Source organism: Aedoeadaptatus ivorii, from assembly GCF_030815095.1.
GTDB classification, from domain to species: Bacteria; Bacillota; Clostridia; order Tissierellales; family Peptoniphilaceae; genus Aedoeadaptatus; species Aedoeadaptatus ivorii.
In genome coordinates, this window is record NZ_JAUSWF010000002.1 from 1 (window position 1) to 114,400 (window position 114,400).

Annotated in this window: 113 protein-coding genes, 5 tRNA genes and 2 riboswitches (1 of these 120 cut by a window edge); of the genes, 79 read left to right on the plus strand and 39 right to left on the minus strand. The window is 54.5% G+C overall.

The window, feature by feature from the left end; translation table 11 throughout:
- Positions 1–511: 511 nt before the first annotated feature.
- Both QO008_RS01735 and QO008_RS01740 read right to left on the minus strand, forming a co-directional pair.
- The gene (locus tag QO008_RS01735) at positions 512–1,864 is read right to left on the minus strand and encodes a radical SAM protein (protein WP_126464730.1); all 1,353 of its coding nucleotides are present in this window, start codon (positions 1,862–1,864) and stop codon (positions 512–514) included.
- A 95-nt stretch (positions 1,865–1,959) separates the two neighbouring features.
- The gene (locus QO008_RS01740) at positions 1,960–2,502 is read right to left on the minus strand and encodes a TetR/AcrR family transcriptional regulator (RefSeq protein ID WP_126464731.1); all 543 of its coding nucleotides are present in this window, start codon (positions 2,500–2,502) and stop codon (positions 1,960–1,962) included.
- A 403-nt stretch (positions 2,503–2,905) separates the two neighbouring features.
- Here QO008_RS01740 and QO008_RS01745 point away from each other — a divergent pair, with 403 nt between their 5' ends.
- Positions 2,906–4,186, plus strand: coding sequence for an O-acetylhomoserine aminocarboxypropyltransferase/cysteine synthase family protein (locus QO008_RS01745; protein ID WP_307383777.1), 1,281 nt, complete (start codon positions 2,906–2,908; stop codon positions 4,184–4,186).
- Between the two features lie 23 nt (positions 4,187–4,209).
- On the plus strand, positions 4,210–5,070 hold the full coding sequence (locus tag QO008_RS01750; RefSeq protein WP_307383781.1) for a homoserine O-succinyltransferase: 861 nt from the start codon (positions 4,210–4,212) through the stop codon (positions 5,068–5,070).
- Positions 5,071–5,121: 51 nt separating this feature from the next.
- On the opposite strand, the gene QO008_RS01755 is transcribed toward QO008_RS01750, so the two are convergent.
- The gene (locus QO008_RS01755; RefSeq protein WP_307383784.1) at positions 5,122–5,877 is read right to left on the minus strand and encodes a magnesium transporter; all 756 of its coding nucleotides are present in this window, start codon (positions 5,875–5,877) and stop codon (positions 5,122–5,124) included.
- A 150-nt stretch (positions 5,878–6,027) separates the two neighbouring features.
- Positions 6,028–6,188: riboswitch (M-box (ykoK) riboswitch) on the minus strand.
- 179 nt (positions 6,189–6,367) lie between these two features.
- Between QO008_RS01755 and serC the strand changes: the two genes are divergently transcribed.
- Genes serC through QO008_RS01770 form a run of 3 tightly spaced genes read left to right on the plus strand, consistent with a single transcriptional unit; the run spans position 6,368 to position 9,844 of the window.
- Positions 6,368–7,456 carry a 3-phosphoserine/phosphohydroxythreonine transaminase gene (gene serC, locus QO008_RS01760; RefSeq protein ID WP_126464735.1) on the plus strand — a complete coding sequence of 363 codons (1,089 nt, stop codon included), beginning with the start codon at positions 6,368–6,370 and terminating at the stop codon, positions 7,454–7,456.
- 19 nt (positions 7,457–7,475) lie between these two features.
- The gene (locus QO008_RS01765; protein WP_307383787.1) at positions 7,476–8,636 is read left to right on the plus strand and encodes a phosphoglycerate dehydrogenase; all 1,161 of its coding nucleotides are present in this window, start codon (positions 7,476–7,478) and stop codon (positions 8,634–8,636) included.
- An 8-nt stretch (positions 8,637–8,644) separates the two neighbouring features.
- Positions 8,645–9,844 (plus strand): DUF1015 domain-containing protein, encoded by a 1,200-nt coding sequence (locus QO008_RS01770; protein ID WP_307383791.1) that lies wholly within the window; start codon positions 8,645–8,647, stop codon positions 9,842–9,844.
- Positions 9,845–10,315: 471 nt separating this feature from the next.
- Here QO008_RS01770 and QO008_RS01775 read toward each other — a convergent pair whose 3' ends face one another.
- Positions 10,316–11,497, minus strand: coding sequence for a CAP and S-layer homology domain-containing protein (locus QO008_RS01775; RefSeq protein WP_307383794.1), 1,182 nt, complete (start codon positions 11,495–11,497; stop codon positions 10,316–10,318).
- Positions 11,498–11,658: 161 nt separating this feature from the next.
- Between QO008_RS01775 and QO008_RS01780 the strand changes: the two genes are divergently transcribed.
- Positions 11,659–12,864: an MFS transporter gene (locus QO008_RS01780; protein WP_307383797.1), complete on the plus strand. Its 1,206-nt coding sequence runs from the start codon at positions 11,659–11,661 to the stop codon at positions 12,862–12,864.
- Between the two features lie 64 nt (positions 12,865–12,928).
- On the opposite strand, the gene QO008_RS01785 is transcribed toward QO008_RS01780, so the two are convergent.
- The 5 genes from QO008_RS01785 to QO008_RS01805 all read right to left on the minus strand — a co-directional run bounded on the left by QO008_RS01785 (position 12,929) and on the right by QO008_RS01805 (position 16,577).
- A complete protein-coding gene (locus QO008_RS01785) occupies positions 12,929–13,822 on the minus strand; it encodes a class B sortase (protein WP_307383800.1) in 894 nt (297 codons plus the stop codon).
- A 90-nt stretch (positions 13,823–13,912) separates the two neighbouring features.
- A complete protein-coding gene (locus QO008_RS01790; protein ID WP_307383802.1) occupies positions 13,913–15,166 on the minus strand; it encodes a hypothetical protein in 1,254 nt (417 codons plus the stop codon).
- 160 nt (positions 15,167–15,326) lie between these two features.
- Positions 15,327–15,773: an Ig-like domain-containing protein gene (locus QO008_RS01795; RefSeq protein ID WP_307384104.1), complete on the minus strand. Its 447-nt coding sequence runs from the start codon at positions 15,771–15,773 to the stop codon at positions 15,327–15,329.
- Positions 15,728–16,099, minus strand: coding sequence for a hypothetical protein (locus QO008_RS01800; RefSeq protein WP_307383805.1), 372 nt, complete (start codon positions 16,097–16,099; stop codon positions 15,728–15,730). The genes QO008_RS01795 and QO008_RS01800 overlap by 46 nt, the downstream gene beginning before the upstream one ends.
- Positions 16,100–16,202: 103 nt before the next feature.
- Complete coding sequence (locus tag QO008_RS01805) at positions 16,203–16,577, minus strand: hypothetical protein (protein WP_307383808.1); 375 nt, start codon at positions 16,575–16,577, stop codon at positions 16,203–16,205.
- A 400-nt stretch (positions 16,578–16,977) separates the two neighbouring features.
- A riboswitch (cobalamin riboswitch) is annotated at positions 16,978–17,139 on the plus strand.
- Positions 17,140–17,169: 30 nt separating this feature from the next.
- On the opposite strand from QO008_RS01805, the gene QO008_RS01810 reads away from it, so the two are divergent.
- Together QO008_RS01810 and QO008_RS01815 are read left to right on the plus strand one after the other, a co-directional pair.
- A complete protein-coding gene (locus QO008_RS01810) occupies positions 17,170–18,150 on the plus strand; it encodes an ABC transporter substrate-binding protein (RefSeq protein ID WP_307383811.1) in 981 nt (326 codons plus the stop codon).
- The gene (locus QO008_RS01815; protein WP_307383813.1) at positions 18,147–19,163 is read left to right on the plus strand and encodes a FecCD family ABC transporter permease; all 1,017 of its coding nucleotides are present in this window, start codon (positions 18,147–18,149) and stop codon (positions 19,161–19,163) included. The genes QO008_RS01810 and QO008_RS01815 overlap by 4 nt, the downstream gene beginning before the upstream one ends.
- Positions 19,164–19,210: 47 nt before the next feature.
- Here QO008_RS01815 and QO008_RS01820 read toward each other — a convergent pair whose 3' ends face one another.
- Entirely contained in the window at positions 19,211–19,717 is a 507-nt protein-coding gene (locus tag QO008_RS01820) for a type 1 glutamine amidotransferase domain-containing protein (RefSeq protein WP_307383816.1), read from the minus strand.
- A gap of 81 nt (positions 19,718–19,798) precedes the next feature.
- Here QO008_RS01820 and QO008_RS01825 point away from each other — a divergent pair, with 81 nt between their 5' ends.
- From QO008_RS01825 to pepI, 8 genes are all read left to right on the plus strand, one after another.
- Positions 19,799–20,560: an ABC transporter ATP-binding protein gene (locus QO008_RS01825; protein WP_307383818.1), complete on the plus strand. Its 762-nt coding sequence runs from the start codon at positions 19,799–19,801 to the stop codon at positions 20,558–20,560.
- A gap of 87 nt (positions 20,561–20,647) precedes the next feature.
- Positions 20,648–22,132, plus strand: a complete 1,485-nt coding sequence (locus QO008_RS01830) for an FAD-dependent oxidoreductase (protein ID WP_307383821.1) — start codon at positions 20,648–20,650, stop codon at positions 22,130–22,132.
- 1,301 nt (positions 22,133–23,433) lie between these two features.
- Positions 23,434–24,534, plus strand: coding sequence for a sulfurtransferase (locus QO008_RS01835; protein WP_307383822.1), 1,101 nt, complete (start codon positions 23,434–23,436; stop codon positions 24,532–24,534).
- Complete coding sequence (locus QO008_RS01840) at positions 24,512–24,868, plus strand: hypothetical protein (RefSeq protein WP_307383825.1); 357 nt, start codon at positions 24,512–24,514, stop codon at positions 24,866–24,868. The genes QO008_RS01835 and QO008_RS01840 overlap by 23 nt, the downstream gene beginning before the upstream one ends.
- A gap of 216 nt (positions 24,869–25,084) precedes the next feature.
- The gene (locus QO008_RS01845; RefSeq protein ID WP_307383827.1) at positions 25,085–26,869 is read left to right on the plus strand and encodes an aminopeptidase P family protein; all 1,785 of its coding nucleotides are present in this window, start codon (positions 25,085–25,087) and stop codon (positions 26,867–26,869) included.
- A 9-nt stretch (positions 26,870–26,878) separates the two neighbouring features.
- Positions 26,879–28,210 (plus strand): peptide MFS transporter, encoded by a 1,332-nt coding sequence (locus tag QO008_RS01850; protein ID WP_307383829.1) that lies wholly within the window; start codon positions 26,879–26,881, stop codon positions 28,208–28,210.
- A gap of 27 nt (positions 28,211–28,237) precedes the next feature.
- Positions 28,238–29,326, plus strand: coding sequence for a M24 family metallopeptidase (locus QO008_RS01855; protein ID WP_307383833.1), 1,089 nt, complete (start codon positions 28,238–28,240; stop codon positions 29,324–29,326).
- A gap of 1 nt (position 29,327) precedes the next feature.
- Complete coding sequence (gene pepI, locus QO008_RS01860; RefSeq protein WP_126464753.1) at positions 29,328–30,215, plus strand: proline iminopeptidase; 888 nt, start codon at positions 29,328–29,330, stop codon at positions 30,213–30,215.
- Positions 30,216–30,314: 99 nt separating this feature from the next.
- Here the strand turns inward: pepI and QO008_RS01865 are convergent, their stop codons facing one another.
- The 7 genes from QO008_RS01865 to QO008_RS01895 all read right to left on the minus strand — a co-directional run bounded on the left by QO008_RS01865 (position 30,315) and on the right by QO008_RS01895 (position 35,319).
- Entirely contained in the window at positions 30,315–30,710 is a 396-nt protein-coding gene (locus QO008_RS01865) for a secondary thiamine-phosphate synthase enzyme YjbQ (RefSeq protein ID WP_307383838.1), read from the minus strand.
- A 78-nt stretch (positions 30,711–30,788) separates the two neighbouring features.
- Positions 30,789–31,427, minus strand: coding sequence for a phosphate ABC transporter ATP-binding protein (locus QO008_RS01870; protein WP_307383841.1), 639 nt, complete (start codon positions 31,425–31,427; stop codon positions 30,789–30,791).
- The gene (locus QO008_RS01875; RefSeq protein ID WP_307383844.1) at positions 31,414–32,253 is read right to left on the minus strand and encodes a PstA family ABC transporter permease; all 840 of its coding nucleotides are present in this window, start codon (positions 32,251–32,253) and stop codon (positions 31,414–31,416) included. Before QO008_RS01875 ends, QO008_RS01870 begins: the two co-directional genes overlap by 14 nt.
- Positions 32,243–33,130: a PstC family ABC transporter permease gene (locus QO008_RS01880; RefSeq protein WP_307383847.1), complete on the minus strand. Its 888-nt coding sequence runs from the start codon at positions 33,128–33,130 to the stop codon at positions 32,243–32,245. The genes QO008_RS01875 and QO008_RS01880 overlap by 11 nt, the downstream gene beginning before the upstream one ends.
- A gap of 53 nt (positions 33,131–33,183) precedes the next feature.
- Positions 33,184–34,167, minus strand: coding sequence for a phosphate ABC transporter substrate-binding protein (locus QO008_RS01885; RefSeq protein ID WP_307383849.1), 984 nt, complete (start codon positions 34,165–34,167; stop codon positions 33,184–33,186).
- A gap of 182 nt (positions 34,168–34,349) precedes the next feature.
- Positions 34,350–34,733, minus strand: coding sequence for a hypothetical protein (locus QO008_RS01890; protein WP_307383854.1), 384 nt, complete (start codon positions 34,731–34,733; stop codon positions 34,350–34,352).
- A 49-nt stretch (positions 34,734–34,782) separates the two neighbouring features.
- Positions 34,783–35,319 carry a hypothetical protein gene (locus QO008_RS01895; protein WP_307383857.1) on the minus strand — a complete coding sequence of 179 codons (537 nt, stop codon included), beginning with the start codon at positions 35,317–35,319 and terminating at the stop codon, positions 34,783–34,785.
- A gap of 411 nt (positions 35,320–35,730) precedes the next feature.
- On the opposite strand from QO008_RS01895, the gene QO008_RS01900 reads away from it, so the two are divergent.
- Genes QO008_RS01900 through panC form a run of 3 tightly spaced genes read left to right on the plus strand, consistent with a single transcriptional unit; the run spans position 35,731 to position 38,273 of the window.
- Complete coding sequence (locus QO008_RS01900) at positions 35,731–36,594, plus strand: Rossmann-like and DUF2520 domain-containing protein (RefSeq protein WP_307383860.1); 864 nt, start codon at positions 35,731–35,733, stop codon at positions 36,592–36,594.
- Complete coding sequence (panB, locus tag QO008_RS01905; RefSeq protein ID WP_126464761.1) at positions 36,591–37,418, plus strand: 3-methyl-2-oxobutanoate hydroxymethyltransferase; 828 nt, start codon at positions 36,591–36,593, stop codon at positions 37,416–37,418. Before QO008_RS01900 ends, panB begins: the two co-directional genes overlap by 4 nt.
- A 6-nt stretch (positions 37,419–37,424) precedes the next feature.
- Positions 37,425–38,273: a pantoate--beta-alanine ligase gene (gene panC, locus QO008_RS01910; protein WP_126464762.1), complete on the plus strand. Its 849-nt coding sequence runs from the start codon at positions 37,425–37,427 to the stop codon at positions 38,271–38,273.
- Positions 38,274–38,329: 56 nt separating this feature from the next.
- On the opposite strand, the gene QO008_RS01915 is transcribed toward panC, so the two are convergent.
- Positions 38,330–38,485 (minus strand): LDCC motif putative metal-binding protein, encoded by a 156-nt coding sequence (locus QO008_RS01915; protein WP_164715144.1) that lies wholly within the window; start codon positions 38,483–38,485, stop codon positions 38,330–38,332.
- A 9-nt stretch (positions 38,486–38,494) separates the two neighbouring features.
- The gene (locus QO008_RS01920) at positions 38,495–39,358 is read right to left on the minus strand and encodes a polyphosphate kinase 2 family protein (RefSeq protein ID WP_307383863.1); all 864 of its coding nucleotides are present in this window, start codon (positions 39,356–39,358) and stop codon (positions 38,495–38,497) included.
- A gap of 78 nt (positions 39,359–39,436) precedes the next feature.
- On the opposite strand from QO008_RS01920, the gene QO008_RS01925 reads away from it, so the two are divergent.
- On the plus strand, positions 39,437–39,628 hold the full coding sequence (locus QO008_RS01925) for a PspC domain-containing protein (RefSeq protein ID WP_126464764.1): 192 nt from the start codon (positions 39,437–39,439) through the stop codon (positions 39,626–39,628).
- On the opposite strand, the gene QO008_RS01930 is transcribed toward QO008_RS01925, so the two are convergent.
- Positions 39,618–40,847 (minus strand): tetratricopeptide repeat protein, encoded by a 1,230-nt coding sequence (locus tag QO008_RS01930; protein ID WP_307383865.1) that lies wholly within the window; start codon positions 40,845–40,847, stop codon positions 39,618–39,620. The genes QO008_RS01925 and QO008_RS01930 overlap by 11 nt on opposite strands.
- 76 nt (positions 40,848–40,923) lie before the next feature.
- On the opposite strand from QO008_RS01930, the gene QO008_RS01935 reads away from it, so the two are divergent.
- Positions 40,924–41,706 carry an alpha/beta fold hydrolase gene (locus QO008_RS01935; RefSeq protein WP_307383869.1) on the plus strand — a complete coding sequence of 261 codons (783 nt, stop codon included), beginning with the start codon at positions 40,924–40,926 and terminating at the stop codon, positions 41,704–41,706.
- Between the two features lie 18 nt (positions 41,707–41,724).
- Here QO008_RS01935 and QO008_RS01940 read toward each other — a convergent pair whose 3' ends face one another.
- The 3 genes from QO008_RS01940 to QO008_RS01950 are packed head-to-tail and all read right to left on the minus strand — an operon-like array spanning position 41,725 to position 43,775.
- A complete protein-coding gene (locus QO008_RS01940; protein WP_164715173.1) occupies positions 41,725–42,288 on the minus strand; it encodes a VanZ family protein in 564 nt (187 codons plus the stop codon).
- Positions 42,285–42,932: an HAD family hydrolase gene (locus QO008_RS01945; protein ID WP_307383874.1), complete on the minus strand. Its 648-nt coding sequence runs from the start codon at positions 42,930–42,932 to the stop codon at positions 42,285–42,287. The genes QO008_RS01940 and QO008_RS01945 overlap by 4 nt, the downstream gene beginning before the upstream one ends.
- A gap of 12 nt (positions 42,933–42,944) precedes the next feature.
- Positions 42,945–43,775, minus strand: a complete 831-nt coding sequence (locus QO008_RS01950; protein ID WP_126464769.1) for a M55 family metallopeptidase — start codon at positions 43,773–43,775, stop codon at positions 42,945–42,947.
- Positions 43,776–43,831: 56 nt separating this feature from the next.
- On the opposite strand from QO008_RS01950, the gene QO008_RS01955 reads away from it, so the two are divergent.
- Positions 43,832–44,278, plus strand: coding sequence for a nucleoside deaminase (locus tag QO008_RS01955; protein ID WP_197721096.1), 447 nt, complete (start codon positions 43,832–43,834; stop codon positions 44,276–44,278).
- Here the strand turns inward: QO008_RS01955 and QO008_RS01960 are convergent.
- The gene (locus QO008_RS01960; protein ID WP_307383881.1) at positions 44,275–44,703 is read right to left on the minus strand and encodes an LbetaH domain-containing protein; all 429 of its coding nucleotides are present in this window, start codon (positions 44,701–44,703) and stop codon (positions 44,275–44,277) included. The two genes, QO008_RS01955 and QO008_RS01960, sit on opposite strands and share 4 nt — an antisense overlap.
- A gap of 1 nt (position 44,704) precedes the next feature.
- On the opposite strand from QO008_RS01960, the gene QO008_RS01965 reads away from it, so the two are divergent.
- Positions 44,705–45,274 carry an AI-2E family transporter gene (locus tag QO008_RS01965; protein WP_269471180.1) on the plus strand — a complete coding sequence of 190 codons (570 nt, stop codon included), beginning with the start codon at positions 44,705–44,707 and terminating at the stop codon, positions 45,272–45,274.
- On the opposite strand, the gene QO008_RS01970 is transcribed toward QO008_RS01965, so the two are convergent.
- Entirely contained in the window at positions 45,268–45,792 is a 525-nt protein-coding gene (locus QO008_RS01970) for a hypothetical protein (protein ID WP_126464772.1), read from the minus strand. The genes QO008_RS01965 and QO008_RS01970 overlap by 7 nt on opposite strands.
- A 70-nt stretch (positions 45,793–45,862) precedes the next feature.
- Here QO008_RS01970 and QO008_RS01975 point away from each other — a divergent pair, with 70 nt between their 5' ends.
- From QO008_RS01975 to QO008_RS02090, 24 genes are all read left to right on the plus strand, one after another.
- Positions 45,863–46,096: a DUF896 domain-containing protein gene (locus tag QO008_RS01975; protein WP_126464773.1), complete on the plus strand. Its 234-nt coding sequence runs from the start codon at positions 45,863–45,865 to the stop codon at positions 46,094–46,096.
- The gene (trkA, locus tag QO008_RS01980; RefSeq protein WP_126464774.1) at positions 46,097–47,479 is read left to right on the plus strand and encodes a Trk system potassium transporter TrkA; all 1,383 of its coding nucleotides are present in this window, start codon (positions 46,097–46,099) and stop codon (positions 47,477–47,479) included.
- Entirely contained in the window at positions 47,457–48,911 is a 1,455-nt protein-coding gene (locus QO008_RS01985; RefSeq protein WP_307383889.1) for a TrkH family potassium uptake protein, read from the plus strand. Before trkA ends, QO008_RS01985 begins: the two co-directional genes overlap by 23 nt.
- A gap of 8 nt (positions 48,912–48,919) precedes the next feature.
- Complete coding sequence (locus QO008_RS01990) at positions 48,920–50,260, plus strand: TrkA C-terminal domain-containing protein (protein ID WP_126464776.1); 1,341 nt, start codon at positions 48,920–48,922, stop codon at positions 50,258–50,260.
- Positions 50,261–50,268: 8 nt separating this feature from the next.
- The gene (locus QO008_RS01995) at positions 50,269–50,937 is read left to right on the plus strand and encodes a uracil-DNA glycosylase (protein ID WP_307383893.1); all 669 of its coding nucleotides are present in this window, start codon (positions 50,269–50,271) and stop codon (positions 50,935–50,937) included.
- Entirely contained in the window at positions 50,927–51,616 is a 690-nt protein-coding gene (locus QO008_RS02000; RefSeq protein WP_126464778.1) for an alpha/beta hydrolase family protein, read from the plus strand. Before QO008_RS01995 ends, QO008_RS02000 begins: the two co-directional genes overlap by 11 nt.
- A gap of 44 nt (positions 51,617–51,660) precedes the next feature.
- Positions 51,661–52,707, plus strand: a complete 1,047-nt coding sequence (locus QO008_RS02005) for an L-threonylcarbamoyladenylate synthase (RefSeq protein ID WP_126464779.1) — start codon at positions 51,661–51,663, stop codon at positions 52,705–52,707.
- A complete protein-coding gene (locus QO008_RS02010) occupies positions 52,704–53,132 on the plus strand; it encodes an arsenate reductase/protein-tyrosine-phosphatase family protein (RefSeq protein ID WP_126464780.1) in 429 nt (142 codons plus the stop codon). The genes QO008_RS02005 and QO008_RS02010 overlap by 4 nt, the downstream gene beginning before the upstream one ends.
- Entirely contained in the window at positions 53,129–53,572 is a 444-nt protein-coding gene (gene rpiB, locus QO008_RS02015) for a ribose 5-phosphate isomerase B (protein ID WP_126464781.1), read from the plus strand. The genes QO008_RS02010 and rpiB overlap by 4 nt, the downstream gene beginning before the upstream one ends.
- Positions 53,560–54,189, plus strand: coding sequence for a uracil phosphoribosyltransferase (gene upp / locus QO008_RS02020; RefSeq protein WP_126464782.1), 630 nt, complete (start codon positions 53,560–53,562; stop codon positions 54,187–54,189). The genes rpiB and upp overlap by 13 nt, the downstream gene beginning before the upstream one ends.
- Positions 54,190–54,199: 10 nt before the next feature.
- On the plus strand, positions 54,200–55,234 hold the full coding sequence (locus tag QO008_RS02025; RefSeq protein WP_126464783.1) for an MraY family glycosyltransferase: 1,035 nt from the start codon (positions 54,200–54,202) through the stop codon (positions 55,232–55,234).
- Positions 55,231–56,337 (plus strand): non-hydrolyzing UDP-N-acetylglucosamine 2-epimerase, encoded by a 1,107-nt coding sequence (gene wecB / locus QO008_RS02030; RefSeq protein WP_126464784.1) that lies wholly within the window; start codon positions 55,231–55,233, stop codon positions 56,335–56,337. Before QO008_RS02025 ends, wecB begins: the two co-directional genes overlap by 4 nt.
- A 10-nt stretch (positions 56,338–56,347) precedes the next feature.
- Positions 56,348–57,661, plus strand: a complete 1,314-nt coding sequence (locus QO008_RS02035) for a D-alanyl-D-alanine carboxypeptidase family protein (RefSeq protein WP_307383903.1) — start codon at positions 56,348–56,350, stop codon at positions 57,659–57,661.
- A 35-nt stretch (positions 57,662–57,696) separates the two neighbouring features.
- Positions 57,697–57,773, plus strand: a tRNA-Arg gene (locus QO008_RS02040).
- Positions 57,774–58,106: 333 nt separating this feature from the next.
- On the plus strand, positions 58,107–58,799 hold the full coding sequence (locus QO008_RS02045; RefSeq protein WP_164715175.1) for a methionine ABC transporter ATP-binding protein: 693 nt from the start codon (positions 58,107–58,109) through the stop codon (positions 58,797–58,799).
- A 14-nt stretch (positions 58,800–58,813) separates the two neighbouring features.
- Positions 58,814–59,467, plus strand: coding sequence for a methionine ABC transporter permease (locus tag QO008_RS02050; protein ID WP_126464787.1), 654 nt, complete (start codon positions 58,814–58,816; stop codon positions 59,465–59,467).
- 15 nt (positions 59,468–59,482) lie between these two features.
- Complete coding sequence (locus QO008_RS02055) at positions 59,483–60,340, plus strand: MetQ/NlpA family ABC transporter substrate-binding protein (RefSeq protein WP_307383909.1); 858 nt, start codon at positions 59,483–59,485, stop codon at positions 60,338–60,340.
- 12 nt (positions 60,341–60,352) lie between these two features.
- Positions 60,353–61,225 (plus strand): DUF169 domain-containing protein, encoded by an 873-nt coding sequence (locus QO008_RS02060; RefSeq protein ID WP_307383913.1) that lies wholly within the window; start codon positions 60,353–60,355, stop codon positions 61,223–61,225.
- 207 nt (positions 61,226–61,432) lie between these two features.
- A tRNA-Pro gene (locus QO008_RS02065) sits at positions 61,433–61,509 on the plus strand.
- A 32-nt stretch (positions 61,510–61,541) separates the two neighbouring features.
- A tRNA-Pro gene (locus tag QO008_RS02070) sits at positions 61,542–61,618 on the plus strand.
- A gap of 186 nt (positions 61,619–61,804) precedes the next feature.
- The gene (gene pta, locus QO008_RS02075; protein ID WP_126464790.1) at positions 61,805–62,785 is read left to right on the plus strand and encodes a phosphate acetyltransferase; all 981 of its coding nucleotides are present in this window, start codon (positions 61,805–61,807) and stop codon (positions 62,783–62,785) included.
- A gap of 54 nt (positions 62,786–62,839) precedes the next feature.
- Positions 62,840–63,646, plus strand: coding sequence for an ATP-dependent sacrificial sulfur transferase LarE (larE, locus tag QO008_RS02080; protein WP_307383916.1), 807 nt, complete (start codon positions 62,840–62,842; stop codon positions 63,644–63,646).
- Entirely contained in the window at positions 63,643–64,872 is a 1,230-nt protein-coding gene (larC, locus tag QO008_RS02085; RefSeq protein ID WP_307383918.1) for a nickel pincer cofactor biosynthesis protein LarC, read from the plus strand. The genes larE and larC overlap by 4 nt, the downstream gene beginning before the upstream one ends.
- Positions 64,869–65,447: a ribonuclease H1 domain-containing protein gene (locus QO008_RS02090; RefSeq protein ID WP_126464793.1), complete on the plus strand. Its 579-nt coding sequence runs from the start codon at positions 64,869–64,871 to the stop codon at positions 65,445–65,447. The genes larC and QO008_RS02090 overlap by 4 nt, the downstream gene beginning before the upstream one ends.
- On the opposite strand, the gene QO008_RS02095 is transcribed toward QO008_RS02090, so the two are convergent.
- The gene (locus QO008_RS02095; RefSeq protein ID WP_307383921.1) at positions 65,444–65,866 is read right to left on the minus strand and encodes a deoxycytidylate deaminase; all 423 of its coding nucleotides are present in this window, start codon (positions 65,864–65,866) and stop codon (positions 65,444–65,446) included. The two genes, QO008_RS02090 and QO008_RS02095, sit on opposite strands and share 4 nt — an antisense overlap.
- Before the next feature lie 51 nt (positions 65,867–65,917).
- On the opposite strand from QO008_RS02095, the gene mscL reads away from it, so the two are divergent.
- The 4 genes from mscL to QO008_RS02115 all read left to right on the plus strand — a co-directional run bounded on the left by mscL (position 65,918) and on the right by QO008_RS02115 (position 69,275).
- Positions 65,918–66,373: a large conductance mechanosensitive channel protein MscL gene (mscL, locus tag QO008_RS02100; protein WP_126464795.1), complete on the plus strand. Its 456-nt coding sequence runs from the start codon at positions 65,918–65,920 to the stop codon at positions 66,371–66,373.
- Positions 66,373–67,494 (plus strand): patatin-like phospholipase family protein, encoded by a 1,122-nt coding sequence (locus QO008_RS02105; protein ID WP_307383926.1) that lies wholly within the window; start codon positions 66,373–66,375, stop codon positions 67,492–67,494. Before mscL ends, QO008_RS02105 begins: the two co-directional genes overlap by 1 nt.
- Positions 67,487–68,116 carry an NUDIX hydrolase gene (locus tag QO008_RS02110; protein WP_307383927.1) on the plus strand — a complete coding sequence of 210 codons (630 nt, stop codon included), beginning with the start codon at positions 67,487–67,489 and terminating at the stop codon, positions 68,114–68,116. Before QO008_RS02105 ends, QO008_RS02110 begins: the two co-directional genes overlap by 8 nt.
- A 193-nt stretch (positions 68,117–68,309) precedes the next feature.
- Complete coding sequence (locus tag QO008_RS02115; protein ID WP_126464798.1) at positions 68,310–69,275, plus strand: 3D domain-containing protein; 966 nt, start codon at positions 68,310–68,312, stop codon at positions 69,273–69,275.
- A gap of 46 nt (positions 69,276–69,321) precedes the next feature.
- Here the strand turns inward: QO008_RS02115 and QO008_RS02120 are convergent, their stop codons facing one another.
- Positions 69,322–69,828, minus strand: a complete 507-nt coding sequence (locus QO008_RS02120; RefSeq protein ID WP_126464799.1) for a hypothetical protein — start codon at positions 69,826–69,828, stop codon at positions 69,322–69,324.
- 108 nt (positions 69,829–69,936) lie between these two features.
- On the opposite strand from QO008_RS02120, the gene QO008_RS02125 reads away from it, so the two are divergent.
- From QO008_RS02125 to QO008_RS02135, 3 genes are all read left to right on the plus strand, one after another.
- Positions 69,937–70,638, plus strand: coding sequence for an ABC transporter ATP-binding protein (locus QO008_RS02125; RefSeq protein ID WP_307383931.1), 702 nt, complete (start codon positions 69,937–69,939; stop codon positions 70,636–70,638).
- A gap of 1 nt (position 70,639) precedes the next feature.
- Entirely contained in the window at positions 70,640–74,530 is a 3,891-nt protein-coding gene (locus QO008_RS02130; protein WP_307383933.1) for an FtsX-like permease family protein, read from the plus strand.
- Between the two features lie 113 nt (positions 74,531–74,643).
- A complete protein-coding gene (locus tag QO008_RS02135) occupies positions 74,644–76,011 on the plus strand; it encodes an MATE family efflux transporter (RefSeq protein ID WP_307383935.1) in 1,368 nt (455 codons plus the stop codon).
- Positions 76,012–76,041: 30 nt separating this feature from the next.
- On the opposite strand, the gene QO008_RS02140 is transcribed toward QO008_RS02135, so the two are convergent.
- Entirely contained in the window at positions 76,042–76,605 is a 564-nt protein-coding gene (locus tag QO008_RS02140; RefSeq protein WP_126464803.1) for a DUF937 domain-containing protein, read from the minus strand.
- 229 nt (positions 76,606–76,834) lie between these two features.
- On the opposite strand from QO008_RS02140, the gene prdC reads away from it, so the two are divergent.
- From prdC to QO008_RS02170, 6 genes are all read left to right on the plus strand, one after another.
- Entirely contained in the window at positions 76,835–78,157 is a 1,323-nt protein-coding gene (gene prdC, locus QO008_RS02145) for a proline reductase-associated electron transfer protein PrdC (protein ID WP_126464804.1), read from the plus strand.
- 19 nt (positions 78,158–78,176) lie between these two features.
- Positions 78,177–78,653 carry a glycine/sarcosine/betaine reductase component B subunit gene (locus tag QO008_RS02150; RefSeq protein ID WP_307383939.1) on the plus strand — a complete coding sequence of 159 codons (477 nt, stop codon included), beginning with the start codon at positions 78,177–78,179 and terminating at the stop codon, positions 78,651–78,653.
- 481 nt (positions 78,654–79,134) lie between these two features.
- Positions 79,135–80,919 carry a D-proline reductase (dithiol) proprotein PrdA gene (gene prdA, locus QO008_RS02155; RefSeq protein WP_126464806.1) on the plus strand — a complete coding sequence of 595 codons (1,785 nt, stop codon included), beginning with the start codon at positions 79,135–79,137 and terminating at the stop codon, positions 80,917–80,919.
- 5 nt (positions 80,920–80,924) lie between these two features.
- Positions 80,925–81,350, plus strand: coding sequence for a CBO2463/CBO2479 domain-containing protein (locus QO008_RS02160; protein WP_197721097.1), 426 nt, complete (start codon positions 80,925–80,927; stop codon positions 81,348–81,350).
- Positions 81,351–81,352: 2 nt separating this feature from the next.
- Positions 81,353–82,114 (plus strand): D-proline reductase (dithiol) protein PrdB, encoded by a 762-nt coding sequence (prdB, locus tag QO008_RS02165; RefSeq protein WP_269471189.1) that lies wholly within the window; start codon positions 81,353–81,355, stop codon positions 82,112–82,114.
- Positions 82,115–82,179: 65 nt separating this feature from the next.
- Positions 82,180–83,424 carry a glycine/sarcosine/betaine reductase component B subunit gene (locus tag QO008_RS02170; protein ID WP_307383941.1) on the plus strand — a complete coding sequence of 415 codons (1,245 nt, stop codon included), beginning with the start codon at positions 82,180–82,182 and terminating at the stop codon, positions 83,422–83,424.
- Positions 83,425–83,463: 39 nt separating this feature from the next.
- On the opposite strand, the gene selB is transcribed toward QO008_RS02170, so the two are convergent.
- From selB to QO008_RS02185, 3 genes are read right to left on the minus strand one after another with little or no spacing between them, the layout of a single operon-like run.
- On the minus strand, positions 83,464–85,356 hold the full coding sequence (selB, locus tag QO008_RS02175; RefSeq protein WP_126464809.1) for a selenocysteine-specific translation elongation factor: 1,893 nt from the start codon (positions 85,354–85,356) through the stop codon (positions 83,464–83,466).
- The gene (gene selA / locus QO008_RS02180; RefSeq protein WP_307383944.1) at positions 85,353–86,762 is read right to left on the minus strand and encodes an L-seryl-tRNA(Sec) selenium transferase; all 1,410 of its coding nucleotides are present in this window, start codon (positions 86,760–86,762) and stop codon (positions 85,353–85,355) included. Before selA ends, selB begins: the two co-directional genes overlap by 4 nt.
- Positions 86,759–87,670: a selenium metabolism-associated LysR family transcriptional regulator gene (locus QO008_RS02185; protein WP_307383947.1), complete on the minus strand. Its 912-nt coding sequence runs from the start codon at positions 87,668–87,670 to the stop codon at positions 86,759–86,761. Before QO008_RS02185 ends, selA begins: the two co-directional genes overlap by 4 nt.
- A 510-nt stretch (positions 87,671–88,180) precedes the next feature.
- Between QO008_RS02185 and prdA (QO008_RS02190) the strand changes: the two genes are divergently transcribed.
- The 7 genes from prdA (QO008_RS02190) (at position 88,181) to QO008_RS02220 (ending at position 94,090) form a co-directional block, all read left to right on the plus strand.
- Positions 88,181–90,097 carry a D-proline reductase (dithiol) proprotein PrdA gene (gene prdA / locus QO008_RS02190; RefSeq protein WP_126464811.1) on the plus strand — a complete coding sequence of 639 codons (1,917 nt, stop codon included), beginning with the start codon at positions 88,181–88,183 and terminating at the stop codon, positions 90,095–90,097.
- A 3-nt stretch (positions 90,098–90,100) separates the two neighbouring features.
- Positions 90,101–90,364, plus strand: a complete 264-nt coding sequence (locus QO008_RS02195; protein WP_126464812.1) for a CBO2463/CBO2479 domain-containing protein — start codon at positions 90,101–90,103, stop codon at positions 90,362–90,364.
- A 21-nt stretch (positions 90,365–90,385) separates the two neighbouring features.
- On the plus strand, positions 90,386–91,111 hold the full coding sequence (prdB, locus tag QO008_RS02200) for a D-proline reductase (dithiol) protein PrdB (protein WP_126464813.1): 726 nt from the start codon (positions 90,386–90,388) through the stop codon (positions 91,109–91,111).
- Positions 91,112–91,133: 22 nt separating this feature from the next.
- Entirely contained in the window at positions 91,134–91,877 is a 744-nt protein-coding gene (gene prdD, locus QO008_RS02205) for a proline reductase cluster protein PrdD (RefSeq protein WP_307383952.1), read from the plus strand.
- A gap of 122 nt (positions 91,878–91,999) precedes the next feature.
- Positions 92,000–92,097: transfer RNA gene (locus tag QO008_RS02210), tRNA-Sec, on the plus strand.
- 74 nt (positions 92,098–92,171) lie between these two features.
- The gene (locus tag QO008_RS02215) at positions 92,172–93,179 is read left to right on the plus strand and encodes a proline racemase (protein WP_126464815.1); all 1,008 of its coding nucleotides are present in this window, start codon (positions 92,172–92,174) and stop codon (positions 93,177–93,179) included.
- Between the two features lie 29 nt (positions 93,180–93,208).
- The gene (locus QO008_RS02220; RefSeq protein ID WP_307383955.1) at positions 93,209–94,090 is read left to right on the plus strand and encodes a sulfite exporter TauE/SafE family protein; all 882 of its coding nucleotides are present in this window, start codon (positions 93,209–93,211) and stop codon (positions 94,088–94,090) included.
- Between the two features lie 54 nt (positions 94,091–94,144).
- Here the strand turns inward: QO008_RS02220 and QO008_RS02225 are convergent, their stop codons facing one another.
- From QO008_RS02225 to QO008_RS02245, 5 genes are all read right to left on the minus strand, one after another.
- Positions 94,145–94,675: a hypothetical protein gene (locus QO008_RS02225; protein WP_307383957.1), complete on the minus strand. Its 531-nt coding sequence runs from the start codon at positions 94,673–94,675 to the stop codon at positions 94,145–94,147.
- Entirely contained in the window at positions 94,675–95,184 is a 510-nt protein-coding gene (locus QO008_RS02230) for a hypothetical protein (RefSeq protein WP_307383959.1), read from the minus strand. The genes QO008_RS02225 and QO008_RS02230 overlap by 1 nt, the downstream gene beginning before the upstream one ends.
- A gap of 199 nt (positions 95,185–95,383) precedes the next feature.
- Entirely contained in the window at positions 95,384–95,971 is a 588-nt protein-coding gene (yedF, locus tag QO008_RS02235) for a sulfurtransferase-like selenium metabolism protein YedF (RefSeq protein WP_307383960.1), read from the minus strand.
- Positions 95,972–95,976: 5 nt separating this feature from the next.
- Positions 95,977–96,984 carry a selenide, water dikinase SelD gene (selD, locus tag QO008_RS02240; RefSeq protein ID WP_307383962.1) on the minus strand — a complete coding sequence of 336 codons (1,008 nt, stop codon included), beginning with the start codon at positions 96,982–96,984 and terminating at the stop codon, positions 95,977–95,979.
- Between the two features lie 69 nt (positions 96,985–97,053).
- Positions 97,054–97,914: an ATP-grasp domain-containing protein gene (locus QO008_RS02245; RefSeq protein WP_307383965.1), complete on the minus strand. Its 861-nt coding sequence runs from the start codon at positions 97,912–97,914 to the stop codon at positions 97,054–97,056.
- 22 nt (positions 97,915–97,936) lie between these two features.
- On the opposite strand from QO008_RS02245, the gene QO008_RS02250 reads away from it, so the two are divergent.
- Genes QO008_RS02250 through QO008_RS02270 form a run of 5 tightly spaced genes read left to right on the plus strand, consistent with a single transcriptional unit; the run spans position 97,937 to position 102,895 of the window.
- The gene (locus QO008_RS02250) at positions 97,937–98,185 is read left to right on the plus strand and encodes a chorismate mutase (protein ID WP_126464821.1); all 249 of its coding nucleotides are present in this window, start codon (positions 97,937–97,939) and stop codon (positions 98,183–98,185) included.
- A gap of 55 nt (positions 98,186–98,240) precedes the next feature.
- The gene (locus QO008_RS02255; protein WP_126464822.1) at positions 98,241–98,930 is read left to right on the plus strand and encodes a response regulator; all 690 of its coding nucleotides are present in this window, start codon (positions 98,241–98,243) and stop codon (positions 98,928–98,930) included.
- Positions 98,920–100,725 carry a HAMP domain-containing sensor histidine kinase gene (locus QO008_RS02260; protein WP_232006491.1) on the plus strand — a complete coding sequence of 602 codons (1,806 nt, stop codon included), beginning with the start codon at positions 98,920–98,922 and terminating at the stop codon, positions 100,723–100,725. The genes QO008_RS02255 and QO008_RS02260 overlap by 11 nt, the downstream gene beginning before the upstream one ends.
- Positions 100,722–102,059, plus strand: a complete 1,338-nt coding sequence (locus tag QO008_RS02265; RefSeq protein WP_307383967.1) for a hypothetical protein — start codon at positions 100,722–100,724, stop codon at positions 102,057–102,059. Before QO008_RS02260 ends, QO008_RS02265 begins: the two co-directional genes overlap by 4 nt.
- Positions 102,056–102,895, plus strand: a complete 840-nt coding sequence (locus QO008_RS02270) for a hypothetical protein (protein WP_126464824.1) — start codon at positions 102,056–102,058, stop codon at positions 102,893–102,895. Before QO008_RS02265 ends, QO008_RS02270 begins: the two co-directional genes overlap by 4 nt.
- 47 nt (positions 102,896–102,942) lie before the next feature.
- Here QO008_RS02270 and QO008_RS02275 read toward each other — a convergent pair whose 3' ends face one another.
- Entirely contained in the window at positions 102,943–104,391 is a 1,449-nt protein-coding gene (locus QO008_RS02275; RefSeq protein WP_307383970.1) for a nicotinate phosphoribosyltransferase, read from the minus strand.
- A 190-nt stretch (positions 104,392–104,581) separates the two neighbouring features.
- Here QO008_RS02275 and QO008_RS02280 point away from each other — a divergent pair, with 190 nt between their 5' ends.
- The 7 genes from QO008_RS02280 (at position 104,582) to QO008_RS02310 (ending at position 113,039) form a co-directional block, all read left to right on the plus strand.
- On the plus strand, positions 104,582–106,183 hold the full coding sequence (locus tag QO008_RS02280; RefSeq protein ID WP_307383973.1) for an ABC-F family ATP-binding cassette domain-containing protein: 1,602 nt from the start codon (positions 104,582–104,584) through the stop codon (positions 106,181–106,183).
- Positions 106,184–106,244: 61 nt separating this feature from the next.
- Positions 106,245–107,153: a Ppx/GppA phosphatase family protein gene (locus tag QO008_RS02285; RefSeq protein WP_307383976.1), complete on the plus strand. Its 909-nt coding sequence runs from the start codon at positions 106,245–106,247 to the stop codon at positions 107,151–107,153.
- Positions 107,150–109,342 carry a polyphosphate kinase 1 gene (ppk1, locus tag QO008_RS02290; RefSeq protein ID WP_307383979.1) on the plus strand — a complete coding sequence of 731 codons (2,193 nt, stop codon included), beginning with the start codon at positions 107,150–107,152 and terminating at the stop codon, positions 109,340–109,342. Before QO008_RS02285 ends, ppk1 begins: the two co-directional genes overlap by 4 nt.
- A gap of 81 nt (positions 109,343–109,423) precedes the next feature.
- A complete protein-coding gene (locus QO008_RS02295) occupies positions 109,424–110,446 on the plus strand; it encodes a methylated-DNA--[protein]-cysteine S-methyltransferase (protein WP_307383982.1) in 1,023 nt (340 codons plus the stop codon).
- Between the two features lie 5 nt (positions 110,447–110,451).
- Positions 110,452–112,065 (plus strand): potassium/proton antiporter, encoded by a 1,614-nt coding sequence (locus tag QO008_RS02300; protein WP_307383985.1) that lies wholly within the window; start codon positions 110,452–110,454, stop codon positions 112,063–112,065.
- A gap of 107 nt (positions 112,066–112,172) precedes the next feature.
- A tRNA-Thr gene (locus QO008_RS02305) sits at positions 112,173–112,248 on the plus strand.
- Between the two features lie 128 nt (positions 112,249–112,376).
- Positions 112,377–113,039 carry an S-layer homology domain-containing protein gene (locus QO008_RS02310; protein ID WP_307383988.1) on the plus strand — a complete coding sequence of 221 codons (663 nt, stop codon included), beginning with the start codon at positions 112,377–112,379 and terminating at the stop codon, positions 113,037–113,039.
- A 46-nt stretch (positions 113,040–113,085) separates the two neighbouring features.
- On the opposite strand, the gene QO008_RS02315 is transcribed toward QO008_RS02310, so the two are convergent.
- A complete protein-coding gene (locus QO008_RS02315; RefSeq protein WP_307383989.1) occupies positions 113,086–113,775 on the minus strand; it encodes an RDD family protein in 690 nt (229 codons plus the stop codon).
- Positions 113,776–114,400 carry the 3' portion of a signal peptide peptidase SppA gene (gene sppA, locus QO008_RS02320; protein ID WP_307383991.1) on the minus strand. It continues 392 nt past the right edge of the window, so only the last 625 of its 1,017 coding nucleotides appear in the window; its start codon lies off the right edge, out of view; the stop codon is at positions 113,776–113,778.

Consider the following 114,400-nt stretch of genomic DNA (forward strand, 5'->3'; position numbering starts at 1 on the left):
AATGGCTGTGGTGGCGTTGTGCGCTATTAGAAACAAAGGGTACGTCGTGCGTTCCGGCAATGGCTTCGTTGCATACCCCTTGTAGGGAGAGAGATTCTTCGACTCGGAACTAAAGTTCCTCGCTCAGAATGACAAAGAGGGGGCGGTTCGCGAATCCCCACCGCTGTCATCCTGAGCGGAGCGCAGCGAAGTCGGCCGCTCCGTTAGCCAAATCAAAGATATGGACTGCGCGGCATCTGACCTACGACGAAATCGAAGATTTCTGTTAGGTCATGAAAAGATCTCAAGTTGACTATTGCGGGTCGACTGCTTGCATGGTGTCGATTGCGTGTCTTATCCCCCAAAAGAGAAGGTACGTCGCGCGGTCCGTCATCGGCCTCGTTGCGTATCTCTTGTAGGGAAAGAGATCTTTCGACGCGGGGCTTCGCCCCTTGCTCAAGATGACAATGTGGTTGCGGTTTTCCGCACACAAAAAGAGCGAGGGGGTCCCTCGCTCTGTATCCGCGCGGCATCAGCGGGCGTGCACTTTTTCTTTTCGTTCGCGTAAGGTCTTTTCCCAAAGCTTGCCGGAGGTCTCGGCCCACATATCGGCGGTGTCGTGGCATTTGGCGCAGAGGTCGTCGACGTTTTCGGGGTTAAGCAGATCGGTCGACTTGGCGCCGGAGGCGTGGACCATATCCGCCAAGCGGTCTTTGTTGTCCAAGAGGGGACAGGGACGCAGCAGATTGTCGTTGAAGGGCTGTCCGTCTCGGTAGGCCCGAAAGAGGGGGTTGGTGAGGGCATCGAGCAGCGAAACTTCGCGGATGTTGGCGTCGGAGTAGTGGATAAAGGCACAGGGCTCCACGTCGCCATTGGCGTTGATGTGCAGATAGTTGCGGCCGCCGGCGATACAACCGTGTACGTATTCGCTGTCGTTCCAGAAGTCAATGGTAAAGATCGGCTTTTCGTTGCGGAATTTGCGGATGGTGTGATAGATCTCTTCCCGCTGTTCGGGCGTCGCCATCAGTTCGGTGGGAGAGCCGACTCCGACGGGCATAAAGGTGAAGAACCAAGCGAAGAGGGCGCCCTTTTCGACCATAAAGTCGAAATATTCTTCGGAGGCGATGGCCTCGGTATTTTGCGAAGTATAGGCGCAGGATACGCCGAAGGGCAAATGGTGGGCCTTCAAAATATCCATCGCGCGCTCGATTTGGGCAAAGGTGCCGCTGCCGCGGCGGCCGTCGGTGGCGGCTTCAAAACCTTCCACGCTGATGGCGGGCACGAAGTTTTTGACCCGGAGCATCTCCTCGGCAAAGGCGTCGTCGATCAGGGTGCCGTTGGTAAAGGCGAGGAAAAAGCAGTCGTCGTGCTTTTCACAGAGCCGGATGACGTCGTCTTTGCGCACCAAGGGCTCGCCTCCCGAGAACAAGAACACGTGCATGCCCAGTTCTTTGCCCTGGCGGATGATGTCGTCGAGCTCCTCGAATCGCAAATTCAAGTGGTCGTCATACTGCGCCGCCCAGCAGCCATCGCAGGCCAGGTTGCAGGCGGTGGTGGGGTCGATGAGCATTGTCCAGGGAATATTGCAGTCGTATTTTTTCTCGAGGGCGTCTTTTTTCGGCGCCCAGTCCACGAATCCGTTGATGACGAAGTTTTGGAAAAAGGCGTCGATGACGCCGGGGTCGATGTCTTCGAACACGTGGTCCATAAGTATATGCCAATTGTTGTTCGGGTCCTTGACCATGGGACGCAGGAACTGAAATTGGGAGTAACCCGCGAGTTTGGGATAGAATTTCTCTAAGAAATCGTATGCCTTTTCTATATTGTCGGCGGGATCTTCTTGCACAAATTGAATCAGTTTTTTGACCGTAAAATTTTTTAACATAAGAACCTCCCTTGTAGCTATATCATAGTCTCCACCGGGTCGGATTGATATAGACAAATGAAGCGTTCTGTCTGAAAATCGCGTTTTTTGTAGATTTACGAAGATTTTGCCATGGAATCGAGGGTATGAGAAAGGCTTTCTTTGAGCAAAAAGCGAATCTGATCCCGATACACCTGAAAATTCTCGTCCATATTGCGCTGTACCCAGTAGAGATAGATGCCGGTAAAGCTGTAGGTAAAAAAGTCGACGAGGAGTTCGGCGGCGTCCGGATCGACGGGGCGCCGCGGCGCATCCGCTTCGATGCGCTTGCGAATAAAAGGCCGCATATGGCCCATGATATAGTCGCCGATCCATTTGGGGTTGACGGAGTGGTAGATGTTTAAGATGATTTTTTTCTGCTTCAACGACTCCTCGAAGATCTTGAGCAGAAGATCGTCACCGCCCGCGAACAAAGGCGAAATGTCTTCGTCCAGGGTGTATCGCAAGAGGTCGTAAATGTCTTCGAAGTGGTAGTAAAAGGTCTGCCGGTTGACCCCCGCCTGATCGGAGATTTCTTTGACGGTGATCTCGTCGAGACTGCGGGTCTTTAGGCAATCGACCAATGCCTCCGCCAATGCGTTTTTCGTATCGTGGGCCACGGTGTCCCTCCTTTCTGCGGTTTTTTCGCCGTTACTATATCTTTACCCAATCGCAGCATGAAAATTTGTCGCAAAGAAAAGCGGAAATACGGTTGACAGCGTACGGATCTATGTAGTATCCTTTCTAACAACAGCAAACCACAGAAAAGAAGAGTACCCTTCCGAGATGCGTACAGAGAGCTTTGTTTGGTGAGAAAAGCGGATTCGACGGAGGCGAAGATGGTCTTTTGTCCGGGAGACTTCGATACTAGGGGTCTACGGGGGCGCCCGTTACAGCGCTAGGGTATGATGGTACCTGAAGAGGCTTTTGCCGCGAGGCATAGGCGAAATAAGGTGGTAACACGGAGTAAAACTCTCGTCCTTTGGGACGGGAGTTTTTTTGTTGGCAAAAGGAGGATTTACAATGACGGATTTGAATCGCATCGACATCGAGAGCTTGTGTGTGCAGGGCGGCTATCAGCCGAAGAGCGGCGCGCTCAGAACGCTTCCGATCGCGCAGGGCACTACCTACAAATACGACGACGCCGACGAAGTGGCGGAGCTGTTCGACTTAAAGCGCGAAGGGCATTTGTATACGCGCATCTCCAACCCCACCACGGCGGCATTTGAAGAAAAGATCGCCCAACTGGAAGGCGGCATCGGCGCCGTCGCCACGGCATCGGGACAGGCGGCGAATTTGATGGCGGTCCTCACCATCACCAAGGCCGGCGAAAATGTCGTCGCCATGAACAATATTTACGGCGGCACCTATACGTTGTTGGGTTCCACCCTAGAAAAATTCGGCATCGAATGCCGCTTTGTGGCCCTAAACGATTTCGAAGCGCTCGATGCCGCCATCGACGAGAACACCAAGCTCGTATTCGGCGAAACCGTAGGCAACCCCGGCGTCGCGGTGTTGGATATCGAAGGGGCGGCGGAAATCGCCCACGCCCACGACATTCCCCTCGTGGTCGACAACACCTTTGCCACGCCGTATCTGTGCCGGCCCTTCCGATTTGGCGCCGACATCGTCACCCATTCCGCGAGCAAATATATCGACGGTCATTCCTTCTGCATGGGCGGGGTCGTCATCGACGGCGGCCGCTTCGACTGGACCGGCGGCAAATTCCCCTGCCTGACCGAAGCGGACCCGAACTACCACGGCCTCAGCTATACCGAGACCTTCGGCGATGCCGCTTATATCACCAAGGCGCGGGCGGTGTTTCTGAGGGATTTGGGCGCATCGCTCAGCCCCCTGCACGCCGCGAGCTTTCACAAAAGCCTAGAAACGCTGGCGCTGCGTATGGAACGCCACAGCGCCAACGCCCTCGAGATCGCGAAATATCTGGCGAATCACCCCAAGGTGGAATGGGTGCACTACCCCCATCTGCCCGATTCCGAAAGCTATGCGCTCGCCCAAAAGTACCTGCCCGACGGCGGAAGCGGCGTGATCTCCTTCGGCGTAAAGGGCGGTTTGGAAGAGACCAAGGCGTGGATCAACGGCCTCGAGATGGTGAGCCTGGTGGTGCACGTGGCAGATACGAGAAGCCATGCCCTTCACCCAGCGAGCATGACCCATCGCCAGCTCAGCGACGAAGCCCTAAAGGCGGCGGGGATCTCGCCCAATATGGTGCGACTCTCCGTGGGAATCGAAAAAGTAGACGACATCATTCGCGATTTGGACGCATCGTTTTCGAAGCTATAACAAGACGAAATCAGGAGGGAAGGATGACGGCGTTGTTTGGTACAAAGGAAGGGAAACAGAATATAGACACACGAAAGAGCGCGCGGCATAACGCGCCGCTTCGCATCGCGCTGGTCAATCTGATGCCCGACAAACGCGCGACCGAAATGCAGTTTCGCGCCCTGCTTTCGCGGAGCGGGGCCGAAATCGACTGTATCCGCATGGCGAGCTATACGAGCAAGCGCGGCAGAGATATGGACTGCGTGCGGCGGTACAAAACCTACGACGAGATCCAAGGCGAGCACTACGACGCCATGATCTTTACCGGCGCGCCGGTGGAATGCATCGACTACGCGGATATCGTCTACTGGGAGGAACTGACCCGGCTTTTCGACTACGCCGAGAGGCGCGTCGAGAGCACCATGTTTATCTGCTGGGCGGCGCAGGCGGCCCTCCACTACTTTTACGGCATCGGCCATCGAACCGCGTCGCACAAAATCTTCGGCGTATACGACTACCCGCGGCGCGAGGAAAATGCCCTATTTGCGGGCTTCGACGACCGCTACTATATTCCCCATTCCCGCCACACCTATGTGCGAAGTGGGGATGTGGCAGTGGATTCCATCGACATCCTGGCGGCGAGAGAAGAGACCGGCATCAGCCTCGCGGCAGATGGTAACCGCGGCTTTCTCTTCAACTTCGGCCACTGGGAATACGACCGCAACACCCTCCACCGGGAATACCTGCGCGATCTGTCCCGCCAAAAACCCATACGTCCGCCCGAAAACTACTACCGCGGCGACGATCCGGCGGCGGAAATCTGCGTGCGCTGGCGGGCATCGGCGACGCTGTTTTTCGAAAACTGGGCGCATCTCGCCCGCCAAAAGGCAAGAGCGGTGCAGTAAGACGAAAAAAACATCTCCTGTCAACACGGGAGATGTTTTTGATTGCGCAGATTATAGATACGGAATCACCGCCGTCGCCAGGCCGAAATAGACGATCAGTGCAAAGGCGTCGCAGAGGGTGGTGATAAAGGGGCCCGATGCCACCGCGGGATCGATCCCGATTTTGTCGAAGAGCGTGGGGATAATATAGCCGATGGCGGCAGAAATCGTAAGCGTCAACAGGATCGACGTGCCCACCACCGCGGCGAGCAGCAGATTGCCTTCCACCACCAGCACCACGATCCCGATGGCGAGAAAAGCCGCCATCCCGATAAAAAAGCCCGAAGCGAGTTCGCGGAGAATGCTCTTTATAAAGCTCTGGTTGCGGTCTTGGTGAAACGCCAAGCGGCGAATGGCGAGGGCGAGGGATTGGGTGCCCACATTGCCGGCGCTGTCCAAAATAATCGGCATAAAAATCGCGAGCGCCACTACTTCCTCGATCGTGTCTTCAAAGAACGAAATCAGATTGGCGGAGATTAGGCCCAAAAAAATCAAAGTCACGATCCAGGGCACCCGCGCCTTTACCGCTTCGAACACGGAATCCGCGGGGGAAGGCCGGCTATCTGTGTCTTCTACCAGCGTAAACAACCGCGTGAGCTCGTCGCCGTCCAAGCAGGCGGTAAGGCGGGTTTTGTTGACGGGGTAGAGGGATTGGAACAGCCGCTTTTGTTCGTCCGTTCGCAGGGAAAAAAACATATCCCGGAACTTTTCGTACTCTTCGTATTTTAAGAACCGATACATCAGGTCGAATTTCTTTTCGGTGGTCATATTTCTATCTCCTTTCGGTCGTGCGTTATTCGCGCTTCCAGTAGCGTCTCTCTCGGGGAAGAGGGTCTGACATAGTATGCTCCTTTCTGTGGGAGGACGATACAGAAACCCCGGAAGATAGAAAACCCCCACTGCGCAAGTGGGGGCATAACCGATACTTTCTATTGAGTTTCAGCACTTTACAACGTAACGTGAGGTAGCTGCATTATGTCTTTCCTTGGCGAAAAGACCTGTTCGACCCGTTGGCGTCTCTCGACATTTCCGGGCAGCAGCGTGTATTTGTAAAGGAGCCTCCCTTAATAACTGTATGATATTCATTTTTACTACGTCATCATATCATGGATTCCGAATCGGGGCAAGGTGTGAAAATTTACATGGGGATCACGCAAATTTTAACCACCCCGTATTGTTTTTTTTTCCTCGGAAGCGTATAATGGGGAACAATATATTTTAGCACGGTAATGTGTGAATTGATCCAGGAGGGATTGCTATGGCGAGAAAACGAAACTTCTCAGCGGGTCCGGCGACTCTGCCCGAGGCGGTATTGAACAGAGCCGCGGCGGAGATGACGAATTTCAAGGACAGCGGTATGTCTGTGATGGAGCTGAGCCACCGCAGCGCGCTGTACGAGTCTATCCACGACGAAGTAAAAAGTCGGCTCTCTCGTTTGCTCTCACTTCCGGCGGATCGGGAGGTTCTCCTCCTACAAGGCGGGGCATCTTTACAGTTTGCCATGGTTCCCATGAATCTATTAGAACCGGAGGATAGGGCGTCCTATCTGATCACCGGATCTTGGGCAAAGAAGGCCTATAAGGAAGCGCAGTTTTTCGGCCATCCCGAGATCCTCGCCTCGACGGAAGCGGAGGGATTTCGACGGATTCCGTCCTTTTCGGTAGAGGACGTGCCGAAGGCCGCCCGCTATCTCTATTTATGTACCAACAACACCATCTACGGCACCCGCATTGCCCCGGAAACGATCCCCGAGGTGGGGGTGCCCTTGGTGGCGGATATGTCGTCGAACATTTTGTCGGAACCTTACGATATGCGCCACTTCGACCTCGTCTTTGCCGGGGCCCAAAAAAATCTGGGGCCTGCAGGGCTTACGGTGGTCATTCTTAAAAAGGGGCTGCTCCGCAAAGCGTCGGGGGCCCTGCCCGCTATACTGGACTACCGCACCCATATGGAGAAGGGGTCTTTGTATAACACGCCCCCGACCTACGCCATCTATATCTGCAATCTGGTTTTGGCGTGGATCGAGGAGATGGGCGGATTGGATGCCGTGGCGGAACGAAATCGGGACAAAGTGCAGATGCTCTACGATTGCATCGACGAGAGCGATCTGTTTTTTAACGACCGCGCCCGAGAAGATCGCTCCCGCACCAATGTGGTCTTTACCACAGGGGACGCAGACATCGACCGCGCCTTTGTGGATGGGGCGGCGGAGCGGGGGCTTATAAACCTCAAGGGGCATCGAAGCGTCGGCGGTATGCGGGCGAGTTTGTATAACGCCATGGAACCGGAAGGGGTGGCGGAATTGGTGACTTACATGAAGGAATTTGAGGTGCGAAATGGACGCTGAGCGGAAAAAAGAAAGCAGAATGTATAAGATTCGAACCATCAACGAGATCTCCAAGGAGGGACTGAAGCTCTTGCCGCCGAACTTTTTTGCCAGCCCGGAGGAGCCGAATCCGGATGCGATCCTGGTGCGTAGTGCCGACCTCCACGATTTTGATTTTACCGAGAACATTCGCTTTATCGGCAGAGCCGGTGCCGGGGTGAATAACATCCCCGTGGCGTGCTGTTCGGAAAAAGGCATCGTCGTCTCCAAAGCGCCGGGGGCCAATGCCAACGGCGTCAAGGAACTGGCCCTTTGCGCCCTGCTCTTGGCTTCGAGAAATATCGTCGGGGGCATCGATTGGGTGCGGGGCTGCGAGGAGATCGACCTGCCCAAGGCCGTGGAGTCCAACAAAAAGCGATTTGCCGGCCCCGAACTCGCCGGAAAGACCTTGGGGGTGATAGGGCTCGGAGCCACCGGGCGTTTGGTGGCCAAGGCGGCCATCGATCTGGGCATGGATGTATTCGGCTACGATCCCTACCTTTCCGTAGAAAACGCCCTTCATTTGGACAGCCGGGTCTCTGTCGTAAACTTTAGCCGCACCTTGTTCAAAAATTGCGACTACATTTCCCTACATTTGCCCCTGACCGAGGAAAACAAACACTTCGTCGGCGCCGAACTCCTCTCCGTCGCCAAGCCCGGCTTGCGTCTGATCAACATCGCCCGGGGCGGATTGGTGGACCACGCCGCCTTAAAGGCGTATATCGATTCCGACATCGTAGCCGCCTATGTGGTGGATTTTCCCGACGCCGAAACCCTGGCTTTGCCGAACACCGTCAACATTCCCCATTTGGGGGCATCCACCCCGGAAAGCGAGGAAAACTCCGTGCGCCTGGTAGTGCGGCAGCTCGTCGACTATCTGAACAACGGGAATATCAAAAACTCGGTGAATTTTCCCGATTCCGATATGGGCGTCTGTAAAAGCGCTTGGCGCATCACCGTGAACCACCGCAATATCCCCAATATGATCGGGCAGATCACCACCGTACTGGCGGAGGAAGGCATCAACATCGCCAATCTGCTGAATCGACACAAAAATGGTTGGGCCTACACCATGATCGACGTCGATTCCCCGGTAGACGAGACCATGCGCGATCGCCTGTGGGCCATCGACGGCGTCGTGCGGGTTCGCTTTATGAAATAGGAGGAAATATGGTACAGATACGAGGATTTCGGGCCTTACGGCCGATGCCGAAAGAGGCGGCACAGATTGCGGCCCTGCCCTATGATGTGTATTCGCGAGAAGAAGCCCGGCGGGAGATCGAAAGCCATCCCCTGTCCTTCTTGCGCATCGACCTTCCCGAGGCGATGATGGCGCCGAAAGAGGCATACGGCGATAGGAATCGCCGCGCCCGTAGAGAACTCGATGCCATGGTGGCGGAGGGGCATTTTTATCGGGAAGAGGTGCCGGGCCTGTATATCTACGAATTGGAAAGGGAGGGGCGGCGCCAAAAGGGTTTGGTGTGCTTAGCGTCGGTGGCGGAATACGAAAACGGCACCATTCGACGCCACGAAAAGACCCGCCGAAAAAAAGAAGCCGACCGGGTGGATCACATCCGCGCCCTGAACGCCCAAACCGGGCCCATCTTCCTCGCCTATCTGGAGCGGGACGAAATACGGAGACGGATCGACGAGGAGAGTGCCCGCCCGCCGGAGATCGAATTTACCACAGACGACAAGGTGGTGCACCGCATTTGGAGCCTGCGGGATTCCGATACCGTAACCGCCATCGAAAACCTTTTTCGCGCCGTGCCGTCGATGTATATCGCCGACGGACACCATCGCTGCGCTGCCGCCGCGCGGGTTGCCGCCGAGACCGAGAAGGAGAATGCGGGCTTCCTCGCCATCCTCTTCTCCCATAGGGATTTGCAGGTCTACGATTACAACCGCGTCGTAGCGGATCTGGGCGGCCTCAGCGAAAGGGCGTTTTTCGAAAAGCTCGGGGCGCACTTTGCGGTAATAGAAGCAGAAGGTCCCCTTCGGCCCGCGCAAAAAGCCACATTCGGCATGTATACGGGGGGCCGGTGGTACCGACTGGAATTTACGGGTCAAATGCCACGCGATCCCGTGGCCGCTTTGGACGTATCCCTTTTGCAAGACAATGTCTTGGGGCCGATACTGGGCATCGACGATCCCCGCACCTCTGAGCGCATCGACTTCGTCGGCGGCGTGCGGGGCATGGAAGCGCTCGAGCGGAGAGTGGATGCGGGCATGGCCGTCGCATTTTCCCTGTACCCCACCGCCCTGGAGGAACTTATGGACGTCGCCGATGCCGGCTGCGTAATGCCGCCCAAATCCACATGGTTTGAACCCAAACCTCGATCGGGATTGTTTATTCACGAATTGAGGTGAGTACGGCAACGGGAGAATTGGCGAGATGCACATTCGTCCCCCATTGTCCGGGCGACAAGACACGCAGAAGGTAACGTGCAAACCGTCGACCCGCAATAGCTCTGGGAGATCCTTCGACTTCGCTGCGCTCCGCTCAGGATGACAAATTCTTGTCACGCCTCATATTGTCATTCTGAGCGAGGAACTTTGTTCCGAGTCGAAGAATCTCTTTCCCTACAGAGGGTACGCAACGAAGCCATTGCCGAACCGCACGACGTATCTTTCCGCTGCGCTCCGTTCAGGATGCAGGGGTGGTTTTGCGTGTTACACCCCTATTGTCATCTTGAGCAAGGGGCGAAGCCCCGCGCCGAAAGATCTCTCTTCCTACACGGGATCCGAAACGAGGCCATTGCCGAGCCGCACGAATAGGATTTTATCGTAAATTTCCACACAAATAGAGGTATACCAAACGGTATACCTCTTCTCTTTCCCCTATCGACAGAAGGCGGTGGCGCCGACGAGGATGCCGACGTTTTTTGCCCCCGGCTCTTCGCGCATTTCCTCTCCCGCGTAGAGTTGTACGTTCACGGTAGAGTAGAGGGGCGACAGCATGTTCTCCCGGTGTCCGGGGCTCTTCCACCAGGCGTTAAAGCTGTGGTGGGCGAGATACACGGGATCGGTCATGATCTGCCGCGTATTCTCGTCCATTTCTTTTTTGAGGGGCACCTGAATCAGGTTTTCGCCCACAAAGTAGCGGGGATTCAGCACGGGCAGGTAGGTGTAGGCGGTGTAGTAGGGCGTGCCGTCGGGACGCACGTGGCGATTGCCGCGGATCCGCATATTGCCGTAGAGGGCGAGTTCCTTTGCCCGCACATACGCGCCCTGCTCCAAATCCACTGTGAGGCGGAGCGGCTTTTGTCCCGCCGAGGCGCGGGCGTCGTTGATGAGTTTCAGCAGTTCCTTCTGGTACACGCGGTGGTCGAAGGTGGAGCGGGTGTTAAAGCTGTCTTTGTAGTCGCTGAAGCCCGGCGCCTTTTCTTTTTCCGGCGGCACGACGAGGGTCGCAAAGCCCTCTTCGTCGGCCATGGCGTCGTAGAGCATGACGAACACATCGCGGCGGAGTGCCGGCGCATTGCCCGCCACATCCTCGGGGGCGAGACCCAGTTCCCGCGCCCGGTGCATCCACCCGTCGGGCCAAGGTTCGGACGGATCGGGGTAGCGCGCCTCTTTGTCGTCGAGGACGACGAGGATTTTTGCCACCTCGCCGTAGCTCGCTTTGCGATCGGGCTGAAAGTTGCCGTCTGCGTAGCCATTCAGTACCGGGGCGGGCCGCTTTGCATTGGCGCCTTCAAGGGCGGCGATATATCCCTTCGCCCAGTGGGCATCCGCCACGTCGGGGAAGGGGGAGGGGAGCGACTTGGCGGCATCGGCGCTGTCTTTCAAACCCATGGCGAGCACGATCAGTTTGCTGAGCTCCGCCCGGCTTACGGCGCGGTCGAGCCCCAAGTTGTCGTCTCCGTAGCCGCGCACGATGTTTTTTTCCTGCAAAATGCGGATCTTTTGCGCTTCGGGGGCGGCGTCCGATTCTGCCGCAAAGGCGCCCGAAGCACAAGAGAAGAGCATCCCCGCGGCGAGGGCCGCCGCGGCAAGGCCGGATTTGAAAGATGATAACATAGCTACCTCCTAAATTTTACCTGCATTTCATGTAGTACTAGGATTATAACCGAAAATGGGGTCCCGCTAACAGGAAAATTGCAGTTTGCAGAGACCTCGCGACGAGATTTTGGGCAAAACACGGGTATGTACCCCATAGACACAGAAAGGAGATTATCTATATGAAACGTTCGTTGTCTCCGAGCGTGATCGTCATATTGATTTTTGGCGTCATCAGTTTGTTCGGGGATATGGTATACGAAAGCGCCCGCAGCGCCAACCCCCAATACTTCCAGTTGCTGGGAATCGGGGCGGCAAAGGTCGGTCTCGTGTTCGGGATCGGCGAATTTTTAGGCTATTTTTTGCGATTGGTGGCGGGCATTTTATCGGATAAAACCCAGCGGCCTTGGCTGTTTATGTTTATCGGCTACGGCATGTTGATCGCCGTGCCGATTATGGGGCTCTATTACGATTGGAACATCCTCGTGGTGCTCATCCTCGCCGAGCGGATCGGCAAGGCGCTGAGAAACCCCGCCAAGGACACGGTCCTGTCGGGCGTCGCCCAGGGCGAGGTGGGCGTCGGCTTTGCCTTTGGCCTGCAGGAAGCCCTCGACCAGCTGGGCGCCTTTTTGGGGCCGCTGATTTTTACCGCGGTGTTTTATTTTTCCGGGGCGCGGGGCGTAGGCGCCTATCGGCAGGGGTACCGGCTGTTGGCGATTCCCTTTGTCGCCCTTATGGTCTTTTTGTTCTTTGCCTACCGCAAAGTAGAGGGAAACCGCCTCTTGCCCGATGCCGATACGGCGGGGCTTCGGCAGCAGCGCTTTGAACCGGTCTTTTGGCTCTATACCGCCTTTACCTTTTTCGCCACATTGGGCTTTGTAAACTTCAGCACCATCGGGTATCATCTCAAGGCGGCGAATCTGTTTACCGACGCGCAGATTCCCATGCTCTACGCCTTTGCCATGGTGGTCGACGCCGTCACCGCCCTCGTGGTGGGGCGCGCCTACGACAAGAAAAAGGAACAATCCGGCGCCCGGGCGGGCCTCGGCGTGTTGATCGTCATCCCCGTCCTCTCGGCGCTATTGCCCCTGGTTTCCATCACACAGAACAAAGCCGTCATCGTGGCGGGGATGTTCGTATTCGGCGTCATCCTCGGCATTCACGAGACCATTATGCGCTCGGCGATTTCGGATTTGACGCCGTACCACAAGCGGGGCACGGGCTACGGCATCTTTAACGGCGCCTACGGGCTCGCCCTGCTGGGCGGTGCGGCGTCGATGGGCGCCTTTTACGAAGCGGGGCAGATCGGTGCCATCATCGCCTTTGCCCTCGCGGTAGAAGCGGTGGCGCTCCTTCTGTACTTCCGCATGCGAAAGGTCGCCGGCTAAAATACGATTGCACACAAAAAGAGACGAGCCATTTTTTTGGCTCGTCTCTTTCTTTTGCCTTCGATTACGATTCCGTGCGCACCGCGTGGATCACCATGCGGTCGTCCCGGTCGGAACAGGTGGAGAGGGTGAGTATTTTTCCGTTTCGCGGCATCGTGTAGGGAAGCAGATTCTCCGCGTCGATCCGCGAAAGGAAGCGCGCCTTGTCTTCGCCGCTATACTGCGGCTTGCGGTAGTCCGCATAGGCGGAGACGTCGTAGGCCGCCACCACCCGATACGCCATTTGCCCGCGGGGCGTATCGACATAGATTAGCGGGTGCGCGGCGCGAAATTCTTCGTCGCCATACTGCACCAACTCGTGGAACACGTGGCCGCTGCGGACATTGTGCCCGTAGAGCACCGTGTTGTAGTCCGAAAAATCCGCCGCGTCTCGCGCGTCCATAAACACTGCGCCGAAGGGGTGGTACTCGCCCTTGTAGTTGTGGTCCAGGTAAAAGGCATTGTCCTCGCCCTGCACCACCGGAAAGTCCACCGCCGTGCCCGGCACGCGAATGCGGCCCACCACATCGGGGTAGCGGTCTTTTAGGGAGCGGATGGCATTTTTAGAAGAAGCGGGCGCCGCCTCTGTGCGCGCTTTCTCTGCGGCGGGGGCGGGCGCTTCCTCCCGTGCCGCTTCCCGTGTCTCGGACGCGGGTGCCGCCTCTTCCGACTTTACCTCGGAAGACTTGGCGGGGAGGGGAAGGGCGGGCGTCTCTTCCTTTGCCGCTGGCTCTGCGGGATTCTCGGGCGGGGTAGCGGCAGGCGAAGCGGCCTCCGCCCTTTCCATCGCCTGCACAAATTCCGCCTGATCCGCCTGAAAGCTTTGGTTGGAATGGTAATAATCGAAGATCTTATAGGCCGAGAATAGAATACACAGGACCAACGCCAATTCTACGGCGCGTATCAGATATTTTTTCATGGACGGTCCTTTCTATAACCGGCAAATATCGTGCTTATTTCTTTCTGCGCTTGGATTCGAAGAAACCGAGAATCGCAGATGCCAAAACGCTCAGCCGAAGTAGCCGCTTACACCGGCATCGAAGGTTTGGGGCGCCTTGTCGGCGTCGTCCTTCGCCTTGGTTTCGACCTTCTTCGTCGTATCGCCCTTGTCGGATTTCTTTACCACGCCGGTCTTTTCGGGGGCGTAGGGTTTGTCCGTAGAGGGCTTGTCTTTGGGTTGCTTTTCGGGAGCAGTGGGTTCACCCGGCTTATTGGGCGTGGGTTCACTCGGCTTGTTGGGGGTGGGATCTACCGGTCCGCCAGGAGTGCCGGGGTTCCAGGGCTTGCCGGGCGTCGGGTCGGACGGCGTTCCCGGGGTCGGATCGGACGGACCTTCCGGCTTGGTCGTCTTCGTGTCTTTCTTGTAGACATAAGTGACCTTGAGTTCTTTTTTGGGAACAAAGTTGTCCTTCACTTCGCTGCCGTCGATGGTCTTCGTGATTTCATCAGACTTTTCAATTCGTTCGGGAACGAGTTCAAATCCTTCCTTCGGATTTTCCTTCGTACCGTCGGGTTTGGCAGAAGTGGTAAACTCTTCTTCCTTGGTTCCTTCTTGTGCGGGAATCTTAATTTCCGAAGTCTTGACCAGCTTGCCGTTTTCGTACTCTTCGTAGATATGGGTTTCTACAAAGGTACCCTTGTCTTCTTTTGGATCCACAGGTGTGGTATTTTCTACCGTCTTTTCATAGACATACCTGACTTCAAGATCCTTTCCGGGGATAAAGTTCTTTGTAACTTCTTGACCGGTAAGCTCTTCTTCAATTTCGTCAGACTTTTCAATCTTAGTGATGACGAGTTCAAAGTCTTCTTTAGGATTCTCTTCAGTACCGTTAGGTTTGGCAGCGGTGGTAAACTGTTCGTCTTTTGTACCTTCTACTATGGGTACGCTGATGGTAGTTGTGTTTACCAGCTTACCGTTTTCGTATTCTTCGTACACGTGGAGTTCTTCAAACGTTCCATTGACTTCCTCAGGCAGTTCTCCGCCGGCGGAAGATTCCACTGTTAGAATATTGTTGTTTAACCCTAACCAAGTTGGACTAGTGGTAAAATTTCCGTCGTTGCCGTAGAATTTAGCGGCGGAATATAGATTTATATTCTCTTTTTTGGGATCGACTTTAGAGACGACTTTAATGACATAGGGATTGTCAATGGTCTTTCTATTAAAGTTCACTCTGGCCTTGCCGGTTTGATTGTTAAAACCTACCTCACTAGCGGTATCGATCTTGTCATCGGTGAGCCAGTCTCCGTAGACGGCATGGGGCATAACGTATCTTTATCGAGTTTGTATACGGTTACCTTGGTGTTGTCATTGGTGAAGAATACGTTGCTGCGGTAGCCGGTAACTGTTTCTGCCTCGTTTTCATCGTTTCCATTGTGAAGAATAACGCCGACAGATAGTTGAAGATCGTTTTCCGAAGAATAGTTTACATCTTTAGAGTTGGGGTTAATATAGTAGATTGGGTAAATTCGCCGGTTTCCGGATTCCATTCGGTGAATTCACTCTTTCCCGCTAAGGCTTCATGATTATAAGGTTCACCATAATCCACATTTAAGGTAATGGAATCAGTGGTCTCGCCCATATCAACAGTAAAAGTTTGCTCTTGACTGTTTTGGATCTTCTCTTCCCGGTCAAAAGCGGCGTGTTCGGCGCGTGCCTTAGCGTAGCCTCTTCCATTGATGGCATCGGTAAAAGTATAGACGATTGTGTTTTTATCCACGTCATACTTTCCAGTTGCAATGACGGTATCGCCGAATGTGATGTCTAAAAGATCGGTGGGTACCGGCTCGAGTCCCTTTAATCCGAAGTTATCGGAGTGGGTAATGGTTACGGTGTCTCCGTCCCGGGTGTCCTTCGGAGTGACAAAGGAAATTCAAAGGAGAGGGCTTCGCCACCGACTACGTCTAGCGTGCCTTCAGTATCCTTTGTTTCCGTCTCGCGAATCTTTACCACGGGGTTAATCAGTTCGTTGGTAATATCCTTAGCATCTCTTGTAACTTCTTCGGCCAGTGTGGAGGGATCGACTTCGACGGGTGCGATTTCGAGCTTTTCGGGTTGCAGGGCCTCTGCTTTGAGGAGGGCGTCTTTTTCTTCTTGGGTTCGATCGGCGGGGTCTTTTGCCAAGGCGGCGGCGAGGCGTTCGTCGTTCGCGTCGGCTTCTTCCGCCTGGGCGTCTTTTTCCGCGTCTTCTGTGGGCATGGCGGCTTTCAATGTAGCAGCGCTTGCGGGCGCGAGGATCGTTTCTTCTTTTTCTTTGTCCGATTCTTCGGGTTCTGCCTCCTTCGTGGAAGGGGCATCGACGTCAATACTTTGAGGGGGTGGATTGGCTTGTTTCTGCGGTTTCCTCGGGGTTTACGGCTTGCGCTTCGGCGGTATCTGCTTGCTTTGCTTCTACCGGCGCTTCGGCTTCTTTGGCCTCGGCGGCGGGCGCTTTTTCTTCTGCGGGCTTTGTGTCGGCCTCTTCGATTTCTTCGGGCGCTACCGCTTTGGCGGGCGCTTCTTGTGCCGGTGCCGATTGGGGCTTGGCGCTTACGGTTTCGTAGGCGGTCTCTGCCACGGATTGGGTGGCAACGAGTGCTGCCACGTCTTCTGCCTCTTGGGCGTGGACGGTGATTGGCGCCGCCAGTACGGTCATGATGAGAACGTTACGAATGGCGTTCTTTTTAAAGTTGTTCATGGATCATCTTTTCTCCTTTACAATTGACGTTCGAGAACCCCGTGTACCCGTGTATATGAATGTATACACTTAGTTCTATATGTTACTATACCACGATTGACGGTGTTCAATCTATTGAATTATACAAAGCATGTGTAGTTTTCTGGCGGGAAAGGTTTCCCGTATTTACAGTATTTTAAAACCATTTTCACATTATTCAATAAATTGATTTTTGAATTCTCGAAGAAAACACGCCTTGCATCGGATCGTACGGCGGATGTGGGGCAGGTATATAAAATTTATATATAGATGTCATCCTATGGATTTTGAGGATATATGGTTGCCTTGTTTTCCCGCCAAAAAAACCGACGCCCATAAATTTGTAATCAGAATGACTTAGATTGCCTTCGGTTTTGCGGATTGCTATACTATTTATGTAGGCTCCTTCGGGATAAAAGGGGAAGTCGCCGTTTGCGCACGGTCCCGCCACTGTATACGTCGAGAGGCCCGCTCACTTTACGGGAAGGGCGCTGCCTCGTTGGAGACGGGAAGTCAGGATACCCGCCTACGGTAGGTTTTTCACGCGGTATGAAGACATACACAGGAGGTTATTATGAAGAGGTTTATTGCGGTCGTATCGATTTTGTTATTGCTCCTCGTAGGTTGTGGCCGGGACGCAAATGTTTCCGATACGGCAGGTGAAAAGACGGCGGTGCCGTCGGATTATGCACCGGTTACGATCGACACGGTAGACAGCGACGGTAAGCCGGTGGAACAGACTTTTGAGAAGATGCCCGAAAAGGTGCTCTGTGTGTACCAATCGGCGATCGAGAATATGCTGGCGCTGGGTCTGGAGGATAAGATTGTCACGGCGGCGATGCTCGATATTCCGGTAAAGGAAGAGTATAAGGAAGCCTTTGGCGAGGTAGAATATATGGAAGATGCGCCCTCGAAGGAAGCGGTGCTCGCCATGGAGCCGGATATGATTCTCTCTTGGTCGTCGTATTTTACCGATAAGATGTTGGGCGATGTGCGCGATTGGCATAAAAAGGGCGTACATACGTATATATTAAAAAATAGCGGGGCGGTAAAGCCCAATCGCTTGGAAAATGAGTTCGACGATATTTTGGCGCTCGGCAAGATTTTTCATAAGGAAGATGTGGCGGAGCAGATTGTACGGGATATGCGCACGCGTCTCGAGGAGACGGAAAAAGCCCGCGCGGGTAAGCCCAAGGTGACGGCGGTGATTCTCGAGATCGAGGACGAAAATTTGTTTCGCAATTACGGCAAGGACACGGTAGGCGGCGAGATCGCCCTGAAGGCGGGCGCGGAACTTCCGATCGAAGGGGATCGGTTCGGCGCGGAAGAATTGATCGAGAAGGATCCGGAGGCGATCTTTTTGGTGTATTTCGGCGAAGAGAAGACGGAGGGCGAGCAGCTCGCGTGCGTTCAGGAGAATCCCGCGCTTCGGTCGCTGAGAGCGGTGCAGGAGGATCGGGTATATCCGGTGAGTCTGTCCGAGGTGTACGCTTCGGGTGTGCGCACGGCCGACGGGATTGAGACGATTGTAAAAGGGTTGTATCCCGCACTATGATTCGGCACAATCGGTTTTTATTGCCGCTTTTGATCGCCTTGTTTCTGGTATCGGCGTATATGGGATTGTGTTTGGGCTATGCGAAGATCCCCGGCGCAGAGATTTTTCGGGCGCTGTTTCGCCCGCAAGAAGCGCCTGCGCAGGTAGCGGCGATTGTCACCGAGATCCGCCTGCCGCGTATGCTCCTCGCGGTGATTGTGGGCGCGGGGCTTTCGGTGGCGGGGCTCGTAATGCAGGCGGTGGTGGGAAACCCCATCGCCGACCCGTATATATTGGGGATTTCCTCTGGGGCATCGCTCGGTGCGACGGCATCGATCGTGTTGGGGCTGTTTTCCGCCTTCGGCACCTACGGACCGGGGATCGGCGCGTTTTTGTTTGCGCTCCTCACCGCGCTCGGGGTGCTCGCCCTTTCGGGCGTCGGCGGGCGCGCCACGGCGGAGCGGCTGATTCTTTCGGGCCTTGCGATTTCGACGGCGGCATCGAGCGCATCGACGCTGCTTTTGTATACGGCAAAGAACCGCGATGCGGTGCGCGAGGTGAGTTTTTGGCTTATGGGTTCGCTCTCGGGGGCAAAGCTCGCGGAGTTGAAGTTTTTGGCACCGCTGATTCTCCTCTTGTGCCTGTTTTTAACGGGGCAGTACCGCAATCTGAATCTGATGCTGTTGGGCGACGAGACCGCCTATAGCCTGGGGAAGGACCTCGCCAAGATCCGCCTGCTTTACATTGTGTGCGTATCGCTGATGGTAGGGGCGATGGTCTACGCCGCGGGCACAATCGGATTTTTGGGGTTGATTGTACCCCATATGGCGCGGTTTATGGCGGGCACCGACCACAAGCGGCTGATTCCCGTGGTAATGCTCTTGGGGGCTATATTTTTGTTGTGGGCCGATATCGCCGCGCGCAATATGGTCCCCGGCGGCGAATTGCCCACCGGGGTGGTGGTATCGGTGGTGGGGGCGCCGTTTTTCGTGTATCTGATCGTAAAGAACGCAAAACGCAGGACCCGGGGCTAAGACCGGGCACAAAAAAAGGCCCCCGCGGGGACCTTTTTCGTTTGGGATTAGGATTCCAAGAGTTTGATAAACTCCCGCACGTGTACCGGCAGATCGCCGGGGTTGCGGCTGGTGACGAAGTTGTCCGAAACGACGACTTCTTCGTCGACCCATTCAGCGCCGGCGTTTTCGAGGTCTACGCGCAAGCTGGGAAAGCTGGTCACCTTTTTGCCCGAAAGATCGGCGGCGGAAGCCAGCATCCAGGGGCCGTGGCAGATGGCGCCCACGGGCTTACCGGCCTCTGCCATGACCTTTACAAAGGCGACGGTGTCGGGAGAGCGGCGCATAAAGTCGGGGGAGAAGCCGCCGGGAATATACACGCCGGCGTAATCCTCCGCCTTGGCGTCTTGTGAGGCGCGGTCGCTCTTTTTCACAAAGCCCGCCTTGCTCTTGTACTCGGTCTCGGCGTCGGTGCCGATCAGCTCTACCTCATAGTCTTCCCGCAGGCGGTGGAAGGGGTAGATGAGTTCCTGCTCGTCGAATTGGTTTTCTATTAATATGGCTACTTTTTTCATACTGTCCTTACCTCCTATACATACTGCATACCCGCAGGGGAGGATCTGACGCAGATATTTTGATGCGAGAAAGGAGGCGCTATGCTCGAAGCCGAACACCTCATTGTGTCTATCGGAGAAAAGGAAATTTTGAAAGACGTGTCGTTTGTCGCGCGTCCGGGGGAATGTGTAGCCGTGATCGGGCCCAACGGATCGGGAAAGAGCACTTTGGTGCGCACCCTGGCGCGCATTCTTCCGTATAGCGGGCGGATTTTGCTCGACGGGGCGGAGGCCCGCACCATCTCTCGGCGCGCGTACGCCCGGCGGGTGGCGCTGGTGAGCCAGTTTCAGAATATGGCGTTCGACATGAACGTGCTCGATATGGTGCTGATGGGCCGCACGCCGTACAAGTCGTTTTTGGCGCGCGATACCGCCGAGGATGTGGCGCGGGCGCGGGGGTATTTGAAGGCCGTGGGGCTCGAAGACTTTGCCGAGCGCAATCTGTTGGCACTTTCCGGCGGGGAGCGGCAGCGGGCGGTGCTCGCCCGGGCGCTGAACCAGGAGACGGATATTTTGATCTTGGACGAGGCGACCAATCACTTGGACATTTATTATCAGCTCGAGATCCTTTCGCTAATAAAGCGACGGCAGGCGACGGCGATCTGCGTGCTGCACGATGTAAACCTCGCCCTCGCCTATGCCGACCGTCTTTACGCCTTAAAAGACGGAAAGATGCTTTCGCCCCGCCGTCCCGAGGAAGTGGATCCCGCCTGGATCCGCGGACTGTACGGGGTAGAGGCGGTGGCGACGATGATTCCGGGCACGGACACGCACCAGGTGCTTTTTCCGCCCCAGGGACTTTGATAAGCGGCGGCTTTCGTACTTTTTGAATCGCCTACCCTTCGGGTATACAAACCGTATACCCATAGGAATGAAGCATAGGAGGTAAGTATGGAAGTTGCGAATCGAAATTACATCGAGATTTTGGGAAAAGAAGAAGAAATCCCCGAGATCGCAGAGACATACGCCTACGACGTGGTCGTGGTGGGCGCCGGCACCCCGGGCATTCCCTGTGCACTGCGGGCGCAGGAAAAGGGGCTTTCGGTGGCGGTGATTCAAAAGGAATCCGCCGCCAGTGCCTGCGGCAATATCGGCGCGGGGATTGTCACCGATGAGAGCAAGCCCGAGGACGTGGCGCGGCTCGTCTCTATTATGCAGAACCACTCCGGCCATAGGCCCAAGCGCGAGGTGCTCGAGGTGTGGGCAAAGTATTCGGGCGATGCCGTATCGAGCATGATCCACTGGGGCGAAGAAGCGGGCTGCCAGGTGCAAAATGTGGGCACCGGCCCCCACAAGCCCATGCTCGAAAAATACGACCTCGACATCAGCTTTGTCACCGCCCTATTCGGCCCCAAACCGTATAGCGTGGGGCGCGCCGTCAAAGAGCTCGCCGCCTACGGCGAGAAAAAGGGCATCGACTTTTACTATAAGACCCGCGGCGTAAAGCTCGAAAAAGACGGCGATCGCGTGGTCGGCGTCATCGCCCGCCGCGGTGAGAATTATCTGCGCTTTGCGGCGAAAAAAGGCGTGGTAATCGCCACCGGCGACTACCAAAACGACGAGGAAATGTCGAACTTCTTTTTGCCCGACATGGTCCACTACGAGCGCAAAAAGCGCGGACGCACCGGCGACGGTCACCGCATGGTCGTGCGCGCCGGCGGCCGCATCGAAAACATCGGCCACACCAAAATGGCCCACGACTTCGACGCCGGCTCCGCCGAAATGATGGATATGCCTTTTTTGCGAGTAAAGCGCGACGGCACGCGCTTCTGCAACGAGGAAGAGCAGATGGCGGTCATGAACTGCTATCTGCTGAGCGAAGAAGACGAGGGGAACTACTTCCAGATCTTCGACGACGTCTACCCCGAAAAGGCGAAGGACTTTCCCGGCGAAGTGGCGGACAAAGAGACGATCAAAAACTTTATGCCCGAAGAAGACATCGCCAAGCGAAAGGGCGTAATCCGCTCGCAGATCGGCACCTTTAAGGCAGACAGCCTGGAGGAACTCGCACAGAAACTGGGCATCGAAGACATCGAAAAATTCGTCGAAACCGTGGAACGCTACAACGAAAACGCCCGCAAGGGATCCGATCCAGACTTCGGCGTAAATCCGAAGTACTTACAGACCACCGACACCACGCCGTATTACGGCATACACCGGCACTTGCGCCTTACCATGGCATTGGGCGGCGTCGTGGTAGACGGAAACCTCAACTGCCTCGACGAAAACGACAAGCCCATCCCCGGGTTGTATGCTGCGGGCAATGTGTGCGGCTGCTTCTTCGGCTCCAGGGATTATCCCATGACCGTGCTGGGCCTCAACCACGGGAACAACTACACGCAAGGGTACTTCCTCGCCGAACACCTGGCGAAATAGAGAGAAGGGCGCGACATCGGTCGCGTCTTTTTTTGTGGGGATGTAACGCGAAAAACACTTGTCATCCTGAGCGGAGCGAAGCGGAGTCGGCCGCTCCGTTAGCCAAATCAAAGATTTGGACTGCGCGGCATCTGACCTACGACGAAATCGAAGATTTCTGTTAGGTCATGAATGGATCTCCGTGGGCTATTGCGGGTCGACAGATTGCACAGAGCCTACTGCGTGTAGTGTGTTCCGAAACATAGGGTACGTCGTGCGTTTCGGGGATGGCTTTGTCGTGTACCCTATGTAGGAAAAGAGATCTTTCGACGCGGGGCTTCGCCCCTTGCTCAAGATGACAATAAGGGGAGGGTCGCGAAAAACCACTTGTCATCCTGAGCGGTGTCTATTGCGTGCGTTGAGTTCCGAAAGAGAGAGTACGTCGTGCGTTTCGGGAATGACTTCGTTGCATGGGCCATGTAGGGAACGAGATTCTTCGACTCGGAACTAAAGTTCCTCGCTCAGAATGACAATGGGGGGTGGGGCGCGAAAAACTACTTGTCATCCTGAGCGGAGCGCAGCGAAGTCGAAGGATCTCCCTAAGCTATTGCGGGTTGACGGATTGCACAGAGCCTACTGCGTGTAGTGTTGCCCGAAAGAGAGGGCGGGTCTTGCGTTTCGGGGATGGCTTTGTCGTGTACCCTATGTAGGAAAAGAGATCTTTCGACGCGGGGCTTCGCCCCTTGCTCAAGATGACAATAAGGGGTGGGTCGCGAAAAACCACTTGTCATCCTGAGCGGTGTCTATTGCGTGCGTTGAGTTCCGAAAGAGAGAGTACGTCGTGCGTTTCGGGAATGACTTCGTTGCATGGGCCATGTAGGGAACGAGATTCTTCGACTCGGAACTAAAGTTCCTCGCTCAGAATGACAATGGGGGGTGGGTCGCGAAAAACTACTTGTCATCCTGAGCGGAGCGCAGCGAAGTCGAAGGATCTCCCTAAGCTATTGCGGGTTGACGGATTGCACAGAGCCTATTGCGTGCGTTGAGTTCCGAAAGAGAGGGTACGTCGTGCGTTTCGGGGATGGCTTTGTTGTGTACCCTATGTAGGGAAAGAGATTCTTCGACTCGGAACTAAAGTTCCTCGCTTAGAATGACAATGGGGGCGGCGCGAATCGAAGGATTGCACGGCGCCAACTGCGTGTCTTATCACCCAATAGAGAAAACCTCACAAACAAAAACCGCATTTAATTTTCCTATATCGATACGTACCGATGGGTTCTGTGGTACTATCGATATATATTCATATACAAGGGGGTATATTTATGAAAAGAATTTCGCTCGTGTTGAGCATGTGCCTATTGTTGGTACTTACGGCCTGCGGTGGCGGACAAAACGCGCCGGCGGAAAACGGCAAGAACGGCGCCAATGCCACGAATGCCGCGGCAGAAAATACCGCGACGGAAGATAAGAAGGCAGAGGATGCCGAAGCAGCCGATGAGACGACGGCAGCGGCGGATCGCAAGGTGTTTATCGACGCCAAGGAACTGGCGGATCTGCAAAAGAACGAGAAGGATCTCGTCATCGTAGAAGCCGCCTGGGGCGAAGGCAAGGACGGTATGTACGGGAAGAAGCACATTCCCGGCGCAATCCATATGAATACCGATTCGATCGAAGAAGGTCCGGTATGGAATCTGCGTGCCGCCGACGAGCTGGAAAAGGCGTTTTTGGAACACGGCATTACGAAAGACACGCCCGTGGTGGTCTACGGGGAAGATACGGGTCGCGACCGCGTGGCCTTTACCTTGCTCTATGGCGGGGTGGAAGATGTGAAGGTGCTCGACGGCAATATCGCTACTTGGGAAGCCGCCGGTTTTGAAACCGAAACCGATGAAGTCAAGCCTGAAGCGGCCAAGGAATTCGGTACGAAGATACCGGCGCATCCGGAATATGTACTCTCCCTCGAAGAAGTGCAGGAAAAGCTGAAGGACGACAACTTTAAGCTGGTTTCCATCCGTTCCGAAAAGGAATGGATCGGCAAGACCTCCGGCTACACCTACATCCCCAAGGCGGGCGAACCCAAGGGCGCGGTATGGGGCAAGTCCGGCGAAGGCAATAGCGGCATGGACTACTACGTAAACGAAGACAATACCCACAAGCCCTGGGACGAGATCGTGGCCATGTGGAAGGAACAGGGATTCGGACCCGAAAATGACCTTTCCTTCTATTGCGGTACGGGTTGGAGAGCGTGCCTGCCCTGGCTGATGGCGTATGAAAACGGCGTCGATGCGACCTTGTTCGACGGCGGTTGGAACGAATGGCAAATGCACGACGAACTCGAAGTGCAAGTAGGCGATCCCAAGTCCGACGACGTGGTCTACACCACGGTGGGAGAACTTTCGAATGACAAAGCCGCAGCGGAATAAGCGCATTGTAACGGGGATCCTCGGCATTTTGATGCTGGGGATTCTCTATTTTAGCGAGACGAAGATGGGGATGGAGCGACATATGCTCTTTATGGAATACGCCTACGAAAAGGCATTTGTCGGCGGCTTTATCTTCCTGCTCTTTGTCACGGGCCTGTTGTATGTGAAGCGGGGGTTCGATAAAGTGACGCTGTCGTCTTCGGCGGTGTGCACGCTCTTCGGGATCTACTTTTTCTTCGATCCGGCGAAGTTTTTTGCCCCCTATCACTACACGGCGGCGATTTTTTGCCTGCTCTTGGGCGAAAACGAGTTGGTTTGGCCCCACCAGCGGTAAATACAACTGCATAAGGAAACTATATGAAAAGCCGGTCATTCGGCTTTTCATATTTTAATGCAGTAAATTGTAAAAGTGCATAGAATCAAGGCTTGCCCGCGGGAAAAATTGCGGAATGGGGTTTCTTTAATTTGCTGACTTAGTATTTACATTGATTTATCTTAACTATATAATATGCACTGTGAATATAGTTTAGCAGGAGAAAGGAGAAAATTGGTGCGACAAAGAGTAGATCGTTTGCTTTCTCTGATGAAAGAAAGAGATATAGACGTTTACATAGTACCTTCCGAAGATTTTCACCAAAGCGAATACGTAGGCGAGTACTTTAAGGCGCGGGCATGGCTTTCGGGCTTTACCGGCAGCGCCGGCACGGTGGTTGCCACCGCCGAGGAAGTATGCCTGTGGACCGACGGCAGATATTTTCTGCAGGCGGAAGAACAGTTGAAGGACACGGGCATTGTGCTGCAAAAGATGGGCCAGCCCGATGTACCGACGGTCCTTTCGTATGTCAAAGCGGCGCTTCCCGAAGGGGGCACGCTGGGCTTTGACGGCCGCGTGATTTCGGTCGCAGACGGCGCGGACTACGAAAAGATCGCAGAATCGAAGGCGGCCTCGATCGTCTACAATATGGACTTAATCGACGAGCTGTGGGAAGATCGCCCGGCTTTTTCCGAAAAGAAAGCCTTTTCTCTTCCCGTAGAGATCACCGGCGAATCGGCGGCGAGCAAGGTAGGCCGCGTACGCAAGGCGATAGACGAAAAGGACGCGGATACGCATATTCTCGCGTCTCTCGACGATATTTGCTGGCTGCTGAATATGCGCGGCGACGACGTATTGTACTCGCCCTTGGTCCTCAGCTATTGCGTGGTGGAGGCGGAGCGCGTCGTGCTCTTTGTGGATGCGGCGAAGCTCAACGACAAAATTTACGCGTCTTGGGAAGGGATAGACGTCGAAATCTTACCCTATAACGACGTGTACGCCTTTGTAGAGAATCTTTACGATCGCTCGATTCTCTTGGATCCGTCCAAGATGAACTACGCCCTCTACGAAAACATCCCCGCAGACAATGCGGTGATCGAATCGGCGAACCCGACGATTTTGATGAAGGCGATGAAAAACGACGTCGAGCTCGAGAATATGGCGATCGCCCACGTAAAAGACGGCGTGGCGTGGACCAAGTTTATGTACTGGATCAAACACCGCATCGGCAAAGAGACGATCACCGAAATCGACGCCTCCGACAAACTCGAGGCGTTTCGCAAGGAACAGGATGGCTATATGTGGCCGTCGTTTGCCCCCATCAGCGGCTATGCGGAACACGGCGCCATCGTACACTACGAAGCCGACAGCGAAAGCGACAAGACGCTCGAGCCGAAGGGACTGTATTTGTCCGACACGGGCGCGAACTTCCGCGAAGGCTCGACGGACATTACCCGTACTCTGGCACTGGGCGAGCTGACCGAAGAGGAGATCTTCCACTTTACGCTCGTCTTAAAGAGCCATATCGGCCTGGCGCGGGCGGTGTTCCCCTACGGCACGCACGGCTATGCCCTCGACGTGCTAGCGCGCAAGCCCTTCTGGGAAAACCACCTGAACTTCGACCACGGCACGGGCCACGGAATCGGGCAACTGCTGAATATTCACGAGGGTCCCACGGGATTCCGCTACAAGATCAATCCGGCAAAAGGCGAACACCATCAAATCGAGCCGGGCATGATTATCACCATTGAACCGGGCATTTATATTGCCGGAAAGCACGGCATTCGCACGGAAAACTGCATCGTAGTCAAAGAGACCGAGGCGAACGAGTACGGACAATTTATGTACTTCGAACCCATCACGCTGGTGCCCTTCGACATGGATGCGGTGGATGTCTCTATGCTGGATGCCGACGAAATCGCGTATCTTAACGCGTACAATCAACGGGTTTTCGACACGATCTCGCCCCACCTCGACGAGGACGAGCGGGAATGGTTGAAAGAATACACCAAAGAAATTTAGGAGGAAGAAATGAACACGAAAGTAAAAATGCCCTTCGGCTTTTATGTCGTGTCCCTGGGCTTCTCCATGGAGCGGTTTGCTTTTTATTCCGCGAAGTGGCTGATGACCGTAATGGTAGCCGCCGCCGTAGTGAACGGCGGTTTGGGATTGACCGATGCCGATGCGGCGAAGATGAGTGCAAACCTCGTCGCCATGACCTATATCGCACCGCTGTTCGGTGCCTATATCTCCGACCGATGGATCGGCGCACGGTACTTAATACCGGTGGGAATGTTTTTAATGGGCGTCGGCTATCTGATCGGATGGCAGGCGGATTCCGCATTGATGATCAATATAATGATTGCGGTGGTCTCCATCGGTACGGGGCTATTTAAGCCGCAGGCGAATGCCTTGACCGGTCGACTCTTCGACGATCCGAAGATCCTCGATACGGCATTTTCGACGCAATATTCTTTTGTTAATATTGGCTCGTTTATCGGGACCACGATCATCGGCGTCTTGGCGCTGAGCAAGGGCTACTCCTTTTGCTTCTTGGTCTGTGCCATTATGATGTTTGTCAATACCATCTGGTTTATCTTCGGATGGCGTTATTTGGGCGATGCGGGCAAGCGACCCTTTAAGGTCGACGAACGCGAGAGCGTGGCGGAGCAAAAAGAAGCGGCCGCTACGGTGAAAAAGCCCTTGACGGAAATGGAAAAGAAGAGAGTGGCTGCGATCATTTTGGTATCGGCGTTCTCGACGCTGTTCTGGCTGTTCTGGTACCTGGCCTATATGCCCGTGTACTTCCACTGGAGCGGGGACAACCCGGCGGCAAACTGGGTCATTTTCGGCTATGAAGTGCCCACCGCTTGGTTCGACTCCCTTAACGCCCTCTGCTGCATTACCTTCGGACCGATTCTCGGCGCCTTCTGGGCGCGCCGTGCCAGAAGTCCCCGGGGCGACTTCAATATGTTCCAAAAGACCTCTTTCGGTCTTTTGCTCTTGGGCCTCGCCTATATTATTTTTGCGGTGGCCGATATCGCCAGAGGCGACGGTCTCGCCAACTTGGGTTGGATTATCGCCTTCGGCATCGTCCTCGCTTTGGGCGAAATGGTATTCTCTCCCTTGGGGAACTCCTTTATCTCCAAGTTCGCGCCGCCACGCCTCCTCTCGGTCATGATGAGCGTTTGGACCCTGGCGATCTTTATCTCCGCCAAGACCTACGGCGATCTGTATGAGTTTACGTTACAGTTCCCCTTCGCACCGACCTACTTTATCATTGCCGCCATCGCCATTGTGGGGGGCATTATCCTCTATATGCTGAGCGGCCGACTGAACAAGCTGGTCAAGGAAGACGAATAATCGCATTTTCAGGAAAGGAGCATCAGTATGCATAAGGAACGAATCGAACGGGTCGTCGCGAGCATGAAAGAGGCGGGATATTCCCAAATCATCATCTCCGACCCGGTGGCCATCTTCTATCTGCTGGATCGTTGGATCCACCCCGGCGAAAGGATGCTCGCCCTCTATATCCACGAGGACGGCACCGCGAAGCTCGTCATCAACGAGCTCTTCCCCCAAGACGGGGACGTGGGCGTGGAACTCGTGTGGTATAACGACATCGAAGACGGGGTCGCTGTCCTTTCCGAACATATGAAAGACGGAGAAGTGATCGGCGTGGACAAGAACTGGCCTGCCCACTTCTTGCTCCGCTTGCAGGAGATCTTTCCGGATCGCAAGTACAAAAACGCCTCCCTTCTGGTGGATAAGATTCGCCAGATCAAAGACGAGGAAGAAAAGGAAATCATGCGCGAATCCTCCCGCATTTGCGATGCGGTGATGGAAGAGCTGATTCCCTGGGTGGTGAAGGGCCTAACCGAAAAGGAACTCGACGCCAAGACCCGCGAACTCTTTGCTGAACACGGCGTCACCGAAATGTCCTTTGACCCGATCACCGCCTATGGCAGGGGCGGTGCCGATCCCCACCACGTCACCGACGATTCCAAGGGAAAGCGCGGCGACAGCGTGGTGCTGGATATCGGCGGCTTTTACAAGAACTACGCCTCGGATATGACCCGCACGGTCTTTATCGGCGAAGTGTCCGATAAGGCGCGCGAAGTCTACGAGATCGTAAAAGAAGCGAATCTTCGGGGCATCGCCGCTGCTAAGCCCGGCAACCGCATGTGCGATGTGGACCTCGCCTGCCGCAACTATATCGAAGAGAAGGGGTACGGCAAGTACTTTACCCACCGCACCGGCCATTCCATCGGATTGGAAGACCACGAATACGGCGATGTGTCTTCGGTGAACGAAGAGATCATTCGCCCGGGCCAAGTCTTTTCGGTAGAGCCGGGGATCTATCTCCTGGACGAGGGGATCGGCGTACGGATCGAGGACTTGGTGATCGTCACCGAGGACGGCTGCGAGGTCTTAAACCATGTCACGAAAGACCTTATCGTCGTCGACGAGGAGGCGTAATATGGTTTCTGTGCGCGAAGGCCGCATGCCCTTTCGGGGTTTCGAAACCTATTACCGCATCGCGAATCCCGCGGGCAAAAAAGCGCCCTTGGTGCTGCTGCACGGGGGACCGGGCTCGACCCACAACTATTTCGAGGGATTCGACAAAATCGCCGAGACACTGGACCGGCCCATTGTGATGTACGACCAGATCGGTTGCGGCGAATCCGCCACGCCAGGGCATACGGAACTCTATACCGCCGAGGTGTGGATGGACGAGCTCGACGCCCTCAGGGAACACCTCTCGCTGGACAAAGTGCACCTCTTGGGGCAGTCCTGGGGCGGTATGCTCGCCATCAGCTATATGATCGAGAGAAAGCCCGCGGGCGTACTCTCGGTCGCCCTCGCCTCGACCCTGCACGCCGCGGAGGTTTGGAAGCAGGAACAGTACCGGCGCATCGAGCACTATATGGCGCCGGAGGATCTGTCGGTGTTTCATACCGCCGAAAAGACGGGAAACTACGACGATCCCGCCTATCTCGACGCACTGGACCGCTTTATGGACCTCTTCTGCGGGCCCACGGTGACGGACAATGCCCCCGAATACCTCAAACGCGAAAAGAAAAACAGCGGCGAGGTGTATATCACCGGCTGGGGCGCCAATGAGTTCAGCCCCACCGGCACGCTCTCGGGCTACGATTACCGGGGACGGCTCCACGAGATCGACGCCCCGGTGCTCATCACCAGCGGGCAGATGGACCTCTCCAGTCCCTATATCTCCAAGAGTATGCACGACGAGATCGAAGGCTCCCGTTGGGAACTGTTCCCCTACTCCCGCCATATGGCATTTGTGGAGGAAGAGGCGCGCTATTTCGAAGTGCTCGCCGACTGGCTGAAAGATTTTGCGTAAATAAAAAAGACCGCGATTGCGGTCTTTTTTTGTGTGCAAATTTTTTAGAAAAACCCGGTTCTCGAAGAAACGGCGCGTAAAACAGAAAGCGGTAGCGCCTTAGCCGGCCACGACCTTTACATAGAATGTGCGGGTGCGCGGGCCGTCGAATTCGCAAAAGTAGATGCCCTGCCAGGTGCCGAGCAAAAGCCGCCCTTCTGTAATCATTACGAGTTCCGAGGCGCCCACCAGGCTCGATTTAATATGGGCACAGGAATTGCCCTCTCCATGCAGGAAATCCGCTTGATGGGGCAGATATCTCGCCAGACCGGTCAAGATATCCCGCTGCACATCGGGATCGGTATTTTCGTTGATGGTGATCGCAGCGGTGGTATGGGGACAGAAGACGAGGCAATATCCCTCTCGGCAGCCGCTCTCATCGACGCAATCTGCGACTTTGCGCGTGATGTCTATCATCTCTTCGGATTCGGTGGGAAGGGAAAAACGTTTCAGCATATCGGGCTCCTTTCGCATATAGAAATGAAACGGGTTGGTACCAATTATAGATAGTATAGCATTACAGAGCGATCTCTTTTAATCCCCGATGGCGACGGTGCGATGAGCGATGCGCGCCGCCTGTTCGAGATTGTGGGTGACAAAGAGAATGCTGTGGCGAGCGGAGAGGTCTTGGATCAGTTCCTCGATAATGCGGGTATTGGCGGGATCCAAAGAGGCCGAGGGTTCGTCCAACAAGAGCACATCGGGCGCCGTGGCGAGGGCGCGGGCGATACAGAGGCGCTGTTTTTGCCCGCCGGAAAGGGAGGCGGCGGGGAGCCGGAGCTTGTCTTTGACCTCGTCGAATAGCCCCACGCGGCGCAGCAGTTCTTCAGTTTTTTCCGCGCGATCGGGCGCGCCGTAGTAGTCGAGGACATAGTGGATGTTTTTTTCGATGCTCAAGGGAAAGGGGCGGGCGTCTTGAAAGACGGTGCAGATGCGCTTTCGCAATTCGCCGTCGGAGAAGGTGGCGGTATCGACGCCGTTGAGGCGGATTTCGCCGCGAAAACTTCCGCCTTTGTCGAGGATAAAGCGATTGATGCAGTTTAAGAAGGTGGACTTGCCGCCCCCGGAGGGGCCGACGAGAGAGACGATTTCGTTGTTTGCGATGACGAGGTTGCGGTCTTCAAAGACGATGCGGTCGCCATACGCTGCGGTGAGATGTTTAATTTCCAGCACGATGTTTTCCCCACTTTCCGACGAGCAGATAGGACAGATAATTTACGAGGACGAGCAGAAGGATGAGCACAAAGGCGGTGCCATAGGCGTTTTCGGTAGAAATGCCTTGGGTAAGGAGCATATGCAGGTGAAAGGGAAGGGTCATAATCGGATCGGTCAGATGCTTCGGCGTCTTGGCGACGAGCACCGCGCCCGTCAAAATTACCGGTGCGGTGGCGCCCATCACATAGGCGCCGGCGACGAGTACCGCGGAGAGGATGTCCGGTAGCGCCATGGGGAGCAGAAGCCGAAAGACGGTGTATTCTTTCGCGATCCCCAACCCCTCGGAATCGGCGGCGATTCGCGGGTCGATCTCTTCGAAGATCTTTTCGGTGTGGATTTCGATATAGGGAAACGCCATGGTGGCGAGGGTGAGGCTTACGCTTAACAGCGAGCGCTGTATGCCGAAAAAGACGATAAATACGCCGTAGCCGAAGAGGCCGAAGAGGATCGAGGGCAGGCCCGCGATATTTTTGGTGATGAAGCGGATGGCGCCCTTTAGCCAGGATTTTTGAGAAAAGAACGCCATATAGATCGCCGTAAGTACGGCGAAAATCGCCGAGATCGATAGGGCGAGCAGCATCGAGAACAGGCTTCCCATAATGGCGGGAAAGACGCCCCCTTCGGTGCCTTGGGGGATGCCCGCAGGTCCCGCGGTCAGAAATTCCCAATCCACCACGGCGATACCCTTTGCGGCGATAAAGCCGACGACAAAGAGTACCGCGGCGCAGGTGAGAAAAAAGGCAAAGAAGATAAGCGCTTTTGTGATGGCGTCTTTACATTTCATGGGAAACACTTCGCTTTCGTATGTGCTCTACGAGGAGATTGACGGCGCCGATGGCGATAAGGAGCACCAGCCCCGATGCGAACAGGGCGCTGTAATGGGTGCTGCCCACCTCCGCCATGCCCATCTCGAGGGCGATCAGCCCGGGTATGGTTTCGGCTTTTCCGAGCAAAGTAGGAAAAATGGGCGCGTTTCCGATCACCATCATCACCGCCATGGTCTCGCCGATCACCCGCGAGAAGGCGAGGATCGTGCCGATGGCGATGGAGCGGCCCAAAGCGGGGAGGGCGACGGCGCGGATAAAATATTCCGTACTGATGCCCAGCGCCTCGGAATCGGCGCGATGGCGTTCGATCACCATGCGGGCGGAATCGGCGACGGCGTTAACGATAAAGGGAATGATCATCGCCGAGACCACCAACCCGCCGGCGAGGATGCTTTCGCCGCCGGAAAGATGGAGGCCGCGCTCGATGCACTTTACCACGACCATAAGGCCGATAAAGCCCATAATCACCGACGGAATGCCGGCGAGAATGCCGATCAGGCGGAGCGCCGGTGCCTGGAGCCTTTGTGGCAGATAGAAGCGGACACAGAGCGCCGTTCCCAAACTGACGGGAAGGGCGATGGCAATGGCGATGCCGAAGATATAGAGCGATGCGAGCATCAGATTGAACACGCTGTAACTCGGCGTATTGCCCGTAGGGCGCCACTTGCCCGGGGCGAGGAGGGCAAAGGCGCCTTCTTCTGTGAGAAAGGGTAGGCTTTCTTTGAGGATAAAGATAATGACAGAGAGCATCGCCGCCGCCGAGAGCAGGGCGACGACGGCGCTTATCGATTTAAGGGTCGCGTAGTTTTTCGGGGCGTTGGGTGTAGTGGACACGGCTTACCTCCTGAAAAAAGGGGCCCTCAGACAGTGCCGAGAGCCCGTTGGGGTTATGGAATCGGTACGAACCCCATTTCTTTGATCGTTTCCGTTCCCTTATCGGACTGCAGATAGTCGATAAAGGCCTGTTCGGATGCGGTCGGCTCGCCGGATCGAATGGCGATCAGCGGGCGAGAAATGATATAGCTTTCGTCCAAGATATTGGCTTCTGTGGGCGAGACGCCGTCGACGTCCATGGGGATCAGCTTGCCCTCATTTTGTCCCACCATACCATAGGAAGCGTAGCCGATGGCGTTGGGGTTTTCGATGATCTTGGTGACCAATGCGCCCATCGACGGAGCCTGAATGGCGGATTCGGTGACTTCGGTTTCGCCCATAATCTTCTTTTGGAACACCTCGTGGGCGCCGCCCGAAAGGTCGCGGGTTACCACGACGATGTCCGTATCGGGAAGAGAAGCGTCGATGTCGCTCCATTTTTTGTATTCGCCTGAGAAGATTTTTACAATTTCGTCCTTGGTGAGATTCTTGTTCTTCAGCTCGACGATGGGGTTTTCGGGGTTTACGGAAATCGTAAGCGCGTCGATCCCCAGCTTATATTCCTTGAGATCTTCTAGCTTGTCCCGCTCTTCGTCCTTCAATTCGCGGGCGATCATGCCGAAGTCGCTGGTGCCGTCCAATACGGACTTGACCCCCGCGCCCGATCCGCCGGCGGAAACATAGATCGAGATGTTGTCCTTCGGCATATCGGATTTTACCTTGTCCCAGGTTTCGTACTCTTCGATAAAGTCGGTGGAGATCGCCGAGATCACCGGCGCCAGGGTAGACGAGCCGTTAAAGGTGAACTGTGCCTTAAATTCATCGTCCGTCTTTGCGGCTTCCTTCTCGGGTTTGGCTTCTTCGGTTTGTTCCGCTTGGTTTGCGTTGGCTGCGGTATTCGCCTTCGCATCGTCTGCCTTGGGGCCACAGGCGGTTAAGAGCAGCACGGAAAGCAGCGTCAGAGAAGCGAGCTTCATCCATAAATTGTTCTTTTTCATAAATGTCCAATCCTCCTTATTGATTTGCCCCGATTATATCATAGAATTTAACATAGCTTAACATTCTTTACTCAGCCTAGATTCGATAAAAGATTACATCATTAAAAAAGCGGTTTATTTGGAATATAATAAACCGCTTAAAAATATTAAATCAATAGATAGATTGGATTCAATATTATTTATTATACAGACTTAGAACGGCATCGATTCCAATAATCAACTACAAAGAAACCTGCAATATATGGTATTGGTGGGAAATATTTGGGTGGATTCATTAACAATTGGAGTGCCATCTGCACATTAAGTTTAGCTAGAATATAAATGGTAATTATGATGAGAATAAAGATTCCACCCAATAAGCCTCTAAACCGTTCAGGAATGCTTTCGATGAAAAGATATGAGATTATCCCCATAACTAAAAGTATTAACCATCTATAAGCTTGCGCGTCGGCAAAAACAACCTTACCTTCGTAAGAAAGATTTATCCAGTTAGGCTCAATCAAGTTCGCAATCCATGATATTGCAAATAATATGAGTAGAAATAAGATGCTGTTCCATTTTTTCATAATCCATCTCTTTTCTCATGATCTTATAAAGGGAGCTTTGGCGAATTCCTTAACCATTACTATGATATGCGTTAACTGGTAACACTAAGTCCCACGAGCTCGATCCACGACGAATATGAATGGAGGATTTCCCTCCCATAAGCCCGGAAGCATTACCATTTATAGGGGTGGTAAAATTCGTATATTTAATCGTTTTTACCGGATTTACATACCAAGTTTTTATTTGGTTAGTTACAGGAGAACCATTATAATAATTCACACCATTACAGATGCCGGTTATTTGGGCATTTGAAAGGACGAAACTAGAATCCTCTTTACGCCAGTTCGCTTCTACGCTTTTTAGCAGGTAGCCACCATTCGAATATCCATAACTAATTTTGACCCACGCCTTCAAACCGCCAGTAGAATCCCATTTTATATCTTGTAGGGTGCCCGTATTGCCAAAATTCTGTGGGGTAACTTCATACATATATTCTTTGGTTAATAGAGAACCTTCAGAAATTAAGGGAATAGTTTTCCTATTGGCATTACGCAAGGTAACATCAATCGGAGATAGTTCTATTATTTTTCCTTCTTCTCCAATCAAATATGCCTTATCAACATTAGTTTCTTGTGCATGACTAAAAGAAACAGGGAACAAAATCGAAAAGACAAGAAGTATTAGCAAAGTAATTTTTTCATAATTAGCCTCCTTTCATATCGACAACGCATATTGTATTTATTATCTGCATTCTTATACCGAGCAAAATTAAATGTAGTCATTAAGAATACTCCTCACTGATATGTTTTATACATTATACATGATACTAAAAATGGTGTCAACTAATTTCCTAAATTAACTGGTAGAATACTAATTGTATAAGAATGAGGGTTGTAAAAAAAATCACAACCCCCTACAATAGAGGTGGTAGTATTCGAAGGAAACTATACACTTATTTCTATTACTTAAATATTTCGATGTAGAGCTTCAGTATTGCACTCCTACGAGGTGATAACCATGAAAAAACTCGGCATCATCGGCGCCGGCAAGGTCGGCGTCAGTCTGGGGATCGGACTGTTCTCGTCCGGCACCCTGCGCGTCTCGGGCTATTATAGCCGGAGCGAAAAAAGCGCCCGTTACGGGGCGCAGCGGACGAATACGAAGGTATATGCGTCCCTAGAGGAGTTGATCCGCGATGCGGATGTGATTCTCTTTGCCACGCCGGATGACGCGATGGAAGCGTTGTGGCGGCAGTGCCTACAATTTAATATTTCGGGGAAGATCTTCTGCCATACCGCCGGCAGTCTGTCTTCTTCCCTTTTCTTCGATCGTACTACCAAAGACGTATCCGCCTGTTCTCTGCACCCGGTGCTCGCCATTTCGAGCCGGGAGGAAGGCCATCGCGACTTGGGCAGTGCGTTTTTTACGTTAGAGGGCGATGCGGCGGCGGTGGAGGTATTTCGCCGCGCTCTCAACGACCGCGACATTTCGTATAAGGTGATGGAAACGCGGGACAAGGCGGGCTATCACTTGGCGACGGCCGCGATGAGCAATCTCGCGGTGGCGCTGGGAAAGATGGCGACCGATCTCTTGGCGCCCTATGGGTTTTCGGAAGAGGAGGCGATGACGGCGCTTGCGCCGCTGGCCACGTACAATATGGAAAACCTCGTGAAAAAGGGACCCGCGGCGGCACTCACCGGACCGGTGGAGCGCAACGACCTATCTACGGTGCGCCGCCATCTCGCGGTGCTCGACGACGCGGATTCTGCAGATCGCTTATACCGCGCGGCGAGTGAGATGCTCACCCGAATCGCCGAAACGAAGCATCCCGAAAGGGATTACGAACCAATGCGCAAATTGTTGAAAGGAGAAGACCGTTGAAAAAAGTTACCGTCAGTACATTTCAGGAAGCGAAGGAAAAGGGCGAAAAGCTGACTATGCTCACCGCCTACGACTACACCACGGCAAAGCTGGTGGACGAAGCGGGCGTCGACTCGATTCTCGTGGGCGACAGCCTGGGGATGACAATGCTGGGTTACGAAAACACGCTGCCCGTTACGGTGGACGATATGATTCACCACAGTGCCGCCGTGGCGCGAGGGGCGAAGCGGCTGTTTATCGTCTGCGATATGCCCTTTTTGTCGTACAGCACCGGAATCCGCGACAGTGTGATGAATGCGGGTCGCATGATTCAAGAGGGCATGGCCCATGCGGTAAAGCTCGAAGGGGGCGTCGAAGTGGCGGAGATTATCCGCGCGATTGTAGACGCCAAGATCCCAGTATGCGCCCATATCGGCCTTACGCCGCAGTCGATCAACGCCTTGGGCGGCTTTAAGGTACAGGGCAAGACCGACGATACGGTAAAGAAGTTGATCGCCGATGCCAAGGCGGTGGAAGAAGCCGGCGCCTTTGCCGTGGTATTAGAATGCGTACCGGCGCCTTTGGCGAAGAAGATCACCGAGATACTCTCGATTCCCACCATCGGGATCGGCGCGGGCGCGGACTGCGACGGTCAGGTGTTGGTGTATCAGGATATGCTCGGTATGTACGACGATTTTACGCCGAAGTTCGTCAAACATTTTGCGCAGGTGGGCGAGGCGATGAAGGAAGGATTTTCCGCCTATGACCGGGCGGTAAAGGCAGGCGAGTTTCCCACAAAGGAACACGAATTCGCCATGGACGAAGATCTATTGAAAGGGATTTAACGGAATATGGAAATTATACGCAGTCTGGAAGAAATGAAACGCATCGCCGCCGGCGTCTCCGCAGACAAGAGCCTGGGCATGGTGCCGACGATGGGTGCGCTGCACGAAGGGCACGGTTCGCTGATCAAAAAATGCCGCGCCGAAAACGATACGGTGGTCGTGTCGGTGTTTGTAAACCCGATCCAGTTCGGACCGGGGGAAGATTACGAGGCCTACCCGCGGGATTTGGAGGCGGACGCCGCCTTTTGCGAATCGCTGGGGGTGGACTATCTCTTTCACCCCGACGAATCGGAGATGTATCCCGCACACTTCGGCTTTCGTGTGGTGCCGTCCGCGTCGATGATCCGCATTCTCTGCGGCATCACCCGGCCCGATCACTTTCAGGGCGTGGCGACGGTGCTCACCAAGTTCTTCTCGCTGATCCGCCCGGACCGCGCGTACTTCGGCCAAAAGGACGTGCAGCAGCTCGCCATCGTAGAGGCGATGGTGTCGGATCTGAATCTGGGCACGACGATCGTGCCCTGTCCCATCATCCGCGAGGCCGACGGGTTGGCGAAGAGCAGCCGCAACAGCTATCTTTCGGCAGAAGAGCGGGACGCCGCAACGGTGCTAAGCCGCTCCATCCGCATGGCGCTCGATGCGAAAAAAGCCGGCGAGCGCAATGTGGAGGCGCTGAAAAAAATTGTGGTGGAGGAGATCGAAAAGGAACCCTTTGCCAAGATCGACTATGTGGAGATCTTGCGTTTTCCGCATTTTGAACGAGACGAGACCGTAGGCGAGGACAGCTTTATCGCCATGGCGGTCTATATCGGCAACACCCGCCTGATCGACAACGCGTTTTTCTCAGAGGCGTAAACGAAATCGACGGACACAGAAAAAGAGGCCCCGAAGGATTTCGGAGCCTCTTTATTTTATTTGGAGGAACCTTTGGGGGAAGGCTGGTTCTTTTGGTTCAGACCGCAGCAGTCCAATTTGCCCTCGCCGAAGTTTTTCTTGTTATCCTGTCCCATTTTTTCCAGTTTCTTGTCGATCTTTTTCTTCATATCGTCGAAAAATTTCAAGATCATCCGACCTTTCTAATTGTCCTGTTCCAAAACCTCTCTCCAGTGGGCGAGGTGGCTCTTTTCTTCCGCCGGCAGTTCCGGATACTTGGGATCCATGTCCTCGAGGACGCGGACGAAGATCTCCGAGACCAAATAGCGGCTAAACCACTTATGATTCGCAGGAATCACATACCACGGGGCGTTTTCCGTAGAGGTATTGCTCAAGAGGTCTTCATACGCTTTTTGGTATTCGCCCCAGTACTCTCTCTCGCTGACGTCGGATTTGGTAAACTTCCAGTTCTTGTCTTCCCGGTCAATTCGCGAAAGCAGGCGTTTTTTCTGCTCGTCTTTCGACATATGCAGGAAGAATTTGACGACGCGAAATCCGTTGTGGTGAAGATACGCTTCGAAGTTGCGGATCTCCTCAAACCGGCGCTCCCAAATGTGGTCGTCGACGAGATTTTGGGGGATCTGCTGTACCGCGAGTAAATTATGCACGCGGGTCACCAGAACGTCTTCATAGTGAGAGCGATTAAAGATGCCGATATTGCCCCGGCGGGGAAGTGCCTGCACCACGCGCCAGAGGTAATCGTGGTCCAATTCCTCTTCGGTGGGTTGTTTAAAGGGGGTCACCTGCGTTCCCTGGGGGTTTAAGGCGGTGAAGACGTGTTTGATCAGGCCGTCTTTGCCTGCGGCGTCCATGGCCTGCAACACGACGACGATGCCCCGGCGGTTTTCCGCATAGAGCGCGCCCTGAAGTTCTGCCATGCGCGCGAGGTTTTTCGGCATCAATTCGTTTTCGACTTCTTCTCTTTTGAGGCCCGCCTTGTCCGAGGGATCGTAGTCCCGCATACGGGCATTGCACTTTCGGTCGATTTTATATTTTTCTATTTTCATCGTAACTCACCGTCCTTTTGGGTATATACGCCAATATGAATCGTTTCAAACAATAACGGAATATAATGGGAGGATACTATGGGAAAGAGATTAACCAGAAGCACGACGGACAGAGTATTTGCAGGGGTTTGCGGCGGCATTGCCGAGTACTTCGGCATCGACTCGAATTTAGTGCGGATTTTGTGGGTGCTGTTCGCCTTAGGCGGCGGCAGCGGGCTATTGGTCTACATTCTCTGCGCGGTGTTGATCCCCGAAGAGCCTAGCTGGTAGGAAACAGGTTGGCGAGCGCTTCGCGGACGTCTCGGTTTTCGGGGTCGTTTGCGAGGAGGGCGCGCAGTTTTTGTTCCGCGGCCACTTCGTCGCCTTGGGCGGCGTCGGTCTCCGCTTCCCGCACGATGCGCCGGGTGATGGTCTGCATCATCGCCTCGGCGTTTAGGTAGTTTTGGTGATCGGCGGGTTCGACCTTCATATAATACGCATACGCGGGAATCCAATCACCGGCTCGACTCAGTTCGAGCCCTTTTTTATAATTCGCCTCGGAGGTCTTGAGGCTCGCCAGCTCCTCGTGTTTGAGCGCCATATCCACATTGTCGACGGTGGGGGGCAGGGTGGCGTAAATGCTCTCCGCCTCCTCGTAGCGCCCCATGGCAATTAAGTCCTGGGCGCGCTTGTAGTTGCGACTGATGTGGATTTTGTGGTAGATGCGGAAGGAAAAAAAGCTGAAAAATACGATGCCCAGAGCGATGGCGAGAAAGACTAAAATCCGCCGTCGCTTGGGAACGGGTTTTTCGTCGGCTAAAAGACCGCGCTCGGTGTCGATTTCTGTCAAAGGGCGTATGGGCATGGTGTGCAGGGTTTCGCTCGCCCGCTGTGCCAGGTCGCGGTCCCGGGAGATATACATTTTATAGAGCTTTTTGTTCACCTGCCGCTCTGTCATGGCGGAGAGGATAAAGTCTCGGGAGCGGTGGCAGAACCGGCAGTTTTCGTCGTCCTCGCCGTTGGTAAAGCCGCAGATACAGCGCCAATAGGGGTTGTAGCGGCCGCCGTAGGTATAGAAGTCGGGGCCGAAGAGATTTTGCAGCTTTTCCATCTTTTCGGTGGGGATAATGGGCACGGTCTGGTAGTGTTCGTCCTTGCCGTCGTAGTATTTTCTCGTGGCGTCGTCGAAGTGGACTTCGGCGATGCGGATGCGCACGCCCCGCGCGGTGTGATGGCGCTCGTCGAGGATCCAGTTGGGCAGATAGGAGAGGGTCTTGGGCGGAATTTTGAGATCCGGGTAGTCGTGGCGGAAGACCGTCTCGTCGAAAATGAGTTTGTCGAAGGCGTTGATAAACATAACTTCGAGCTTGATCGCCTCGATCGTCTTGGACGTATTGTTGATGACGTCGACGACGAGGGCAAATCCCGTGTCCGCCTGGGCGAGATAGGCGTTGGTGACCTGGACTTCGTTGTCGGCGTGCAGGCGCACTTTGGTCGATATGGTTCGCATGCTAACCTCCTTATGGCTATTATAGAAAAGGGCGACGGCGGGCACAAGTCGCCGTAGAAAGGAAGGAACGAGAAATATGTATCAGTATAAAGCCGCCGGCGGGGAGATCTTTGCCTATCGTCGGCGGGGGACGGGAAGGGCGATTCTTCTGCTCCACGGAAACCGCGCCTCGTCGGGTGCCATGGAACCGCTCGCCGCGCCGCTTTCGGCATGTGGGGCGGTCTATGTGCCCGATATGCCTGGCTTCGGCGAAAGTACCTACAATCACCGCCTGCGCCGCGTGGAGGACTACGGGGCGATGATGGCGGAATTTCTCGCGGCAAAAGAACTGGAGGATGTCGTGGTGGTGGGCTGGTCCTTCGGCGGCGCCGTGGCGATGGAACTCGCCAAACAGAGCGAACGCGTAAGCGCTCTGGTGCTCCTTTCCGCCGTCGGCGTGGGCGGGGTGACCTTGCCGGGGCTTCGGGGCGAGGCGAAGAAGTATGCCCATCTGCCGCGGCAAGAGGCGAAGCGGATGCGAATCGAGGAGATGCTCGGCACCTATCTCTTTCACGGCGAGCTCCCCCGGGCGTATCTCCACTTGTTGGAAGAGGCGCTGAAGCAAAAAAATCCGCTGGACATCTACCGGGCGCTTCGGCGCTATCGATGCACGGCGCCGCGGGATCTGCCGGCACTCATCATCCACGGCAAGGGCGATCGGGTGATTCCCGTATCGGACGCCATGGCCACGGCGGCGGCCTATCCCCGCAGCGAGTTGCTCTTGTTGGAAGGGGGGCATTTTCTGCTCTACAACCAGCGCGATGCGGTGCTTTGCGCCATCGTGGATTTTCTCGCCGCGCACCCGAAAAAAGCACCGTAAGCCGAAGTGGTCCCGGTGCTATCGATTGTATATGCGGGGATCGAATCGGCGCTGGGCCTTGGCGATGCCGTAGCCGATCAGAATGCCGCACATATTCAAGATCCAGTCGTCGATGTCGGCGCTTCGGCCCACGAAGTACTGCAGGGTTTCGATCGCCAAAAACGCCGCTCCATAGAGAGAAAGGCAGGATAGGAGGCCGCGGAATCGCCGAAACAGAATGGGCGTGGCAAAGCCCAAGGGGATGGCGATCAGGACATTGCCCCATACATTCAAAAAGAAACCCTGAAAGCTCGCGTAGTCGCGAAAGGAGCGCATGGTGGCAAAGGGCACCAGATTGATGCGCCAATCCTCTGTCGCGGTGTCGATGCCCAAAGTGACGCCGCCGTTTTCGAGATTGGTATTGGCGATCAAGAGAAAAAACAGAATCCATAGGCAATAGGTGGAAAAGGCCAAGAGCAATCGCTCCCGCTTGCGATTGCTCTTTTTTTTGTATTTGCCGAAACACTGGGCGCGTAGAAAGGAAAAGGACAAGAAGGATACGAGCACAATGATCGGCGTCATTTTACAGATGTATCGGATCAAACAAACCGCCCCGGATCCAAATTTTCGAGGTCTTTGACGGTCTCGTCGGAATGGGCCAAGACATCGTCCCAATGGGGTTGGTTGTGTTCGTCCCATACGCCTACGGTATAAAAGCCCGCCTCTTTCGCCGAACGCAGCGCATAGGGGGCGTCGTCGAAAAAGACAATGTCCTCGGGCGCGACCTCGAGCCGTTCGGCCAAGGTGTCGAAATAGCGGCGGTCGCTTTTTTGGAGCCCCACGGAATCGCAGGTCTGAATAAAGGCGAAGTACTTTTTCAAATCGAAGCGGGTGAGCGCCGGGGCGAGAAGCGCTTCGTTGGTCGCCGTGGCGAGAACGGTGGGAACGAGGCGCGCCGACTTTTCGACCAGCGCCGCCGCACCGGGCTTTAAGAGCAGCGTCTCGCTATAGCCCAAGTAGAGGATGGAACTCATCTCTTCGTAGATGGCGGGCACGGCGTCTTCGAACTGGAAGTATTCCTTAAAGAACTTCGACGATTGCGATAGGCTCATGGTCGAGATGGTCTGATCGATCTCGTCGGTATAGGTAAGCCCCCGGGATTCGATGAAGTTGCGGCCCAAGTGGCGCCACAGACCCATGGAATCGATCAGGGTGCCGTCGAAATCGAAAGCGAGGGCTTTTTTCATAGCGGACTCCTTCTAACTGCGGCAGATGGCTTCGAGCGCCATCAGCATATTCAACAGATCCCGGGCGGTGTCGAGGCTGGCGTTGATCCGATAGCCGTCTAAGCGTATGATGCCGGGGATCATCTCCGCCTTGTCGGCGTGGAGGGTGGAATTCATTTCGATGGTGAGATTGTAGGGCGGCGGCAAATCGCCCCGGGGCATTTCGGCGAAGTCCTTGGCGAGGACTTCGCGCACTTTGCTCCGGATCTCAGTCTCGACCACCTGAAAATTGCGGTGCAGTACCGCGTCGTGGGCGAGGCTTTCTTTGGTGATGACGTATTCGACATAGGGCATATAGCCTTCGAGAATCAGTTGATTATACAGTCCCTTGTCGCCGATCACCAGTCCCACGGGGATGTCTTTTTCCCTGGCGTAAAAAGTGTTGATCATCGCCTCGGAGCACTTGATGCCGTTGATGGTGACGCGGTGAAAATCGGTGGAGTAGCTGTGGTCCATATTGGCCATATGCTGGCCGCCACCGGCGTGGTAGCCCAAAAAGATCACCAGGTCGTGGTCGGAAAGCCCCGTCATCATATATTCCCGTCGGGGGTAGCCGCTGATCAGTTCGATGCGGGGATCCAAGGCGCTTAAGGCGAGATAGTCGAGGTTTTTGCCTTCCCCGTGGCTGTCGGCGACGGTGATGGCGGTGATCGCATCGTTTTGGGGGCTTTCCTGAATGCCTTTTATCAGCGCCTGAAAGTGGGCGTCGATGGCGGCGAGGTAGCGGGTGCGCTGTTTGAACTCGTCGGAGAACTTGTCGACGCCGGCGATGCCCTCCATATCAAAGGAGATGTATATTTTCATAGCCGTTCCTTTCCGTGTTACTATAAGAGAAAAGACGATCGAAAAGAGGTGTTTGCATGAACGAACAATGGATGCGCGAAGCCTTAAAAGAAGCGCGGCGTGCCTACGAAAAGAACGAAGTGCCCATTGGCTGTGTGGTGGTCTCGGATGGCGAGATCGCAGGCCGGGGGCACAATCTTTCACAAGGGCGCAAAAATCCCCTTTTGCACGCAGAAATAATCGCCCTCGATGCCGCCGCAAAAAGCGGAAAACTGCGCCGCGGCGAGGCGGATTTGTATGTCACAGTGGAGCCTTGCCCCATGTGTATGGGGGCGATCTTAAACGCCCGCATTCGCCGCTTGTATATCGGCGCGGACAATCCTCGCTTCGGCGCCGCGGGTTCGGTGGTGGATCTGTCGGCATATCGCGCCTTTAATCACAGCGTGATCGTAGAGCGGGGGCTTTTGAAAGCGGAATGCGGCGCATTGATGCGCGATTTTTTTGAAACGCTCCGAGCGGACTAGCAGCGCCTTCCGTCGGCCTCGTCGAGCTCTTCTTGGGTAAGGCCACGCACGATCGAAAACGGGCTTCCCGATGCCACCGCGCGGGAGGGAACTTTGGCGGTGTCGTTTAAGACGGTCTTCGCCTCGACGATGGAATAATCGCCCACATAGACCTCATGTCCCGTCATGACCTCGTCTTTTACGGTGGCATAGGCGCCGATTTGGCTGCCGCGAATGCGCGCGTGTTCGCCGATATGGGCGTAGGCGCCGATTTTTGTGGTGGCGCTCGCAGCGCCCAGAATCTCTGTGCCCTTTTCGATATGCGCGCCGCCTTCGATGACGACCGCGCCTTCGGTGGCGTCGATGGTGACGTGTTCGTCGAGGACGGCGCTCTCGTCGATCTTTGCATCGCCTTTAATGGTTATGGATTCGCTGTACTGTTTCATAATGTACCTCGTTTCGGGTATATTTCTTCCGGGAGGAAGATATATGGATATTCGAACGGTATTGTACGCAATCAGACACCGGGCGGCGGGCTATCTGCGGGGCATGGCCCTCGGGGCGCTCGCCACCTGGGTCGTTCTTATGATCGGTCTGTATTTGCTGCGCGTGCCCTACTGGGGACTCATCGCCTTCGGGATCACGCTGGTGGATTTGGTGCCGGTGATCGGCGCGGGGATCGTCCTCGTGCCCTGGGGATTTATCGCCCTTTTGTCGGGAGAGGCTAGACTCGCCTTGGGTTTGGGGATCCTCTTCGGCCTCTGCTTTTTAATTCAAGAGGTGCTGGTTCCCCTTTGGATCGGAAAGAGCGTGTCGCTCCATCCGCTCGCGAGCCTCGGGATTCTCGTCGCCGCGACCGTGCTTTTCGGGCCCTGGGGCGCGCTGATCGGCCCGGTGGCGACGGTGATCCTTTCCGCCTACCGAGATATGCGCGCCGAGCGGGTTGCGGGTAAAAAAATACCTCGTGAGGAAGAAGAGGATTCTGTGCGCTCGCAAGGTGAAGGGAAAGATCAATAATTGTGAAAATAGATGTCGAGTATCAACGCCGCGGCGAAATACGCCTCCAACGGAAGCGCATCGCTCAGGATGTGGATGTAGTATTCCTTGCCGCCGATCACGGGTCTGCCGGTGATGGTGGCGAGTTTTTGTTCGTCGTACTCGATAAAAAATTCCCGCGCGCGGACAAAGCCCACCAGATCGAACTTCTTTCGGTTATACCAAAAGCTGATGTCGGGCATACTGAAGCGCTCTTTATCCTCTTCGAATACGATGCGTCCCTTTCCGTACACCATCGTAAAACCGCGGCTTCCGAACGGGGCGGCGGTTTTTTTGTGGAGGGAAAAGAGTTCGTTTCCTTCGGCATCGATTAGTGATAAAGTATAGGGTATAATAGGGACTTCACGGAGCAGGACGTCGAAATTGTCCTTGGCTTCTTCCGTGGCGTTGGTGAGTATCGGCAGTCCTTCTTCGTCGAAGAAGGTGTACTGCATCGATACGGGCGGGGCCGTGGTGGCCCGTAACGTGCATCGAATCATAGCGTCACATCCTTATCATTTATTGTACTATAAACGGACGAGAAAACAAGAATTGAAGTAGGGAGGAATCATGGAGAAAATCCTCGAAAGAATCAACGAATTGGCGAGAGAGGCAAAAGATCGCCCGCTCACCGAAGAAGAACTCGCGGAACGGGATGCGCTCCGCAAGGAATACTTGAAAATCTTTCGGTCGGGCTTTCGCCAAACCCTGTTAAATACAAAGGTCGTAGACGACGAGGGCAGAGACGTCACGCCGCAAAAACTCAAGGACGCGCAGGTAGAGGAGAGAAAAGAGGAGAAATAGATGCGGGCACTGATCGCGGGCGCCGGCAAACTGGGCATGCGCCTGGCGCGGGCACTGGCGGAAGAAGATGTGGAGATCACGGTACTGGACAGCGATTCCCGGGTGATCCGAAAGGTGAACAACGAACTCGACGTGCTCACGATTACGGGAAATGCGCTGGATTTTAATATCTTGCGCGAGTTGAATATTGAGGACTACGACCTGATTATCGGCACCGTCACCAGCGACGAGTCCAATGTGCTGATCACCAGCATCGCCAAAAAACTCGGCTGCAAGCGGGCCGTGGCGCGCATCCGCAACCCCGAGTACCACTCCCAAATTCGCCTCATTAAGGAAGAACTCGATATCGACCACGTCATCAATCCCGAGCGGGCGGCGGCCGCCGCCATCGAGAAGTATCTGCTAAAGAAGTATTCGCTGATGAGTGACGAATTCGCCGGCGGGCAGGTAAAGCTCGTGGAATTTAATATCGGCACCGAATCGGAATTTGTGCATCGCCGCCTGATGGACCTCGACTATTTCGGGGATCTGTTGATCGCGGCGGTCTCTCGGCGGGGCTATACCTTTATCCCCGACGGAGGCACGCGCCTCGAGAGAAACGACGTGATTCTCGTGATCGGCGCCCGAAAGGACATCGACGAATTCGACCGCAAGTATTCCAAGGTGCAGGCGGTAAAACCCACCCGTAGCGTGATGATACTGGGCGGCGGAAAAATCGGCGATTATTTGACGAGCCTATTGCTCAAGGACCATATCGACGTATTGGTGATCGAGCGAGATTTCGAACGGGCATCGGCGCTGAAGGAGCGTCATCCCGAGGCGGTGGTGATCCACGGCGACGGCACGGACTTTAATCTGCTGGAAGAGGAACTGATCCGTTCCTACGACGCCTTTGTCGGCGCCACGGGCATCGACGAAACCAATATCTTAATGGCGCTCTCTATGAAAGAAGAGGGAATGGCGAAATCGGTGGCGAAAATTTCCCGCGTCAACTTTATGAATGTGTTGGACAAGCTGAATTTAGACGCCACCTTTAATCCCAGCTTTATCACCGCCGCGTTGATCCTCAAGTTGATCCGCGGAAAAGACGCCGTGGCGGTCCATTTGATGTACGACGGCGACGCCGAGATCGCAGAGATTCAGCTCGCTGACGACCTCGATATTTTCGACATTCCCCTGGCGGAACTCGAACTGCCCAAGGGCGTTTTGATCGCCGCCGTGGTGCGAGACCGAAAAGTGATGATTCCCCGGGGGCAGACGGCGCTTCGGCGCGGAGACCGCATTATCGTCTTTTGTATGCACGAGAACGTCTCTGCCATGAAAGAAATGTTTTATAAGACGAAGAAGGGAGGATGGCTGCATGAACTACGCCGCCGCATTTAATGTAATTGGCACCCTCCTCTTGATCGAAAGCGGATTTATGTTGCCTCCCCTGATCTATGCGCGCGTCCATGGAGAGGGGAGTTTTTTCGGCTTTCTGATGACGGCGGCGCTTCTCGCCGTACTGGGGTTGCTCCTGCGCGCCATCCCGAAGCGCAGGGAAAGGATCCGCGGAAAAGACGGGCTCTTTATCGTGGTATGCGGCTGGGTATTGGCCTCGATCTTCGGGGCGATCCCCTTGGTACTGGGCGGGGCGACGCCGAACTATATAGACGCCTTGTTCGAGACGGTGTCGGGCTTTACCACCACCGGCGCATCGGTGATTGCGGACATCGAATCGGTGGATAAGAGCCTCGTCCTCTGGCGCAGTATGACCCACTGGATCGGCGGCATGGGGATTTTGGTCTTTACCCTGGCGCTTTTGCCCCGGGCGGGCAACAACGGCTTTCGCATCTTTAAGGCGGAGACGCCGGGGCCCGTGGCGGGGAAGGTAGAACCCAGAATGCGCGATACGGCACTCGCCCTGTATAAGATTTATATCTCGATCACCTTGCTGCTCTTTGTGCTCTTATGGGCGCTGGGGATGAACGCCTTTGACGCCGTGATCCACACCCTGGGGGTGGTGGGCACGGGCGGGTTTTCCTCCCATGCCAATTCGATTGGCAATTACGACCTCAATTCGCCCATTATCTTCGTCATGGGGATTTTTATGCTCGTATGCGGCACGAACTTCAGCCTCTATTCCCGGGCGATGCACGGCAAGGTGCGTGATATTTTTCGCGACGAAGAGTACCGCTTTTACTTAAAGATCGTCGCCATCGCCGTGGTCTGTATTACCGCAAATTTGGTGATAGACCGGGGCATGCTCCCGTTTTACGGCTTTCGCGACGCGTTTTTTCAGGTGAGCAGCATTATTTCCACCTCGGGATTCGCATCGGTGGACTTCGACCTGTGGCCGGGGTTTTCCAAGAGTATACTGCTTACGCTGTTTTTCTTCGGCTCTTGCGCGGGTTCCACCGCCGGGGGTATAAAGATGATCCGGATTCTCGTGCTGTGGAAGATTATGAAGCGCGAAATCTTTAAGAGCGTACACCCCGAGGCGGTGATGCCGATCCGGATCAACGGCAAGGTGCTGGAAGATCGGATCGTAACGGGGATCGTCGCCTTTGTCTGTGTCTACTTCGTGCTCTTGGTGGCGGGTACCGCCCTGGTAAGCCTTTCGGGCGTCGATTACGAGACGGCGCTTTCGGGGACGCTCACCTGTCTTTCGAATGTAGGGCCGGGCTTTCGGCTGTTGGGGCCGAGCAATACCTTTGTCGCCTTCGGACCGCAATATAAGTTGTTGTTTGCCTGCCTGATGCTCTTGGGCAGATTGGAATTTTTCACCGTACTCGCCCTGATCGCACCGGATCGGGGCCGGCATTTCAGAGAGTAGGAGGAGCCATGGACATTGTCGTTATCGGAAGCGGCGCCGGCGCATCTTTGCTCGTTCGGGGTTTGCGAAGAGAAGCGCACAAAGCCCAGTGGATTTTGCGCGAAGGCGGAGACAAACGCCTCGCGTGGGAACTGGGCGCCGTGCGCTATACAGAAGACGAGGCGTTTTTTGACGAGGGTATCCTCGGCGTGGACGCGGTTGTTGTGGCGGACACATCGCCTTCTGCCGCGGTGCTCGCCGCCGCCATGGCAAAAAAAGGCGCGGCCGTGTATTTTGTAAGCTACGACGATCGCTTGAGTCGGCTGTTGGCGGCCGAGCCGGTTCAATTCGGCATACGCCGCATCTTCGATTACGGGGAGATCCTCGGCAAGCGCCTTTTTCGCTTTTACTATGAAGAAGAGGGCATGCAGACCGAAGTGTTCGACCAATTCGGCTCCGCGCTGATCAAGGTGCGCGTGGAAAAAGGCGATGTGTTTTGCGGCCGCCGGGTGCGCAATATCGGCGCGCTGGAAGATTTGGTACTGGTGACGGTCAACCGCGGCGGGCGGGTTTTGATGGCGAAGGGCGACACCGCGCTCGAAGAGGGCGATCTGGTACGCATCATCGGAAAAGTCGAAGCCGTAGACCGCTTTCGGCGCCGATACGGCGTCGCGGTACCGAGGCCGGAACGCGACGGCGACCGCCGATTTATCGTCTTCGGAGAAGGTGCCAAGGCGAGGGCGGCACAACGGGCGCTCGTGCGTGCCGGTGCCGACGTGGTTACCTGGGGCGGGGCGCAGACGAGCGGGGCGGGCCGTCCGTTTCTTCGGGATCTTTCGGTCACCGACGCCATGGAAGATATGGAGGTCGAACGCGCCGACGGCTTTGTCGCCGCCTCGGAGGACGACGGCATGAACTTTCTCACCGTTGCCGCCGCCCGAGACCGCGGCCAGCGGCACTGCGCCATGTGTATGTGCGATACGCGCCTGATGAAGGTCGCCGATCGCACGCAAGCCGAGGGCATTTTTTCGGCGGATCTGCTCCTCGCCCGGGAGATCAAAAAGGCGCTCTTGGGACCGGGGGACCTTTCGCTCCACCTCTTTCCCGGCAATCTCGAAATCTATGAGATCGTCCTTAAGGAAGGGGCGCAGGCGGCGGGAAAGCGGATCGACGAACTCTCGCTGTCGCGGGGCTTTTTGATCGGCGGGCTGATGCGAAAGGGCGAGAGCGTGACGCCCAAGGGGTATACGGCTCTCGAAGCGGGCGACCGCTTGTTGATCTTTCTCTTGCCCGAGAGCGACTGGGATCTCAGAAAATTTATTCCACAGAGGAGTGTCGGCAGCATGATTACGGAACTGTTTTCTTTATAGGAGGCGCTATGATTTTCGGAAACGATTGGGATATTTATCTAAAAGACGAAATGGAAAAACCCTATTACCGCGACCTGCGGCGCCTCTTGGCGGAAGAATACCGAAATTTTACCGTCTATCCGCCGGCAAAAGACGTGTTTCGCGCCATGAAGCTCACCCCCTTTGCCGACACCAAGGTCGTGCTCTTGGGGCAGGACCCCTATCACGGGCCGGGACAGGCACAGGGCCTTTCGTTTTCTGTGGACCGCAATATGCCCTTGCCGCCGTCTTTGAAAAATATCTACAAGGAACTCGAAGACGATACGGGGATTTGCCGCAAAGAGGGCGATCTCACCGACTGGGCAAAGCAGGGCGTACTGCTGTTGAACACGACCCTCACCGTGCGGCACAAACAACCCATGAGCCACGCAAAGATCGGCTGGGAGCTCTTTACCGACCGGGTGATCCGCCTCGTCGGCGAAAAGGAGGACCCCGTGGTATTTCTGCTCTGGGGCGGCCACGCCCGGAGCAAGAAGAAGCTGATCGAACGCAAAAACCACCTCGTCATCGAATCGCCCCACCCGTCGCCGCTATCGGCGTATCGGGGATTTTTCGGCAGCCATTGCTTTTCCCGCACCAACGATTTTTTAACGGCGGAGGGGGAAGAGCCCATAGATTGGAGCGAACATGTTCTTTAATGTAAAAGAGACCGCCATACAAATCGGCGAAATTCCCGCCGTATATATCGCACCCGAGGACGAAAAAGACATTCTCCTCCTCTATTATCACGGGTGGGCCTCCTCGGTAGAATCGTCCCGCTTCCGGGCGAGCATTTGGGCCGCGGCGGGCTACCCGGTGCTTCTGATCGAGGAGCTGATCCACGGCGAGCGGGGCAGCATCGACTATGAAAACAGCCTGGAGCGCCTGCCGGAAGTTCTGATCCGAAACATCGAGGAATTCGACGAGGTACTCGCCTACGTTCAGAAAAACTTTCCCCACAAGCGGCTCTTTCTCTGTGGGCACTCCATGGGCGCATTTACGGCGTTGGGCCTTTTGTATCGCGAGGAGATCGAGGGCGCAATCGCCATGAACGGCATGGGCGATTGGGACGTGATGAAGTGCCATCCCTACAAAGAAAAAATCGAGGCGTACGAGCCCCTCGCCCGGGTCGAGGAGCACGCGGACAAGGCGGTGCTCTTGTTAAACGGGGAGTTGGACGATACGGTGGATCCGGAACTCGAGAAAAACTACTACGAGGCCCTAAAGCGCGTACACAATTACGAAAAACCCCTATATATGGAAATCATGGAAATGACCTCCCATGTGGTGACGACCAATATGATGGAAATCACCCTGCGCTTTCTCGAAGACCTCTAGAGCGCCTGCGCTTTATGGTATAATCAGAGTTTGAGGAGGAGTCCATGGAAACAAAAGTTTTACACATCACCGACGCAGAGGACGCCGAAGCCATCGAAGAGGCGGCGGATTTTCTGCGCCGGGGAGAACTGGTAATTTTTCCCACCGAGACCGTTTACGGACTGGGCGCCGACGGTCTCAACCCCGAAGCGGCGGAGAAGATTTTTGCCGCCAAGGGCAGACCCAAGGACAACCCGCTGATTTTGCACATTGCGGAGGCGGATCAGGTATTGGATCTGGTCACCCATATTCCGCCCAAGGCGAAGGACTGCATGGATATGTTCTGGCCCGGGCCGCTCACCTTGATCTTCGAGCGATCCGACGCGGTTCCCGATGCCATTACCGCCGGGGGAGATACGGTGGCGATTCGCATGCCTTCGCATCCCATCGCGCACGCCATTCTAAAGGCGGCGAAGATCCCGGTGGCGGCGCCCAGTGCCAATACAAGCGGCAGACCCTCGCCCACGCGCCTTTCCCATGTATGGGAAGATATGCGCGGCAAGGTTCCCCTGATCGTCGATTCGGGTGATGCGGCGGTGGGGATCGAGTCCACCGTATTGGACGTAACCGTGGACCCGCCGATGATCTACCGACCCGGCGGTGTAACCAAGGAAGACTTGGAGGCGATTATCGGCGAAGTGGCGATCGACGAAACGGCGATCGACGCCGAAAATGGCGGCATTCCCAAAAGCCCCGGCCAGAAGTACCGCCACTACGCGCCCCGCGGCGAAGCGACCCTCTTTGCGGGAAGCCTCGCCAATATCGCCAAGGAGATCAACCGAAGGCTTTCCGAGGCGGAGGGCGTGCGAACGGCGGTGCTCGCCACCACCGAGACCGTCGATCTCTATGAAGGGGCGGATCTTTTGATCGATATGGGCAGCCGCGAAGATCTGGAATCGGTCGCCCACAATTTATTTGACAATCTGCGGCGCTGCGACGAAGAGGAGATCGAGCGAATCTTCGTCGAGGGCTTTGAATTTCGCGGCCTGGGGGTGGGCATTATGAACCGCCTCCTAAAGGCCTGCGGTGGAAAGGTAGTATTGGGACTATGAAAGTACTCTATATATGTACGGGAAACACCTGCAGAAGCCCCATGGCGAAACTCCTCGCCGAGGTGGAGGCGGACAAAAAAGGCATCGCCTTAAGCGCCCGTTCCCGCGGCATGGCCGCCCACGAGGGCGACGCGCTGAGCATGGGGGCGCTGAAAGTCTTGGCGGAAGAGGGGATCGACGGATCCTTTCACCGGGCGAAGACCGTAACCGACGAAGACATCGAATGGGCGGATGTGATTTATGCCATGACCCATACCATGGCGGAAAACCTCAAGCGGGGCTGGCCCCAAGCGGCGGATAAGATTCGTCCCTTTGCCGAGATCGACATCGTCGATCCCTTCGGCGGCTCTTTGGAGATCTACCGCCGCGCCAAAGATAGGATCAAAGAAACCATCGAAGAAAATATGAAGGGAGAAGCCGAATGAAGATCGCCATGGGCGCCGACCACGCCGGCTACCGAAGAAAAGAAGCGTTAAAAGAATACCTGCAGGACCTGGGGCACGAAATCACCGACGTAGGCACCGATTCCACCGATCGGGTGGATTACCCCGCATTCGGAAAAAAGGCGGCAGAACTCGTGGCAGAGGGAAGTTGCGAAAAGGGCATCGTCATCTGCGGCAGCGGCATTGGCATCGGCATCGCCGCCAACAAAGTGCGCGGCGTGCGCTGTGCAATGGTCTCCGAGCCCTATAGCGCAAAACTCGCCCGTCGGCATAACGACGCCAATATGATCGCCATGGGCGCGCGCACCATCGGCGGCGATATGACCCGAGAAATCGCGCGGGCGTTTTTGGAAGAGGAATTCGAAGGCGGCCGCCACAGCGCGAGAGTCGAACAACTGGAGGACGGCGCATGGGAAAAGTAACGGTAACCGAACACCCCTTAATTCAGCACAAGCTCACCCTGATCCGCGATGTGGACACCGCGAGCAAGGACTTTCGCGATCTCTTAACCGAGATCACCATGCTGATGGGCTACGAGCTCACCCGCGATTTCCCCTTGCAGGACAAACAGATCGAAACCCCCATGGGCCCCATGATCGGCAAAGAGATCGCCGGCAAAAAGCCCGTCATCGTACCCGTCTTGCGGGCTGGGCTCGGCATGGTAGACGGGCTCTTGCGACTAATCCCCGGCGCCCGCGTGGGCCATATCGGCCTCTATCGGGACCCCGAAACCCTGCTGCCCGTGGAATATTACTGTAAGCTGCCGAAGGACATCGAGGATAGAGACATCATCATCGTCGATCCCATGCTCGCCACCGGGGGCTCCCTCGCCGCCGCCGTCGACTTCGTGAAACAGCGCGGCGCAAAATCCGTTCGCGCCCTCTGCCTGTTGGGCGCACCGGAGGGGATCGAGACATTTCGCGCGGCGCATCCCGACGTAGATTTGTATCTTTCCTGTATAGACGAGAAGCTCGACGACAACGCCTATATAGTGCCCGGACTGGGTGATGCGGGAGATCGAATCTTCGGAACGAAGTAGCGGGTGTTTTATGCAAGCAATTCAACTGTCATTTATCGTCTGCGTGGCGGCGAGTTTGATCCTGACCCCCGTCGTGCGCAAATGGGCCATGAAAGTCGGCCTCTACGACATCCCCAAAGACGAACGGCGCGTACACAAAATGCCCATCCCCGTAAGCGGGGGACTGGCGATCTTTTTTGCCGTAGTGGCGGGCGTGCTCTTGTTTTTGCCGCTGGATCGCGCCAATATCGCGTATCTGATCGGCGCCGCCGTGGTCGCCTTTACGGGGCTTTACGACGACAAATTCGATATGAGCCCCAAGGCGAAGTTTTTGTTTCAGATTCTGGCGGGCTTGATCCTGGTGCTAGGCGGCGTGCGGATCGAGTTCTTTACCAATCCCTTTTACGGGGAAGATCTGCTGATCAATCTGGATTTCCTCGCGATTCCCATCACCGTATTTTGGGTCGTGGGGATCACCAATACCATCAATCTGATCGACGGATTGGACGGGCTCGCCTGCGGCATTAGCGGCATCGCATCCATCAGCCTGATGTTTGTCGCCTACCGCTTCGACCAAAAAGAGATGGCGGTACTCGCGGCGATCCTCGCGGGGTCCTGCCTGGGCTTTTTGCCCTATAACTTCAACCCCGCCAAGATCTTTATGGGCGATACCGGGGCGCTGTTTTTGGGCTTTACCCTGAGCTATTTGAGCATACAGGGCGTGATGAAATCCATCGCATTAATTACGATCTTTATTCCCGTATTGATCCTGGGCGTGCCCGTATTCGACACGACCTTTGCCATGATCCGCAGAAAACTTTCGGGCAAGAGCATCGCCGAAGCCGACAGGGGCCATTTGCACCACCGATTGCTCAATCGGGGACTCAATCAAAAGCAGACCGTGGGGAGTCTATACGGCATCAGCATCCTGTTCGGCATTGTCGGCAATCTCGTAAGCAATATGCACGAGAAAAACGGCCTGATTACCGCCATCATCATTATCGCCCTGGTGGGCATCCTCGCCCTGTTTTTGGGACTGTTACATGAGAGAGGGGAAGAAAATTGAAAGTACTGTCCGTATTCGGAACGCGTCCGGAGGCCATCAAGATGGCGCCGGTGGTATTGGAACTGAAGAAGAGAAAAGACGTGGAATCCTACGTCGCCGTCACCGGCCAGCATCGGGAGATGTTGGATCAGGTGCTCGCCATCTTCGGCATCGAGCCGGACTTCGACCTGGACATCTTTACGCCGGGCCAAAGCCTTACCGATATAGCCGTGCGTTCCCTGCGGGGTCTGGAGACCGTATTCGAAGAACTCCGCCCCGATGTGCTCCTGGTGCAAGGGGACACCTCGACGGTCTTTGCCGCGGCGCTTTCCGCCTTTTACCACGGGGTGGAGGTCGGACACGTAGAGGCAGGGCTCCGGAGCCACAATCTGTATTCCCCCTATCCCGAAGAGGCGAACCGAAAGCTCACCGGCGTCCTGGCAAACTACCACTTTGCGCCCACCGAGGCGAATCGCAAAAACCTTCTCGCCGAAGGCTATAAAGAGGAAAATATTTTTATCACCGGCAACACCGTAATCGACGCCCTGGCCTATGCCGAGCGCGAGGACTTCGTCTTCGACGAGGCGGAACTGAACGACATCGACTTCGAAGAGAAGCGGGTCATCCTCTTGACCTGCCACCGCAGAGAAAACCTGGGTACCCCAATGGTGCGCATATTTAGCGCCATTCGCCGCATCGTCGAGGAAAACGACGACGTGGAAGTGGTCTTTCCCGTACACCTAAACCCCAAAGTGCGGGAAGTCGCCGAGGAAATCTTCGGCGATCTTGCGCGGGTGCACCGCATCGAGCCCATGGAGTATTTGCCCTTCTCGAATCTGATGATGCGGGCGCATTTGGTCGTCACCGACAGCGGTGGCATTCAAGAGGAAGCGCCCCACTTCGGCGTGCCCGTACTGGTGGTGCGCGAAGAGACCGAACGGTGGGAAGGGGTCGAGTCGGGTACCGCCAAACTCGTGGGCACCGAAGAAGAAGACGTCTATCGCGCCGTTAAAACCCTATTGGAAGAAAAAGGGGAATACGACAAGATGGCGCGCGCCATCAACCCCTACGGAGATGGGCACGCCGCCGGGCGCATTGTAGATATTATCGTGGGAGAACAATAAGGAGAACGACTTGAAAATACAGACAAGAGCGGCGCTGATCCTCCTCTCGGCGCTTATTCTTTCGGCGGCGGCACCGGCGCCGGTACAACCCGAAGCGCAACTGCCGGATCCGGCCGCCGTCTTGGCGGAGCCCAGGGATCAGGACGAGCACATTCATATCGAAAAACTCGGCGCCGTCCCCATGACCGCGACCGAAAAAAAGGCGTATGACGTCGCCAACGCCAAGCCGACGGAAGCGCTGCTCAACAGCTATATCACCGGCGACTATCGCACCGGCACCGTCTATACCCAGCACAACGCGGATCAACCCGTGGGGCTCGCTTCCACCACCAAATTGATGACCGTCTTCGTCGCAATGGATGCGGCGGATCGGGGCGAGATTTCCCTCAAAGACCCCGTCACCATCGACGATGCAGTCGCCTCTATGCACGGCTCTACATATAAAATGAAGGCGGGGGAGGTCTATACCGTTGAAGAGCTGATCCACGCCGGCATGATCGTTTCGGGAAACGACGCCATGGTCGCGCTCTCCAAACACGTCGCGGGGAGCGAAGAGGCCTTTGTTTCCCGTATGAATCAAAAGGCGAAGGAACTGTGCCTTACCCACGCCCACTTTATCAACTGCCATGGCCTGACCGATTACGAAAAAAATGACTACAATCGCGCCACCGCCCGGGAGATGTTTCAGCTGAGCCGCGAACTCTTAAAAAAATATCCGACCATACTGGACGCGACCCGGCGTGTGAAACTCGAGGAGCCCGATCGGGAGTTTCGGGCTTATAACACCAATCCCATTTTGGGTATCGTCGACGGCATCGACGGCTTAAAGACAGGATACACCGGCATCGCCGGGCGCTGCTTTATCGCCACCGGCGTCGAAAAAGCCATGGGCAGAAATCTCGAAAACCGCTTTATCGCCGTCTGCATGGGCGCTCGAAACGATATGGATCGCTACGTCGCCGCCCGCCGACTCTCAGAAGACGCCATGGAGCGCCATCATCTCCGCGTCCTCTCCTACAAAGGGGAAGAAGTGGCGGAACTCGTCCTCGAAAACGCCTCGCCCCGTAGAAGCCCCGTCTACGCCAAAGACGAAATTACGCGCCTCGTCGCAAACGACGAAATCAAGCGCATGATCGACTACTACGACATCGACATTCCCCACAAAAAAGAGGCCCCCGTCGGGCGCATGCGCTTCATACGCGGCGGCAAAGAAATCGCCCGCACCGACCTTTTCGTCAAAGAAGACATCAAAAAACCCAACCCCATCCTGCGCTACCGGGACATGATGACCGAGATCTTTATCGCCATCGAAAAGGCTTCTTGACATTATTTTTCTATGTTGTTAAAATAGAAAAATATGGACCCGTAGTTCAGCTGGATAGAATGTTGCCCTCCGAAGGCAAAGATCGTTGGTTCGAATCCAATCGGGTCCGCCATTTAAATAATACTTTATGCACATAGCTATAAGTATTGCAAACGCAGGGTTTGCAAGTTCATCTCATAAAGGAATCTTTTCTACTTTTCGGGCTCTTATGTACCTATAACTTTTGAGTTGGGAAGGACCAAGAAATAATGAAGTTCCTTTTAAGTTGATGACTTGTAGACCCGTTTTTTTGTTAGAAAAGAACTACTGCGATATGATCATTGTCAGAGCCTATACTAGATTATCTCATATAGAAAGAACAAATTTGACTATGTTTAACCGCGTGATAGAATAAAAGTCGGCTGTTTACTGTCTTTTATTCATTCTTACATAGGTAGGTATATCTTTGATCGAGATCAAAAATTTAAAAAAATCATATAACGCCAGTATTATCCTTGAAGATGTTAACCTAAAGGTGCCTTCGGGGGATTTTTTTGGTTTGATTGGAAACAGTGGATCCGGAAAATCAACGCTCCTGCGGTGTATAAATGGATTAGAGGATATTGATTCTGGGGAAATTTGGATTGATGATGTCAATGTATGCGAACTGAAAGAAAATGAGATTCAGAGGTTGCGAAAAGACATTGGCATGGTATTTCAGGGTTTCTCGTTGATGCGGCGTCTGACTGTATCCGAGAATATCGCCCTGCCCCTTAGGGTCTGGAGATATGAGAAATCAGAGATTGATCATAGGGTAGAGCACCTTCTCGAACTCGTAAATTTAAAAGACAAGGGAGACTTTTTTCCCGGACAGCTATCTGGGGGCCAGAAACAACGTGTGGCTATTGCTAGAGCGTTGGCATTACAGTCCTCGATTTTGTTGTGTGACGAGCCTACTTCAGCATTGGATCCCGCCAATGAGGCATCAATTTTGCGTTTGCTAGTGGAACTGAATCGCTCTTTGGGCATTACCATAGTGATTGTTTCGCACCAAATGGATGTAATTAGAGCAGTATGTGATTCATTTACAGTTGTTAAAGATGGCTCAGTCAGTCCGCCTTTACCCGTCTGCGAATTGGACTCTGTGGAATTTTCATAACCGAGAGGTGTGCAATGTTATCCAGATATTTTTTCGAGATGATACTTCCTGCCTTCGGCGATACTTTGAAAATGATCGCAATCACCATGTGCATTTCTATCGTGCTCGGGGGATTGGCCGGAATGGCAATGATGATTACGCATCCAAGTGGATTAGAACCCGATCGTAGAGTCTATGGAGTGTTGTCGTTTTTCGTTAATACAATACGAAGTCTACCGTTCATTCTACTAGTCGTTATTCTTGCTCCACTGACAAGATTGATAAACGGTAGCATTGTCGGCATTTATGCCGCGATTATTCCGATGAGTATCGGCGGGATTCCATTGGTTGCCAAATTGTTGGAAAATGAGTTTCTTGCGGTACAACCGGAAGTTATCGAAGCGGCGATATCCTATGGCGCGAGCAAGCTACAAATATTTTTCTATGTAGTATTAAAAGAGAGCGTGCCGGGAATTATCAATGGGCTGACGCTTGCGACTATAAGTTGTGTAGGCGCTACCGCTATGGCTGGCGCAGTGGGTGCTGGCGGTCTGGGGGCCGTCGCATTGAATCAGGGATTCTACAGTTATAACAACGAGGTGCTTTACTTAAGTGTAAGCTGTATTATCCTGATTATTGTCGTCATTCAAAAGTTCGGAAACATCTTATACAAACTATCGATTCGATGATCAAAGGAGGATTTTATGAAATCAGTTGTAAAGAAAATATTGGCAGCGACTCTATGTTTAACGTTTGCCGTGGGACTTGTCGCCTGTTCTGGTGATCAAGCAGCGAAGGGAAAAGGAGGTAAGGAAGCGATTAAGATTGGAACCTTTCCCTCCACGACACAATTGCCGAACATATTGAAGGACTCTCTAGCTGATGAATATGATGTGGAGATTGTGCTGTTCGACGGAAATAATATGCCTGCTGAGGCATTGAACGCTAAAGAACTCGACGGCATTATCGGAAACGGCGACAAATGGCTGGCCACCTATAATAAAGAGAACAACACAAATCTCGTAATGGTCGACAAGTTGTATTCCCACTTTTCGGGATTGTATTCGGAAAAATATAAGTCGACGGAAGAGTTCCCCGATGGGGCGAAAATCGCCATTGCTAATGACCCGACCAATGTTAATAATGCCTTGAAGTTGCTCCAAAACTCCGGATTGATCGACTTGAGTGAAAAGCCGGGAAGCGGTAATGTTTATACAACCTTAGACATTACGAAAAACGATAAAAATCTGGAATTTATGCAAATGGATCTCACCATGATTGCAAAGAATATGAAAGATGTAGACGGTGTAGTAACTTCTGCCATCCTGATCAAAGAAGCAGGCGGAGATCCGATGTCCTTCTTGGCATTACCGAATCAGGAAGATTTGCAAAAAGACGGTTTAATCGTGAATGCGGATGATCAGTATAAAGGATGGGTCAAGAAGGCCGTAGAAGTCGGGCATACAGAGGAAAACAAGAAAAAACTTATGGAAGAATTGGAAGGCACGGCTTTTCTTCTAGAAGATGCAGATGCGTTCTTTGCAAAGAACAAAGCGGAATAACTGGGTATAAATATGTTTGATGCAACATATCTACAAGACAGAGCGAAATTACTGCAAGACATTCTGAACCTTGAGGCAAAGATAGTCGGTATAAAATTTCTGTTTACTGAAAGAGAATTTGAAGCAGCTAATGTGGAGAGAATGGAAAATAAGTCCACTTATTGCAAAATGGTTTACCGCGCTTCGAGAGGGGAGAGCATCAAGGCCGACTTTGATAACTTTGGCTGTTTTGGCGCTGCACGTTCTTTGGGAATAGTAGGTGTCGATGAATACTATACATCTGGCAGGTTTTTTTATCCTAGAGGTCTTTATAAAGATATGGCCATCTCTCGAGAGGTCAGCAATGCGATAACGCGATGTGATCATCATATTCATGGTATTCGGATCAGTCCATTAGAAAAATTTGATCAACAACCCGATGTTATTATTATCATCGGAAACAATCGTCAAATTATGCGATTAGTACAGGGTTATACCTATTCTTTTGGTGTCTGCAAGAATTTGAAGATGATGGGAAATCAGGCGATATGCAGTGAAGCCACCGCGACGCCATATGTATACAATGATATGAATCTTACTATGTTGTGTAAGGGCGCGAGAATGAGCGGGATTGGCGGAGAACACGGCGATGGTTTGGCCATGGGCATTGTGTATAATAAATTTGAAGGTCTAGTAGAAGGTGTAGGGATGACTGTTACCGCCGTAGAAAACAACGAGCGGAAAACAGAGATTGCCGAAGCCACCGATGAATTTCCTGTGGTTAAGGATACGGGGTACAATGTTCCTTTTTTTGAAAGAGATTTCAATTATTTTAAAGATGGCCTTAAAAAGACTAGTGCAGAGGAAGAGTTATTTGACGATATTTACGATCCTAAAAATAAATGAGCTCACCATAATAAAAGGTCGCCGATTTTCGGCGGCCTTTTATTATGGATCAATCATCGAAAATAAATTTGAATTCGTAGCGATGCATATGTTAGAGTAATCGCTAGAGTGAAAATTCTTCTTTCGAAAAACAATAGGAGTTTGCTGATAATCATAAAAAGTTCTTGTAAAAATCATATGAAGCCTGTATAATGGATAAGGTAACGACGGGGTGTAGCGCAGTTTGGTAGCGCACATGGTTTGGGACCATGGGGTCGCAGGTTCAAATCCTGTCACCCCGACCAAGGGAAACCTCTGTCGGGCATCGATTCTATTACGGGGTGTAGCGCAGTTTGGTAGCGCGCATGCTTCGGGAGCATGAGGTCGAAGGTTCAAATCCTTTCACTCCGACCAAAAATCCGCAGTTGTAGCTGCGGATTTTTTTGTGCGATTTTTTCTGAAAAATAGATTGTCAAGAAAATACCGATTTTGTCACTCCGTGGTTCATGTGGTATATTTATCTATGACTGTGATCGCCTATGCGATCAGGCCAATGTACGGAAAAAAGGTATAGTCAGTAATGTCAGAAAGGAATGTAAAATGGATTTTATGCAAGATCTGCGCGACCGCCTCAAATGTCGCGATATCCGAGTCGTCTTCCCGGAAGGGCAAGATCCCAGAATTCTTTGGGCCGCTGCAGAGCACCAAAAAGAAGGTCTGATCCACCCCATCGTATTGGGCTTTAAGAACGAGATCGAAGCCACCGCAGAGCGCGAAGGCATCGACATTTCGGGTCTGGAAATCGTAGAAATCGGTCAATATGAACACATCGACGAACTCGTCGAAAAGTTCGTAGAACGACGCAAGGGCAAGATCGACGAGACCCGTGCGCGCGCACAATTGCACGACCCCAACTACCTGGGTACGATGATGGTGTATGCGGGCTATGCCGACGGTATGGTTTCCGGTGCCGTTCACACCACGGGCCAAACCATTTTGCCGGCGCTGCAAATCATTAAGACCAAAAAAGGCGTAAGCCGTGTATCGGGTCTGTTTATCCTCCTGCGCGGAGACGAAAGATACCTTATGGCTGACTGTGCCATCAACACGGAAATGGACGCGCCCACTTTGGCGGAAGTCGCCGTTTCCACCCACGAAACCGCAAAACAATTCGGCTTCGATCCCAAACTCGCCATGCTGTCCTTCTCCACGAAGGGTTCCGCCAAGGGCGACAGCGTAAAGAAGGTAGAAGTTGCGACCTATTTGGTCAACGAAAGCCATCCCGAAATCAATGTAGACGGCGAGCTGCAATTTGACGCCGCCATCGACCCCGAAGTCGCCAAGAAGAAGGCGCCGGGCTCCGAAGTTGCCGGCCAAGCCAATGCCTTTATCTTCCCGAACTTGGAATGCGGAAATATCGGCTACAAGATCGCCCAAAGACTCGGCGGATTTACGGCCATCGGCCCGATCCTGCAAGGTCTCAATATGCCGGTTAACGACTTGAGCCGTGGCTGCAACAAAGAAGAAACCTACCAATTGGCATTGATTACCGCCGTACAGGCCTGCCTCGGAAAAGAGTAAAAAAAGCGCCCGCAAGGGCCTTTTTTTCTAGGATAAAAAAGAGAAGGAAGACTTATGGACGGATTTGAACGATTACAGGAAATCCTGAAAAACGAAGAGCGCGTCGCCGTCGCCTATTCCGGCGGGGTGGACTCGTCCTTTTTGATGGCCGCCTGCGTAGACGCATTGGGCGCGGAGAATGTGCTCGGCATCTATGTGGAGACGGCGCTGCATCCCAAGCGGGAGCGCTTTGACGCCTATGTGCTTGCGCAGATGCGCGGCTGGACGGTGAAGGTGCTCGAGGTCGATATCGCCGACAAAGAGGAGATTTTGAGAAACGACGAGCGTCGCTGCTATTTCTGCAAACGCGCCATTTTTGCACAGTTGCGGGCGTATGCCGAGAAGAAGGGGATCTCGGTGATCTTAGACGGTACAAATACGGACGATCTCGGGGAATACCGCCCGGGGGTCGAGGCGCTTTCGGAACTCGATATACGCAGTCCCTTCCGGGAAGCGGGCCTTTCGAAGGCGGATATCCGAAAATTGTCGAAGTCGGTCTATGATTTGCCGACGTGGAATAAGCCTTCGCAGGCGTGTCTCGCCACGCGCATTCCCTACGGCACCCCGATTCGCGAGGAAGACCTCGAAAAGGTAGAAAAAGGCGAGGCGTATCTGCACGAGTTGGGCTATTTGACCTGCCGACTGCGCCTTCACGGCGTGGTGGGGCGGGTAGAGATTCCCGAAGAGGACTTCGAGAAGTTTTTGACGCGCCATAGCTGCGACGTCGCCGCCTATTTTCGGGATCTGGGGATTTTATACACCGCTTTAGATGTGTTGGGCTTTCGCTCCGGTTCCGGCACCGCCGTATTGGAGCGGCGATGAGAGCGCTGTATATCGATCCCTTTAGCGGGATCAGCGGCAATATGTATATCGGCGCCCTGTTGGATATGGGGGCGGAGATCGGCCCGTTTTTAGAGGGAATTGCGCCCCTCGGGGTCACCGCGGAGGACATTCTCCTGAAAAAGGTCGACCGGAAGGGCATTCGCGCCACCTATTTCAATCTCAAAGGCGAAGAAGAGAAGCTCCGGGCCCACGAACATGAACACGAGCACGCGCACCATCACGAACACGAACACGGGCATACGCACAATCATACCCACGGCGGCCACCGGACGCTCGCCGATGTGATGGACTGTATCGACAAAAGCGCCTTTGACGACGAGGTCAAGATCCTCGCCAAGGCGATCTATATGCCCCTCGCGCGGGCGGAGGCGGCGATTCACGGCAAATGCCTTGCCGATGTGCACTTCCACGAAGTGGGCGAAACCGACGCCATCGTCGACGTGTTGGGGGCGGCGTATTTTACCTTTGCATGGGATGTGGAAGAGATCTACGTGGGAAAGATCAACGCCGGCTTCGGCACGGTGCATTGCGCCCACGGCAACTACCCACTGCCCGCGCCCGCCACGGCGAAGATCCTCGCCGATTTGAACGCGCCTTTGGGCGGCATGCCCGTAGAGACGGAACTGACCACGCCGACGGGGGCTGCGATCTTAAAGGGGATCGGCGCGCAATATCGGCCCATGCCCGAAGGGCGGATTCTAAAGAGCGCGTATGGCGCAGGCACCAAGGACGGCGCCTGGGCCAATGTGCTCCGGGTGCTTCTTTTGGAAACAGAGGAAGCGGAGGCGCCGATCTGGTACAGCTGCAATATCGACGATATGACCGGCGAGGAACTGGGCTTTTGCATGGAGAAACTGTTCGAAGCCGGTGCAAAGGACGTGACCTTTACGCCCATCTATATGAAGAAGAATCGGCCGGGCCAGCGGATCGACGTATTGGGGGCGCGCGCCGATGCCGAAGCGCTGAAGGAAATCCTATTTACGCATACCACCACTTTGGGGATTAAGGATATTCCGCTAGAAAAGATCGAACTCGCCCGCACCGTCGAAAGCGGTACGATCGGCACGCGGGCGGTGCGGACCAAGACCGCCCGCTACGGCGATCGAAAAAAGGCGAGCCCCGAATACGAGGATCTGCGCGCTCTGGCGACCGAGGAAGACATCAGTCTGCGCGCTGCCTACGGCCTGTGGGAGAGACGGCGATGAAAAAGAAGTTTTATGCCGTTCGCAAGGGCAAGACGCCGGGCATTTACGAAGACTGGGACAGCTGCAAGGCGCAGGTGCACGGGGTAAAGGGCGCGGTGTATAAGTCCTTTGCCACGCGCGCCGAGGCGGAGGCCTTTCTTTCGCCCGCGGATGCGCCGACACAAGACGACGGCCTGATCGCCTATGTAGACGGCTCCTATCGCCATGCGGACAAGAGTTATAGCTACGGCGTGGTGCTCTTAGACGGCGAGATGCGGCGCGAATACAGCCGCCGTTTTTCCGGAGAGATGGCGGAGATGCGCAATGTCGCCGGCGAGATACTGGGCGCGCGCAAGGCGATGGAAGAGGCGATCGCCTTAGGATATGACCGGCTGATCCTCCACTACGACTATGCCGGGATCGAGCACTGGGCGAAGGGGGAATGGAAGCGCAACAAAAAAGGAACCGCAGAATACAAGACATTCTACGATTCCGTAAAAGACGCGTTGTCCGTGCGCTTCGTCAAAGTGGCGGCCCATACGGGCGTCGAAGAAAACGAACGCGCCGATGCCCTCGCCAAGGCGGCGGAGTTTTAGGGCAACTGACGCATGGGGATGCCGTTTTTTGTAAGCAGGTGCACGGCGTATTCGTCGACGCGATAGGCATGGCGGTAGACGATTTCGTCGATCCCCGCCTGAATCAACGCTTTTGTGCAGTTTAGACAGGGAAAATGGGTAACATAACAAATAGTTCCCTTCGTGGAAATTCCCTCTTTGGCGCAGTATAGCAATGCGTTCATCTCGGCGTGGATCGTGGCGATACAGTGGCCGTCGCGCATGGTATGTCCGATCTCGTCGCAATGGGGGTTTCCCGCAACGGAACCGTTGTAGCCCGTGGAGACAATGCGGTGGTCGCGGTTGACCAGCACGCAACCGACGAAGGCGCGATCGCAGGTAGAACGGCTTGCGACCATCTCCGTAATTTCCATAAAGTAAGTATCCCAAGATTTTCTCAAAACAAAACCTCCTTTGGCTAAGTATACCACGGGAGGATGAAAGGAGAGAGGATGAAAAATACCTTAAACGAATTTAAAGAGTTTATCGCCCAAGGCAATGTCGTCGACATGGCCGTCGGTGTCATCATCGGCGGTGCCTTCGGAAAGATCGTCGCATCGCTGGTAAACGACATTCTGATGCCGTTGATCGGCCTCGCATTGGGCGGCGTCGATCTGACGAAGATGTACGTAGCACTGGACGGAAAGAGCTATTCGGATCCGGTAGCGGCGGCAGAATCCGGCGCACCCCTTTTGGCATACGGGAATTTTATTCAAAATATCATCGATTTTCTGATCATCGCCTTCGTCATTTTTATGATCTTAAAACAAATCACCAAGATCAAGGGACGCTTCTCCAAGAAGGAAGACGAACCCGCGGCTACGAAAGTGTGCCCCTTCTGTAAAGAAGAAGTACACATCGACGCGACGAAGTGCCCCCACTGTACGGCAGATCTAGAGGCTGTCTGATGCCATACGGCCTCGTACTCGAAGGAGGCGGCGCCAAGGGCAGTTACCAACTGGGAAGCTATATGGCTTTGCAGGAAGAGAACAAAGACATACGCCTCGTGGTAGGCACGTCTATGGGCGCCTTAAATGGCGCCTTTGTCGTTCAGGGAAATACCGACGTGCTGGTGAAGGTGTGGTCTATGAGTACCTTTGACGAAAGTCGGGATCTGATGGAATCCTTGGCAGTGTGGCGGGGAAATATATACGATCCGATCCAGCTCGCCCGCACCGCCCGCGCCGCCTCGCGCATGGACATTCGGCCCCTTCGAGAGCTGATTCACCGCCATATCGACGAAGATACGATCCGCGCCGCAGAAGTCGATTACGGATTGGTGGTCTACAGCCTGACCGAGGGCAAGACCAAGTTTTTGTACCTCGACGACATTCCCCGGGGGCAGCTGGGGAAATACATCCTCGCCAGCTGCTGCTATCCCGTGTTCAGTCCCATAAAGATCGACGGCAATCTGTATGTAGACGGCGGGATCGGCAATAACCTCCCCTACGAGATGGTCCTCGCCCGGGGACTGGATCCGATCATCCTACGCACCAATCCTCCCAAGGCGGAGGACCGCTTCCCCGAAGGGGCGACGGTGATCGGGCCGGACCGGCCGGTGGCGGATACCATGCACTTTGACCCGATTTTGGCGCCCGATCGCATGCGTACGGGATATCGCCACGCCAAGCGGATACTGGGCGGCTACGACGGTTTGGATTATACCTTTTTTCCCATCGACGAAGCGGAGGCGATGCAGCGGCTATCGGAGCTATTTTTCTTCCGAAAGGAGGACTTTCGCTATTTGGTGGCGGAGAAAGGGAGTTTGGAGCGGGGCATCGTAGAGACGCTCTGGCCCCAACTCGCCCGGTCGCTTGCGCTTCCCGAGGCGTATAGCTATAAGCAGCTGTATCTTGCGCTTATCGAAGCGCGGGCACAGCAGCTGCATTTCGATCCCGACCGCATTTACCATGCCGACGGGTTGATTCGGGAGATGGAAGAGAAAGAGGGCATAAGCCCCCGGGTGGAGACCGTGCTCGAGCGGGTGCTGCACCTGTTGTTTCGCGGAAAGAGGGTGGCGATTGGATAAGGAAAAAATTCAAGATATACTCGATCATCACGAGCCGGGTCCCTTGGATCTGGACCACCGCTTTGCGGTGCTCGTCGCTTTGGCGGAGGTGGACGGGGAGGCACACGTCATCTTCGAAAAGCGCTCTATTTTGCTGAAAAACCACACCGGCGAGGTCAGTCTGCCGGGCGGAAAGATCGAAGCGGGCGAGACGCCTAAGGAAGCCGCCATCCGCGAGACCGTAGAGGAGCTTCGCATTCGCGAGGAGCAGATAGAGATTCTGGGCGAGGCAGATTATTTGGTGCTGCGCACGGGCAAGGCCGTCCACTGCTTTATCGGCATCCTCCACGACGTGGTGATCGACGAGATCGAGCCCGAGCCGATGGAGGTCGCCTATGTATTTTCGGTGCCCTTAAAGATTTTTCTCGAACAGGAACCGGAAGCGCATATCATCGAATTCAAAAAGGACAAAGACGAGGGCTTTCCCTACGAGCTCATTCCCAAAACCACGGTGGCGCCCTTTCGAAACGTACAGGACCGCATCTACTTTTATAAGGAGGCGCGGGAAAAAGAACAGATCGTCTGGGGCATGACGGCAAAAATCATGTACGGCGTGGCGCGGTTGTTGCGCAAGGGCTTATAGGCCATCGGACATCCCCGCAGAGGCGGGGATTTTTTTGTGTCCGGATAATTACAAAAGAATTACATTGCGAAAAATCCGTTGTAATGGTTCTATGGATTTGGTACGATACCCCACGTGAATCGAAGAAAAAGTTACAAATTGTAATATTTATACCGTAAAGTCCATAGAAGTATGACAAAGGAGTTTTAACGTGATGAAGAAGTCCATCGTAGCTTCCGCATTGGCGCTCAGCCTTTTGTTGCCCGCAGGTCTTGCCGAGGCAAAGACCGTAACCGTAAAGACCGCCGGCGATGCGCCCAAACAATACAATACCGAAGCCGCGACCGTCGGCGAATTCTTACAAGAAAATGACATCGTCCCCACCGGCGGCATCGTTTCGTTCCCCGCTTCCAAAACCGCTTTGAAAGAAGGCGACAGCGTAGAGCTGAAGAGAGGATATGAGATCACCATCGCAGACGGCACCGAAGAATACGTCCGCTCCGTGTCCTCCAACCGCGTGGAAGACATTTTGCGCGAACTCTCCATCGAATTGAAAGAAGGAGACAGCGTGACCCCGCCTCTGGACAGCACCGTCGAAGACGGCGAAGTGCTCCGCATCAACCGCGCGGCGGAAAAGACCGTGACCGAAACGATCGAGATTCCCTTTGAAACCATCACCCGCGAAAACCCCGAGTTGGAGCAGGGCACCGAAAAGGTGGTACAAGAAGGCGTCACCGGCGTGATCGAAGAGACGCGCGTGGTAAGCACCGTAAACGGCGAAGAAGCGAGCCGGATCGTCATCGGTTCTACAGTAAAGACCGAAAAGCAAGATCGCATCGTCGAAGTGGGCACCAAGGTTCCCGAAAACACCATCCACGGCAAGAAGTACAGCCGTAAGATTACCATGAAGGGCACCGCCTACGACCCCAGCGCCGGCAGCATGACCGCATCCGGCACGAGAGCGCGCGTAGGCGCCGTGGCGGTCGACCCCCGCGTCATTCCCTTGGGCACCAAGCTCTATATCGAGAGCGCCGACGGCTTTCCCACCTACGGTTTTGCCGTGGCGGAAGACACCGGCGGGGCGATCAAGGGCAATCGGATCGACCTGTTTTACAACACCCGCGGCGAGGCGAATCGCTTCGGCCGCCGCAATGTCACCGTATATGTATTGGAAGATTGACAACAAAAAAAGGATGCAGCCGTGATGGGTTGCATCCTTTTTTTTGTTACACAAATGGCGGCGTATCGGTCTTTTTTTGTTCCGCGAGGGCCGCAAGCTGTGCATCCGCCGCCTCTTTGGGCAGCAGATAGGCGGCGGGGTGGTCGCCGTAAAAAATATAGTAATGGCGATCCGCCTCGCAAATGCCGCGGATCTCGTCGAAGGAGAAGCGCACATCGCCGTCTGCGAGGGCGCCGTCTTCGATGGTTACGGTATGTTCGCCCAAGGGAAGATCGTCTTTCATGCGGGCGATCAGCGATTTGAGTTTTTTTCGCATGCTGCGCTTAAAAAAGAACACATAGACAAAGGGCCAAAGTACGAGGACGCCTGCCAAGGGGAGCAGGTCTTTTATGGATTTTTCCGTAAAGAGGTAGAAGATCGCCACCGCCACAAAGACCGCCATGGGCAAAAACTGCTGAATGCGCATGGTGCGCTTGGCGGCAGGGTTGTTTAAGAACATAAACCACTGGTAGCGAAAGTAATCTTCTTCCGAAAGGGTAAATCGATGTTTCATATTGCCTCCTTTTTTGTATTGTACCCCAAGGCGGACTTTTGCGGAAGAGCGCGCCGCCGGTGCGGAATGTGATAAAATAGCCTAAAGAGCCGCAAGAGGAGGAATGACATGGCATATGTGGAATTTATCGAATCGAGCAAGGTGTACGGATCGGGGCCGGCGGCCACGGTCGCAAACGAAAAAATCTCCTTTTCGATCGAAAAGGGCGAGTTTGTCGTGATCCTCGGTCCGTCGGGGGCGGGGAAGTCCACGATCTTAAATATCCTCGGGGGAATGGATACCAACGACAGTGGACAGGTGCTGGTCGACGGAAAGGACATCGCGCAGTATTCCGACCGGGAGCGCACCTGCTACCGCAGAAACGAAGTGGGTTTTGTGTTTCAGTTTTACAACTTGATCCCCAATCTGACGGCGCTGGAGAATGTAGAGCTCGCCAACGCCATTGTAGACGACGCCCTGGATGCCCGCGAGGTGCTGGAAAAGGTGGGGCTTTCTCACCGCATGAACAATTTCCCGTCGCAGCTTTCCGGCGGCGAACAGCAGCGGGTCGCCATTGCCCGGGCGCTGGGGAAAAACCCGAATTTACTCCTCTGCGACGAGCCCACCGGCGCATTGGACTACAACACGGGAAAGAAGGTGCTGCTGCTTTTGGAGGAGAGCTGCCGCAGGGAAAACCACACCCTGGTGGTCATCACCCATAACAGCGCCATCGCAAAGGCGGCGGATCGAGTGGTAGAGATCGCCGATGCCCGGGTGCGGGGGGTCCGTACCAACGAAGACCCGACGCCGATAGAAGAAATCGAGTGGTAGTATGAAACCGAGACAAAAAGATTTTTGGCGAGAGATCGCCGGCGGCAAACTGCGGTTTTTGTCCCTGTTTTCTCTGATCGCCATCGGCGTATTCGTGCTGGTGGGGCTCACCGTAACGGGGCCGATTATGCGGCGCACCGTTTCGGACACCCTAAAGGCGAGCAATGCCTACGACCTCAAGCTGTCGGTCAAAGCGGGACTCGAAGACGAAGACTTAAAGCGGATCGACGCCTTGACGGGCGTGCGGGATTCGGAATACTTTCACCGCGCCTTTTTGCAGACCGACGGCAGAAAGACATTAGACGTATCCAGTATGCCGCGGCGCATCACCCGACCGGTGATTGTAGAGGGCAAGGCGCCGATCTCGCCCGGGGAGATTTTGTTGGACCGAAGCTTGAAGGATACCTACGCGATCGGCGAGAAGCTGCACTTTGTGCGGGAAGAAGACCCGCTGGATCCCGATGCGCCGCCCGTACTGAATCGCTACGATTTTACGGTGACGGGTTTTGCGACGAGCGCGGAGTATCTCGACGAGTCGGAAAAGGGCACCACGCAAAAGGGCGATAAGATCGACGGCTTTGCCTATATTCCGCCCCTTGATTTTCGCGATCCCACCATTACCGACGCGCATTTTCAGTTTAAGGACCTCGAAGGCGTCGCCGTAGGCAGTGCGGAATATAGCGAGAAAAACGCCTCCCACCGCAAGGGATTCGAAGAGATCTTTCGCGATCGACCCGAGGCGCGGCTGTCGGCAGAGCTCGATGAAAAGCGCGCAGACATCGCCCAAGGCAGAGACGAAATCGACGAGGGCTATCGCGAGCTCGAAGACGGAAAGAAAGAGATACAAGACGCTGCGGCGCAAGTCGCCCACGGAGAAAAAGAACTCGAAGACGGCCGGCGCGCGTACGCGGAGGGCATTGCCGAAGGGGAAAAGACCCTCGCGGCATCGCTCGATTCCCTGCGGCAGGCGCGAAAGAGCATTCTCTTTCAAGAGGATCGCTTAAGCGTGGGCGAACGGGCGCTCCTCGACGGCAAGAGTCGCTGGGAAGCCGCCGCGGCGGAACTCGCCGACTCGCGAGGTACGGCCATAGCGGGGCTTTCGGGGATCGAGGACGCCTTTCGTGCGCTCAAAGAAGAGGAGGCGCTCCTCGCCGAAGCGCGAAAGAAACTGGAAACATCGCCCGCGCCGGCGGATCCGATGCCGCCGCTTCCCTATACCGAAGCCGAAGTCGCCGCGTTTCAGCGCGAGAGCAAAGAGATTGCCGACGCCCTTCCTGCCGCGGAATCGAATCTTCGTGCGCTCGAGGCGGAGCGGGATCGCCGTCGCCAAATGCGCGACGCCCTCGCCGAGGAGATCGGGATAGCGGATGCCGAAGCGGCGGCGGGGCACATCGCCGCCCTCGAAAAACAGATCGCGCAAGCCGATGCGGATATCGCCCGCCTACGGGAGGCTACACCCGCAGAAGGAGAAGAGATCGAAGAAAAACTTCGGGCTCTGGAAGGGGAACGGGCGGCCCTTGTGAAGAAGCGCGACGCCCTCGCCGACGAGCGGGATGCGGCGAAGAACCACCCGCGTGCACCGGAATATGCACAGGCGAAAAAAGACGCCGAAGCGGCGGAATCGGCCTATGCGGCGGCCCAAAAACAGCTTGTAAAAGATGAGGCGCGCATCCGCACCCTCGAAGAGAAGATCGCCGCACAGAAGGCCGCGGAACGAAAGCGGCGGGAGATTTCGAAAGCGGCGCGGGAAAAAAACGCCGCCTACGAGCGCGAACTCGCCGCGCAAAAAGACGAGCTGGCACGCGCCAAGGCCGAACTCGAAGAAAAAGCCCGCCTCCTCGAAGAGAAAAAGCGCGAACTCGAGACAAAGCGCACCCAGGGAGAGGGCGCGCTTCAAGAGATCGAAGCCGCAGAAGCGGAACTCGCGCGCAACAAGGCGGCGCTCGCATCGCGGGAAGAAGAGATCCGCGCGGGCAAGGCACAGCTGATCCTCGTCAAAGAGGCGTTGGGGCGGGGCGAAGCGGAATACGCCGCCGGCGCATCGGAACTGGAAGAGAAGCGCAGGACGGGCGCCGCGGAGCTCGACGCCGCGGCGAAAGAGCTCTGGCAGGGCCGTGCGGATCTGGAGGCGGCGCGCAAGGAATACGCCGAGAGAGAGCCCGAAGCCTTGCGAGAACTGAAAGAAGGCGCGGAGGATTTGGACCGGGCCGAGGAACTATTGACGGTCCTGCGCAAGCCCACCTATACGATTACGCCGGCCAACGAAGAGACGAAGGTCTATACCTTCCTCGACTACGCCAAGCGGATCGATCTGCTCGCGGGGATCTTTCCCGTGTTTCTGTTTGCCATCGCCCTCTTGCTCGCATCGACGGTGACCAATCGCATGGTCGAGGAGCAGCGCATTCAGATCGGCACCTATAAGGCGTTGGGCTACGGCAATATGGACATCGCCGCAAAATACGTTAAATTCGGATCCTTGGCGGCGCTGTTGGGCGGCATACCTGGGGCGCTGGCGGGGAACTTCTTCTTAAGCCGTGTGATCGCCGACGCCTACTTCAGCGGCGGTGCCTTCTTCGGCCTGTCGATGGGGCTCTATCCCCTACACATCGTCCTCGCGATCGCGGCGGGCATCCTCGCCACGGGACTGATCGCCTTTTTGAGCGTGCGGGGCAGCCTTACCGAGCGCACCGCCACGCTGCTTTTGCCCAAGCAGCCGGCAAAGGGCACGCGGATCTTCCTCGAGCGCATTCGACCGCTGTGGGCGCGCATGACCTTTTTGCAAAAGGTCACCTCGCGCAATCTCTTCCGCGACAAAAAGCGCATGGCCATGACCGTGATCGGCGTCATGGGCTGTATGGCGCTATTGGTGCTGGGCTTCGGCATCCGCACCTCCGTCGACGGCCTGGTGGATAAGCAGTTTGGCGAGATTACCCGTTTCGACCACATCCTATTGTACGAGCCCCTGCTTTCGCCCGAGGATCACGACGCATATCGGCAAGAGATCGCAAAGGATCCGGACATTCTGCGACGCGCCACGGGCCGGCTGGTACGCCTCCGCGTTCCGTATTCAGAGGGGCTTACGCAACCGGTGAATTTGATCGTGCCCGAAACGGAAGCGGCGCTCGAAGACGTCGTCGTGCTCCGCGATCCCAAGACCAAAGCGGCCGTCGATTTGACAGACGGGGCGGTCATCACCGAAAAACTCGCGAAGATCATGAAGCTTTCCCTCGGCGATTCGATCCGCGTAAAAGACGAGGACGACAAATTCCACGACATCCCCGTCGCCGCCATCACCGAAGGCTACGCGGGCCACTATATGTATATGAACCGCACGACCTACGAGCGGGTATTTGCCGCGGACTACAAGGCAAATACGGATCTGGTGTATACGGCGGGCAAGGACATCGCCCGCTACCGGGACTACGATTCGGTGACGGCGCTGTTGGATACGTCGGGGATTCGGCATATCGTCGAGCAGGTGACCGACAATATCGGCTTTATCGTGTTGGTCATCCTCGTGGCCTCTTCCACCCTCGCGGTGGTGGTGCTCTCGACGCTTACGAGCATCAATATTCAGGAGCGACGACGGGAGATCTCGACGATCCGGGTATTGGGCTTTTATCCCGAAGAGGTCACCGCCTATATCTACCGGGAGACCGGGGTGCTGACCGCCGTGGGCATCCTCGTCGGCTGTGTGGTGGGAAAATACCTCCACGCCCTGGTGATCTCGCTCGTCGTGCCCGACGGCGCCATGCTCGACCCCGCGCTGGGCGCGGCGAACTATTTGATTCCCGTCGCCATCACCCTGGCGATTTCCGTGGTGCTGATGTTCTACTTCCACCGAAAACTGCAGAAGATCGATATGGTGGAGACGCTCAAGGGCGTAGAGTAGTTGCCTTCGGGGTAAAAATATGCTATACTCTTTAGACCGAAAAAAGGGGCCATGCGCCCTTTTTTATTGTCTAAGAATCGAAACGTAAGAAACGAAAAGAAAGAAAGGTGTGTATGAAAGAAAATAAAATGGGTTACGAGCCGATCCCCCGGCTCCTCATACAGATGTCGCTTCCGATCGCCCTTTCTATGTTGGTGCAGGCGCTTTACAATATCGTCGACAGCGTCTGGGTCTCCCGCATCGGCGAGGACGCCTTGGCGGCGGTTTCGATGGCCTTTCCCCTGCAGCTGTTGATCAATGCCCTTTCCATCGGGATCGGCGTGGGGATGAACGCCTTGCTTTCCCGCTCTTTGGGCGAGCGAAATGTCAAAAAGGCGAATCTTACCGCCCAGACCGGCGCCTTTTTGATGCTCGTGACATCGGCGCTGTTTGCGGTGGGAGGCGTCGCCGTGGCGCCTTCATTGATCGGCATGCAGACCGCCGATCCCGGGATCTACGCCGACGGGGTGAGCTATCTGCGGATCTGCTTTTTGTTCAGCTTCGGCCTGTTCGGGCAGATCTATATGGAACGGCTTTTGCAGTCCACGGGCCGGGCGGTATTGAGTATGTATACGCAGATTTTCGGCGCCGTGCTCAATATGGTCCTCGACCCGATTCTCATCTTCGGTCTCGGGCCCTTTTCGCCCATGGGCGTCGACGGGGCGGCCATCGCCACAGTGAGCAGCCAGATCAGCGCGCTCCTGTTGGGCTTTTATCTGAACGTAAAAAAGAACCCCGAGCTGGAACTTGCGCACCCGGGCTTTCACCTAAACGCAGATATCATTAAGAGCATCCTCGCCGTGGGGATTCCCAGCGCCATTATGATGTCGGTGAATTCCTTCTCGATGTTTTTGATCAACGCGATGCTCGCGGTCTTCGGCTCCACCGCCATCGTCGCCTACGGGGTGTATTTTAAGGTACAGAGTTTCGTGTTTATGCCCATCTTCGGCCTAAACAACGGGATGATCCCCGTGATCGCCTACAATTACGGCGCGGGGTATCGCACGCGGATCTACGAGATAATACGGATCGCCTATAAGGCGGCTACGGTGATTATGGTCTTGGGATTTTTGGCATTCCAGTTCTTCTCGCCGCAGCTGATTGGCTTTTTCGATCCCTCGCCACAGCTCTTGGAGATCGGGGTCACGGCATTTCGGATTATTTCGTTTTCCTTTATCTTTGCGGGCATCAGCATTATCAGCTCCGCCGTATTCCAATCCTTAGGAAACGGCATACTCAGCATGATCGTCAACTTGATCCGCCAGTTGGTATTGATCATTCCTTTGGTCTTTGTGCTGAGTCGAACCGGCGTGCTCGCCAATGTGTGGTTCGCCTATCCGGCGGCGGAACTCTTTACCATGGGAATCGCGATTTTCTTTATGCGAAAGATCGATCAGGCGAAGATTCGAAATCTCGAGCCCATCGAGGAACCGGAGGCATAAAATAAGCATCGACTTTGTCGATGCTTATTTTTATTTCAGAAACTTGCCCAAGACCCCACCCAGGGAGTCGACGATGTTTTCGCCTTGGCCGCCGCCCAAACTGCGGAGCACGTCGTCTAAGCCGAAGCCGTCGTCGTCTTTTATGGTTTCGATTTCTTGCTTGGTGACCGTTTCGAGATCCTTGCCCTTCGCCTTTTCTTCCGCGAGCATGGCGGCGATGGCGGGGGAGAGTTTCTCGAGGACGGCATCTACTTCTTCTTTGGAGGCGCCGGATTTTTTGGCGATCTCTTCGGCGACATCGGTCTGTTTGCCTTCAAAGACCTCGTCGAGCATTTCCCGTCCGTCGGCGCGGTCGACGCGGTCCAGATAGCCGCCCACATCGCCGGAGACGGCCTCGCCCTTGTAGCGATCGATTTTCTCTTCCAATTTGGGGCGGGCGTTTTCGCTTTTGGATTTTTGCCAGAGCCCGAAGAGGATCACCGGAATGGCGAATTTGGCCGCCTGTGCGATGGATTCGGAGTTTTTGCCGCCGAGTTTTTGGATATTTTTTTCGTTCTTGAGCACGTCGTTGCCCAGTTGATCGAATAAGCCCATATAGACCTCCCGTAAATATGCCTTGTGTCGTTCTTTCTGTCTGTATCTTACCCCGAATCAAAATTTTTATGCGTCCGGGGCAAATTCCCGTCCCGTTTCTTGACGGGTCGCGGGGGTGTTGCTATAATTCACTTGAGGTTGAAATTCCATAATCCCGACAAACAGCGATTTCTCCCCCGTTACGCGTCCATATTCGGACATCCGTTTAAGTGCATGAAGGAGTGTAGAAATGGGAAAAGAATTTAAGTTTTTTCTGAAACAAGGGGTCGGCGCACCGCCGGAACCGGTTGTGGAAAAAGGCGACTCCGTAAAGCGGGGCCAAGTGATCGCAGATTACGATCCCGAGAAATTGAGTGTACCGCTTCACAGTTCCGTGAACGGAAAGGTAAAAGAAGTACACGAAGACTATATTCTCGTGGAACAGGGCGACAAGAGCGACGATTTCATCAAATTGGAGCCCGGTAAAGACGATGCCGAAACGGTACGCAAGGCCGGCATCCTCGGCATGGGCGGGGCAGGTTTCCCGGCTTATGTAAAAATGGGTACGAAACTCGAGGAAGGCGGATACATCCTTTGTAACGCCGCCGAATGCGAACCGATTCTCGAACACAATATGCTGCAAATCATGGAAGAAACCGAAGCGCTCATCGGCGGTATCCAAATCGCCATGAAGTCTACCGGTGCGGCAAAAGGGATCATCGGCATTAAGCTCAAACACAAAGAAGAAATCAAGCATATCAATAAATTCCTGAAGGAAAAAGGCATCAAAGACATTCGCTGCCTGCCCCTCAGAAATGTATATCCCGTAGGGGAAGAGCGCGCATTGGTACGCGATACCGTAAACGTATTGCTCGAACCCGGTGCGCTGCCCGCGGCGGCAAACTGCGTCGTATTTAACGTGGAAACCCTGTGTGCCATCTACGAAGCCGTAGAACACCACAAGCCCATGATCGACAAATACGTCACCGTAGCCGGCAAGTTCAAGAAATTCAAGAAAAAAGGCGAAAAAGAAATCATCCACATTCCCTACGGCATGATGATCGAAGACATCATCGAAGATTTCGGCGGCATCGACGAGCCCATCGGCGAAATTCTCATCGGCGGTCCCTATACCGGACGCAGAATGTTGGAAAACTCCGCCGTCTACAAACTCTACGGCGGCATAACCGCGGTAGAACCTTTCGCCGAAGCCAAGGGTCCCTTGGGCATCATCCAATGTGCCTGCGGTCCCGCTAAGGAACGCCTCTACGAAATCGCGCAATCCTTGGGACAAGAGCCCATCGGATACCGCGTGTGCAAAAACGCCGTAGAACAAAACAACGGAACCTACAAGTGCAAGGATCCGGGGAACTGCCCGGGACAGGCGGAACACGTGCTCCACTTCAAGAAGGAAGGCGCCAATTCCGTACTGATCGGCCACTGCACCGACTGCTCCAATACGGTTATGGGTTCTGCACCCAAGGCCGGCTTGGAAGTACACCACGCCACCGACGCCGCACTGCGCACCATGGGCATGCCCGTGATCCGCAAGTACGACGAAAGCCAACTCTAAAGACAGATAGGAGGAGACCATGGGAATCGGTCCTTCCACGAAAGAAACCAGTTTACACCACTTTCGCGATCCCCTCGTGGAACTCTTGGGAGAAGATACCGACATCGACTTTCAGGGCATCGTCCTCGTGGGTACCCCCCAAGACAATGTCGATAAGTATCTGGTCGGCACCCGCGCCGCCCAGTGGATCGAGGGCATGCGTGCAGACGGCGTCATCCTGAGCGCCGACGGCTGGGGCAACTCCCACGTCGACTTTGCCAACACCTGGGAGGAGCTCGGCAAGCGGGGCATCCCCACCGTGGGGGTCACCTTTCAGGGTACGCAGGCCGCATTTGTGGTGAAAAACAAATATATGGACACCCTCGTGGACATCAACAAGTCCGAGGCGGGCATCGAGACGGAAGTCGTCGGCGAAAACAATGTCGACGAATTGGATGCGAAAAAGGCGATCGCCTTTCTCAAACTCAAGATCCGCAAGATGAAATCCCAAAAATAGTCCGACATTTTACAAAAGGGAACGCATATGCGTTTCCTTTTTCTATGTGAAAAATGGCGGGAAAACGCAATGCAAAGATTCGCCGGACTTTCCCAAAACAAAGCAAAGCCATGGGGTTTAGAGGTATGAAATGGCGTAAATAAGCCGTTGATAGCCGACTATCGATTTTTCAAATAACTTTTATTTCCCGAGAAATATTCAAATACTAATGTAATTTTATTGACGAAAACTCCCTACCTTTGTTAACATCGTATCTGACGGGGGAATTTCACAAATCGAAATATTCGGGTCTGCAGCAACATGCCTTCGCGAAAGTGCTGCAGTTTTCGTGAAATGGCGTGTAATGCCCGCATAGATCGCATGTGGAATTTTGCCTCGCCGACGAAACATCGATTTGAATTCAAATGTATGCAGTTTGTCACGCGTAATGTAAACGTATTCAACTCCGGCCGAGAATACCTTGAAACGAAGGAGGCTGTATATGTCGTTAACCAATGAACAAGTCCAAGCACATTTAAAGGATCCGGCAGTATTCTGCTGCCGCACTGAAAAGGGAACGAAGATCAGCTCTGCCGACCTCGAAGATCCCTCTCTCTTCCCGGATATGGTGGATGCCGGTTTGATCGAACTCTCCGACGACGGCTTGACCATCGAGCAAGTACTGGGATCGGTTCTGCAGGAAGATGCCGACGCATTGATTTCTATCACGAAGGATATGATCGATAAAGTCCAAGAACCTTCCGCTGAAAAAGAAGAGCCGAAAGCAGAAGTCAAGGAAGAAGCGAACAATGTATCTTCTATCGTCCCTACCGTAGGAGGAAGCGGAATGATTCGTATTGAAATAGGAAAGGCGGAAAAATTTGACGGCCTGAAGGTCGAAGTGCCCGTAGGCGTTGCCGCACAAGGCGCACAAGCCGCCGCACCGGCACAAGCCGCAGCGGAAATCGGCGAAAAGAAAGTCATCCATAAACTGACGAAAAAACATATTAAGATCAACGACGCCAAGCTCGGCGACAAGACTTCCATCGAAAACGGCGTCATCACCATCGACAAGAACATCGTAAAAGAAGCCGTCAAGGAAGACGTCCTGGTGAAGAGTCTGGAACTCGACGTAATCCATCCGGACAATCGCCATATCGAAACCGAAACCATTATGGATGTCGTACCCATCGCCACCAAGATCGAAGGCAATTTGGGCGAAGGCGTTACCAAGATCGTCGACGGCGTCGTATTTATGCTCACCGGCGTAGACGAAGACGGCGTACAAATTCACGAATTCGGTTCTTCCGAAGGATATCTCGACGAGCAAATGTTCTTCGGCCATCCCGGATGTGCCGACGAAGGCGACATCATCATTCGCTGCCACGCCGTAGTAGAACGCCTCACCGGTATGACCAGACCGGGACCCTTGGCCGCACACAAATGCCAAGACTACATTATCCAAGCGGTTAGAGAAGAACTCAAGGATTATGAAGGCGAAGTCGTAAAAGAAGAACTCTGCGAAGACGTACGTCGTCCCGGCAGACCCCGTATCCTCCTCGTTAAGGAAATCATGGGTCAAGGCGCTATGCACGACAACTGCCTCTGTCCCAGCGAACCCTGTGGCGTCGCCGGCGGTCGCATGAACGTAGACCTTGGCAACGTTCCTTTGGTATTGAACTCCAACGAAATCAGAGACGGTGCGGTACATGCGCTGACCTGTATCGGACCGGCTACGAAGGAAATGACCCGCCACTATATCCGCGAACCCTTAATCGAAGGATTGGCAGAAGACGAAGAACTCGACTTGGTCGGCGTATGCCTCGTAGGCTCCCCCCAAGTCAACGACGAAAAAATGTGGGTTTCCGAACGACTCGGTTCCACCCTCGATGCCCTGTCCTTGGACGGCGTAATCATCACCACCGAAGGTTTTGGCAATAACCACATCGACTTTGTAGAACACATCGGCCAAGCCGGTAAGCGCGGCATCCCCGTAGTGGGCGTATCCTTCTGTGCATACCAAGGACAATTGGTCGTAGGTAACGAGCACGCCGATGCCATGGTCGAAGAAAACCTCGATGCGGGCGGATTCGAAAACGACATCGCCGGCTGCAACTGCATCACCCCCGAAGTGGCTGCAAGAGCGATCCAAATGCTCAAGAACAAGATCGAAGGCGTAGAAATCCTTCCCGCCGAAAAGAAATGGAACCACGATGTAATCAACGAAAACAACAAGATCATGGGTCTGCCCGTTTCCGAGCTGGTTGAAAGCGGTACGATTCACTAATTCTGATGGAGTACTCGATACAACCCGTCAAGGTAAAGGGAAAGATTAAGAGCTTCGATCGGGTAGAGGAGAATCGGATAAAGATCCACTTAAGCGGCCGCCTGGGCGTCTTGGTCATCCCCAAGACATTGATCGTCAATTACGAAGATTTCGATAGAAATCGGTATTTGACCTTCTATTACAGTTATCTGCGCGTACAGGATATGCCCTTTGACAATGACGTCTCCGAACTCCTGAATCAGAAGACCATCGAACCTTGTGTAGTCAGCGGCGTTCTCACAGAAGTAAACGATACGGCCGTAGAATGCAAGATGAACCGCGATCTGGGCGCCATCCGCGTCCCGAGGCGCACGGTAATTACCGAAGTACCCTTAAAGGAAGGACTACCGGTAGAGTTCTATCTGAGCAAGGCCCTCGTCGTCGCCGAATAAAGATTCAGACAACAAAGTCGATTGTAAGGAGGACTGAAATGACTTTAAAAACCGTGGAAGGATTGAGATCGGAAATATTCGTGCCGAATATTCCGAAGGCAGTGTTTAACGAATTAAAGAAACCCCTGAGCGAATGTAAAGTCGCCTTTATCACCGCCGGTGGGATTCACAATAAAAAGGACAAACCCTTTAACACCTCGGGCGACTTCTCTTATAGAGAAATTCCCTTCGACACGCCCTCTTCCGAATTGATGGTTACTCACGGGGGATTTGACAACTCCGATATCAACAAGGACGTCAACGCGATGTTCCCCATCGACCGCCTGCACGAGCTGGTGGAAGAAGGATTTATCGGATCCCTCCCCGAAGTAACCTACACCTTTATGGGCGGTGGCGGAAACGTAGAAAAGTTCCGCGAAGAAACCGGCCCCGAAATCGCAAAGAAATTGAAGGAGCAAGGCGTCGACGTCGTACTTTGTACCGGCGGCTGCGGTACCTGTCACAGATCCGCGACCATCGTTACCCGCGCGTGTGAAGAAGCGGGCATGAGCTGTGTGGTAATCGCCGCACTCCCCCCCATCGCAAGACAACAAGGTGCACCCCGCATTGCCGCTGCGCACGTTCCCATCGGATCCAACGCCGGCGAACCCAACAATGTAGAAATGCAAATGGGCATTTTGAAGGATTCCCTGGAATGGGTACGGGACTGCCCCAGCTACAATCAAACCAAGATGTTGCCTTACGAATATCGTCACAACGTATAAACGCGGTTTCGTGGTTTATCAAAAGCTGTCACATTCGTGGCAGCTTTTTTTGAAAGGAGGAATCCATGGGTTTAGGTCCCAGTATCAAGATGACGAGCCTGCACCATTACCGCTGCCCGATAACCGATCTCTTGGGCAAAGACGAAAAGGTCGACTTTCCCGGCGTCATCATCAACGGCGTAAGCGAAGTCTACGACGATAAGGTCTTTACCGCAAAGCGCACGGCGGAACTCGCCGAGGCGCTTGCAATCGACGGCGCCTTAGTGGCCATCGACGGGTGGGGAAATCACCATATCGATTTTGTGGAAGTGATTCGAGAACTCGGGATTCGCGGGATTCCCTCCGTAGGGCTGAGCTATGTAGCACAGCAGGGGAGGCTCGTCGCGACAAATCCCTATGTGGAGACGGTGATCGATTTTAACAAAGAGGCGTCGGGCTATGAAACCTGTAAGGTGGGCGAAAACAATCTGACAGAGATCGACGCCGTCAAGGCATTGGCGCTATTACAGTCGAAACTCAAGAAAAAGGGCATCGTTCCTGCAGATCCGCTGCCGAAGGGAGAAAAGCGGCATCGCTTGACGAAAAAGACGTTCGCCATCGAAAAAGTAGAATTTGGCGAAGAGACCGCCATTCGTAGAGGCGTCCTCACCGTGCGAAAGGGGATCGAAGAGCGAATAAAAGAGACGGAGCCGCGGATTCGAGATATTCGGGTCTCGATCCTCGTGCCCGGAGAGGTCGACGGCTTCGTCAATTCCAATCTCGATTTCTCGCCCATAGCGGTAAAACACCGCGGCAGCCTTGGAAAGGGTATCACCCACGTGTTGGAAGACGTGACGGTGATGAGCACCGGGGTGGAGGAGAATAGCGGATTTCAGCCGTCGAATATCGGATCGTCCGAAGGCATTCTAAAAGAGCGGGTAGAATTCGACCGGGCGGGGACGCCGGCATCGTCGGATTATATCCTCCACATCGACTATCTGTTTGAAGAAAAAGAAGGACGCACCGCCGAAGGTCTCGAGGCGGCGCACCGCGCCACAGACCGCATTGTCGGAGAGATCCGCGGCGTCTTGGCGGATCTGATGGATATGAAATCCGAGCGCAAGGACTATTACGACGAGACGCGGCCGGGCAATCCCCGTATTCTTTTGGTCAAGATCACCTCGGGCCTCGGCAATATGTACGATAGCGCGGTATTTCCCGACGAGCCGGCGGGATTTATCGGGGCGCGCATGCTGAGAGATTGCAACAATATTCCTTTTTTCGTGACCCCGAACCAAATTCGAGACGGCGTGCTCCACACCCTGCTTTAGGTATCAAAAAAGACCGGCATCGCCGGTCTTCGGTGTGATTTATGCGCGCACGCGGACGCCGTCATGAAATTTGGTGAATCCGCGGCGGTCCATTTCGTCTAAGATTTCGACCGCGTATTTGCGCGAGGTGTCGATGGCGTTTCGGAAGTCGGCGAGTTTCATTTTGCCGGTTTCGTCGATCATCGCAAGGGCAATCGATACCGCCTCGTCCCAGACGTCGCGGTGCAAGGTGCGGGTTTCTAAGGCGATCAGCGTTCCCGATTCTTCCATAAAGCGGAGCACGTGTTCGCGCTTTTTGCCCACGGGAACAAAGTCGCTGTCGTCGGCGCCTTCGAACCCCTTTTCCTTGGCGATGGCTTCGGCGCGCTGCCACTGCTTTTCCTGTTCGGGGGTGAGGGTCGCGGTAAAGTGGCTGTCCTCGATGCGCTTGCCGTGGTCTTCCAGCAGGTGCTTTTGGTAGAAATGGGCGAGAAACGCCTCGGGAATTTTTTCGTCATCGAAGTGCTCCGCCTCTTGGAGCTGATGGCGAAACGCCTGCTTGGGCATGCCCGTCTCGAGGGGAAATTCCTCGTGGTAGCGGGCGAGGATGGCGCGCGCGTTTTCCAGCACGCCTTCTGCGGTGTGCGCGTGTACCAAGAGGCCGCCGGGCAGTTCGACGGTGGTGCCTGCTTCGGTGAGCTCTTTTCGGAGCGCGTGTCGCTTTTCTTCGGAAAAGCCCAGCGCCGCCCCCAGTTCGCGCTCGTCGGCATAGCGATAGCGGTTTTCCTCGAGGGCGAGGGCGAAGATCGTGGCGTCGTCTCCGGTATCTTTTTGAGAAAGCCGCTCGACGACGCGCTCGTCCTTGCGCTTGTGGCGCTTGGGATGCACCTCGAGCACCCGTCCGCCGGCGATGCTTTCGACGGGCGAGAAGAAGCGCAGCACAAAGGGGTCGTCCTTTCGAATGGGAATCGGCGCTTCGAATCGCAACTGGCCGTAGGCGCTCATGGCGGGGAGCAGTTCGTCTTCGCCGAAGAGAATCACCCGCGCCAGTGCTTCGCCGCTGCCGTAGTTTACGTGGACGCGGCTGGAATTTTTCATGGTGCGCTCCGTGGAGGCGAACATGTGAATCGCCACGTCGATCTGCTTGGTGAGGGGAAGGCTATGGGGCGGGGCGAGTACGTCGCCGACTTCGAGGCGGTCTTTTTTGACCGAGATATTGAGCGCCACCCGCTGTCCGCCAAAGGCTTCTTCGACCTCTTTGCCGTGGACTTGAATCCCCCGCACCGCGGCGAGATCCTCTTTGGGGTACAGGCGCAGCGTATCGCCCTTTCGGATGGCGCCTTCTACCAAAGTGCCGGTGACGACGGTGCCGTGGCCCGCCACCGAGAAGATGCGGTCCACCGGCAATCGGGTGAGTTCGGGCGTGCGGGGCGTCTCCTCGGCGGCCTCGGCCATATCGAGCATAAGATTTCGAAGCGTCTCGATATTCTCGCCGGTATAGGCGGAGACGGGGACGAGGGGCGCGTCTTCTAAGAAGCTGCCCTGTACCATTTCTCGGGCTTCTTCTTCGAGGATGGGGATCCACTCCCGATCCACCAGATCCACCTTAGTGAGGACCAGAATGCCCGTATCGATTCCCAGCGCCTTTACGATCTCGAAGTGCTCGCGGGTCTGGGGCATAATGCCCTCCTCGGCGGAGATTAATAAAAGCACCAGATCGACGCCGCCGATACCGGTGAGCATATTATGCACGAACTTTTCGTGGCCCGGCACGTCGATAATGCCGATATCCAGTCCCCGGTCGTTTTCCATGGTGCTGTAGCCGGGATTGATGGTAATCCCTCGTTTTTGTTCTTCTTGTAATGTATCCAAATCGACGCCGGTGAGTGCCTTCAGCAAGGTCGTCTTGCCGTGGTCCACGTGGCCGGCGGTTCCGATAATGACGTTTTTCATCGCGATGTCTTTCTAAGTTTCATGGCGCGCAGAATCGTGTCCGTATCCCCCGGGCGCAGCGTGCGCGCATCGATCAATAGGCGGTCGCGCCGAATGCGCGCGACAATCGGCGGATCGTTCTTGCGGAGGTCTTCCTCGAGCGAGGCGGCGCTCGCCTTGGGGTCTTCTACCGACACCACATAGGTGTCGAGGTACTCCCCGGGGCAGGAGCCGCCGCCGATTTCGCTCTGGTCGCGAGCGACTTCGGCGAAGTAGCCGAATTCTTTTAGTGCTTCTGCCATCGCCTCGGCTTCTTTTTGGATGTCCTCAGGGCGTTTTGCGATCATCGAGAGCACCGGAATGTCTTTGCGCGCTTTTTCGGGATTGCGGTAGCTTTTGAGAGTTGCCTCCAAGGCGGCAAAGCTCATCTTGTCCATGCGCACCACCCGCGCCAAGGGGTGGCGCTTCATGCGGGAGATATACTCACGCTTTCCGATGGCGATCCCCGCCTGGGGCCCGCCCAACAGCTTGTCGCCGCTAAAGAGCACCAGATCCGCCCCCGCCGCGAGGGAAGAGAGCACGTCGGGTTCCCGAATGCCCACATCGGAAAGAGGGTGCATCAGTCCGCTCCCCAAATCGTAGATCAGGGGCAAATCGTGGCGATCGGCGATCTCTCGGAGCGCGGGCAGTTCTACCTCTTCGGTAAAGCCCATAATCTTGAAATTGCTGGTGTGTACTTTGAGGAGCACCTCTGCCGCTTCGCTTTCGGCGGCGCGCTCGTAGTCCGCGGGGTGCACCTTATTGGTGGTGCCGATCTCCCGCAAGGTGGCGCCGGAAAGCTCGATGATTTCGGGAATCCGAAACGAACCGCCGATCTCGACCAGCTCGCCCCGGGAGACGATGACCTCGCCTTCGGGGGCGGTAAGGGCGCTGATGGCGAGGAGCACCGCCGATGCGTTGTTGTTTACGACCATCGCATCTTCCGCGCCGGTGATCTCGCGCAAGAGGCCGCTCAAAATATCGTGGCGGCTGCCGCGACGCCCTGCGTCCACATCGTATTCCAGATTGGCGTAGCGGCCCGTAAGCGCAGAAATATTTGCGATGGCATCCTCACTCAAGAGCGAGCGGCCCAGATTGGTATGAAGGATCACCCCGGTGGCGTTGACCACCGGCATCAGCGCCGGACGCCCCTTGGCGGCGAGGGCAGAAAGGATCGATGCTTCGATCGCGGCCCGATCGGCGAGGGCGCGGCAGCGCTCTTCGTCTTCTGCCGCAAGGATTCCTTTTCTCGCGGCATCGAGTGCATCGCGCACCGCCTCTTTCAATAGCGCCACATCGTCGGATTTGCCTTCGAGCGCCATTAAGAGCTCGTTTACCTGGGGCAGCTGTTGTAAGTATTGTGATTTTTCCTTCATACTAAATGTCATTGGATTTCCGCCTTTTCGTGAATGTATTTTTTAAACGCCTGTGCCTGTTGCGATAAGGTGACGTTCTTATTCCATACCATATAGAAATCCCGCGTCATATGCAACTCTTTGATTTTAAAGATCAGATAGTCCCGCGCCTCGTAGTTTTCCCATGCGGAGATCTTCGAAATGACCGAGATGCCGAGGCCTAGCTCTACGCATTTTTTGATCGATTCGATATGGGTGAGAAGCGCGCTCATGCCCCATTGGTAACTGGAATAGCCGAGCTTTTCCACCTCTTTTTCGAACTGGCGGCGGGTGGCGGAACCCTCTTCTCGCCAGATAAACTGTTCGCCCAAGATCTCCTTGATGCTGAGCGACTGATACTTCTTATATAAGGTCTTGTACTTTTCGTTTTTGGGGCAGATCAGCACCAAGGGATCGGTGAGCACTCGCTCCGATCCCAGTGCGGAGTTGGGCTTTTTGCCGAGAAATCCGAGATCGCCCTGGCCCGAGAGCAGATTGTTTTCTACGATGTCGCTGTCCGACTGGTCGATAAAAAAGCGGACATAGGGGTGTTCCTCGCGAAAGCAGACCAAGTGCTTGGGGATCCAGGATTCGCCGATCACCGACGAGACCTGCATCGAAAGCACCCCCGCCACCTCTTCGTGGACCTCTTGCTTGACCTCGCGAATGGCCTCGTCGCGCACATTGATCAGATTGACCGCGTATTTATAGAGTTTTTTGCCTTCGTCGGTGAGGATCGCCTCGCCGCGATTTCTGTTGAGCAAGATCACGCCCAGTTCCTTTTCTAAGCTGATTACGTGGGCGCTGATCGTCGGTTGGGTCAAAAAAGAAGCATCCGCCGCGCGGGAAAAGCTCTTGTATTTGGCCACATTCACAAAAGCATTAATCTGTTTAAAATCCATTTTTTCCTCCGTCTGAAATAAATCAAGCGCAGTATTGCTCGGATAGATAAAACCTCTACGCCTATTTATTTTTCTATACTTCGATTTTATCACAGCTTCGGGTGGATTCCCACGACTTGGGACGGGGTGTGGCATGGAAGTTTCGGGAAAAAATAATCTCGTATAGGAAAAACAAATTCGTCACAAAGGTGATCGTTTAGACGATAACAAACTGCCGCAGGAAAAATCAGGAAAACATATACAGAGTTTTCCTGAAAAATAGTCTGTTATTTTTCTCTCAAAAGCTATAAATGTATAAAGAATACCGTCATTTGACCACGTTTTCAGGAATTGGTATAATTTACCTACATCGAGAGGGAAAGGCAGAGCCGACTTTAAGCGCGTAACCGTCGGAGGCATTTCGCGCATTCCGCGGCCGGTCTTCTCTTCTCGAAGGAATCCGACGGCGATTCTTCCGTCGGGCGCCGGAGTCTCTCCGGTGCAGGTTGTTCATGTATAAGGAGGAAGAAAATGTCTATTACCAAAGAAACGGCTATGCAGCACAAAGGCGATCCTGCCGTAACCTGCTGCCGATTCGAAGCCGGTGAAGTCATCGAGCCTTCCATTTTGGAAGACCCGGCCATTTTCCCGGACCTGCAAGATACCGGTCTGCTGGATATCAATGACGAAACCCTGACGATCGGCCAAGTAATCGGCGGCAAGCTCAAAGAAACCGTCGATGCCCTGACTCCCCTCACCATGGATCTCGTAGAAGAGCTCCCCGAAGAGGAAGCAGACGAAGCCGAAGAAGCTCCCGCAGAAGAAGCGGAAGCGGCGGAAGAAGCACCCGTAGCGCAAGCAGCTCCCCAAGCAGTGGCAGCACCTTCTGTCGGTGGTTATGCGACCATCAAGATCGCTGAAGGTAAAAACATCGAAGTTACGTTTCCCGTCGTAGGCGGCACTGGTGTCGCAGGTGGGGCAGCTTTCCCCCAGATGGCAAGCGCAGCAGCGGGCGCTGACAATACCGGTGCACAAGCGGTAGATGCCGGCGAAGAAGCCGAAGGCGAAACCCACGAAATTCGCACGCTCAAAAAAAAATACTACACGATTGACAAAGTAGAGCGCGGTCCCGAAACCAAGATCGAAGGCGCCACCCTCTATATTCGTGAAGGCATCGAGCAAGAAGTTATCGATTCTCAAGAACTCGTAAAAGACTTCTCCATCGAAATCATTACTCCCGATCGCTATAAGGAATATTCCGAAACGATCATGGACGTACAGCCCATCGCCACCAAAGAAGAAGGCGAACTTGGCGAAGGCGTTACCCGCGTACTCGACGGCGTCATTATGATGCTGACCGGTACCGACGAAGGTGGCGTTCAAATCGGTGAATTCGGTTCTTCCGAAGGGGAAATGGACAAAAACATTATGTGGAATCGCCCCGGCAGCCCGGACAAAGGCGAAACCTTCATTAAGACCCAAATTACCATCCAAGAAAAGACCAACATGGAACGTCGCGGACCCATGGCGGCGCACCACGCTACCGACACCTTGACCGATGAAATCCGTCAAGCGCTCAAGAAGCTGGAAGCCGAACCCGTACGAGAAGAAAACTTCTCCCACGTTCGCAAAGACGGTCGCAAAAAGGTCCTCATCATCAAGGAAATCATGGGACAAGGCGCAATGCACGACAACTTGCTTCTTCCCATCGAACCCTGCGGATGGTTGGGCGGTAAGCCGAACGTCGACTTGGGTAACCTTCCGATCATGCTCAGCCCCCTCGAAATCTTAGACGGCGGCGTGCACGCACTTACCTGTATCGGACCGGCATCCAAGGAAATGAGCCGTCACTACTTCAGAGAACCCTTGGTACTCGAAGCATTGGCTGACGACGAAATCGACTTGCTCGGCGTTTTGCTCGTAGGCTCTCCTCAAGCCAACACCGAAAAATTCTATGTATCCAAGCGTCTCGGTATGACCGTAGAAGCGATCAATCCCGACGGTGTCGTAATCACCACCGAAGGCTTCGGTAACAACCACATCGACTTCGGTTCTCACCACGAACAAGTCGGTATGCGCGGCGTTCCCGTAGTCGGTATGTCCTTCTGTGCCGTTCAAGGTGCCCTCGTAACAGGTAACAAGTATATGACGGCTATGGTCGACAACAACAAGTCCATGCAAGGGATCGAAAACGAAATTCTCGAAAATAACACCCTTTGCGAAGAAGACGCTATCCGCGCCATCGCTATGCTGAAGACCGTAATGGCCGGCGAAGAAATCAAGGCACCGGAAAGAAAGTGGAACAACAATGTGAAGCTGAATAACGTGGAACTGATCCGCGAACAAACCGGTCGTGAATTCGAACTCGTAGACAATGAACAAGTACTCGAAAAGAGTAAGAAACGTCGCGAAATCTACGAACGCGAAGACGAGGAAGACGAAGAATAAACGATGGAAAAACTGAGATATGTCTCCTCGGAGACGTATATTGAAGGCATCATCGTTCGTCTCACCGAAGCATCCGTCACCATCGACTTTAAGGGCAGAATGGGACAACTCAAAGTGCCCCTACGCTATATCATCTCCGACTACCCCCTCGAAGAGGGCATGGAAATCGGAATGTTGATGTCGATGCCCGAAGTGATCAGCCCGGATGTAAACGAAGGATACCAAAGAAATATCGAATTGAGAAGAGAAAGAGGTCTCGAAGACTGATTTCCACAAGGAGGAAATAGAATGAAGCTTACAAGCATTAAGGGCTTGCAATCCGAAATCTATGTTCCTATTACGCCGAAACCCGTCTGGGCACCGGTAAAAAAGGAACTGAAGGATATGCGAGTCGCCATTGCAAGTGCTGCCGGTATTCACTTAAAGACCGACAAGCGGTTTAACCTTGCAGGGGATACCACTTTCCGCGAAATCCCCGGAGATGTAGACGGAGACGAATTGATGGTTTCCCACGGCGGATACGACAACTCCGACGTAAACAAGGACATCAACTGTATGTTCCCCATCGAAAGATTGCAAGAGCTCGCAGAAGAAGGATTTATCGGCGAAGTTGCTCCCATGCACTATGGTTTCATGGGCGGCGGTGGAGACCAAGACGCTTTCACCAACAAGACCGGTCCGAAGATCGCAGAACTTTTGAACAATGAGGATGTAGATGCAGTTATCCTCACAGGTGGCTGAGGTACCTGTCACCGCACCGCGACGATTGTTCAACGTGCGATAGAGGAATCGGGGATTCCTACCATCTTGATCGCTGCATTACCTCCGGTTGTCCGTCAAAACGGATCGCCCAGAGCGGTTGCACCGCGTGTTCCTATGGGAGCCAACGCAGGGGAACCGAACAACGTAGAAATGCAAACCGGTATCTTGAAGGCTACCTTGGAACAGCTTATCGCCATTCCCAGTGCCGGCAAGATCGTCGATTTGCCCTTCGAATACCAAGCGAAGGTCTAAACCATCGTAGTAGGGGGATAGTATGGAAGATATTCGAAAAAGGCGTTTGGTCATCCGCGCCTTTCACGCAACGGATGTGGAATTCGGCAAAAAGCCCGCGTTTAAAGACGGAAAGCTCACCGTACCCGAGCAGACCAAAAACGCGAGCGAACTCGTCGTAAACTCCACGGTATCCATCTTGAAACCGCATCAACACGATGTGGAAGTCAACAGTATCATGGATATTATCCCTATATCTACGAAAGTACTCGGCACGCTCGGTGAAGGCGTCACACACACCTTCACCGGCTGCTATGTACTGCTTACCGGCGTCGACGAAGACGGTCGCCAGATCGGAGAATTCGGCTCTTCCGAGGGCAATCTGAAGGAACAGCTCTACCTGGGAAGAAGCGGAACGCCGGGAGAAAATGACTATATTCTGCACATCGACGTATTGGTCAAAGGCGGACAACCCTTCGACCGAAAACTCGCCAACGCCGCTTTTCAAGTGGCGGAGGACTATATCATGGAGATTCGCAAGATGCAAAAGAAGCTCGACGGCACCCTCGCCGACGAATCTCACGATTACTACGATGTGGAGCGAAAAGACGGCATAAAAGTCGTCCTGTTGAAACAGATCGCGGGACAGGGAGCGATGTATGACAATATGTTGTTCCCCTCGGAGCCTTCCGGCTTCGACGGCCTATCGATTATCGACATGGCCAATATGCCCGTGCTCTTGTCGCCCAACGAATATAGAGACGGGGCCATACGCGCCCTAGTATAATAAAATAAGTGAAAAGGAACCGAGGTCGACGTCGCTGATTTGTCGGGAACATGGTATGATACCTGCGGGGAACGCCTCGGTTCTATTTTTCCTTATTACATGGACAGATATATTTTTATTATGGGAGTAGATAGGTTTCTGGTGTGCCTCGCGGTCTTCAAAACCGTTGTGAGAAGTTCGTAGCTTCTTAGGTGGGTTCGATTCCCACATGCTCCCGCCATTTTACATATAAATGGCATAAAAAGGTATCTTTGTCAGGCAGGAAAATGTTTTTACTTGTGAGGAGGATCCAGAATGAAATTTTCCAGAAGTATTCACGCCGTAGATTCCCATACCGCAGGCGAAGCCACCCGCGTGGTTATCGGCGGTATCCCGAAAATTCCCGGAGACAGCATGCCGGAGAAAAAACAATGGCTAGAAGATAACTTAGACTATCTTCGTACCGCAATCATGTTGGAACCCCGCGGACACAACGACATGTTCGGTTCGATCCTTACACAACCCACGAATCCGGAAGCCGACTTCGGCATCATCTTTATGGATGGCGGCGGCTACCTGAACATGTGCGGTCACGGCACCATCGGCGCAATGTCGGTAGCCGTAGAAACCGGTATCGTTCCCGTAGAAGAACCTATCACCAAGATCGTACAAGAAGCGCCCGCAGGCATCGTCCGCGGCGAAGTGGAAGTCGAAGACGGTCATGCGAAAAAGGTTACCTTCACCAACGTACCTGCATTCCTCTACAAAGAAGACCAAGAAGTTGAACTGCCCGGACACGGAAAAATCAAATTCGATATTTCCTTCGGCGGCAGCTTCTTTGCCATCGTAAAAGCCGACCAAGTGGGACTCGACATCGTGCCCGAAAATGCCGGAAAACTCAACGAACTCGGCATGCAACTGCGCGACATCATCAACGCAGAAATCAAGGTACAACACCCCGAATTGCCCCACATCAACACCGTAGACTTGATCGAATGGTGGTCTGAAACCGACACCAAAGAAGCGACCCTGAAAAACTGCGTCGTATTCGGTCAAGGGCAAGTCGACAGATCCCCCTGTGGCACCGGTACCAGCGCCAAAATGGCCACCCTTTTTGCCAAGGGCGAACTCAAAGTCGGCGACGAATTCGTATACGAATCCATCCTCGGCACCCTCTTCTACGGCAAGATCGTAGAAGAAGCTAAAGTGGGCGATTTGGACGCGGTGATTCCGCAAGTATCCGGCTCCGCTTGGATCACCGGCTTCAACCACTTCGTCATCGATGAAACCGACCCGTTGAAACACGGATTCGTATTGGGCTAATCCGCGAACACACAGAATAGGAGAAATACATGATTGTAACACTACTGTTGGGCGTATTGACCGCGCTGACACTCTACTTTTTATTCTTCCTGGTGAAGGACCTGACCGCCAACAAAGAAATTATGGCACAGGAAAAAGCGAGCTGGGTAAAGAGCGGCCTTATCGGCGCCTTCGTCAACTTTTTCGATACCCTGGGCATCGGCAGCTTTGCGCCGCTGACGGCACTCTTAGACTTCTTCAAGCAATTGGATCACGATAAACTGTTGCCCGGTACCTTGAACGTGTCCTGTACCATTCCGGTACTGACCGAAGCATTTATCTTTATCCAATCCGTAGAAGTAGACCCCATCACCTTGTTCGCCATGGTGGCGGCCGCCGTCGTCGGCTCCTTCGTCGGTTCCAGAACCGTATCGAAACTCCCCGAAAAGAAAGTACAATTCTACATGGGGATCGCCCTTCTGGTAACCGCGGCGCTCATGTTGCTCAAGCAATTCGGCGTACTCGATATGCTCGGCACCGGTAACCAAGCCGTGGGCCTCACCGGCATCAAACTCGTCATCGGCGTCGTCGTCAACTTCTTCCTCGGCGCACTCATGACCATCGGCGTCGGTCTGTACGCTCCCTGTATGGCACTCGTATACATGCTGGGTCTCAACCCCTTGGTTGCCTTCCCCATCATGATGGCCTCCTGTGCAGGACTCATGCCCGTCGCCAGTGCCGAATTCGTAAAGGCAGGCGTCTATGCGCGTAAGGCAAGTATCGCCATCACCATCGGCGGCATGATCGGTGTATTTATCGCGGCGAAATTCGTCACCGGACTTCCCATGAACATCCTGACGGTCATCATCACCATCGTCGTCATCTACACCGCCATCACCTATATCCGCAAATCCAAAAGACAAGTGGCATAAGAAAACACAAAAAACAGCCGTTTCCCCAATCGAGGGAGCGGCTGTTTTTGTATGCTATTCTTTCGGACTGTCTTTTGCAAAGATCTCGCCGGAATACAGCAAAATATCCCAATGGCGAAATAGATTGTCCGCATCGTCTAAGGCTTGTTGATTGTTTCGCTTCTCGGTAAGCGTAGAGCGGATCAGGTACGCGTGGCGATCGGAAAAGCCGGTCCCTTCGGATAAAAAGATGGGGACATAGCAATTCGCGGGCTCACCATCGTTTCCCCAATGCGCTTTTGCGACCGCTTGTATAAACGGCCGGTCAAATCGTCCTTTCACTTCGTTTCGGATCTCGAGCAATTCCTCCTCGGGTATGTTGGAATCGTCATAGAACAGCTGAATCTCCAGCAGCGCATCGTAGAGATAGGCATGCGTTTTTGTAATCTTCGGGTGCTTCTGCATTAGTTGTTCGCAAAATGCATCCACTTCGGCATTTCGAAGTAGGATATGGTTCCGGTTCCAAAACGAAGAAAAAAAGAACAGAAAGACAATCGCAGCCACGACGATGCCCACTCGTTTATTTATGGTATCTTCCTTTTGCATTACATTGCTTCTTCCTCTTGAATCAGCAATCCCTCCGGAGTCGCGATCGACCAATAGCGAAATAAATTGTCCGAATCAGAGAGGGGCACCTGTGTATCGTACCCGTCGGCTAGGGTAGAGCTGATCTCGTAGTCATTGTCGTCGTGGAAGCCGTCTCGTTTTTTCAAATAGATTCTAACCGAGAAATCGGCCGGATACATGGAACGCCCCCAATGTTTTCGGCCGATCTTTTCTATAAAATAGCGATTGAATCGATCCTTAAATGCGTCGCGGATCTCGATCAACTCTTCTCGGGAGATTTGAGAATCCTCGTAGCAGAGTTCGAAGCCGATAAATGTCCGAAACATATATTTTTCTATGCGAACGATCTTTGGATGATCTCTCTCCAGCCCCTCGCAGAAGAGGTCGACTTCGGGGTTTCTGAGAATCATATGATTTCTATTCCATATCAGAAAGGAAAGAACCAGTACCGCGGCTATGGCGATAGCGGTAGATATATATTTTTTCATCGCGCCTCCTTCTTGATAATTACTTTACTAATTTTAGTATATATGAGGCATCCTATGGATGAGGTGAAATTGCAGTAAAATTCATAAGGTAATGTATAGAAAATGGCGTGAACAGATCGGCGGCGGTATGAAAACATATTGAAATCAAAAAACCGGGAAGGCATTGCCTTCCCGGTTTCCGCTACTGTGAAAACCGCACTTAGCAGGGTTTTACGACTTTGTTTTGGATCATGAGTTCGCAGATGCGGTACATATTGGTAATGCTGCCGACTTGCACTTTGTCCTTGACGCCGTATTGTTCGAGGCAGAGGCCGCAGGAGAGGACTTCTGCGCCTTTTTCTTCGAGTGCCTTGAGGTCTGCGATGACTTTTTCGTTGCCGGTGGGAAGAAGTACGCCCGTGTTGTAGAAAATGACGTATTTCGGGGCGATGTCTTGCTCGGTAAGGGCGTAGATAAAGCCTTCGAGCAGGGTCTTGCTGAATGCCGCCTCTCCCGTTCCCATTTCGGTAGAAGAGATGACGACGGCGTAGTCTTTTCCTTCGTCTTCGAAATCCATGACGTCGCATACGTCGCCGGTCTTTTGCAGATACACGTCGTAGGCGGCGGGGGAGTGTTCGGTTACATCGGCGGTAAAGCCGAGTTGTTTCGCCATTTTGGAGAGGTTTTCGGTGGCGATTTTGTTGTCAACCTTTACGAGTACCTCTTCTAAGTTTTCCTCGGAGATGGCTTTTTTGGTCATAATGACGGGGCGCGGACAGGCTTGTCCCATTGCGTCGATTTCTTTCATCTCGATCACCTCACATAGATGGATTTGTCGCCGGCTTCGATCATTTTCCCGACGGGGTAGACGTCGATGCCCGCGTTTTGCATTTCTTCGTACATGGCTTCGCCGTCTTCGGGATCGACCGAGATCAACAGGCCGCCCGAGGTTTGGGGATCGAAGAGCACTTCTTCTAAGGCGAAGTCGTCGATTTCGAAGGCGATTTGATCGCCATAGGCATTGCGGTTGCGCTGCCCGCCGGCGGTAAAGAGGAAATTTTCCGCCGCTTCGCGCGCGCCTTCCAGGATGTGAAGGCCCTCGGTCTCGACGACGGCGGAGGCGCCTTCGGCCATTTCAGACAGGTGTCCCAAGAGTCCGAAGCCGGTGACGTCGGTTAGGGCGTGTACTTCGTATTGATTTAGGATTTCGTAGGCGGCTTTGTTTAGGGTCGCCATGGATTGTACGGCCTTTTCGTAGTGGGGCCTTTCTACCTCGCCCACGGTGTAGCCGCTCATCAGGAGCGAGACACCCAGGGGCTTGGTAAGATACAGTTTGTCGCCCACTTTGGGGGTGTTGTTGCGATAGACTTTGTTGAGGTCGACGATGCCGATGACGCTCAGGCCGTATTTGATTTTGGGGTCGTGGATGGAGTGGCCCCCGGTGAGCGTGGTCTTGGCTTCTTTGCAGACGTCGGCGCCGCCCTGGAGAATTTCTTCGAGGACGCGCACGTCTTCTTCTTCGGGGAAGCAGACGATGTTCATGGCGCTTACGGGTTCTGCGCCCATGGCGTAGAGATCGGACAGGGCATTTGCCGCCGCGATCTTGCCGAATTCGTAGGCTTCTTCCACCATGGGCGGAAAGAAGTCTAAGGACGTGACGACGCCGATGTCTTCGGTGATTTGTATAATGGCGCCGTCTTCGTTGCCCTCAAAGCCCGCGAGGATCTCTTTGCGGGGAAATAGGGGCAGTTTTTCGAGAATATTGCTCAGGTCGCCCGCGCCGATTTTGGCGTTGCAACCGCCGCATACTTCTAAATGCATAGCATCCCTCCTGTATTCATTATAGCATAGTGAAAATTTGTTTCGGGCATTTTCCCCGATCGGCCGGGATCAGAGCAACGTGGCGATATGGTCTAGGATTTTTCGCGATACGTCGATGCCCGTCGCCTGTTGAAAGCCCATATAGCTCATATTGGAATTGACCTCGATCAGTGCAGGTCGTTCGCAAGAGGCGGTGAGGTCGATGCCCGAAAAGGTAAGACCCAGCGCGCGGTGGGCGGCGAGGGCGATTGCGCGCTGGCGCTCGTTTAGGATGTAGGGTTCGGCGCGGCCGCCGGCGGCGATATTGGCGCGAAAATCGCGGTCGTTGGTGCGCTTGATGGCGCCGATGATCGTATCGCCCACTATGAGGACGCGGATGTCTTTTCCGGCGGCGTCGAGATCGAAGGGCTGAAACAAAAACGGGGCTTCTCCCATGGCGAGGATGCGTTCTTCGAGCGCTGCCCGGTCCTCTGCCAAAAAGACCTGCTCGCCGAAGGATCCCTTTGCCGCCTTTACGACGACGGGATAGCCCAGGGCTTCCACCGCGTCGAGATAGCTGTCTTCGGGCATCGACGAAAAGTAGTGAAAGGGCGCGGGGATGGTGGGTACCATGGGAAGCCGCGGGGCGAGCAGCCGCCAGGTCTCGATTTTGTCGTCGGAGGCGGCGATAGCGTGGGAGGAATTAAAGACGGGGTATCGTTCTTCCAAGAGGCGGGCGAGGAGGATGTCTTTGTCGAAAAACAAGACGGCATCGGGCTCGGGGTCGCGCTTTCGGTCTTTGGCGACGATCTTTTCTCCTTCTTTACAAATGATATAATCGGTATGGGGCTTGGGAATGAGATTTGTGCCCTTTTCGACCAAATCCCGTATGACGCCCGTTAAAGCGGTAGAAGTGGTAAGATAGGCGTGATAGACGATATGTATAGACATAAGACCTCCGGAAAGGACGAGTATGGGAATAGAAGCAATGCGTACAGAAATCGATGCGATCGATGCGGAGATGGCGGCGCTTTTGAAGGCGCGCTTTCGATTGTCCACGCGCATCGGCGCGGAGAAAAAGGCGAAGGGCACCGCGGTGGCGGACCCGGGTCGTGAAGAGGAGATTATAGCGCGGGTGCGCGCGCTCGCCGCCCCCTACGGCGCGGAGGCGGAGGCGATCTGGCGTCTGTTGTTTACGCTTTCGCGGAACGTTCAAAAATAGATGCCGATTCCATTATACAGAATTCTCCCTATGTTATAATGAGCGGACAGGAGGAATCACCATGAAAATATTGATAACGGAAGATGAAACCCCGATCGCGGAAATCATCTCGTATAACTTGCAAAACGAAGGGTACGAAACCGAAATCGCAAAAGACGGCGTGGAATGTCTCGAAAAATTCGAAGAAACGGTGCCGGATCTGGTGATTCTGGACGTGATGATGCCCAGAATGGACGGATTCGAAACCTTAAAGGAAATCCGAAAAAAGAGCCGGGTTCCGGTGATTATGCTGACCGCTAAGGACGCCGAGGGCGATCGGATCCGCGGCCTGGAGCTGGGCGCCGACGACTATGTGGTAAAGCCCTTTTCGATCGGCGAGTTGGTGGCGCGGGTCAAGGCGAACTTCCGCCGCCAGGACTTCGAAAACGAAGGGTATCTCCCCGACGAGGTCATCGAAGAAGCGGATCTGTATATCGATCCGGTAAAATACGAAGTGAGAAAGCGCGGCAAGATCGTAGAACTTACGCTGCGCGAGTTCGAGCTCCTAAAATACCTCGTTCAATCGCCCGGTACGGTCTTTAGCCGAGAGGTGCTGCTCGAGGAGGTATGGAGCTACGAATACTACGGCGATATTCGCACCGTGGATGTGACCGTGCGGCGCCTGCGGGAAAAGATCGAGGACGAAGGGGAAGAGTTCCGCTATATCCTCACCAAGCGGGGGGTCGGGTACTACTTTGGAGGTTAAGTTTTACTCGAGCATCAAATGGCGATTTATCGTCATTTACGTACTGCTCGTGACGGTGGTGATGGCCATCGTCGGCGCGTTTATCGTCAACCGGCTGGAGGATGCCCAGCTGGAAAAGGTCGAGACCGATATGGAACAGACCCTGAGTTCGATGACCAATTCTTCGGTTTATCTGACCGAGACGCCCTGGCGCGATGTGCGCGGTCGGATTCAAAACACGCTGAATGCCTGGCGCATCGGTTCGGAGGAGACGATCTATGTCATCGGGCCGGGCAAGGTGCCCGAGATTTTGGCGTCGACCATCAATTCCAAAAATCTGGTGGCGGGAGAAAACGCCCTGGCGGATCCCAATCTCTCGCCAAAGCTGATCTTAAACGGATTTAAGGGCAAGGGCGCCACGGTGCTCCGAGAAGATGCGGATTCCAAGACGCGCTACGCCCATTACACCCTGCCGGTCTACGGAAAAGACGGCAGCGTAATGGGCTTATTTTACATGGTCAGCAATCTCTCGTCGCTCTACGGCGTGGTGGACGATGCGAGCATTATCCTTACCTATGCCACCATTGTGGCGATTATCGTCACCACCATTCTCGCCTATATCCTCGCCCGTTCCATCACCACGCCGATCCGCGATGTGACCAAACAGGCGCGCGAGATGGCGGAGGGGAACTTCGACCAAAAGGTCGAGGTCAAAAGCGACGACGAGATCGGCCGTTTGGGCTCTATGTTCAACTATCTGACCACGGAGCTGGAAGAGACCATCTCGAGAATGGATATGGAGCGCTCCAAGCTCGACACGATCTTCTATTATATGGCGGAGGGCGTGATTGCGGTGGACAAAAACAGCCGCTTAATCCACGTCAATCCCGTGGCACGGGAGATCCTCGATCTGGAAGAAGGGGATATGGGTAGCTTTTTCGATCTGAAAAATCTGAACATACAAAATATCAACTACTTCGAGCCGGGTTCCCTTTCGGGGATGAGCCAAAAGGAGATCAAAGAGAACTTCTATAATATCCGCTACGCCCCCTACAAGGGCGACGGCAGCCGCAATCAGGGGATTATCGCCGTGTTGCAGGACATTACCGAGGAACACAATCTCGACATCTTCCGAAAAGACTTTATCGCCAATGTGGGCCACGAGCTCAAGACCCCGATCACCACCATCAAGAGCTATACGGAAACCCTGATGCGGGCGGATCTCGACAAGAGCGCGGCGGAGCGGTTTTTGAGCATTATCGACCGCGAAAGCGACCGCATGACGCATTTGGTTACCGATTTGTTGCAGCTGTCGAATATGGACGCGAAGCGCACGAATTGGGAAATCGTGTCGATCGATCCCTACGAAGTGGTGACGAGCATTCTCGAATCGCTCCGGCCCATGATCCAGCAGAAGCACCACCGTGTGCGCCTCGACATTCCCGAAGACATTCGGCCGTTTTTGGCGGATCGACACGGTGCGCACCAGGTGATTGCGAATATCCTGACCAATGCGGTCAAATACACCACCTACGCCGGCAAGATCGAGGTCATCGGCAGAAACTACGGCTCTCGGGTGCATATCGAAATCAAGGACAACGGGATCGGCATTTCCCGCCGCGATCTGGAGCGCATTTTCGAGCGCTTTTACCGAGTGGAAAAGGGCCGTAGCCGCGCTATGGGCGGCAGCGGTCTGGGCCTTTCGATCGCCAAAGAAGTGATGGAAAATATGGGCGGGCGCATTCGCATCAAAAGCGAGCTGAATGTGGGCACGCAGGTGCTCTTGTCCTTTCCCACGGATCAGGAGGCGCAATGAAAGAGCATTTTAAGACCGTCATTATCGGCGTGCTCCTGGTGACGAGCGTATTTTTGGCGGAAAAGATTTGGCTCGCCGCTCCGCCGGGGCCCGAGGAATTGCTTCCCAAGGCGCAGCCTAAGATCGCAGAGAATATAGAGCCCAGGGTGCTCCCCGCCAGTATGTTGGTCAATTTCGGAGACGGCAAGCACACCAAGATCTATCAACTGCAAAATCTCTGGCCCTTTTATCGCAATATCCTCAAGCGGAGTTCCGAGATCAACGAAAAGGTGCGCTGGGAATCGGTGGGCACCGCCCGCTATCTCAAACTGCACGAGGAACCGTCGGTGGTCTTCGATTTAGAAAATGCCGTGTATTCGGATCTCTTAAAGAAGATGTATAATCTCGATGATATCGAGGAGGACATTCGCCAGCTCTATTTTTCCGAGAGCGAGGGAATGCTCGTGGTCACCGACAACGGGATCTTTAAGCCCCGCGTGCCGCAGTCGTATTCGGATATCGAAACCTATATCTCCTCGGTCGCCAAGGAGAACCTGCCGTCTTACAGTTCCCTGTGGGAGCGCTACGGCATTCCCCGGGCGGTGTATCTGCCCGACGGCGCGGCGGGGTTTGCGCCGGGGCACATTTACAGAAACGAGCTGTCCGATATGCCCGCAGCTTACAAGAACGACCTGGTGCAGCGGCTCCTGAAGGTCTCGATCGACGACATCCACGTGATCGTCGAGGAGGACTCGGTGCTCTATGTGGCGGGGCAAAAATCGGTGCGGCTGTTCAAAAACGGCATTCTCGAGTACCGAAACGGCGGCGAGAGCCAAGGCAGCGGCACCGATGCCGCAAGCGCCGTGCAGACGGCCATGGCATTTACCGTGCGCGCCACGGGAAACGGCGATTCGCTCTATGTAAAGGACGTGGTGCCCGTGCGCGACAACGGGCGCGGCGGATACCGGGTATCGCTGAACTTCTTTGAGCGCGGCATCGGCGTGGTGCCCGTAGACGGGCGCATCAAAAACTATGTGGAGGCGGAGATCTACGACAATCAGGTGCGCAGTTTTCGCTATATTTACCGCAACAACAGCGGCGAGCGGGTAGAAGACGAGCCGGTATCGACGCTTTCGGTCGACGAGATCGTCGCCAAAAACCCGAATGTCTTCGGCGATCCCGCCCGCGGCTATAACGAGATCTTAAAGGACGTGCGCGATTTCGGGTTGTGCTATATCGACTATGCCGACCACTCGCGGAGCAAGTTGCGATACGGCTATACATTCCGCATCGACGACGAAGACTATCTGTTCGACGCCCAGACGGGGGCGTATATCGGAGGGGAGAGGGAATGAACTGGGAAAAGTCGAAAACCGTATTTATCGTGGCCCTCCTCCTCACCAATGTGTTTTTGGCGGGCATTTTGCTCCTGGATCAGCGGCGCATCCGCCCCGCGGAAAGCGCGCCGGAATTCGAACGCGAAGTCGAGGAAATGCTGGCCGATGCCGGCATCGGTTTGAAGACGGAGATCCCCCGGGCGGGCACTTCGCTTCCCGTACTGCACGTGCGCTTTGAATCGGACAGCCCCGAAAACTACAATCGCCGCTTTTTTCGCGGCGAAGGCGTGCTGGCGGAAAACCAAGATCGCTATATGCGGATCGACGGCGCGGGGGCAACGCTGACGGTCATCGACGAGCGCCGCATTCTCTATGAATCCGACGAGCGGGGCGAGGGCGCGCTCTCGAAAGAAGAAGCGCTCAATGCGGCAAGGCTGTTTCTCGACGAGCGGGGTTTTAGCGCCGACGATATGGAACTAGTATCGGAAAAGCGGGCGGGGGAGAATTGGTCGCTGAGCTTTACCTCGAAGTACAAGAACCGCTATATGGAATCCACCTATACCAATATCACCTTAGACGGCGACGTGGTGGTGCGGATGGACAGGCTCTGGATCGAGGTGCTGGGCGAGACCGACGAGACCGCGCCGCTTCCGATGCCGACGCAGGTGCTCCTGCGCCTTTTGACCGAAGACGGGCTGAAGGGACGCACCATCGAAAAGATCGAGCCCTGTTACTACTTCAATCCCGAAGAGCAGGGCGCGGTGGAAAATCTCGCCCATTCGCCGGAGGGCAATTCCTCGGTGGCATGGCGCCTCCTCTTGGACGGCGGCGAGGAATTGGTCCTGTTCCGATAAAAAAAGGCCGAAAACGCGATGGTTTGCGTTTTCGGCTTTTTGTGTGCCTATTTGTTGGCGCCGTGTTTTTCCAATAGATCGTCTTTGACCTTCCACAGGGCGGGACTCAAATCGACGATGTATTCGTGAGGATTGTTGAGCCGCTTGATCTCGTCCCAGAGCGTGCCCAGTTCCTTTTGTACCTTGTCGCGAATGGCGTCGAGGTCGGGGGATTCGTAGACGAGCTTTCCGCCCACATAGATGTCCTCGAGAAGCGGACGCACCTCGTAGTTTTTGAGGGTTTTGCGCTTCCAGGTAAAGAGGGGGTGGAAGATCTCGTATTCGTCCTCGGGAATGGTCTCGCCCTTTTGGGTGATGACATCGGCCAAGGCCTTGCCGTGATCGCGGTCGTAGAATCGCCAGATTTCTTTGACCCCGGGGGTGGTGATCTTGGTGACGTTCTCGGAGATCTTGATGGTGGGAATGATGGTATCGCCGTCTTCTAAGGCCACCAGCTTATACACCCCGCCGAAGACCGGATGGCTCTTGGAGGTGATCAGCCGCTCGCCGACGCCGAAGGAATCGATGCAGGCGTCTTGCTTTAACAGATCCTCGATGACGTATTCGTCGAGGGAGCTGGAGGCCATAATCTTTACGTCCTCGAAGCCCGACGCGTCTAAGATCTTGCGGATCTTTTTGCTCAGATAAGCGATATCGCCCGAGTCGATGCGCACGCCCTTGCCTTCGTGGCCCGCTTCGCGGAGCTCTCGAAAGACCTGAATCGCATTGGGCAGCCCCTGCTTTAAGACGTCGTAGGTGTCGATCAACAAAAAGCAGTTGTCGGGGTAGACCTTGGCATAGGCGCGGAAGGCGTCGATCTCTTCATCGAACATCTGCACCCAGCTGTGGGCCATGGTGCCCAGGGCGGGTACGCCGTATTGGATGTCGGCGAGGGTATTGGCGGTGCCGTTACAGCCCCCGATATAGGCGGCGCGGGCGCCGAGATTGGCGCCGCTGTAACCTTGGGCGCGGCGGGAGCCGAATTCGGTCACGGGGCGCCCGTCGGCGGCGGTACAGATCCGGTTCGCCTTGGTGGCGATCATGGTCTGGTGGTTGATGGTCAGAAGCACCATGGTCTCGATCAGCTGCGCCTGGATCACCGGGCCGCGCACGGTGACCAAGGGTTCCTGCGGAAAGACCACGGTTCCCTCTGGCACCGCGCGCACGTCACAGCTGAACTCGAAATTCGACAGGTACTCGAGAAAGTCCTCGCTGAAGATGCCCTTGGAGCGCAAAAATGCGATGTCTTCGTCGTTGAATTTCAGCGCTTCGATGTATTCGATCATGGGTTCCAGGCCGCTTACAATGGCATAGCTCGCTTCGTCCGGGGCGGAACGGAAAAACATATCGAAGTGGACGATCTGATCGCCCATTCCGTTTTCCAAATATCCGTTGCCCATGGTGAACTCGTAAAAGTCCGCCAAGAGTGTGTAATTGTTTTTTTCTGTAAAATTCATGACACTCACTTTCCGAAAATTAACGTATAAACGCTTTACTGCTTAACATTATAGCACAGCGGAGGGCAAATGCGGTCGGAAGAAACGATTTCATTTCGAGCGAAGCGGCGCCCACGCGACGCCTAAACAATGGTGAATTACCGTCGCGCGGGTGATACAATAGGGGAGAATACTACCAGGAAGGTGAACTATGTTACAAGTAACCGATGTAAGCGTATTGTTTCCGGACAAAAAACTCTTCGACGAAGTGAATCTGCTATTCCAAAAGGGGAATTGCTACGGAATCATCGGCGCCAACGGCGCGGGAAAATCTACATTTTTGAAAATCCTCTCCGGCGAGAAAGAGCCCACCACGGGCCATGTCTCCAAGGGAAAAGACGAGCGGCTCTCCAAACTCAAGCAAGATCACTTCGCCTACGAAGACGAGGTGGTATCGGATGTGGTGATCCGGGGCAACGAGGAATTGTACCGCATCGGCAAGGAAAAAGACGCGATCTATATGAAACCCGACTTTTCCGACGAAGACGGCATTCGCGCCGGCGAACTCGAGGCCCGATTTGCCGAGCTGAACGGCTACGAGGCGGAAAGCGAAGCCGCCCGCCTCTTGCAGGGGTTGGGGATCGGCACCGAAAAGCACGATCTCTTGATGCGGGACTTGATCGAGAGCGAAAAAGTCAAGGTGCTCCTCGCCCAGGCGCTTTTCGGCGAACCCGAGATCCTGTTGCTCGACGAGCCGACCAACGGTCTCGACGTAAAGGCGGTGTTATGGCTCGAGGCCTTTTTGGCGGAGTTTCCGGGCATTGTAATCATCGTAAGCCACGACCGCCATTTCTTAAACGAAGTCTGCACCCATATGGTAGACATCGACTACGGCAAGATCAATATGGTTACCGGAAACTACGACTTCTGGTACGAATCGGGGCAGCTCGCCGCCAAGCTCCTCAAGGAACAGAACAAAAAGAAAGAGGAGAAGGTCAAGGAGCTGAAGGAGTTTATCGCCCGCTTCAGCGCCAACAAATCCAAATCGCGCCAGGCGACGAGCCGCAAAAAGTTGCTCGAGAAGATCGACGTGGAAGAGATTCGCCCTTCCTTGCGGCGCTATCCCTTTGTGGGCTTTTCCCTTTCGCGAGAGCCCGGAAACGAGATCCTCACTGTGGAGGGACTATCCGCCAAGAACGAAAAACAGACGCTGCTCGACGACATCTCCTTCCGCGTCGACAAGGGCGACAAGATCGCTTTTATCGGAAACGAGATCGCCGTGACGAAGCTGTTTTCGATTCTCGCAGGAGAAGATGCCGACTATACCGGTACGGTGAAGTGGGGCCAGACCATTACCGCGCGGTACTTTCCCCGGGACAATTCCCGCTATTTCGACGACGTGGAGGACAATCTCATCGATTGGCTGCGCCGCTACTCCGAAGACCAATCCGAAATCGTCATGCGGGGCCTTTTGGGCAAGATGCTCTTCTCCGGCGACGAGGCGCTGAAAAAGGCGAAGGTCCTTTCGGGTGGGGAGCGGGTGCGGATGATGTTTTCCAAGATGATGATCGATCCCGCCAATGTGCTCCTGTTCGATCAGCCGACCAACCACTTGGACCTGGAGAGCATCGAGGCGGTCAACAACGGGCTGATCGCCTTTAAGGGGAATGTGCTCTTTTCCTCGCACGACCACCAGTTCGTCAGTTCCGTCGCCAATCGCATTATCGAAATCAAAGAAGACGGCAGCATTCGAGACAGAAAGATGGGTTATGAAGAATATATTCGCGAATTTATCGCCGACGACGATCGCTAATTTACAGAGATTTTACAATTCCAAAACATTAATTTGTTATGGTGTAGACGAGGTGCTTTAAATGCATGGGATTATAGACATCGGTTCTAACACCATTCGTCTTTCGGTGTTCCGCATCGAGGGAAAAAAAGTAATCAATTTGTTCAACGAGAAGCGGACGGTCGGGCTCGCCGGCTATCGAAAAGACGGGAAGTTGACCCAAGAGGGCATCGACGTCTTGATCCAGACGCTGTCCTCTTTTGCCTATATCATCGACATCTTCGGGGATATCCACTACGCCCACGCCATTGCGACGGCTTCCATCCGAAACATCTCCAATTCCGACGAAGTGATTCACGCCGTGAAAAAGAAGGTGGGGATGGACATCGAAGTGCTGAGCGGGGAAGAGGAGGCGTATCTCGCCTTTGTCGGGGCGGGATCGTCTTTGGATGCGGTCGACGACGGCGTGCTCACAGACATCGGCGGCGGATCTTCGGAGATCGTCCTGTTTCGCGATCGAGAGATCGTGGACTCGGCGTCTTTGGACATCGGTTCCTTATCCGCCTTTAAGGAATACGTGGCGGGGCTCTTCATGCAGCCCTGCGAGCGCAAGGCGCTGGATCGGCGCCTGAAGTTTTTGCTCCACGCCCAGGGCGTCGATCGCGAAGACTTCCCCGTCCTCTGTGCCGTCGGCGGCAGCGCTCGGGCGACGCTTTTGATGTATAACGAGTTCTACGACGAACATCCCGATAATGACGAGATGGACGTCGACGACCTGAGGACGTTGATGAAACATTTGTTGGAAATGGACGATAAGGACAAGATGGATATCATCCTCAAGACAAAGGCGGATCGCATACACACATTCTTGCCCGGCCTCTGTATTCTGTACCGAATCGCGAAATACTTCCACGTGGACCGCATCGCGGTTTCGCAGACGGGGATCAGAGAGGGCTATGTACTCAGTCGCATTGTAGGAGGCGAATCATGACCGATATTTCCTTTACACAAAACAGAGAGTTGTCATGGCTCCGTTTTAACGAACGGGTTCTCGACGAAGCCCAAGACGTCAAGGTGCCGCTTTTGGAGCGGATCAAGTTTTTGTCCATCTTCGATTCCAATCTCGACGAATTCTTTATGGTGCGGGTGGGGTCTTTGACCGACCTTTCTATGCTGCAAAAAAAGGTCGTCGACAAAAAGTCTTTAATGGACCAGGACGAGCAGCTCGACGCGGTGATGGAGGCGACGAGTTCGCTCTACCAAAAGAAGGACCACGTCTATCAGGAACTGATGGATCGCTTCCGCTCCGAGGGCTATTATTTTGTAGAGAAGGAAGAACTGTCGGAACACGAAGACACGGTGCTCCAGGCGTATTTCGACAACTCGGTCAGCCCCTTCTTAAACTATCAGATCGTGGATATGACCCACCCCTTCCCCCATATTCCCAATCTCGCCATCGTCATCCTCTACACCCTGCACGCCAAGGGGGTGGACGGGGATCGAAAGATCGGCATTATTCAGGTGCCCGACAAGGTCTCCCGATATATGCGCGTAGACAGCAATAAGTATATTATGCTAGAAGAGATTATCCGGGAATACGGAAAGGCGCTCTTCGAAAACTACGATGTGGAAGACTCATACATAATGAGTGTGACCCGAAATGCCGATATCGAGTGGGACGACGAGGACTACGAGCTGGAAGAAGACTACCGCTCGCATATGAAGAAGATGCTCAAAAAGCGCAAGCGTCTGGTGCCGGTGCGCCTGGAAGTCGACCGACTCCCCGACGAGGCGGTCGTGAAGCTGCTCTTGAAAAACCTCTCGCTTTCTCGCAACCGCCTCTTTGTCACCAAGAGCCCCATGCGGTTGGACTATCTTTTCGCCCTTTCCGGCGAGCTGGAAGAAGCCATGGGCCCGGAATATGTGGAACCGCCCTTCACCCCCCAACGCAGCCGCTATGTGCGGGATGACATGCCCATGATCGAACAGGTGGAGGCGCGCGATATTCTATTGTCCTACCCCTACGAGAGCATGGACCCCATCATCCGTCTCTTAAAAGAGGCGGCGGAAGACCCCACGGTGATGTCGATCAAGATCACCCTATACCGCATCGCCAAGGACTCCAAGATCGCCGAGCAGTTGATCGCCGCGGCGGAAAACGGCAAGGACGTGTTGGTCTTGATGGAGCTCCGCGCCCGCTTTGACGAGGAGAACAATATCTTGTGGTCGTCGAATCTGGAAAAGGCGGGTTGCCGGGTGATCTACGGCTTTAACCACTTCAAATGCCACTCCAAGGTCCTCTTGATTACGCGCATGGTCGACGACAAGGCACAATACATCACGCAAGTCGCCACCGGAAACTACAACGAAAAGACCGCCAAGCTCTATACGGACTTTTCGCTCCTGACCGCCGATCAAAAGATCGGCCGCGACGCCAATCGCCTCTTCGACAATTTCCTGATCGGCGATATAGAAGGCGAATACGACGAACTCATGGTCAGCCCCAAATCCATGTCCGAAGGGCTCGAGCGGCTCTTCGACGAGCAGATCGCCTTGGCAAAATCCGGCGGCGAGGGCTATATTCGCCTTAAAATGAACTCGATCTCCGACCGCATTCTGATCGACAAGATCTCCGAGGCGTCCAATGCCGGCGTCAAGATCGATATGATGGTGCGCGGCATTACCTGTATCGTGCCCGGCGTGCCCGGCCGCACGGAAAATCTGTCGGTCTACTCGGTAGTGGGACGCTTTTTGGAGCACCACCGCGTCTACCAGTTCGGAAAGGGCGAGGACGCCAAGGTCTACATCTCCTCCGCCGACTTTATGACGAGAAACATTCGAAAACGCGTGGAAGTCGCCTGCCCCATCTTGGATCCCGAGATCAAAACGCGGGTACTCGACTTTATGGACACGATGTTTGCCGACGACGTAAAGATCCGCGAGCTCCTGCCCACCCGCCGCTATGCGCATGTGGTGAATCGCGACAATATCGTGGCGCAAGAGGCACTTATGAAAGAGGCGTTGGAACACGCCCCCGAGGATACGCCCGTGAAGACCGCGCCCCGGCGATTTGCCGAACCCCTGCCTTCTCAGGGCAGAGAAGAACCCGGTGCACAGAAAGAAGAAAAAGAAGGCTTCTTCGCCCGTCTGATTCGCAAATTGTTCGGGCGATCCCGGTAAACGAGGAGAAGACCTGCGGGTCTTCTTTTTTTATTCGGAAACTTTGATATAATGAAAAAATAAATAAGGAGAAGATGCAATATGCCGAAAGATAAAAAGAAAAAATTAAAAGCGAAAGACGACAAGCGCGCACAAAAAGCGCAGAACGAGAAGAAAAAGAAGGAGGAGAGTAAGGCGGCGGAGAAAAAGACAAAAACAAAAAAGAAAAATAAGGCCAAAGTCGAGCGACAAAAAGCGGCGGACAAAGCTGCCAAAAAGAAGAGCGCCAAAAAGAAGCGATCGAAGGAAGAGGCGAAGGCAAAGAAAGTGAAGCTGTCTTCAAAGGCGAAAAAAGCGAAGACCGCGCCTGAAAACAAGAAGAAGCCGTCGAAGGCAAAAGCGAAGAAGACAAAGACGAAGTCGAAATCGAAAAAAGCCAAGTCTGCAATGGTAAAAGCGAAAAAGAAGCCGTCGAAGGAAAAGAAGGAGAAAGCACAATCCGCACCCGTAAAAGAAGAAGAGAAAACGCCGGCGCATAAGGCGGACGAAGGGGCGGAAAACGACGCGGCGCATGCGGCCGCCCCGGCGGTCGAAGACAGCCCCACAAAAGTGGTGCCGCGCGTACAAGCGGCGACGAGTGCGGCAAAGCCCCTACAAGCGCCCGCCGGCGTATCGGCGGTGCTGCGGCGGGTGATCGAAACGCCCCTGGGCCGCCTCTCCCTAAAGGCGGAAGGGGAGGCGCTTACGGAGATCCTATTTACCGAAGAGGACCTCGGCGGCGACGATGCCCCCCTCTTGCAAGAGGCGGAGCGCCAACTCGCCGAGTACTTTGTCGGCGAGCGCAAGTCCTTCGAGCTGCCCCTCGCCCTGCGGGGCACGGAATTTCAGCGGGCGGTCTACGATGCGCTCCTCGCGATTCCCTACGGCGAAGTGAAGAGCTACCAGGAAGTGGCCGTCACCATCGGCAGAGACCGCGCCTACCGCGCCGTGGGCGGCGCCGTGGGGAAAAACCCGCTTACGGTGGTGGTGCCTTGCCACCGCGTGGTCCGCAAAGACGGATCCGCCGGCGGCTACAGCGGCGGTGCGCATAGAAAAGAGGCGCTCTTGCGCCTGGAAGGCCGCTAAAAAGCGTGAATGCGATTCTACTATTCGTCTCGACGATCTTTATCGCGGCGCTCTTTGCGATCAAGTTTTCCCATCGCTACGGCATCCCCTCGCTCTTTTTGTTCTTTCTATTGGGGATCGGTGCCAATGCCCTGGGCGTCGACTTCGAAAAATTCGGATTTATGGAGCACTACGCCGGCTTTGCGCTCTTTGTAATCATGTTCTACGGGGGCTACGGCACCAATCTCGAGATGGGGCTTCCGGTCCTTCGGCCCGCCGTGGCGCTCAGTTCCCTGGGCGTGGTGATTACCGCCTTATTGACGGGGTTGTTCGCGCACTATGTGCTGGACTTTTCCCTCGTAGAGGGTATGCTCTTCGGATCGGTTATCGGCTCCACCGACTACGCCTCGGTTTCCTCGGTGCTCCAGAGCAATAATTTGAACCTGAAGTACCGCTCGGCGCCGCTTTTGGAATTGGAGAGCGGCTCCAATGACCCCACCGCGTATACCATGACGCTGATCTTTTTGGGGTTGTTGACGGGCAGTGCCGTCTCGGTGCCGCTATTGTTGTTGAAGCAGCTCGCCTTTGCGCTCCTTGTGGGCTACGGTATGGCGAAGCTCTTTTTTCTCATTCACGACCGCGTCAATTTTACCAAAGAAGGTCTCTTTACCGTCTTCGTCTTTGCCATGGCCCTCGCCGCCTTTTCCCTCTGCGGACTGGCGGACGGAAACGGCTATCTCGCCGCCTACCTCTTCGGGGTACTGATCGGCAATCGGGATTATTCCAGCAAGCGCGAGATGGTCTTTTTCTTCGACGGCCTGACGGAGATCATGCAGATCAGCCTGTTCTTTCTACTGGGATTTCTTTCCGATCCGCACGCCCTGTGGACGTGGTTTCCCACGGCGCTTGCGGTAATGCTGTTTTTGCTCCTTGTGGCGCGTCCCGTGGCTGTCTTTTTGTTGATGCGATTTTTCGGCGGCACCTTTCGCCAAAATCTCCTACTCTCGTGGGCGGGCCTTCGCGGGGCGGCGGCGATCGTATTCGCCATTATGGTCGTAAACAGCGGCGCCCGATTGGAATCGGACATCTTTCATGCGGCCTTCGGCGTCTGCCTGTTAAGCAGCCTATTGCAGGGGTCTCTTCTCGCCAAAATCGCCATCAAACTCGATATGATCGACCCCGACGATACGGTCTTAAAGACATTTAACTACTATCAGGACCGCAGCGATGTGGGCTTTTTGGAGACTCGCGTCAGGGACGATGAGATCATTGGCATGAAGGTGAAAGATTTGAACCTCGCCTTCGACTTTATCGTCGCCAAAATCGAGCGCGGCGGAAAGACCATCGTGCCCCACGGCGACACCGTGCTTCAGGCGGGGGATCTGGTCGTGGTGGGCGGAAAAAGCCATTTCGACACCGTCGGCGGCTCGCTGGAAGAATTTACGATTCGAAGCGAGCACCCCTGGGCCAATCGGCGGATTCGGGATTTGCACCTTTCGCCCAACGAACTCATCCTAATCGTACAGCGCAATCACAATATCCTCGTGCCGTCGGGGGATACCATTGTATGCCCGGGGGACAAGGTGCTGTTTACCGACAGCGAAGAGCCGCTATTTGCGGAGAAAGACGCCGAATTGTAAATAGAGTCACCGGCGTGTAAAAAAAGAATCATCGATTTCGAAGAAAATGTAAAATCGGCCTTGACAGTTTCTCCATCTGTCTCTATAATAGTATGAGTATTGGAGATGCTATCGTAGCTCAGTCGGTAGAGCACTACATTGGTAATGTAGAGGTCGCAGGTTCAAATCCCGTCGATAGCTCCAAAAAAGGCAAGGTATATACCTTGCCTTTTTTCGTGCGCGCAGATTGTCACAGGAATGAAAAATTAAAAGCCGCCTCCCGTGGTATACTTAAAGCGTAAGAGAGCAAACACGCAAAAGGCGGTGTATATATGAAACAAATCAGGCGAAAAATCGCCGCGGCATTGGCAGTGCTGATGCTCTTGCCTTCGGCGGTCTACGCGAAGAATTTTTCCGACATCGGCGGCCACTGGTCCGCGCCTTATGTGCGCACCCTCAGTGATATGGGCATCGTATCGGGTTACGGCGACGGCAGTTTCCGGCCGAACGGGACAGTTTCCAAGGCGGAGTTTTTTGCCATGGTCAACCGCGCGGCGGGGCTTCGACGCACCTATACGGTGACATTTTCGGACGTCGCGCCGGGCAGTTGGTACTACCGCGAGGTGGCAAAGGGCGTAAAGGCGGGCTATCTCACCCCCACCACGGGGCGGCTTCACCCCAATCAGCCCATTTCCCGCCAGGAGGCGATGCGGATCCTCGCCTATATGTATAATATGACGGCGAGTCCCGGCAGCCTGTCTCGTTTTTCGGATGCGAATTTTATCGCCCCCGCCGCCCGTCCCGGCGTGGCGGCACTGGTCGATGCGGGCGTCGTATCGGGCTACGGCGACGGTCGCTTTGTGCCCGGCGGCTCCATCACTCGGGGCGAGGTTGCAAAGGTATTTCAGGTGCTGATCGCGAACTACAATAAGCCCCCGGCGCGGACGATTTTGGATTCCAAGATTCCCTTCGGCCCGCGCGATCTCTACGAATAAAGAGTTTGAACATACAAAAACGGCTGCCATCGGGCAGCCGTAATTTTTATGCGCTGTAGGCGTAAAACAGTTCTTCGTGATCGCGTTCCACGGCGTATAGATCGTCTTTTACCACATAGGTGTCGGAGAGCAGGTCGCCGATGTTTTGTTTGCGTTCGGTAAATGCCGTAATCACATACAAAATGGGAAAGGTCGTCTGAATCAACCGGCAGAAGAACTCCCGCACGATGACGGTAACCGGCGACAGGCGGCTTTCCTCCTTGTGGATGACGCGGATGCCGGTGATCATCTTGCCGAGGGTTTGGCCGTCGGTAAAGTAGGTGAACAGCACGAAATACAGGTAGAAGAAAAAGCCGGAGACCGCGGCGGGAAAGATGCCCTCGGGGCGGCCCGCCAGTGCCACGATGGGCGAGGCGAAAATCGCCGAAAAGGCGGATGCCACGGTGGCGTCGATACAAAAGGCGACGAAGCGAATCCAAAATCCCGCCGTCACAAAGGAAGAGACGGGGTATTTTCTTCGGAAGGTCCTCCGCGCTTTGGGGAGGGGAGATTCGGGCACCGTCGCTTGCTGTGCACCCTCTCGATGTTCGCGCAAGATCGCCGCATCCAGGGGCGGGTTGTTCCGGTCGAAGGGCTCGCGATAGCGTTCCGTCGTCGCTTCTTCTTTCGCCGGTCGCTTTGCCGGTGCCTTTTTGTCGCCGTCTTTCTTAAAGGGGTCGTAGTGTTGGTTTTTCATCTATGCACCTCCGTAGAGATACATGGGTCTAGCGCCTGCATTCAACGATTCAAACAGCAGCTTCTCGATCACTTCGTTTTCGATCGATGTCTTGGAGAAGAAGTTGCCGAAGATACTGCCCGAAAGGCCCGGCGTGTATTCGTAGACCTGTGCATCTTCGGCACCGATGGCGGTCTTTAAGGCGGCGAGCACGTCTTCGGGATAGCCGATTTCGTCGATCAAGCCGTTTGCTTTCGCCTGATTGCCCGTGTAGATCGAGCCGTCGGCGAGGGTACGCACTTGTTCGATGTCCATCTGTCTGCCTTCGGAGACGACCTTCAAAAACTCGCCGTACATATCGTCGATTACGCCCTGCAGGATGGCCCGTTCGTCTTCGGTCATGGGGCGGGTGGTGCTGCCGATGTCCTTGTGTGCGGCGCTCTTAATCGCCTGATCGGCGATGCCTAGTTTTTCCAACAGGCCCGAGATATTTTGCCCGCCCATAATCACGCCGATGGAACCGGTGATGGTAGAGGGGGCGGCGTAGATCTTTTTGGCGGGCGCGGAGATATAATAACCGCCGCTTGCGGCCATATTGCCCATGCTGACGTAGATGGTCTTGTCGGCATCGGCGATTGCCTTGAGC

Coding starts and splice junctions, on each gene's coding strand:
- QO008_RS01735 (WP_126464730.1), bottom strand. CDS start 1,864: ATGTTAAAAAATTTTACGGTCAAAAAACTGATTCAATTTGTGCAAGAA.
- QO008_RS01745 (WP_307383777.1), top strand. CDS start 2,906: ATGACGGATTTGAATCGCATCGACATCGAGAGCTTGTGTGTGCAGGGC.
- QO008_RS01750 (WP_307383781.1), top strand. CDS start 4,210: ATGACGGCGTTGTTTGGTACAAAGGAAGGGAAACAGAATATAGACACA.
- QO008_RS01755 (WP_307383784.1), bottom strand. CDS start 5,877: ATGACCACCGAAAAGAAATTCGACCTGATGTATCGGTTCTTAAAATAC.
- serC (WP_126464735.1), top strand. CDS start 6,368: ATGGCGAGAAAACGAAACTTCTCAGCGGGTCCGGCGACTCTGCCCGAG.
- QO008_RS01765 (WP_307383787.1), top strand. CDS start 7,476: ATGTATAAGATTCGAACCATCAACGAGATCTCCAAGGAGGGACTGAAG.
- QO008_RS01770 (WP_307383791.1), top strand. CDS start 8,645: ATGGTACAGATACGAGGATTTCGGGCCTTACGGCCGATGCCGAAAGAG.
- QO008_RS01775 (WP_307383794.1), bottom strand. CDS start 11,497: ATGTTATCATCTTTCAAATCCGGCCTTGCCGCGGCGGCCCTCGCCGCG.
- QO008_RS01780 (WP_307383797.1), top strand. CDS start 11,659: ATGAAACGTTCGTTGTCTCCGAGCGTGATCGTCATATTGATTTTTGGC.
- QO008_RS01785 (WP_307383800.1), bottom strand. CDS start 13,822: ATGAAAAAATATCTGATACGCGCCGTAGAATTGGCGTTGGTCCTGTGT.
- QO008_RS01790 (WP_307383802.1), bottom strand. CDS start 15,166: ATGCCCCATGCCGTCTACGGAGACTGGCTCACCGATGACAAGATCGAT.
- QO008_RS01800 (WP_307383805.1), bottom strand. CDS start 16,099: ATGCCCACAGAAGACGCGGAAAAAGACGCCCAGGCGGAAGAAGCCGAC.
- QO008_RS01805 (WP_307383808.1), bottom strand. CDS start 16,577: ATGAACAACTTTAAAAAGAACGCCATTCGTAACGTTCTCATCATGACC.
- QO008_RS01810 (WP_307383811.1), top strand. CDS start 17,170: ATGAAGAGGTTTATTGCGGTCGTATCGATTTTGTTATTGCTCCTCGTA.
- QO008_RS01815 (WP_307383813.1), top strand. CDS start 18,147: ATGATTCGGCACAATCGGTTTTTATTGCCGCTTTTGATCGCCTTGTTT.
- QO008_RS01820 (WP_307383816.1), bottom strand. CDS start 19,717: ATGAAAAAAGTAGCCATATTAATAGAAAACCAATTCGACGAGCAGGAA.
- QO008_RS01825 (WP_307383818.1), top strand. CDS start 19,799: ATGCTCGAAGCCGAACACCTCATTGTGTCTATCGGAGAAAAGGAAATT.
- QO008_RS01830 (WP_307383821.1), top strand. CDS start 20,648: ATGGAAGTTGCGAATCGAAATTACATCGAGATTTTGGGAAAAGAAGAA.
- QO008_RS01835 (WP_307383822.1), top strand. CDS start 23,434: ATGAAAAGAATTTCGCTCGTGTTGAGCATGTGCCTATTGTTGGTACTT.
- QO008_RS01840 (WP_307383825.1), top strand. CDS start 24,512: ATGACAAAGCCGCAGCGGAATAAGCGCATTGTAACGGGGATCCTCGGC.
- QO008_RS01850 (WP_307383829.1), top strand. CDS start 26,879: ATGAACACGAAAGTAAAAATGCCCTTCGGCTTTTATGTCGTGTCCCTG.
- QO008_RS01855 (WP_307383833.1), top strand. CDS start 28,238: ATGCATAAGGAACGAATCGAACGGGTCGTCGCGAGCATGAAAGAGGCG.
- pepI (WP_126464753.1), top strand. CDS start 29,328: ATGGTTTCTGTGCGCGAAGGCCGCATGCCCTTTCGGGGTTTCGAAACC.
- QO008_RS01865 (WP_307383838.1), bottom strand. CDS start 30,710: ATGCTGAAACGTTTTTCCCTTCCCACCGAATCCGAAGAGATGATAGAC.
- QO008_RS01875 (WP_307383844.1), bottom strand. CDS start 32,253: ATGAAATGTAAAGACGCCATCACAAAAGCGCTTATCTTCTTTGCCTTT.
- QO008_RS01885 (WP_307383849.1), bottom strand. CDS start 34,167: ATGAAAAAGAACAATTTATGGATGAAGCTCGCTTCTCTGACGCTGCTT.
- QO008_RS01890 (WP_307383854.1), bottom strand. CDS start 34,733: ATGAAAAAATGGAACAGCATCTTATTTCTACTCATATTATTTGCAATA.
- QO008_RS01900 (WP_307383860.1), top strand. CDS start 35,731: ATGAAAAAACTCGGCATCATCGGCGCCGGCAAGGTCGGCGTCAGTCTG.
- panC (WP_126464762.1), top strand. CDS start 37,425: ATGGAAATTATACGCAGTCTGGAAGAAATGAAACGCATCGCCGCCGGC.
- QO008_RS01915 (WP_164715144.1), bottom strand. CDS start 38,485: ATGATCTTGAAATTTTTCGACGATATGAAGAAAAAGATCGACAAGAAA.
- QO008_RS01920 (WP_307383863.1), bottom strand. CDS start 39,358: ATGAAAATAGAAAAATATAAAATCGACCGAAAGTGCAATGCCCGTATG.
- QO008_RS01925 (WP_126464764.1), top strand. CDS start 39,437: ATGGGAAAGAGATTAACCAGAAGCACGACGGACAGAGTATTTGCAGGG.
- QO008_RS01930 (WP_307383865.1), bottom strand. CDS start 40,847: ATGCGAACCATATCGACCAAAGTGCGCCTGCACGCCGACAACGAAGTC.
- QO008_RS01935 (WP_307383869.1), top strand. CDS start 40,924: ATGTATCAGTATAAAGCCGCCGGCGGGGAGATCTTTGCCTATCGTCGG.
- QO008_RS01945 (WP_307383874.1), bottom strand. CDS start 42,932: ATGAAAAAAGCCCTCGCTTTCGATTTCGACGGCACCCTGATCGATTCC.
- QO008_RS01950 (WP_126464769.1), bottom strand. CDS start 43,775: ATGAAAATATACATCTCCTTTGATATGGAGGGCATCGCCGGCGTCGAC.
- QO008_RS01955 (WP_197721096.1), top strand. CDS start 43,832: ATGAACGAACAATGGATGCGCGAAGCCTTAAAAGAAGCGCGGCGTGCC.
- QO008_RS01960 (WP_307383881.1), bottom strand. CDS start 44,703: ATGAAACAGTACAGCGAATCCATAACCATTAAAGGCGATGCAAAGATC.
- QO008_RS01965 (WP_269471180.1), top strand. CDS start 44,705: ATGTACCTCGTTTCGGGTATATTTCTTCCGGGAGGAAGATATATGGAT.
- QO008_RS01970 (WP_126464772.1), bottom strand. CDS start 45,792: ATGATTCGATGCACGTTACGGGCCACCACGGCCCCGCCCGTATCGATG.
- QO008_RS01975 (WP_126464773.1), top strand. CDS start 45,863: ATGGAGAAAATCCTCGAAAGAATCAACGAATTGGCGAGAGAGGCAAAA.
- trkA (WP_126464774.1), top strand. CDS start 46,097: ATGCGGGCACTGATCGCGGGCGCCGGCAAACTGGGCATGCGCCTGGCG.
- QO008_RS01985 (WP_307383889.1), top strand. CDS start 47,457: ATGAACTACGCCGCCGCATTTAATGTAATTGGCACCCTCCTCTTGATC.
- QO008_RS01990 (WP_126464776.1), top strand. CDS start 48,920: ATGGACATTGTCGTTATCGGAAGCGGCGCCGGCGCATCTTTGCTCGTT.
- QO008_RS01995 (WP_307383893.1), top strand. CDS start 50,269: ATGATTTTCGGAAACGATTGGGATATTTATCTAAAAGACGAAATGGAA.
- QO008_RS02000 (WP_126464778.1), top strand. CDS start 50,927: ATGTTCTTTAATGTAAAAGAGACCGCCATACAAATCGGCGAAATTCCC.
- QO008_RS02005 (WP_126464779.1), top strand. CDS start 51,661: ATGGAAACAAAAGTTTTACACATCACCGACGCAGAGGACGCCGAAGCC.
- QO008_RS02010 (WP_126464780.1), top strand. CDS start 52,704: ATGAAAGTACTCTATATATGTACGGGAAACACCTGCAGAAGCCCCATG.
- rpiB (WP_126464781.1), top strand. CDS start 53,129: ATGAAGATCGCCATGGGCGCCGACCACGCCGGCTACCGAAGAAAAGAA.
- upp (WP_126464782.1), top strand. CDS start 53,560: ATGGGAAAAGTAACGGTAACCGAACACCCCTTAATTCAGCACAAGCTC.
- QO008_RS02025 (WP_126464783.1), top strand. CDS start 54,200: ATGCAAGCAATTCAACTGTCATTTATCGTCTGCGTGGCGGCGAGTTTG.
- QO008_RS02050 (WP_126464787.1), top strand. CDS start 58,814: ATGTTATCCAGATATTTTTTCGAGATGATACTTCCTGCCTTCGGCGAT.
- QO008_RS02055 (WP_307383909.1), top strand. CDS start 59,483: ATGAAATCAGTTGTAAAGAAAATATTGGCAGCGACTCTATGTTTAACG.
- QO008_RS02060 (WP_307383913.1), top strand. CDS start 60,353: ATGTTTGATGCAACATATCTACAAGACAGAGCGAAATTACTGCAAGAC.
- pta (WP_126464790.1), top strand. CDS start 61,805: ATGGATTTTATGCAAGATCTGCGCGACCGCCTCAAATGTCGCGATATC.
- larE (WP_307383916.1), top strand. CDS start 62,840: ATGGACGGATTTGAACGATTACAGGAAATCCTGAAAAACGAAGAGCGC.
- larC (WP_307383918.1), top strand. CDS start 63,643: ATGAGAGCGCTGTATATCGATCCCTTTAGCGGGATCAGCGGCAATATG.
- QO008_RS02090 (WP_126464793.1), top strand. CDS start 64,869: ATGAAAAAGAAGTTTTATGCCGTTCGCAAGGGCAAGACGCCGGGCATT.
- mscL (WP_126464795.1), top strand. CDS start 65,918: ATGAAAAATACCTTAAACGAATTTAAAGAGTTTATCGCCCAAGGCAAT.
- QO008_RS02105 (WP_307383926.1), top strand. CDS start 66,373: ATGCCATACGGCCTCGTACTCGAAGGAGGCGGCGCCAAGGGCAGTTAC.
- QO008_RS02115 (WP_126464798.1), top strand. CDS start 68,310: ATGAAGAAGTCCATCGTAGCTTCCGCATTGGCGCTCAGCCTTTTGTTG.
- QO008_RS02120 (WP_126464799.1), bottom strand. CDS start 69,828: ATGAAACATCGATTTACCCTTTCGGAAGAAGATTACTTTCGCTACCAG.
- QO008_RS02125 (WP_307383931.1), top strand. CDS start 69,937: ATGGCATATGTGGAATTTATCGAATCGAGCAAGGTGTACGGATCGGGG.
- QO008_RS02130 (WP_307383933.1), top strand. CDS start 70,640: ATGAAACCGAGACAAAAAGATTTTTGGCGAGAGATCGCCGGCGGCAAA.
- QO008_RS02135 (WP_307383935.1), top strand. CDS start 74,644: ATGAAAGAAAATAAAATGGGTTACGAGCCGATCCCCCGGCTCCTCATA.
- QO008_RS02140 (WP_126464803.1), bottom strand. CDS start 76,605: ATGGGCTTATTCGATCAACTGGGCAACGACGTGCTCAAGAACGAAAAA.
- prdC (WP_126464804.1), top strand. CDS start 76,835: ATGGGAAAAGAATTTAAGTTTTTTCTGAAACAAGGGGTCGGCGCACCG.
- QO008_RS02150 (WP_307383939.1), top strand. CDS start 78,177: ATGGGAATCGGTCCTTCCACGAAAGAAACCAGTTTACACCACTTTCGC.
- prdA (WP_126464806.1), top strand. CDS start 79,135: ATGTCGTTAACCAATGAACAAGTCCAAGCACATTTAAAGGATCCGGCA.
- QO008_RS02160 (WP_197721097.1), top strand. CDS start 80,925: ATGGAGTACTCGATACAACCCGTCAAGGTAAAGGGAAAGATTAAGAGC.
- QO008_RS02170 (WP_307383941.1), top strand. CDS start 82,180: ATGGGTTTAGGTCCCAGTATCAAGATGACGAGCCTGCACCATTACCGC.
- selB (WP_126464809.1), bottom strand. CDS start 85,356: ATGAAAAACGTCATTATCGGAACCGCCGGCCACGTGGACCACGGCAAG.
- selA (WP_307383944.1), bottom strand. CDS start 86,762: ATGACATTTAGTATGAAGGAAAAATCACAATACTTACAACAGCTGCCC.
- QO008_RS02185 (WP_307383947.1), bottom strand. CDS start 87,670: ATGGATTTTAAACAGATTAATGCTTTTGTGAATGTGGCCAAATACAAG.
- prdA (WP_126464811.1), top strand. CDS start 88,181: ATGTCTATTACCAAAGAAACGGCTATGCAGCACAAAGGCGATCCTGCC.
- QO008_RS02195 (WP_126464812.1), top strand. CDS start 90,101: ATGGAAAAACTGAGATATGTCTCCTCGGAGACGTATATTGAAGGCATC.
- prdD (WP_307383952.1), top strand. CDS start 91,134: ATGGAAGATATTCGAAAAAGGCGTTTGGTCATCCGCGCCTTTCACGCA.
- QO008_RS02215 (WP_126464815.1), top strand. CDS start 92,172: ATGAAATTTTCCAGAAGTATTCACGCCGTAGATTCCCATACCGCAGGC.
- QO008_RS02220 (WP_307383955.1), top strand. CDS start 93,209: ATGATTGTAACACTACTGTTGGGCGTATTGACCGCGCTGACACTCTAC.
- QO008_RS02225 (WP_307383957.1), bottom strand. CDS start 94,675: ATGCAAAAGGAAGATACCATAAATAAACGAGTGGGCATCGTCGTGGCT.
- QO008_RS02230 (WP_307383959.1), bottom strand. CDS start 95,184: ATGAAAAAATATATATCTACCGCTATCGCCATAGCCGCGGTACTGGTT.
- yedF (WP_307383960.1), bottom strand. CDS start 95,971: ATGAAAGAAATCGACGCAATGGGACAAGCCTGTCCGCGCCCCGTCATT.
- selD (WP_307383962.1), bottom strand. CDS start 96,984: ATGCATTTAGAAGTATGCGGCGGTTGCAACGCCAAAATCGGCGCGGGC.
- QO008_RS02245 (WP_307383965.1), bottom strand. CDS start 97,914: ATGTCTATACATATCGTCTATCACGCCTATCTTACCACTTCTACCGCT.
- QO008_RS02250 (WP_126464821.1), top strand. CDS start 97,937: ATGGGAATAGAAGCAATGCGTACAGAAATCGATGCGATCGATGCGGAG.
- QO008_RS02265 (WP_307383967.1), top strand. CDS start 100,722: ATGAAAGAGCATTTTAAGACCGTCATTATCGGCGTGCTCCTGGTGACG.
- QO008_RS02270 (WP_126464824.1), top strand. CDS start 102,056: ATGAACTGGGAAAAGTCGAAAACCGTATTTATCGTGGCCCTCCTCCTC.
- QO008_RS02275 (WP_307383970.1), bottom strand. CDS start 104,391: ATGAATTTTACAGAAAAAAACAATTACACACTCTTGGCGGACTTTTAC.
- QO008_RS02280 (WP_307383973.1), top strand. CDS start 104,582: ATGTTACAAGTAACCGATGTAAGCGTATTGTTTCCGGACAAAAAACTC.
- QO008_RS02285 (WP_307383976.1), top strand. CDS start 106,245: ATGCATGGGATTATAGACATCGGTTCTAACACCATTCGTCTTTCGGTG.
- ppk1 (WP_307383979.1), top strand. CDS start 107,150: ATGACCGATATTTCCTTTACACAAAACAGAGAGTTGTCATGGCTCCGT.
- QO008_RS02295 (WP_307383982.1), top strand. CDS start 109,424: ATGCCGAAAGATAAAAAGAAAAAATTAAAAGCGAAAGACGACAAGCGC.
- QO008_RS02310 (WP_307383988.1), top strand. CDS start 112,377: ATGAAACAAATCAGGCGAAAAATCGCCGCGGCATTGGCAGTGCTGATG.
- QO008_RS02315 (WP_307383989.1), bottom strand. CDS start 113,775: ATGAAAAACCAACACTACGACCCCTTTAAGAAAGACGGCGACAAAAAG.